112 protein-coding genes, 1 other RNA gene and 1 riboswitch (2 of these 114 cut by a window edge) are annotated in these 112,970 nt (G+C 60.9%); of the genes, 59 read left to right on the forward strand and 54 right to left on the reverse strand.

Features of this window, described 5'->3' with window-relative positions; all coding sequences use genetic code 11:
* On the forward strand, positions 1-304 hold the 3' portion of the coding sequence (locus JMV15_RS00240; protein ID WP_014716924.1) for a carbon-nitrogen hydrolase family protein. 545 nt of this gene lie to the left of the window's left edge; only the last 304 of its 849 coding nucleotides appear in the window; its start codon lies beyond the left edge, outside the window; its stop codon occupies positions 302-304.
* A 16-nt stretch (positions 305-320) separates the two neighbouring features.
* The gene (gene tldD / locus JMV15_RS00245) at positions 321-1,763 is read left to right on the forward strand and encodes a metalloprotease TldD (protein WP_003188566.1); all 1,443 of its coding nucleotides are present in this window, start codon (positions 321-323) and stop codon (positions 1,761-1,763) included.
* A 45-nt stretch (positions 1,764-1,808) separates the two neighbouring features.
* On the opposite strand, the gene yjgA is transcribed toward tldD, so the two are convergent.
* A complete protein-coding gene (gene yjgA, locus JMV15_RS00250) occupies positions 1,809-2,330 on the reverse strand; it encodes a ribosome biogenesis factor YjgA (protein WP_003188568.1) in 522 nt (173 codons plus the stop codon).
* 108 nt (positions 2,331-2,438) lie between these two features.
* Here yjgA and pmbA point away from each other — a divergent pair, with 108 nt between their 5' ends.
* The 6 genes from pmbA to JMV15_RS00280 all read left to right on the forward strand — a co-directional run bounded on the left by pmbA (position 2,439) and on the right by JMV15_RS00280 (position 7,692).
* Complete coding sequence (gene pmbA, locus JMV15_RS00255) at positions 2,439-3,785, forward strand: metalloprotease PmbA (RefSeq protein WP_014716925.1); 1,347 nt, start codon at positions 2,439-2,441, stop codon at positions 3,783-3,785.
* A 147-nt stretch (positions 3,786-3,932) separates the two neighbouring features.
* Entirely contained in the window at positions 3,933-4,328 is a 396-nt protein-coding gene (locus JMV15_RS00260; protein WP_003188570.1) for a hypothetical protein, read from the forward strand.
* A complete protein-coding gene (locus tag JMV15_RS00265; protein WP_019816958.1) occupies positions 4,321-5,697 on the forward strand; it encodes a class II fumarate hydratase in 1,377 nt (458 codons plus the stop codon). Before JMV15_RS00260 ends, JMV15_RS00265 begins: the two co-directional genes overlap by 8 nt.
* Positions 5,698-5,724: 27 nt before the next feature.
* On the forward strand, positions 5,725-6,153 hold the full coding sequence (locus tag JMV15_RS00270; RefSeq protein WP_014716928.1) for a hypothetical protein: 429 nt from the start codon (positions 5,725-5,727) through the stop codon (positions 6,151-6,153).
* Between the two features lies 1 nt (position 6,154).
* Entirely contained in the window at positions 6,155-6,766 is a 612-nt protein-coding gene (locus JMV15_RS00275) for a superoxide dismutase (RefSeq protein WP_014716929.1), read from the forward strand.
* Positions 6,767-6,798: 32 nt separating this feature from the next.
* Positions 6,799-7,692 (forward strand): ZIP family metal transporter, encoded by an 894-nt coding sequence (locus JMV15_RS00280; protein ID WP_201491216.1) that lies wholly within the window; start codon positions 6,799-6,801, stop codon positions 7,690-7,692.
* 113 nt (positions 7,693-7,805) lie between these two features.
* On the opposite strand, the gene JMV15_RS00285 is transcribed toward JMV15_RS00280, so the two are convergent.
* The 10 genes from JMV15_RS00285 to JMV15_RS00330 form a co-directional block, all read right to left on the reverse strand.
* Entirely contained in the window at positions 7,806-8,078 is a 273-nt protein-coding gene (locus tag JMV15_RS00285) for an HPr family phosphocarrier protein (protein WP_014716931.1), read from the reverse strand.
* A gap of 16 nt (positions 8,079-8,094) precedes the next feature.
* Complete coding sequence (rapZ, locus tag JMV15_RS00290) at positions 8,095-8,952, reverse strand: RNase adapter RapZ (RefSeq protein WP_019816957.1); 858 nt, start codon at positions 8,950-8,952, stop codon at positions 8,095-8,097.
* 2 nt (positions 8,953-8,954) lie between these two features.
* Positions 8,955-9,419, reverse strand: a complete 465-nt coding sequence (ptsN, locus tag JMV15_RS00295; RefSeq protein ID WP_014716933.1) for a PTS IIA-like nitrogen regulatory protein PtsN — start codon at positions 9,417-9,419, stop codon at positions 8,955-8,957.
* Between the two features lie 10 nt (positions 9,420-9,429).
* Complete coding sequence (hpf, locus tag JMV15_RS00300) at positions 9,430-9,735, reverse strand: ribosome hibernation-promoting factor, HPF/YfiA family (RefSeq protein ID WP_014716934.1); 306 nt, start codon at positions 9,733-9,735, stop codon at positions 9,430-9,432.
* A gap of 75 nt (positions 9,736-9,810) precedes the next feature.
* Positions 9,811-11,304 carry an RNA polymerase factor sigma-54 gene (locus tag JMV15_RS00305; protein WP_014716935.1) on the reverse strand — a complete coding sequence of 498 codons (1,494 nt, stop codon included), beginning with the start codon at positions 11,302-11,304 and terminating at the stop codon, positions 9,811-9,813.
* Between the two features lie 184 nt (positions 11,305-11,488).
* On the reverse strand, positions 11,489-12,214 hold the full coding sequence (gene lptB / locus JMV15_RS00310; RefSeq protein WP_003188582.1) for an LPS export ABC transporter ATP-binding protein: 726 nt from the start codon (positions 12,212-12,214) through the stop codon (positions 11,489-11,491).
* Positions 12,214-12,747: a lipopolysaccharide transport periplasmic protein LptA gene (lptA, locus tag JMV15_RS00315; protein ID WP_020301264.1), complete on the reverse strand. Its 534-nt coding sequence runs from the start codon at positions 12,745-12,747 to the stop codon at positions 12,214-12,216. The genes lptB and lptA overlap by 1 nt, the downstream gene beginning before the upstream one ends.
* Positions 12,734-13,306, reverse strand: a complete 573-nt coding sequence (gene lptC, locus JMV15_RS00320) for an LPS export ABC transporter periplasmic protein LptC (protein WP_014716937.1) — start codon at positions 13,304-13,306, stop codon at positions 12,734-12,736. The genes lptA and lptC overlap by 14 nt, the downstream gene beginning before the upstream one ends.
* Before the next feature lie 8 nt (positions 13,307-13,314).
* Complete coding sequence (locus JMV15_RS00325; RefSeq protein ID WP_003188588.1) at positions 13,315-13,839, reverse strand: KdsC family phosphatase; 525 nt, start codon at positions 13,837-13,839, stop codon at positions 13,315-13,317.
* Positions 13,840-14,814: a KpsF/GutQ family sugar-phosphate isomerase gene (locus JMV15_RS00330; RefSeq protein ID WP_014716939.1), complete on the reverse strand. Its 975-nt coding sequence runs from the start codon at positions 14,812-14,814 to the stop codon at positions 13,840-13,842.
* Between the two features lie 310 nt (positions 14,815-15,124).
* Here JMV15_RS00330 and JMV15_RS00335 point away from each other — a divergent pair, with 310 nt between their 5' ends.
* The 10 genes from JMV15_RS00335 to hisC all read left to right on the forward strand — a co-directional run bounded on the left by JMV15_RS00335 (position 15,125) and on the right by hisC (position 23,152).
* The gene (locus JMV15_RS00335) at positions 15,125-15,934 is read left to right on the forward strand and encodes an ATP-binding cassette domain-containing protein (protein WP_003188590.1); all 810 of its coding nucleotides are present in this window, start codon (positions 15,125-15,127) and stop codon (positions 15,932-15,934) included.
* The gene (mlaE, locus tag JMV15_RS00340; protein ID WP_003188592.1) at positions 15,934-16,731 is read left to right on the forward strand and encodes a lipid asymmetry maintenance ABC transporter permease subunit MlaE; all 798 of its coding nucleotides are present in this window, start codon (positions 15,934-15,936) and stop codon (positions 16,729-16,731) included. Before JMV15_RS00335 ends, mlaE begins: the two co-directional genes overlap by 1 nt.
* Complete coding sequence (mlaD, locus tag JMV15_RS00345; RefSeq protein WP_003188593.1) at positions 16,731-17,198, forward strand: outer membrane lipid asymmetry maintenance protein MlaD; 468 nt, start codon at positions 16,731-16,733, stop codon at positions 17,196-17,198. The genes mlaE and mlaD overlap by 1 nt, the downstream gene beginning before the upstream one ends.
* Positions 17,199-17,209: 11 nt before the next feature.
* Positions 17,210-17,857: an MlaC/ttg2D family ABC transporter substrate-binding protein gene (locus tag JMV15_RS00350; protein WP_014716940.1), complete on the forward strand. Its 648-nt coding sequence runs from the start codon at positions 17,210-17,212 to the stop codon at positions 17,855-17,857.
* A complete protein-coding gene (locus JMV15_RS00355; RefSeq protein WP_003188596.1) occupies positions 17,854-18,159 on the forward strand; it encodes an STAS domain-containing protein in 306 nt (101 codons plus the stop codon). The genes JMV15_RS00350 and JMV15_RS00355 overlap by 4 nt, the downstream gene beginning before the upstream one ends.
* 114 nt (positions 18,160-18,273) lie before the next feature.
* Complete coding sequence (locus JMV15_RS00360; RefSeq protein WP_003188597.1) at positions 18,274-18,513, forward strand: BolA family protein; 240 nt, start codon at positions 18,274-18,276, stop codon at positions 18,511-18,513.
* Between the two features lie 23 nt (positions 18,514-18,536).
* Positions 18,537-19,802, forward strand: coding sequence for a UDP-N-acetylglucosamine 1-carboxyvinyltransferase (gene murA / locus JMV15_RS00365; RefSeq protein ID WP_003188598.1), 1,266 nt, complete (start codon positions 18,537-18,539; stop codon positions 19,800-19,802).
* 213 nt (positions 19,803-20,015) lie between these two features.
* A complete protein-coding gene (gene hisG / locus JMV15_RS00370; protein WP_003188599.1) occupies positions 20,016-20,651 on the forward strand; it encodes an ATP phosphoribosyltransferase in 636 nt (211 codons plus the stop codon).
* A 128-nt stretch (positions 20,652-20,779) separates the two neighbouring features.
* Positions 20,780-22,096 carry a histidinol dehydrogenase gene (gene hisD / locus JMV15_RS00375; RefSeq protein ID WP_201491217.1) on the forward strand — a complete coding sequence of 439 codons (1,317 nt, stop codon included), beginning with the start codon at positions 20,780-20,782 and terminating at the stop codon, positions 22,094-22,096.
* Positions 22,097-22,099: 3 nt separating this feature from the next.
* Complete coding sequence (hisC, locus tag JMV15_RS00380; RefSeq protein WP_014716942.1) at positions 22,100-23,152, forward strand: histidinol-phosphate transaminase; 1,053 nt, start codon at positions 22,100-22,102, stop codon at positions 23,150-23,152.
* A 127-nt stretch (positions 23,153-23,279) separates the two neighbouring features.
* On the opposite strand, the gene JMV15_RS00385 is transcribed toward hisC, so the two are convergent.
* Positions 23,280-24,554, reverse strand: a complete 1,275-nt coding sequence (locus JMV15_RS00385; RefSeq protein WP_003188606.1) for a uracil-xanthine permease family protein — start codon at positions 24,552-24,554, stop codon at positions 23,280-23,282.
* A gap of 2 nt (positions 24,555-24,556) precedes the next feature.
* Complete coding sequence (upp, locus tag JMV15_RS00390; RefSeq protein ID WP_003188608.1) at positions 24,557-25,195, reverse strand: uracil phosphoribosyltransferase; 639 nt, start codon at positions 25,193-25,195, stop codon at positions 24,557-24,559.
* Positions 25,196-25,359: 164 nt separating this feature from the next.
* On the opposite strand from upp, the gene JMV15_RS00395 reads away from it, so the two are divergent.
* The 3 genes from JMV15_RS00395 (at position 25,360) to JMV15_RS00405 (ending at position 26,775) form a co-directional block, all read left to right on the forward strand.
* Positions 25,360-25,917, forward strand: a complete 558-nt coding sequence (locus JMV15_RS00395) for a hypoxanthine-guanine phosphoribosyltransferase (RefSeq protein WP_003188610.1) — start codon at positions 25,360-25,362, stop codon at positions 25,915-25,917.
* 3 nt (positions 25,918-25,920) lie between these two features.
* Positions 25,921-26,388: a WbuC family cupin fold metalloprotein gene (locus tag JMV15_RS00400; protein ID WP_014716943.1), complete on the forward strand. Its 468-nt coding sequence runs from the start codon at positions 25,921-25,923 to the stop codon at positions 26,386-26,388.
* A gap of 99 nt (positions 26,389-26,487) precedes the next feature.
* On the forward strand, positions 26,488-26,775 hold the full coding sequence (locus tag JMV15_RS00405; RefSeq protein WP_003188614.1) for a PA4642 family protein: 288 nt from the start codon (positions 26,488-26,490) through the stop codon (positions 26,773-26,775).
* A 109-nt stretch (positions 26,776-26,884) separates the two neighbouring features.
* Here the strand turns inward: JMV15_RS00405 and mqo are convergent, their stop codons facing one another.
* Both mqo and JMV15_RS00415 read right to left on the reverse strand, forming a co-directional pair.
* On the reverse strand, positions 26,885-28,393 hold the full coding sequence (gene mqo / locus JMV15_RS00410) for a malate dehydrogenase (quinone) (RefSeq protein ID WP_014716944.1): 1,509 nt from the start codon (positions 28,391-28,393) through the stop codon (positions 26,885-26,887).
* Positions 28,394-29,121: 728 nt separating this feature from the next.
* On the reverse strand, positions 29,122-29,355 hold the full coding sequence (locus JMV15_RS00415; protein ID WP_014716945.1) for a hypothetical protein: 234 nt from the start codon (positions 29,353-29,355) through the stop codon (positions 29,122-29,124).
* 182 nt (positions 29,356-29,537) lie between these two features.
* On the opposite strand from JMV15_RS00415, the gene JMV15_RS00420 reads away from it, so the two are divergent.
* Complete coding sequence (locus JMV15_RS00420) at positions 29,538-30,122, forward strand: YajG family lipoprotein (RefSeq protein WP_014716946.1); 585 nt, start codon at positions 29,538-29,540, stop codon at positions 30,120-30,122.
* Positions 30,123-30,182: 60 nt separating this feature from the next.
* On the opposite strand, the gene JMV15_RS00425 is transcribed toward JMV15_RS00420, so the two are convergent.
* Positions 30,183-30,392: a hypothetical protein gene (locus tag JMV15_RS00425; RefSeq protein ID WP_014716947.1), complete on the reverse strand. Its 210-nt coding sequence runs from the start codon at positions 30,390-30,392 to the stop codon at positions 30,183-30,185.
* Between the two features lie 182 nt (positions 30,393-30,574).
* Here JMV15_RS00425 and JMV15_RS00430 point away from each other — a divergent pair, with 182 nt between their 5' ends.
* Complete coding sequence (locus tag JMV15_RS00430) at positions 30,575-30,832, forward strand: hypothetical protein (RefSeq protein ID WP_201491218.1); 258 nt, start codon at positions 30,575-30,577, stop codon at positions 30,830-30,832.
* 180 nt (positions 30,833-31,012) lie between these two features.
* Here the strand turns inward: JMV15_RS00430 and JMV15_RS00435 are convergent, their stop codons facing one another.
* A complete protein-coding gene (locus tag JMV15_RS00435; protein WP_014716949.1) occupies positions 31,013-32,176 on the reverse strand; it encodes a 1-acyl-sn-glycerol-3-phosphate acyltransferase in 1,164 nt (387 codons plus the stop codon).
* A gap of 132 nt (positions 32,177-32,308) precedes the next feature.
* Between JMV15_RS00435 and JMV15_RS00440 the strand changes: the two genes are divergently transcribed.
* The 4 genes from JMV15_RS00440 to JMV15_RS00455 all read left to right on the forward strand — a co-directional run bounded on the left by JMV15_RS00440 (position 32,309) and on the right by JMV15_RS00455 (position 34,381).
* The gene (locus JMV15_RS00440) at positions 32,309-32,491 is read left to right on the forward strand and encodes a CPXCG motif-containing cysteine-rich protein (protein ID WP_014716950.1); all 183 of its coding nucleotides are present in this window, start codon (positions 32,309-32,311) and stop codon (positions 32,489-32,491) included.
* Positions 32,492-32,523: 32 nt separating this feature from the next.
* The gene (locus JMV15_RS00445) at positions 32,524-32,784 is read left to right on the forward strand and encodes a putative signal transducing protein (protein WP_014716951.1); all 261 of its coding nucleotides are present in this window, start codon (positions 32,524-32,526) and stop codon (positions 32,782-32,784) included.
* A gap of 37 nt (positions 32,785-32,821) precedes the next feature.
* Entirely contained in the window at positions 32,822-33,442 is a 621-nt protein-coding gene (locus JMV15_RS00450) for an SOS response-associated peptidase (protein ID WP_014716952.1), read from the forward strand.
* A 120-nt stretch (positions 33,443-33,562) separates the two neighbouring features.
* Positions 33,563-34,381 (forward strand): M48 family metallopeptidase, encoded by an 819-nt coding sequence (locus tag JMV15_RS00455; RefSeq protein ID WP_014716953.1) that lies wholly within the window; start codon positions 33,563-33,565, stop codon positions 34,379-34,381.
* Positions 34,382-34,612: 231 nt separating this feature from the next.
* On the opposite strand, the gene JMV15_RS00460 is transcribed toward JMV15_RS00455, so the two are convergent.
* The 3 genes from JMV15_RS00460 to JMV15_RS00470 all read right to left on the reverse strand — a co-directional run bounded on the left by JMV15_RS00460 (position 34,613) and on the right by JMV15_RS00470 (position 37,451).
* Positions 34,613-35,197: a TMEM165/GDT1 family protein gene (locus tag JMV15_RS00460; protein WP_014716954.1), complete on the reverse strand. Its 585-nt coding sequence runs from the start codon at positions 35,195-35,197 to the stop codon at positions 34,613-34,615.
* Between the two features lie 87 nt (positions 35,198-35,284).
* Positions 35,285-35,406, reverse strand: a riboswitch (yybP-ykoY riboswitch).
* Positions 35,407-35,456: 50 nt separating this feature from the next.
* The gene (locus tag JMV15_RS00465; protein WP_014716955.1) at positions 35,457-36,455 is read right to left on the reverse strand and encodes a class I SAM-dependent methyltransferase; all 999 of its coding nucleotides are present in this window, start codon (positions 36,453-36,455) and stop codon (positions 35,457-35,459) included.
* 30 nt (positions 36,456-36,485) lie between these two features.
* Positions 36,486-37,451, reverse strand: a complete 966-nt coding sequence (locus tag JMV15_RS00470) for a 2-hydroxyacid dehydrogenase (RefSeq protein ID WP_200599257.1) — start codon at positions 37,449-37,451, stop codon at positions 36,486-36,488.
* An 84-nt stretch (positions 37,452-37,535) separates the two neighbouring features.
* Between JMV15_RS00470 and JMV15_RS00475 the strand changes: the two genes are divergently transcribed.
* From JMV15_RS00475 to JMV15_RS00490, 4 genes are all read left to right on the forward strand, one after another.
* Entirely contained in the window at positions 37,536-38,168 is a 633-nt protein-coding gene (locus JMV15_RS00475) for a LysE family translocator (RefSeq protein WP_014716957.1), read from the forward strand.
* Positions 38,169-38,433: 265 nt separating this feature from the next.
* A complete protein-coding gene (locus JMV15_RS00480; protein ID WP_014716958.1) occupies positions 38,434-40,116 on the forward strand; it encodes a fatty acid--CoA ligase in 1,683 nt (560 codons plus the stop codon).
* Positions 40,117-40,448: 332 nt separating this feature from the next.
* Positions 40,449-42,308: a DUF1302 domain-containing protein gene (locus JMV15_RS00485; protein WP_003188640.1), complete on the forward strand. Its 1,860-nt coding sequence runs from the start codon at positions 40,449-40,451 to the stop codon at positions 42,306-42,308.
* A gap of 42 nt (positions 42,309-42,350) precedes the next feature.
* Positions 42,351-43,715 carry a DUF1329 domain-containing protein gene (locus JMV15_RS00490; RefSeq protein ID WP_014716959.1) on the forward strand — a complete coding sequence of 455 codons (1,365 nt, stop codon included), beginning with the start codon at positions 42,351-42,353 and terminating at the stop codon, positions 43,713-43,715.
* Positions 43,716-43,791: 76 nt separating this feature from the next.
* On the opposite strand, the gene JMV15_RS00495 is transcribed toward JMV15_RS00490, so the two are convergent.
* Complete coding sequence (locus JMV15_RS00495) at positions 43,792-43,956, reverse strand: hypothetical protein (RefSeq protein ID WP_153649474.1); 165 nt, start codon at positions 43,954-43,956, stop codon at positions 43,792-43,794.
* 89 nt (positions 43,957-44,045) lie between these two features.
* On the opposite strand from JMV15_RS00495, the gene JMV15_RS00500 reads away from it, so the two are divergent.
* Entirely contained in the window at positions 44,046-46,775 is a 2,730-nt protein-coding gene (locus tag JMV15_RS00500; protein ID WP_014716960.1) for a LuxR C-terminal-related transcriptional regulator, read from the forward strand.
* Between the two features lie 9 nt (positions 46,776-46,784).
* On the opposite strand, the gene JMV15_RS00505 is transcribed toward JMV15_RS00500, so the two are convergent.
* The 4 genes from JMV15_RS00505 to JMV15_RS00520 are packed head-to-tail and all read right to left on the reverse strand — an operon-like array spanning position 46,785 to position 50,218.
* Entirely contained in the window at positions 46,785-47,342 is a 558-nt protein-coding gene (locus tag JMV15_RS00505) for a PqiC family protein (RefSeq protein ID WP_019816952.1), read from the reverse strand.
* Between the two features lie 14 nt (positions 47,343-47,356).
* Entirely contained in the window at positions 47,357-49,006 is a 1,650-nt protein-coding gene (locus JMV15_RS00510; RefSeq protein ID WP_014716962.1) for a PqiB family protein, read from the reverse strand.
* On the reverse strand, positions 48,987-49,631 hold the full coding sequence (locus JMV15_RS00515) for a paraquat-inducible protein A (RefSeq protein WP_014716963.1): 645 nt from the start codon (positions 49,629-49,631) through the stop codon (positions 48,987-48,989). Before JMV15_RS00515 ends, JMV15_RS00510 begins: the two co-directional genes overlap by 20 nt.
* Positions 49,628-50,218 carry a paraquat-inducible protein A gene (locus JMV15_RS00520; RefSeq protein WP_014716964.1) on the reverse strand — a complete coding sequence of 197 codons (591 nt, stop codon included), beginning with the start codon at positions 50,216-50,218 and terminating at the stop codon, positions 49,628-49,630. Before JMV15_RS00520 ends, JMV15_RS00515 begins: the two co-directional genes overlap by 4 nt.
* Positions 50,219-50,373: 155 nt before the next feature.
* On the opposite strand from JMV15_RS00520, the gene JMV15_RS00525 reads away from it, so the two are divergent.
* Together JMV15_RS00525 and JMV15_RS00530 are read left to right on the forward strand one after the other, a co-directional pair.
* Complete coding sequence (locus JMV15_RS00525; RefSeq protein ID WP_014716965.1) at positions 50,374-51,018, forward strand: MBL fold metallo-hydrolase; 645 nt, start codon at positions 50,374-50,376, stop codon at positions 51,016-51,018.
* Between the two features lie 178 nt (positions 51,019-51,196).
* The gene (locus JMV15_RS00530) at positions 51,197-51,967 is read left to right on the forward strand and encodes an OmpA family lipoprotein (RefSeq protein ID WP_019816951.1); all 771 of its coding nucleotides are present in this window, start codon (positions 51,197-51,199) and stop codon (positions 51,965-51,967) included.
* A gap of 218 nt (positions 51,968-52,185) precedes the next feature.
* Here the strand turns inward: JMV15_RS00530 and JMV15_RS00535 are convergent, their stop codons facing one another.
* The 4 genes from JMV15_RS00535 to JMV15_RS00550 all read right to left on the reverse strand — a co-directional run bounded on the left by JMV15_RS00535 (position 52,186) and on the right by JMV15_RS00550 (position 55,633).
* Positions 52,186-52,767: a BON domain-containing protein gene (locus tag JMV15_RS00535; protein ID WP_003188655.1), complete on the reverse strand. Its 582-nt coding sequence runs from the start codon at positions 52,765-52,767 to the stop codon at positions 52,186-52,188.
* On the reverse strand, positions 52,764-53,357 hold the full coding sequence (locus tag JMV15_RS00540; RefSeq protein ID WP_007904374.1) for a phosphoheptose isomerase: 594 nt from the start codon (positions 53,355-53,357) through the stop codon (positions 52,764-52,766). The genes JMV15_RS00535 and JMV15_RS00540 overlap by 4 nt, the downstream gene beginning before the upstream one ends.
* Before the next feature lie 93 nt (positions 53,358-53,450).
* Positions 53,451-53,822: a YraN family protein gene (locus JMV15_RS00545; protein WP_020301257.1), complete on the reverse strand. Its 372-nt coding sequence runs from the start codon at positions 53,820-53,822 to the stop codon at positions 53,451-53,453.
* Positions 53,822-55,633 carry a penicillin-binding protein activator gene (locus JMV15_RS00550; protein ID WP_201491219.1) on the reverse strand — a complete coding sequence of 604 codons (1,812 nt, stop codon included), beginning with the start codon at positions 55,631-55,633 and terminating at the stop codon, positions 53,822-53,824. The genes JMV15_RS00545 and JMV15_RS00550 overlap by 1 nt, the downstream gene beginning before the upstream one ends.
* Positions 55,634-55,809: 176 nt before the next feature.
* Here JMV15_RS00550 and rsmI point away from each other — a divergent pair, with 176 nt between their 5' ends.
* The 18 genes from rsmI to lpxC all read left to right on the forward strand — a co-directional run bounded on the left by rsmI (position 55,810) and on the right by lpxC (position 75,335).
* Complete coding sequence (gene rsmI, locus JMV15_RS00555) at positions 55,810-56,715, forward strand: 16S rRNA (cytidine(1402)-2'-O)-methyltransferase (protein ID WP_020301255.1); 906 nt, start codon at positions 55,810-55,812, stop codon at positions 56,713-56,715.
* 96 nt (positions 56,716-56,811) lie between these two features.
* Positions 56,812-57,165: RNase P RNA component class A (rnpB, locus tag JMV15_RS00560), an RNA gene on the forward strand.
* A gap of 355 nt (positions 57,166-57,520) precedes the next feature.
* A complete protein-coding gene (gene mraZ / locus JMV15_RS00565; RefSeq protein ID WP_003171868.1) occupies positions 57,521-57,976 on the forward strand; it encodes a division/cell wall cluster transcriptional repressor MraZ in 456 nt (151 codons plus the stop codon).
* Positions 57,973-58,920, forward strand: coding sequence for a 16S rRNA (cytosine(1402)-N(4))-methyltransferase RsmH (gene rsmH, locus JMV15_RS00570; RefSeq protein ID WP_003188661.1), 948 nt, complete (start codon positions 57,973-57,975; stop codon positions 58,918-58,920). The genes mraZ and rsmH overlap by 4 nt, the downstream gene beginning before the upstream one ends.
* Complete coding sequence (gene ftsL, locus JMV15_RS00575; RefSeq protein WP_201491220.1) at positions 58,917-59,210, forward strand: cell division protein FtsL; 294 nt, start codon at positions 58,917-58,919, stop codon at positions 59,208-59,210. Before rsmH ends, ftsL begins: the two co-directional genes overlap by 4 nt.
* On the forward strand, positions 59,210-60,952 hold the full coding sequence (locus tag JMV15_RS00580) for a peptidoglycan D,D-transpeptidase FtsI family protein (protein ID WP_019816949.1): 1,743 nt from the start codon (positions 59,210-59,212) through the stop codon (positions 60,950-60,952). The genes ftsL and JMV15_RS00580 overlap by 1 nt, the downstream gene beginning before the upstream one ends.
* Positions 60,952-62,415, forward strand: a complete 1,464-nt coding sequence (locus JMV15_RS00585; RefSeq protein ID WP_019816948.1) for a UDP-N-acetylmuramoyl-L-alanyl-D-glutamate--2,6-diaminopimelate ligase — start codon at positions 60,952-60,954, stop codon at positions 62,413-62,415. The genes JMV15_RS00580 and JMV15_RS00585 overlap by 1 nt, the downstream gene beginning before the upstream one ends.
* Entirely contained in the window at positions 62,408-63,778 is a 1,371-nt protein-coding gene (locus tag JMV15_RS00590; protein WP_038448961.1) for a UDP-N-acetylmuramoyl-tripeptide--D-alanyl-D-alanine ligase, read from the forward strand. Before JMV15_RS00585 ends, JMV15_RS00590 begins: the two co-directional genes overlap by 8 nt.
* Positions 63,778-64,860, forward strand: coding sequence for a phospho-N-acetylmuramoyl-pentapeptide-transferase (mraY, locus tag JMV15_RS00595; protein WP_003188670.1), 1,083 nt, complete (start codon positions 63,778-63,780; stop codon positions 64,858-64,860). The genes JMV15_RS00590 and mraY overlap by 1 nt, the downstream gene beginning before the upstream one ends.
* 6 nt (positions 64,861-64,866) lie before the next feature.
* Positions 64,867-66,213, forward strand: a complete 1,347-nt coding sequence (gene murD, locus JMV15_RS00600; RefSeq protein WP_019816946.1) for a UDP-N-acetylmuramoyl-L-alanine--D-glutamate ligase — start codon at positions 64,867-64,869, stop codon at positions 66,211-66,213.
* Positions 66,210-67,433 carry a putative lipid II flippase FtsW gene (gene ftsW / locus JMV15_RS00605; RefSeq protein WP_003188673.1) on the forward strand — a complete coding sequence of 408 codons (1,224 nt, stop codon included), beginning with the start codon at positions 66,210-66,212 and terminating at the stop codon, positions 67,431-67,433. Before murD ends, ftsW begins: the two co-directional genes overlap by 4 nt.
* Positions 67,423-68,493 (forward strand): undecaprenyldiphospho-muramoylpentapeptide beta-N-acetylglucosaminyltransferase, encoded by a 1,071-nt coding sequence (murG, locus tag JMV15_RS00610; protein WP_019816945.1) that lies wholly within the window; start codon positions 67,423-67,425, stop codon positions 68,491-68,493. Before ftsW ends, murG begins: the two co-directional genes overlap by 11 nt.
* Positions 68,486-69,934, forward strand: a complete 1,449-nt coding sequence (murC, locus tag JMV15_RS00615; RefSeq protein ID WP_003188677.1) for a UDP-N-acetylmuramate--L-alanine ligase — start codon at positions 68,486-68,488, stop codon at positions 69,932-69,934. Before murG ends, murC begins: the two co-directional genes overlap by 8 nt.
* The gene (locus JMV15_RS00620) at positions 69,931-70,887 is read left to right on the forward strand and encodes a D-alanine--D-alanine ligase (RefSeq protein WP_014716974.1); all 957 of its coding nucleotides are present in this window, start codon (positions 69,931-69,933) and stop codon (positions 70,885-70,887) included. Before murC ends, JMV15_RS00620 begins: the two co-directional genes overlap by 4 nt.
* 4 nt (positions 70,888-70,891) lie before the next feature.
* Entirely contained in the window at positions 70,892-71,761 is an 870-nt protein-coding gene (locus JMV15_RS00625; RefSeq protein WP_019816943.1) for a cell division protein FtsQ/DivIB, read from the forward strand.
* A 15-nt stretch (positions 71,762-71,776) separates the two neighbouring features.
* Entirely contained in the window at positions 71,777-73,039 is a 1,263-nt protein-coding gene (gene ftsA / locus JMV15_RS00630) for a cell division protein FtsA (protein WP_014716976.1), read from the forward strand.
* Positions 73,040-73,114: 75 nt separating this feature from the next.
* Positions 73,115-74,311, forward strand: coding sequence for a cell division protein FtsZ (gene ftsZ, locus JMV15_RS00635; protein ID WP_014716977.1), 1,197 nt, complete (start codon positions 73,115-73,117; stop codon positions 74,309-74,311).
* 112 nt (positions 74,312-74,423) lie between these two features.
* Positions 74,424-75,335, forward strand: coding sequence for a UDP-3-O-acyl-N-acetylglucosamine deacetylase (gene lpxC, locus JMV15_RS00640; protein WP_003171886.1), 912 nt, complete (start codon positions 74,424-74,426; stop codon positions 75,333-75,335).
* 173 nt (positions 75,336-75,508) lie between these two features.
* Here lpxC and JMV15_RS00645 read toward each other — a convergent pair whose 3' ends face one another.
* The 6 genes from JMV15_RS00645 to JMV15_RS00670 all read right to left on the reverse strand — a co-directional run bounded on the left by JMV15_RS00645 (position 75,509) and on the right by JMV15_RS00670 (position 85,123).
* Entirely contained in the window at positions 75,509-77,005 is a 1,497-nt protein-coding gene (locus JMV15_RS00645) for a GGDEF domain-containing protein (protein WP_014716978.1), read from the reverse strand.
* 102 nt (positions 77,006-77,107) lie between these two features.
* Positions 77,108-78,430, reverse strand: a complete 1,323-nt coding sequence (locus tag JMV15_RS00650; RefSeq protein WP_014716979.1) for an OprD family porin — start codon at positions 78,428-78,430, stop codon at positions 77,108-77,110.
* Between the two features lie 380 nt (positions 78,431-78,810).
* Entirely contained in the window at positions 78,811-80,175 is a 1,365-nt protein-coding gene (locus JMV15_RS00655) for a heavy metal sensor histidine kinase (protein WP_019816941.1), read from the reverse strand.
* The gene (locus JMV15_RS00660) at positions 80,165-80,857 is read right to left on the reverse strand and encodes a heavy metal response regulator transcription factor (RefSeq protein ID WP_014716981.1); all 693 of its coding nucleotides are present in this window, start codon (positions 80,855-80,857) and stop codon (positions 80,165-80,167) included. Before JMV15_RS00660 ends, JMV15_RS00655 begins: the two co-directional genes overlap by 11 nt.
* Before the next feature lie 7 nt (positions 80,858-80,864).
* Complete coding sequence (locus JMV15_RS00665) at positions 80,865-83,960, reverse strand: multidrug efflux RND transporter permease subunit (protein WP_014716982.1); 3,096 nt, start codon at positions 83,958-83,960, stop codon at positions 80,865-80,867.
* Entirely contained in the window at positions 83,957-85,123 is a 1,167-nt protein-coding gene (locus JMV15_RS00670) for an efflux RND transporter periplasmic adaptor subunit (protein ID WP_014716983.1), read from the reverse strand. Before JMV15_RS00670 ends, JMV15_RS00665 begins: the two co-directional genes overlap by 4 nt.
* 213 nt (positions 85,124-85,336) lie before the next feature.
* Here JMV15_RS00670 and JMV15_RS00675 point away from each other — a divergent pair, with 213 nt between their 5' ends.
* Both JMV15_RS00675 and JMV15_RS00680 read left to right on the forward strand, forming a co-directional pair.
* Positions 85,337-85,570, forward strand: coding sequence for a hypothetical protein (locus JMV15_RS00675; protein ID WP_014716984.1), 234 nt, complete (start codon positions 85,337-85,339; stop codon positions 85,568-85,570).
* Between the two features lie 162 nt (positions 85,571-85,732).
* On the forward strand, positions 85,733-86,515 hold the full coding sequence (locus JMV15_RS00680; RefSeq protein WP_014716985.1) for a transporter substrate-binding domain-containing protein: 783 nt from the start codon (positions 85,733-85,735) through the stop codon (positions 86,513-86,515).
* A gap of 71 nt (positions 86,516-86,586) precedes the next feature.
* On the opposite strand, the gene JMV15_RS00685 is transcribed toward JMV15_RS00680, so the two are convergent.
* From JMV15_RS00685 to JMV15_RS00705, 5 genes are all read right to left on the reverse strand, one after another.
* Complete coding sequence (locus JMV15_RS00685) at positions 86,587-87,330, reverse strand: YkgJ family cysteine cluster protein (RefSeq protein WP_019816937.1); 744 nt, start codon at positions 87,328-87,330, stop codon at positions 86,587-86,589.
* A gap of 108 nt (positions 87,331-87,438) precedes the next feature.
* A complete protein-coding gene (locus JMV15_RS00690) occupies positions 87,439-87,921 on the reverse strand; it encodes a GNAT family N-acetyltransferase (RefSeq protein WP_038448969.1) in 483 nt (160 codons plus the stop codon).
* Positions 87,922-87,924: 3 nt separating this feature from the next.
* Positions 87,925-88,827 carry a chemotaxis protein CheV gene (locus JMV15_RS00695; protein WP_201491221.1) on the reverse strand — a complete coding sequence of 301 codons (903 nt, stop codon included), beginning with the start codon at positions 88,825-88,827 and terminating at the stop codon, positions 87,925-87,927.
* A 135-nt stretch (positions 88,828-88,962) separates the two neighbouring features.
* The gene (locus JMV15_RS00700; protein WP_038448971.1) at positions 88,963-89,937 is read right to left on the reverse strand and encodes a 2-hydroxyacid dehydrogenase; all 975 of its coding nucleotides are present in this window, start codon (positions 89,935-89,937) and stop codon (positions 88,963-88,965) included.
* Between the two features lie 84 nt (positions 89,938-90,021).
* The gene (locus JMV15_RS00705; RefSeq protein ID WP_038448973.1) at positions 90,022-90,990 is read right to left on the reverse strand and encodes a LysR family transcriptional regulator; all 969 of its coding nucleotides are present in this window, start codon (positions 90,988-90,990) and stop codon (positions 90,022-90,024) included.
* Positions 90,991-91,171: 181 nt separating this feature from the next.
* Between JMV15_RS00705 and JMV15_RS00710 the strand changes: the two genes are divergently transcribed.
* From JMV15_RS00710 to JMV15_RS00725, 4 genes are read left to right on the forward strand one after another with little or no spacing between them, the layout of a single operon-like run.
* Positions 91,172-92,683 (forward strand): efflux transporter outer membrane subunit, encoded by a 1,512-nt coding sequence (locus tag JMV15_RS00710; RefSeq protein ID WP_038448975.1) that lies wholly within the window; start codon positions 91,172-91,174, stop codon positions 92,681-92,683.
* A 10-nt stretch (positions 92,684-92,693) separates the two neighbouring features.
* Positions 92,694-94,871, forward strand: a complete 2,178-nt coding sequence (locus JMV15_RS00715; RefSeq protein WP_201491222.1) for an FUSC family protein — start codon at positions 92,694-92,696, stop codon at positions 94,869-94,871.
* The gene (locus JMV15_RS00720) at positions 94,861-95,061 is read left to right on the forward strand and encodes a DUF1656 domain-containing protein (protein WP_003188711.1); all 201 of its coding nucleotides are present in this window, start codon (positions 94,861-94,863) and stop codon (positions 95,059-95,061) included. Before JMV15_RS00715 ends, JMV15_RS00720 begins: the two co-directional genes overlap by 11 nt.
* A 10-nt stretch (positions 95,062-95,071) precedes the next feature.
* Complete coding sequence (locus tag JMV15_RS00725; RefSeq protein ID WP_014716993.1) at positions 95,072-95,932, forward strand: efflux RND transporter periplasmic adaptor subunit; 861 nt, start codon at positions 95,072-95,074, stop codon at positions 95,930-95,932.
* Between the two features lie 39 nt (positions 95,933-95,971).
* Here JMV15_RS00725 and JMV15_RS00730 read toward each other — a convergent pair whose 3' ends face one another.
* A complete protein-coding gene (locus JMV15_RS00730) occupies positions 95,972-96,373 on the reverse strand; it encodes a nuclear transport factor 2 family protein (protein ID WP_014716994.1) in 402 nt (133 codons plus the stop codon).
* Positions 96,366-97,553: an MFS transporter gene (locus tag JMV15_RS00735; RefSeq protein WP_020301245.1), complete on the reverse strand. Its 1,188-nt coding sequence runs from the start codon at positions 97,551-97,553 to the stop codon at positions 96,366-96,368. The genes JMV15_RS00730 and JMV15_RS00735 overlap by 8 nt, the downstream gene beginning before the upstream one ends.
* A 111-nt stretch (positions 97,554-97,664) precedes the next feature.
* Between JMV15_RS00735 and JMV15_RS00740 the strand changes: the two genes are divergently transcribed.
* Positions 97,665-98,522 (forward strand): LysR family transcriptional regulator, encoded by an 858-nt coding sequence (locus JMV15_RS00740; RefSeq protein WP_014716996.1) that lies wholly within the window; start codon positions 97,665-97,667, stop codon positions 98,520-98,522.
* Here JMV15_RS00740 and JMV15_RS00745 read toward each other — a convergent pair.
* The 12 genes from JMV15_RS00745 to JMV15_RS00800 form a co-directional block, all read right to left on the reverse strand.
* Positions 98,519-99,331: an SDR family oxidoreductase gene (locus JMV15_RS00745; RefSeq protein WP_038448976.1), complete on the reverse strand. Its 813-nt coding sequence runs from the start codon at positions 99,329-99,331 to the stop codon at positions 98,519-98,521. The genes JMV15_RS00740 and JMV15_RS00745 overlap by 4 nt on opposite strands.
* A 14-nt stretch (positions 99,332-99,345) precedes the next feature.
* Positions 99,346-99,810, reverse strand: a complete 465-nt coding sequence (locus tag JMV15_RS00750; RefSeq protein ID WP_014716998.1) for a hypothetical protein — start codon at positions 99,808-99,810, stop codon at positions 99,346-99,348.
* 274 nt (positions 99,811-100,084) lie between these two features.
* Entirely contained in the window at positions 100,085-101,536 is a 1,452-nt protein-coding gene (locus JMV15_RS00755; protein WP_032903349.1) for a mannose-1-phosphate guanylyltransferase/mannose-6-phosphate isomerase, read from the reverse strand.
* A 186-nt stretch (positions 101,537-101,722) separates the two neighbouring features.
* On the reverse strand, positions 101,723-102,379 hold the full coding sequence (locus tag JMV15_RS00760) for an alginate O-acetyltransferase AlgF (RefSeq protein WP_014717000.1): 657 nt from the start codon (positions 102,377-102,379) through the stop codon (positions 101,723-101,725).
* 16 nt (positions 102,380-102,395) lie between these two features.
* Positions 102,396-103,568, reverse strand: coding sequence for an alginate O-acetyltransferase (locus JMV15_RS00765; protein ID WP_014717001.1), 1,173 nt, complete (start codon positions 103,566-103,568; stop codon positions 102,396-102,398).
* A gap of 11 nt (positions 103,569-103,579) precedes the next feature.
* Positions 103,580-105,112 (reverse strand): MBOAT family O-acyltransferase, encoded by a 1,533-nt coding sequence (locus JMV15_RS00770; RefSeq protein WP_014717002.1) that lies wholly within the window; start codon positions 105,110-105,112, stop codon positions 103,580-103,582.
* A gap of 189 nt (positions 105,113-105,301) precedes the next feature.
* On the reverse strand, positions 105,302-106,411 hold the full coding sequence (locus JMV15_RS00775) for a mannuronate-specific alginate lyase (RefSeq protein WP_014717003.1): 1,110 nt from the start codon (positions 106,409-106,411) through the stop codon (positions 105,302-105,304).
* 8 nt (positions 106,412-106,419) lie between these two features.
* On the reverse strand, positions 106,420-107,868 hold the full coding sequence (locus JMV15_RS00780) for an alginate O-acetyltransferase (RefSeq protein ID WP_020301240.1): 1,449 nt from the start codon (positions 107,866-107,868) through the stop codon (positions 106,420-106,422).
* An 11-nt stretch (positions 107,869-107,879) separates the two neighbouring features.
* Positions 107,880-109,448, reverse strand: a complete 1,569-nt coding sequence (gene algG / locus JMV15_RS00785) for a mannuronan 5-epimerase AlgG (protein WP_019817623.1) — start codon at positions 109,446-109,448, stop codon at positions 107,880-107,882.
* Complete coding sequence (locus tag JMV15_RS00790) at positions 109,448-110,938, reverse strand: alginate export family protein (protein ID WP_019817624.1); 1,491 nt, start codon at positions 110,936-110,938, stop codon at positions 109,448-109,450. Before JMV15_RS00790 ends, algG begins: the two co-directional genes overlap by 1 nt.
* Positions 110,935-112,356 (reverse strand): alginate biosynthesis TPR repeat lipoprotein AlgK, encoded by a 1,422-nt coding sequence (gene algK, locus JMV15_RS00795; protein ID WP_051661130.1) that lies wholly within the window; start codon positions 112,354-112,356, stop codon positions 110,935-110,937. The genes JMV15_RS00790 and algK overlap by 4 nt, the downstream gene beginning before the upstream one ends.
* 110 nt (positions 112,357-112,466) lie before the next feature.
* On the reverse strand, positions 112,467-112,970 hold the 3' portion of the coding sequence (locus JMV15_RS00800; RefSeq protein ID WP_201491223.1) for an alginate biosynthesis protein Alg44. Its footprint extends 663 nt past the window's final position; only the last 504 of its 1,167 coding nucleotides appear in the window; its start codon lies off the right edge, out of view; its stop codon occupies positions 112,467-112,469.

Here is a 112,970-nt window from a genome sequence, read left to right on the forward strand (position 1 = left end):
CTTCACGGCAGTGACCGGGGCTGCGCATTGGGATGTGCTGATTCGCGCACGTGCCATCGAAACCCAGTGCTACCTGCTGGCAGCTGCCCAGGGCGGTGTGCACCCAGGCCCACGGGAAACCTTTGGCCACGCGGCGATTGTCGACCCTTGGGGCCGAGTGCTGGCGCAACAGGATCAAGGCGAGGCGGTGTTACTGGCCGAACGCGATAGCAGTGAACAGGCGTCGATACGGGCGCGCATGCCGGTGGCCAATCACCGGCGCTTTTTCTCGCAGGGCGCGCAGCGGCCTGCTTCAGAACGATGAATTTAAGGCCAAACCTATGAGCGAGTTGTTGTCCTCAGTCAGTGATCACCTCCTGGCACCCGGTGGCGTGACCATCGAAAGCCTGCAAACCGTGCTCGGCGATCTGGCCGGGCCGGGTATCGATGCGGCTGACCTGTATTTCCAGGGGCAGATTTCCGAGTCCTGGGCGCTGGAAGATGGGATCGTCAAGGAAGGCAGTTTCAACCTTGACCAGGGCGTAGGCGTTCGCGCGCAATCGGGTGAGAAAACCGGCTTTGCCTACAGCAATGCGATCACCCTGGAGGCCCTGGGCCTGGCGGCGCGTGCCGCCCGTTCGATTTCCCGTGCCGGGCAGAATGGCACGGTGCAGGCGTTCAGTACCCAGGACGTGGCGCAGTTGTATGCGCCGGATAACCCCTTGGAAGTGATCAGCCGTGCGGAAAAGGTCGAGCTGCTCAAGCGAATCGACGCAGCCACCCGCGCCTTGGACCCGCGTATCCAGCAAGTGACCGTGAGCATGGCGGGCGTGTGGGAGCGCATCCTCGTGGCGTCCACAGACGGTGGGCTGGCGGCGGATGTACGGCCGCTGGTGCGTTTCAATGTGAGTGTGATCGTCGAACAGAACGGGCGCCGCGAGCGCGGTGGCCATGGCGGCGGCGGGCGCACCGACTACCGTTATTTCCTCGCTGACGACCGTGCCATGGGCTATGCCCGTGAGGCGCTGCGCCAGGCATTGGTCAACCTGGAAGCGATTCCGGCACCCGCCGGCACCTTGCCGGTGGTGCTGGGCTCGGGTTGGTCTGGCGTGTTGCTCCACGAAGCCGTGGGCCATGGCCTGGAAGGCGATTTCAACCGCAAGGGCAGTTCCGCCTACAGTGGGCGCATGGGCGAAATGGTTGCGTCCAAGCTGTGCACCATTGTCGATGACGGCACCCTGGCCGGCCGCCGTGGTTCGCTGAGTGTCGATGACGAAGGCACGCCGACCGAATGCACCACCCTGATCGAAAACGGCGTGCTCAAGGGCTACATGCAAGACAAGCTCAACGCGCGCCTGATGGGCGTGGCGCGCACCGGTAATGGTCGTCGTGAATCCTATGCGCATCTACCAATGCCGCGCATGACCAACACCTACATGCTCGGTGGCCAAAGCGATCCGGCAGAAATCATTGCCTCGGTAAAACGCGGTATCTACTGCGCCAACCTCGGCGGCGGCCAGGTGGACATCACCAGCGGCAAGTTCGTGTTCTCCACCAGCGAGGCGTACCTGATCGAAGACGGCAAGATTACCGCGCCGGTCAAAGGGGCGACGCTGATTGGTAACGGCCCGGAAGCCATGAGCAAGGTGTCGATGGTCGGTAACGACCTGTCGCTGGACAGCGGGGTGGGCACGTGCGGCAAGGATGGGCAGTCGGTGCCGGTAGGTGTCGGCCAGCCAACCTTGAAAATTGATGCGATCACCGTGGGTGGTACGGGATCGTAGGAACGCAAGCTTCGGGTGGCGACGACCGCCACCCGGGGAAGAGGATCAGCGCAGGCCGCGTTGAGTCTCGTCCAGCTCACGGATGTATTTGAAGATTTTACGGCTGGTGGCCGGCGCCTTGTTATGCGCCAGCTCGTGCTGGGCCTGACGGATCAGGGAGCGCAATTGCTGGCGGTCCGCGTCCGGGTAGTCCAGTACGAATTTCTCCAGCACCGCGTCATCGCCCGAGATCAGGCGGTCACGCCAACGTTCCAGGTTGTGGAAGCGTTCGTTGTACTGGCGAGTGGAGGCATCGGTTTGATCGAGCAAAGTCAGAATGGCGTCAATGTCTTGGTCGCGCATCAGTTTGCCGATAAACGAGATGTGCCGTTTACGCGCGATATTCGCGGTGTGCTTGGGCGCATCCGCCAGGGCCCGACGCATTTCGTCGGTCAGTGGCAGTTTGGCGACCAAATCCTTTTTGAGCGTTGTAAGGCGCTCGCCAAGGTCAACCAGAGCATGCAGCTCACGTTTGACCTGGGTTTTGCTTTTCTCCCCATCGAGGGAGTCGTCGTAAGAATCAACCATGGTGGCAGTCCGCAAAGAAACGCCGCCATGATAACCAGTCGGGGGCCGCTTGTCCGGCCCGGTCGCTCGATGGCCATTACCGAAAGCAGAATTTGAGTGGAGAAAACCATGAGTGCAGCCCAAAGCGTCGGTCCACAAGCGTTACCGGCCCTGCAGGAACAAGTCGAGCAGATCCTTGCCGAGGCCAAGCGCCAGGGGGCCAGCGCCTGTGAAGTGGCGGTGTCGCTGGAGCAAGGGTTGTCGACTTCGGTGCGCCAGCGGGAAGTGGAAACGGTTGAATTCAATCGCGACCAAGGGTTTGGCATTACCTTGTATGCGGGCCAGCGCAAAGGCTCGGCCAGCACTTCCGCCAGTGGCCCTGAGGCGATTCGCGAGACCGTCGCCGCAGCACTGGCGATTGCCAAGCACACCTCCGAGGATGAAAGCTCGGGCCTGGCCGACAAGGCGTTGATGGCCAAGGATGTGCAGGATTTTGACCTGTTCCACGCCTGGGATATCACGCCTGAGCAAGCCATCGAGCTGGCGCTGACCTGCGAAGCGGCAGCCTTCGATGCCGATGCCCGCATCAAGAATGCGGACGGCACCACCTTGAGTACCCATCAGGGTTGCCGCGTCTACGGCAACAGCCATGGCTTTATCGGTGGCTATGCGTCCACGCGTCACAGCCTCAGTTGCGTGATGATCGCCGAAGCCAACGGGCAGATGCAGCGTGATTACTGGTATGACGTAAACCGCCAAGGCGATTTACTGGCAGACCCTGCAAGCATTGGCCTGCGTGCGGCGCAACGGGCTGCGAGCCGCCTGGGCGCGCGCCCGGTGCCGACCTGCGAAGTGCCTGTGCTGTTTTCCGCAGAGCTGGCCGGTGGTTTATTCGGCAGCTTCCTCGGCGCGATTTCCGGTGGCAACCTGTATCGCAAGTCTTCGTTCCTGGAAGGCGCCATCGGCCAGAAGCTGTTCCCTGAGTGGCTGACCATCGACGAGCGCCCGCATCTGATGCGCGCGATGGGCAGTTCGTCGTTCGACGGCGATGGCCTGGCGACCTATGCCAAGCCGTTTGTCGAGCAAGGTGAGCTGGTGTCCTATGTGCTGGGCACTTATGCCGGTCGCAAGCTGGGCCTGCCAAGCACCGCTAACGCAGGCGGCGTGCATAACCTGTTCGTGACCCACGGTGATGAAGACCAGGCGGCGTTGTTGCGGCGGATGGGGCGTGGGTTGCTGGTGACTGAATTGATGGGCCATGGCCTGAACATGGTCACCGGTGACTACTCGCGTGGTGCGGCGGGCTTCTGGGTGGAGAATGGCGAGATTCAGTTCGCCGTCCAGGAAGTGACCATCGCGGGCAATATGCGCGATATGTTCAAGCAGATCGTTGCCGTGGGTAACGACCTTGAACTGCGCAGCAATATCCGCACGGGTTCGGTGCTTATTGAACGCATGACGGTCGCTGGCAGCTAATCCCTCCCGCACGTTCTGAAAGGCGCGCCATCGCAAAGATGGCGCGCCTTTTTTATTGCGCCTCTTTTGACAGGATTAATGGGCCACTCTTGTTTTGATTCTCAATATCATTTAATAATAAATATCATTACCGAATGAGTGTGTCTCATGAGTTCTGTCTTGCATGAGGATCCCTATCTGGAAAGCTGGCGTTGGATGAGCCGCCAGATTCGCTGTGGCCTGGATCCCAATGAACCCCGCCTGATTGAGCATTACCTGAACGAAGGTCGGTACCTGGCGTGTTGCACCGCAACCCATCCGTGGACCATCGCTGAAACCTCATTTCGTTTGTTGATCGACACCGCCGCTGATGTCGCCTTGCCCTGGCATTGGCGCTCTCTGTGCCTGGACCAGGCCTGGCGACCACTGCGCGACCTGGAAAAACTCTCCCACTGTGCCTGCCGCCTCAAGCGCTGGCAGACCTTTGCCTGGCAATTGGCGAGCTGCGAATTACTGCCTTCGATTTCCGTTTCTGACTTGGTGCAAGGATCTAATGATGAGTAACACCCGTATCGAACGCGACAGCATGGGCGAACTGCATGTGCCGCAAGAAGCTTTGTATGGCGCACAAACACAGCGTGCGGTGAACAACTTTCCGATCAGTCATCAACCCATGCCGGCGCAATTCATCCGCGCGCTGATCCTGGCCAAGACAGCCGCGGCCAAGGTCAACGTCGACCTCAAGCAAATCAGCGAAGGGCAGGGCAAGGCTATTGTCGATGCTGCCCAAGGATTGCTGGAAGGCGACTACATGCAGCACTTCCCGGTGGATATCTTCCAGACCGGCTCCGGCACCAGCTCCAACATGAACGCCAATGAAGTGATCGCGACCCTTGCCAGCCGTTTGCTGGGCGAGGCGGTCAACCCCAACGATCATGTGAATTGCGGCCAGAGCAGCAACGACATCATCCCCACCACCATTCACGTCAGTGCTGCGTTGGTGCTGCACGAGCAAACGTTGCCGGCCCTGCTGCATCTGGTGCAGGTCATCGAGCAAAAAGCCGAGGCGGTTCACCCGTTCATCAAGACCGGCCGCACGCATTTGATGGACGCCATGCCGGTGCGCATGAGCCAGGTGCTGAACGGCTGGGCGCAGCAGCTCAAGGCCAATATCGGTCACTTGCAGGACCTGCTACCGGCGCTGCAAGCATTGGCTCAGGGCGGCACGGCGGTCGGTACCGGGATCAATGCGCACCCCGAGTTTGCCGGGTGTTTCAGCCAGCAACTGAGCCTGTTGACTGGAGTGAAGTTCACACCCGGCAAGAACCTGTTTGCGCTGATTGGCTCCCAGGACACCGCCGTTGCGGTCTCTGGTCAGTTGAAAGCCACGGCGGTGTCGCTGATGAAGATCGCCAATGACCTGCGCTGGATGAACTCCGGGCCATTGGCCGGCCTGGGTGAAATCGAACTGGAGGCGCTGCAGCCGGGCTCGTCGATCATGCCGGGCAAGGTCAACCCGGTCATCCCGGAAGCGACCGCCATGGTGGCCGCCCAGGTTATCGGCAATGACACAGTGATCACGGTGGCCGGTCAGTCGGGCAATTTCGAGCTGAATGTGATGCTGCCGATCATTGCCCAAAACCTGCTCAGCAGCCTGGAGTTGCTGGCCAATGCCAGCCGGTTGCTGGCGGACAAGGCCATTGCCAGCTTCAAGGTCAACGAACCCAAGCTCAAGGAAGCGCTGTCACGCAATCCGATCCTGGTCACCGCACTTAACCCGATCATCGGCTACCAGAAAGCCGCTGAAATCGCCAAGAAGGCGTATCAGCAAGGCCGCCCGGTGATCGATGTCGCCCTCGAACACACCGACCTGCCTCGCAGCCAACTGGAAGTCCTGCTGGACCCGGAAAAGCTCACCGCCGGCGGCGTGTAATCAACGACCCCGCTTTGGAGGCTCACCATGGAGCACTGGAAACGCACGATCGAACGGGCCAATCGCTGCTTTATGGCAGGCGAGTTGGTTGACGCTCGCGAGGCCTATCTGCAAGCCCTGGCCCTGGCCCAAGTGTTGTTCGAACGCTGGGCGGATGCTGACGAAGCAGTGGCGGCTTGCGTCATTTCCCATCACAACCTGGCGGACCTGCACTTGCGCCTGAACCAGCCTGAGGAAAGCGCGGAATACCTCTGCGCTATCCATCAGCGCCTCTTACAGACCATGCAGAACCCGCGACTCAGCCCGTCACTGCGCGAGGCCGCGCTGCGCCAAAGCAGCAAGACCTACGTCGAGCTGCTGAATTTCATCAGCGATCACGGCGAATACCCACGCACTCATCGGCTGCTGGGCAGTGCTGCGACGCCAACGTCCACGTCCCACTATGGAGCACATTGATATGACCTATACCTTGCCGGCCTTGCCTTACGCCTACGACGCCCTCGAGCCGCATATCGACGCGCAAACCATGGAAATTCACTACACCAAGCACCACCAGACCTACATCAATAACCTCAATGCTGCGGTCGAGGGGACTGAGTTCGCCGGCTGGCCGGTGGAGAAGCTGGTGTCCAGCGTCCAAACATTGCCGGAGAAATTACGCGCTGCTGTGGTCAACCAAGGAGGCGGGCATGCGAACCACTCGTTGTTCTGGGCAGTCATGTCACCGACAGGGGGCGGCAAACCCGAGGGCGCGCTGGGCAAGGCTATCGACGAGCAATTGGGTGGTTTCGACAGCTTCAAGGAGGCGTTCACCAAGGCGGCCTTGACGCGATTCGGCAGCGGTTGGGCCTGGCTGAGCGTTACGCCACAAAAAACGCTGGTGGTGGAAAGCAGCGGCAACCAGGACAGCCCGCTGATGAGCGGCAATACGCCGGTGCTGGGCCTGGACGTCTGGGAGCACGCTTACTACCTGCAATATCAAAACCGACGACCGGAGTACATCAATGCATTCTATAGCGTCATCAACTGGCCGGAGGTTGCCGCGCGCTATCAGGCCGCTTTGGCCTGACATTCACTACATAACAAGATCTAAGGCCGACTATGGGCACTCAAACACTGGCGATCGGTAGCGTGCGAATGTTTCGTTATGCGTTTGGCACGCTGCTGCTATTGGCAGGTACTGCGTTATTGGTGGCCCATGGGCTGGCCTGGTTGAACCTGGAACCGCGCATACTGCGTGCTTTGCAGGGTGGGGCGATCTGCGCGCTTGGCACGGCGCTGGGCGCGGTGCCGGTGTTGGTGATTCGGCGCATGCCGATGGCGCTTAGCGGCACCCTGCTGGGCTTTGGTGCCGGTGTGATGCTGGCGGCGACTGCGTTTTCTCTGGTGGTACCGGGCATCGCCGCCGCCGAAAGCCTGGGACTTTCACCTTGGGGCGCCAGTGGCTTGATCAGCTTCGGCATCATGCTCGGGGCGTTCGGCCTGTACCTCGTAGACCGCAAGGTTTCTGGCGCCAGCCCGGAAATGCTGGTGGGTACACCGGATAAACCGGTTATCCCGCCGCGTATTTGGTTGTTCGTGTTTGCCATCATTGCGCACAACATTCCGGAAGGCATGGCTGTGGGGGTTTCTGCGGGCGGAGGCATGGCGGATGCCGACAGCCTCGCCATGGGCATTGCCCTGCAGGATGTGCCTGAAGGGCTGGTGATTGCGCTGGTATTGGCTGGGGCGGGAATGTCGCGGATCAAAGCCTTTTTGATTGGCGCTGCATCAGGCTTGGTTGAGCCGGTATTTGCGGTGCTCTGTGCATGGCTGGTGAGCCTTGCCGAAGTGTTGTTGCCGCTGGGTTTGGCGTTGGCCGCCGGGGCAATGTTGCTGGTCGTGACTCATGAAGTCATCCCCGAGTCGCGCCGCAATGGCCATGAAAATCTCGCCAGCCTTGGGCTGTGCCTCGGGTTTTGCCTGATGATGGTGATGGATACGGCGTTAGGCTGAGGGTGGTTCCCTGTAGGAGGGAGCCTGCTCGCAAAAAAAACTGAGAGCACTGCGTTAACCAGGATGCCCGCGTTATCGTTGACGTTTTTCGCGAGCAAGCTCCTACAGTGGGGTTATTCGCCTTCGTCGAAGTAGTTGTTGATCAACGCGACCAGTGCGGCCATTGCTTCGTCTTCTTGCTCGCCTTCGGTGCGCAGATGGATTTTGGTGCCTTTGCCGGCCGCCAACATCATCATCGCCATGATGCTTTTGCCATCGACCATGGACTCTGGCGTACGCCCAGCACGGATCTGGCAGGGGAACTGCCCGGCCACGCCGACGAATTTAGCCGACGCCCGGGCGTGCAAGCCCAGCTTGTTGATGATTTCAATTTCCAGAGCAGGCATCGCGCAGGTGTTCCTTTCAACTCAGGTCGCGGTGGCGAACCTGGACGTTCTTGAGGGTTTGTTGCAGCACCTGGCCCAGCCGTTCAGTCAAATAGACCGAGCGGTGGTGGCCGCCGGTGCAGCCAATGGCAATGGTGACATAGGCTCGATTGCTGGCGGCAAAGCGCGGCAACCATTTGAGCAGGTAGCTGGAGATGTCCTGGAACATCTCTTCCACATCCGGTTGTGCGGCCAGGTAGTCGATCACAGGCTGATCCAGCCCGGACTGATCGCGCAACTCCGGCTTCCAGTAAGGGTTGGGCAGGCAGCGCACATCGAACACTAGGTCGGCATCTACCGGCATGCCGCGCTTGAAGCCAAATGACTCGACCAGAAACGCCGTCCCCGGCTCAGGCTGGTTCAGCAGGCGCAGCTTGATCGCGTCGCGCAACTGATACAGGTTCAGATTGGTGGTGTTGATCTTCAGGTCGGCCAGGTCAATGATCGGCCCGAGCAGCTTGGTCTCGTCCTCGATGGCTTCGGCCAGGGAGCGGTTGGCGCTGCTGAGGGGGTGGCGTCGACGGGTTTCGGAGAACCGCTTGAGCAAGGTCTCTTCGTCGGCATCCAGGTACAGCACATCGCAATGAATGTGCTTGGCACGCACTTCTTCCAACAGTTCCGGGAACCGCGAGAGGTGGCTAGGCAGGTTGCGCGCATCAATCGAGACCGCCACCAGCGGCTGCGCCAATTCGGTATGGATCAGTGCGCGTTCCGCCAGCTCTGGCAGCAGGCCGGCGGGCAGGTTGTCGATGCAATAGAAACCGTTGTCCTCAAGCACATTGAGGGCGGTGCTCTTACCCGAGCCGGAGCGACCGCTGACGATGATCAAACGCATGATTACTGCCCGTTTTGTTCATCCAGGACAACTTGGTACAACGCTTCATTGCTGGAGGCGCTGCGCAGTTTGTCGCGTACATCCTTGCGGTCCAGCATGCTGGCGATCTGCCGGAGCAGTTCCAGGTGCGCATCGGTGGCGGCTTCCGGGACCAGCAGCACGAAGAGCAGGTCGACCGGGGCGCCGTCGATGGCGTCGAAATCAATGGGGTGATCCAAGTGCAGCAAGGCGCTCACAGGTGTTTCACAGCCTTTGAGGCGGCAGTGCGGAATGGCGATGCCGTTGCCAAAACCGGTGGAACCGAGTTTTTCACGGGCAATCAACGCTTCGAAGACATCTTGCATCTCCAGATCCGGCACTTCGCGTGCGATCAGGTTGGCAATTTGTTCGAGGGCTTTTTTCTTGCTGCCGCCCGGCACGTTCACGAGGGAACGGCCGGGGGTCAGGATGGTTTCAAGTCGGATCATGGGGGGAGAGTTAACGACCTGTACCTTGCATCAGGTGCAGATTCTTTTCCTTATGCTTTATGAGTTGGCGGTCGAGCTTGTCGTAGAGCGAGTCAATTGCCGCGTACATGTCTTCATGTTCTGCATTGGCAACGAGCTTGGCATTCGGTACGTGCAGGGTGGCCTCGATTTTCTGCTTGAGCTTATCGACCTCCATGGTGACCTGCACGTTGGTGATCTTGTCAAAATGTCCCGCAAGCTTGTTCAGTTTGCTCTCGGTGTATTCACGCAGGGGCTTGGTGACTACCAGCTGGTGTCCACTGATGTTGACTTGCATACAGCTTCTCCTTCGTTGCCAGTGCATAAAGCGGTGGGCAGGAATACCCACCACTGGAACGCTGTGGCCCGCCCGTCACATCAAACGCTTACGCTCGCTGGATGGCGCGATCCCTAGGGACTCGCGGTACTTGGCGACGGTTCGACGGGCGACCTGAATGCCTTGTGCCTCCAGTAAACCAGCGATCTTGCTGTCACTCAACGGCTTTTTCTGATTTTCAGCGGCAACCAGTTTTTTGATGATCGCGCGGATCGCCGTGGACGAGCATTCACCGCCTTCAGAGGTGCTGACGTGGCTGGAGAAAAAGTATTTCAGCTCATAAATACCCCGTGGGGTGTGCATGAATTTCTGCGTGGTAACCCGGGAAATCGTCGATTCATGCATGCCGACGGCTTCGGCGATGTCGTGCAGCACCAGAGGCTTCATGGCCTCGTCGCCGTACTCCAGAAAACCGCGCTGGTGTTCGACGATCTGGGTTGCGACTTTCATCAGGGTTTCGTTGCGGCTTTGCAGGCTCTTGATGAACCACCGCGCTTCCTGCAACTGGTTGCGCATGAAGGTGTTATCGGCGCTGGTGTCGGCGCGGCGCACAAAACCTGCGTATTGCGGGTTGACCCGCAGGCGCGGTACCGACTCCTGGTTCAGCTCCACCAGCCAACGTTCGTTGTCCTTGCGCACGATGACGTCGGGCACTACGTATTCGGCTTCGCTGGATTCGATCTGCGAGCCTGGGCGCGGGTTGAGGCTTTGCACCAGCTCGATGACCTGGCGCAAGTCATCTTCCTTGAGCTTCATACGGCGCATCAGTTGGCTGTAGTCGCGACTGCCCAGCAGGTCGATGTAGTCACTGACCAGGCGTTGCGCTTCGGTGAGCCATGGGGTCTTGGCCGGCAATTGGCGCAGTTGCAGCAACAGGCACTCGCTGAGTGTGCGGGCACCAATGCCGGCGGGCTCGAATTGCTGGATGCGGTGCAGGACGGCTTCGATTTCGTCCAGTTCGATATCCAGTTCCGGGTCGAAGGCCTCAAGGATCTCCTCGAGGGTTTCGTCCAGGTAGCCCTGGTTGTTGATGCAGTCGATCAGGGTGACCGCGATCAGGCGATCGGTATCGGACATCGGCGCCAGGTTCAGTTGCCACAACAGGTGGCTCTGCAGGCTCTCGCCCACCGACGTACGGGTGGTGAAGTCCCACTCGTCATCATCGTTGCTCGGCAGGCTGCTGGCGCTGGTCTGGTAGACGTCTTCCCACGCGGTATCCACGGGAAGCTCGTTGGGAATGCGTTCGTTCCAGTCGCCTTCCTCCAGGTTGTCCACCGTCGGGGCGGTTTCCTGATAGGAGGGTTCCTGCACGTCGGGATTGGGTTTTTGCTCGATGTTGTCGGCCAGCGGGTCTGCATTATCGAAGTCGTCGCCTTCTTCCTGGCGTTCGAGCATCGGATTGGACTCCAGGGCCTCCTGGATTTCCTGTTGCAGGTCCAGGGTCGACAATTGGAGCAGGCGGATGGCCTGTTGCAGCTGCGGTGTCATCGTCAGCTGCTGGCCCATTCTCAGGACTAGCGATGGTTTCATGGCAGGGGCTTAACACCTTATTCGCCGGCGCAATGCGCCATCCACGACAGGGCGCGTGAGCGCCAAACATAAGCAAATTATATGCCTGATCTCGGGGCCTTTGCCTAGAGCGCGGTAACAATAAAAAAACCGAGGTTTCCATTGACTCCCGCGCGCTCCAGGGAAAAGCGCGATACCCCTGTGTTTACAGGCGGAACTCGTGACCCAGGTACACTTCCTTCACCAGCTCGTTAGCCAGGATAGTCTCGGCATCGCCTTCGGCAATCAGCTGACCATCGTTGACGATATACGCTGTTTCGCAGATATCGAGGGTTTCGCGCACGTTGTGGTCGGTGATCAGCACGCCAATGCCCTTGGCCTTGAGGTGATGGATGATCTGCTTGATGTCACCCACCGAAATCGGGTCGACACCGGCAAAGGGTTCATCCAGCAGGATGAATTTCGGCGCGGTCGCCAGGGCGCGGGCGATTTCCACGCGGCGGCGCTCACCACCGGACAGGCTCATGCCGAGGTTGTCGCGAATATGGTTGATGTGGAATTCCTGCAGCAGGCTTTCCAGCTCCTGGCGGCGGCCATCGCGATCGAGTTCCTTGCGGGTCTCGAGAATCGCCATGATGTTATCGGCTACCGACAGTTTGCGGAAGATCGACGCTTCCTGGGGAAGATAGCCAATACCTGCCCGTGCACGACCGTGCATGGGTTGATGGCTGACATCCAGGTCGTCGATCAATACACGACCCTGGTCTGCCTGGACCAGCCCGACGATCATATAGAAGCAAGTGGTTTTGCCGGCACCGTTGGGGCCGAGCAAACCGACGATCTGGCCGCTGTCGATCGACAGGCTGACGTCGCGTACCACCTGGCGGCTTTTATAGGCCTTGGCCAGATGCTGGGCTTTCAGGGTTGCCATTACTCGGCCTTCTTCTTCGGCTGGATAACCATGTCGATGCGCGGGCGCGGTGCAGTGACCTTGGAGCCGTTGGCGCGACCGGCGTTGGCGATCTGCTTGACGGTGTCATAGGTGATCTTTTCACCTTCGGTCGAGTTGCCGTCTGGGCTCAGTACCTTGGCCTGGTCGATCAACACGATACGATTCTGCTGGGCGTGATACTGGATAGTCTTGCCGTAGCCTTTCATCGGGCCGGTGTCGGTAGCGGACTGCTTCTGCTCGAAATAAGCCAGGTTGCCCACCGACGTCACCACGTCAATGTCGCCTGTCTGGGTGCGCGTCAGAGTCACCGTGTTGCCGGTGATCTTCATCGAGCCCTGGGTGATGATCACGCCGCCTGTATAGGTGGCAACACCTTTCTTGTCATCGAGCTGTGCATCGTCAGCCGAAATATGGATCGGTTGCTGGCTATCGTTCGGCAGAGCCCAGGCGCTCACGCTTCCCAGTGCTGCGCCCAGACCGAGCAAAATAGGGAGGGTTTTAACGAGCCTCATACTGTCCTCTTACGTTCGATAGCAGGTGTATCCTGCTTTCTTTCAAATACGCTTTCATTCCCTTGCCAGTCGATACACCGCCAGCGCCGTCGATTCTAACGTCTTGCTCGGTCTGCGCATATTGCTTCTGTGGGAATACGGTCATGCGACTGCTGGTAATGATGGTGTCGCGGTTCTGCGCGTCTGTACGTGCGACGCGAACCGAGTCGATCAGTTCAACTTCGGTGCCATCCGGGTTGACCTCGCCACGCTTGCTGGTGACGTGCCAGGGAAATTCGGTGCCGCGATACAGGTTCAGGTCCGGATTGGTCAGCAGGCTGACTTCGGAAGCCTTCAAGTGCTCGACCTTGTCCGATGTCATCTCATACTGCACCTTGCCGTCAGGCAGGTACTGAATGCTGTAGGCATTGGTGGCGTAATAGTCGATAAGACCTTCGTCAACCTGCGCAACAGGCTTGTCGAGAAAGCGCTCCGGGCTGATATTCCAGTAGCCCACCGCCAGGAGCAGCGCGGCGATGACCCCGAATAACAGGAAGTTGCGAATCTTTTTGCTCAGCATATAACGCTCTATAGGTAGGCGGCGTGGGCCGCTTCAAGACTGCCCTGGGCACGCAGGATCAACTCGCAGAACTCGCGGGCGGCACCTTCGCCGCCACGGGCGGTGGTGATGCCATGGGCGTGTTCGCGGACAAACGCCGCGGCATTCGCGACGGCCATGCCCAGGCCCACCCGGCGAATCACCGGCAGGTCTGGCAGGTCGTCGCCCAGATAGGCGACCTGTTCATAGCTTAGGTTGAGTTGGCCAAGAAGCTCGTCCAGCACCACCAGTTTATCCTCGCGGCCCTGATACAGGTGAGGAATACCAAGGTTTTGTGCGCGGCGTTCCACAACCGGTGTTTTTCGACCGCTGATAATTGCGGTTTGCACGCCCGCTGCCATCAGCATTTTGATGCCTTGGCCATCGAGGGTGTTGAAGGTCTTGAATTCGCTGCCGTCTTCGAGGAAGTACAGGCGGCCATCCGTCAGCACGCCGTCAACGTCGAAAATCGCCAGTTTGATGTTTTTACCGCGTTGCATCAGGTCGCTGGTCATTTACATCACTCCTGCGCGCAGCAAGTCGCCTAGGTTTAGGGCCCCGATCGGCCGATCATCGTGGTCGACCACGATCAGTGCGCCTATCCGGTGGTCTTCCATGATTTTCAACGCTTCAGCCGCGAGCATTTCGGCGCGGGCGGTCTTGCCGTGAGGGGTCATCACGGCGTCGATGGTCGCGGTATGGATATCAATGGTGCGGTCAAGGGTACGACGCAGGTCGCCGTCGGTGAATATCCCGGCCAGCCGGCCATCGGTTTCGACGATGGCGGTCATGCCCAAGCCCTTGCGCGTCATTTCCATCAGCGCATCCCGAAGCAGAGTGCCGCGTGGAACGCTCGGCAGCTCGGCGCCGCGATGCATGACATTTTCCACTTTCAGCAGCAGGCGACGGCCCAGTGCGCCACCCGGATGTGAAAATGCGAAGTCCTCGGCCGTAAACCCGCGGGCCTCCAGCAATGCCACCGCCAGGGCATCGCCCATTACCAGCGCGGCGGTGGTGGAGGAGGTGGGCGCCAGATTCAGTGGGCAGGCTTCGTGGGTCACGTGCACGTTCAGGTTGACGTCGGCAGCCTTGGCCAACGTTGACTCAGGGTTACCTGTGAGGCTGATCATCTGGATGCCCAGGCGCTTGATCAGCGGCAACAGGGTCACGATTTCGTTGGTGGTGCCGGAGTTGGACAGCGCCAAAATCACGTCATCCTTGGTGATCATGCCCATGTCGCCGTGGCTGGCTTCGGCCGGGTGCACGAAAAACGCAGTGGTCCCCGTGCTCGCCAAGGTCGCCGCGATCTTGTTGCCAATGTGGCCGGACTTGCCCATGCCGACCACCACAACGCGGCCCTTGCTCGCCAGAATCATCTCGCAGGCGCGCACGAAATCCGCGTCGATATGGGCCAGCAAGCCTTCTACGGCTTCAAGCTCAAGGCGTATGGTGCGTTGTGCGGATTGAATAAGGTCGCTGGATTGGCTCATGTCTGAAATCGTATAGCCTGACGAAAAGTCGGCGATTATAGCGGTAATGATCGATTCCCTCACGCAAGTTCGTCAGGCTTTGTGCGCGGGATAACTGAAAAGCACCGTGGGCAACATAGCAAGCAACGTTTTTTCCCTGTCTCAAATCTGAACCAGCGCTGTTCCGGCCTTGGGCGCTCTGTACCAGCAGTGATATAGTTCGCCGCCAGTTCGGTCCGCCCAACCCATGTGCTCAACTATTGCGCATCTGTTGAAAACCAAAGTCGCACACATGGTGTCTGAGTGAAAGGCTGCATCCCAAGGAGATTAGATGAGTGCCGATAACGCCTACGCGGTCGAGCTGAAGGGTCTTACCTTCAAGCGCGGGACGCGCAGCATCTTCAATAACGTCGATATTCGCATTCCTCGCGGCAAGGTCACGGGCATCATGGGGCCTTCCGGTTGCGGCAAGACCACCCTGTTGCGCCTGATGGGCATGCAATTGCGCCCCAGTGCCGGGGAAGTGTGGGTCAACGGCCAGAACCTGCCGACGCTGTCACGCAGCGATCTGTTCGATGCGCGCAAGCATATGGGCGTGCTATTCCAGAGCGGCGCGCTGTTTACCGACCTCGATGTGTTCGAAAACGTGGCCTTCCCGCTGCGGGTGCACACCCAGCTGTCCGATGAAATGATTCGTGACATCGTGTTGCTGAAGCTGCAGGCCGTAGGCCTTCGCGGCGCCATCGACCTGATGCCGGACGAGTTGTCCGGCGGCATGAAGCGCCGTGTCGCCCTGGCGCGGGCCATTGCCCTCGACCCACAGATCCTCATGTATGACGAGCCATTCGTGGGGCAGGACCCGATCGCCATGGGCGTGTTGGTGCGCCTGATCCGCCTGCTCAACGATGCACTGGGAATCACCAGTATCGTGGTATCCCACGACCTGGCCGAAACCGCGAGCATTGCCGACTATCTGTATGTAGTCGGTGATGGCCAGGTGCTGGGGCAGGGTACGCCTGAAGAGTTGATGAACGCCGATAACCCGCGCATTCGCCAATTCATGACCGGCAACCCCGATGGCCCGGTGCCTTTTCACTTTCCGGCGGCGGACTACCGCTCAGATCTTCTGGGGAAGCGCTGATGCGCAAGACATCTCTTATCGAGAAGGTTCGCCTTTTCGGTCGTTCGGGCATCGACATCGTCGAAGTGCTGGGGCGTTCGACCATTTTCCTGTTTCACGCCTTGCTGGGGCGCGGCGGCATCGGCGGCGGCTTTGGCCTGCTGGTCAAGCAACTGCACTCGGTGGGGGTGATGTCCCTGGTGATCATCGTGGTCTCCGGCGTGTTCATCGGCATGGTGCTGGCCCTGCAGGGTTTCAATATCCTGTCCAGCTACGGCTCGGAGCAGGCGGTAGGGCAGATGGTGGCCCTGACTCTGTTGCGTGAGCTTGGCCCGGTGGTCACCGCCTTGTTGTTCGCTGGGCGTGCGGGCTCGGCGTTGACCGCTGAAATCGGCAATATGAAGTCCACCGAGCAGCTGTCCAGCCTGGAAATGATCGGCGTGGACCCGCTCAAGTACATTGTTGCCCCGCGCCTGTGGGCCGGCTTCATTTCCCTGCCACTGCTGGCAATGATCTTCAGCGTGGTGGGTATCTGGGGTGGTTCGTGGGTGGCGGTTGACTGGCTGGGGGTCTACGACGGCTCCTACTGGGCCAACATGCAAAACAGCGTGACCTTCACCGGTGACGTGCTCAACGGCATTATAAAGAGCATCGTCTTTGCCTTTGTGGTGACCTGGATTGCCGTATTCCAAGGCTATGACTGTGAGCCCACTTCAGAGGGGATCAGCCGTGCCACCACCAAGACCGTTGTGTACGCCTCGTTGGCGGTACTGGGCCTTGACTTCATTTTGACCGCCTTGATGTTTGGAGATTTCTGATGCAAAACCGCACTGTGGAAATCGGTGTCGGCCTTTTCTTGCTGGCTGGCATCCTGGCTTTACTGTTGTTGGCCCTGCGAGTCAGCGGCCTGTCGGCCAGCCCTACCGCCGATACCTATAAACTTTACGCGTACTTCGACAATATCGCCGGTTTGACGGTCAGATCCAAAGTGACCATGGCCGGTGTCACCATCGGCAAAGTCACGGCAATCGATCTGGATCGCGACAGCTTTACCGGTCGGGTGACGATGCAACTGGACAAGAAGGTAGATAATCTGCCAACTGACTCCACGGCATCTATCCTCACTGCGGGTTTGCTGGGCGAGAAGTACATCGGGGTCAGCGTGGGCGGGGAAACAGCCCTGCTCAAGGATGGTTCGACCATCCACGACACACAGTCGTCGCTGGTGCTTGAAGACCTGATCGGAAAATTTTTGCTCAATACGGTCAATAAAGACGCCAAATGAGGAATCTGTTCATGATCTCTACCTTGCGACGTGGCCTGCTGGTACTGCTTGCAGCATTGCCGATGATGGCCAACGCGGCAGGTTCTGCCCACGATTTGGTGCAGGACACCACCAGCAAAATGCTGGCTGACCTCAAGGCTAATAAAGAACAGTACAAGCAAGACCCTTCCAAGTTCTACAACGCGCTCAACACGATCGTTGGCCCTGTGGTCGATGCTGAAGGCATCTCCAAAAGCATCATGACGGTCAAGTATTCGCGCAAGGCTACGCCTGCGCAGATGCAGACGTTCCAGGAAAACTTCAAGAAGGGTCTGTTCCAGTTCTACGGCAACGCTCTGCTGGAATACAACAACCAGGGCATTATCGTTGATGCGCCCAAGGACGAGTCGGGCGACCGTGCTGAAGTCGGGATGAAAGTCTCCGGCAGCAATGGCGCCGTGTACCCTGTGTCCTACACCCTGACGAAGATCAACGGTGAGTGGAAGCTGCGTAACGTGATCATCAACGGTATCAACATCGGCAAGCTGTTCCGTGATCAGTTCGCCGACGCGATGCAGCGCAATGGCAACGATCTGGACAAGACCATCAACGGTTGGGCCGGTGAAGTGGCCAAGGCCAAGGAAGAAACCGACAAAGCTGCCGGGAAGCCTGCGCAATGACCGAGTCGGCTGTTCGTATCGGCGACGCCGGCGAGCTGTTCCTCAGCGGCGTGCTGGATTACCGCACCGGGCCTGACCTGCGCAAGCAGGGCCAGGCGTTAATCAAGGCCAGCAAAGCGCCAGAGCTGGTGCTTGATTGCTCGGCGGTGACCAAGTCCAGCAGCGTCGGCCTGTCGTTGTTGCTGTGCTTCATGCGTGATGCCGAGGCGGCGAAAAAACCGGTCAGTATCCGTGCGTTGCCGGAAGACATGCGCGAAATTGCCGAAGTTTCCGGTTTGACCGAGCTACTGGCGCATCCTTAATACACATTGTTAAAGAAGCCCCCCGTCAGAGTCCTGCTATGCGGGGTTCGCAGGCGCGGGGCTTTTTTGTATGATGTGCGACCCGTGCGCACTGGGCGCCGATAGAGGTTGAGCATGCAGGCCCTAGAAGTTAAGAGCTTCCTTGAAGGAAAGCTGCCTGAAACGACTGTAGAAGTCGAAGGCGAAGGCTGCAATTTCCAGCTGAACGTGATTAGCGATGAACTGGCGGCATTGAGCCCGGTCAAGCGTCAGCAGCAGATCTATGCCCATTTGAACCCATGGATCACCGATGGCAGCATCCATGCGGTCACTATGAAATTTTTCAGCCGCGCGGCCTGGGCCGAGCGCACCTGAGCCCCCAAGGCGTCGAGATTCTTATGGATAAATTGATTATTACCGGCGGTGCCCGCCTTGATGGCGAGATTCGCATTTCCGGTGCGAAAAACTCCGCCTTGCCGATCCTGGCAGCGACCCTGCTGTGCGATGGCCCGGTGACTGTGGCCAACCTGCCGCACCTGCACGACATCACCACCATGATCGAGCTGTTCGGTCGCATGGGCATTGAGCCGGTGATCGACGAGAAACTGGCCGTCGAAATTGACCCACGTACCATCAAGACCCTGATTGCCCCGTACGAACTGGTGAAAACCATGCGTGCGTCGATCCTGGTGCTGGGCCCGATGGTTGCCCGTTTCGGCGAAGCCGAAGTAGCCTTGCCTGGCGGTTGCGCCATTGGTTCGCGTCCGGTCGACCTGCACATCCGTGGCCTTGAGGCCATGGGCGCAGTCATCGACGTCGAAGGCGGCTACATCAAAGCCAAGGCGCCGGAAGGCGGCCTGCGCGGCGCAAACTTCTTCTTTGATACCGTCAGCGTCACCGGTACCGAGAACATCATGATGGCCGCTGCCCTGGCCAACGGTCGCAGCGTGTTGCAGAACGCCGCACGCGAGCCGGAAGTGGTCGACCTGGCCAACTTCCTCAACGCCATGGGCGCCAAAGTTTCCGGCGCTGGCACTGACACCATCACTATTGATGGTGTAGAGCGTCTGCACACCGCCACCTACAAAGTCATGCCTGACCGCATCGAGACCGGTACCTACCTGGTTGCCGCTGCCGTGACCGGTGGCCGTGTGAAGGTCAAGGACACCGATCCGACCATCCTGGAAGCCGTCCTGGAAAAACTCAAGGAAGCCGGCGCAGAGATCACCACCGGCGAAGACTGGATCGAGCTGAACATGCACGGCAAGCGGCCAAAAGCCGTCAACGTGCGTACCGCTCCGTACCCGGCGTTCCCGACCGACATGCAAGCGCAGTTCATCTCCTTGAACGCGATTGCCGAAGGCACCGGTGCTGTGATCGAGACCATCTTCGAAAACCGCTTCATGCACGTGTATGAACTGCACCGCATGGGCGCCAAGATCCAGGTCGAAGGCAACACCGCCATCGTCACCGGGATCGACAAGCTCAAGGGCGCGCCAGTAATGGCAACCGACCTGCGTGCCTCGGCCAGCCTGGTAATCTCGGCACTGTGCGCCGAAGGTGACACCCTGATCGACCGCATCTACCACATAGACCGTGGTTACGAGTGCATCGAAGAGAAACTGCAGATGCTCGGCGCGAAGATTCGCCGCGTACCGGGCTAGTCCCCGCTGCCCTGTAGGAGCGAGCTTGCTCGCGAAGGCCTCATGTGCACCGCGTTGACTCTGAATAAACGCGTTATCGTTGACGTTCTTCGCGAGCAAGCTCGCTCCTACAAACACTGGTTTGTTTCAAATCGAGGCTGTCATGGCCTCGATCTGTGTCTGGCGCCGTTTGCGACCGGACAGCAATAGCCTGATGAAGGACTGACATTTCCCATGTTGACCATCGCACTGTCCAAGGGCCGCATCCTTGACGACACGTTGCCGCTTCTGGCTGAAGCGGGCATCGTGCCGACCGAGAATCCGGACAAGAGCCGCAAGCTGATCATCCCCACGACCCAGGACGACGTGCGCCTGCTGATCGTGCGGGCTACCGACGTGCCGACCTACGTTGAACATGGCGCCGCCGACCTGGGTGTTGCCGGCAAGGACGTGCTGATGGAATACGGTGGCCAGGGCCTGTACGAGCCTCTGGACCTGCGCATCGCCCTGTGCAAGCTGATGACCGCTGGCCGCGTGGGTGATGTCGAGCCCAAGGGCCGCCTGCGGGTCGCCACCAAGTTCGTCAACGTTGCCAAGCGCTATTACGCCGAACAAGGCCGTCAGGTCGATATCATCAAGCTCTACGGCTCCATGGAGCTGGCACCGCTGATCGGGCTGGCCGACAAGATCATCGACGTGGTCGACACCGGCAACACCCTGCGTGCCAACGGTTTGGAGCCCCAGGATTTTATCGCTGACATCAGCTCCCGCCTGATCGTCAACAAAGCATCGATGAAGATGCAGCACGCCCGTATTCAGGCGTTGATCGACACCCTGCGCAAGGCAGTGGAGTCTCGACACCGCGGTTGACTCACCCGCGTAGCTGAAGAGCTGCGCCCGTCTATCCGCCTCATAGCCAGAATTCTCAGGTGCCCAAGCGGAAACGACTGCTAGTTTAGGGCGCCTGAGTTTTTGCCAATTCTATTGAGGCCCTCGCTATGACCACGTCCACTGCAATTGCCCGACTCAACGCTGCCGACCCGGATTTCGCCCATCATCTGGATCATCTGCTGAGCTGGGAAAGCGTGTCTGACGACTCGGTCAACCAGCGGGTGCTCGACATCATCAAGGCCGTGCGTGAGCGCGGTGATGCTGCGCTGGTGGATTTCACCCGCCAGTTCGACGGCCTGGACGTGCAGTCCATGGCTGACCTGATCCTGCCGCGTGAACGCCTGGAGCTGGCGCTGACGCGCATCACCGCACCGCAGCGCGAAGCCCTCGAAGTCGCTGCGGCGCGGGTACGCAGCTATCACGAAAAACAGAAGCAGGACTCCTGGAGCTACACCGAGGCCGACGGCACTGTGCTGGGCCAGAAGGTCACGCCACTGGCCCGCGCCGGCCTGTACGTGCCGGGCGGTAAGGCGTCGTATCCATCGTCGGTGTTGATGAATGCGATCCCGGCCAAAGTCGCCGGCGTGACCGAAGTGGTCATGGTGGTGCCGACCCCCCGTGGCGAGATCAACGAGCTGGTGCTGGCTGCCGCCTGCATCGCCGGTGTCGACCGGGTATTCACCATCGGTGGCGCCCAGGCCGTTGCAGCGCTGGCCTATGGCACCGAAAGCGTGCCGAAGGTCGATAAAGTGGTCGGTCCCGGCAATATCTACGTCGCCACCGCCAAACGCCATGTGTTCGGCCAGGTCGGTATCGACATGATCGCCGGTCCTTCGGAAATCCTCGTGGTGTGTGACGGCCAGACCGACCCGGACTGGATCGCCATGGACCTGTTCTCCCAGGCGGAGCACGATGAAGACGCCCAGGCGATCCTGGTCAGCCCCGATGCCGAGTTCCTCGACAAGGTCGCCGCCAGCATCAATAAGCTGCTGCCGACCATGGAGCGTGCCGAGATCATCGAGAAGTCGATCAACGGCCGTGGTGCGCTGATTCGGGTGCGTGACATGGAGCAGGCCATTGAAGTGGCCAACCGCATCGCGCCGGAGCACCTTGAGCTGTCCGTAGCGGACCCACAGGCCTGGTTGCCATCGATCCGTCACGCTGGGGCGATCTTCATGGGCCGTCACACCAGCGAAGCCCTGGGCGACTATTGCGCCGGCCCCAATCACGTGTTGCCCACCTCCGGCACTGCGCGTTTCTCGTCGCCGCTGGGGGTGTACGACTTCCAGAAGCGCTCGTCGATTATCTTCTGCTCGCCACAAGGCGCTTCCGAGCTGGGCAAGACCGCCTCGGTGCTGGCCCGTGGTGAATCCCTCAGCGCGCACGCACGCAGCGCTGAATACCGCATCGTCAAGGGAGCGTAAGGCATGAGCAAATTCTGGAGCCCTTTCGTCAAGGACCTGGTGCCTTACGTACCCGGTGAGCAACCGAAGCTGACCAAACTGGTCAAGCTCAACACCAACGAAAACCCCTACGGCCCATCGCCCAAGGCGCTGGCGGCAATGCAGGCCGAGTTGAACGACAACTTGCGTCTGTACCCGGACCCCAACAGCGACCTGCTCAAGCAGGCCGTGGCCAGGTATTACGGGATCGATGCCGGCAAGGTGTTCCTCGGCAACGGTTCTGACGAAGTCCTGGCGCACATCTTCCATGGCCTGTTCCAGCACGATCTGCCGCTGCTGTTCCCGGATATCAGCTACAGCTTCTACCCGGTGTACTGCGGCCTGTACGGCATTACGTTCGACGCGGTGTCACTGGACGAACAGTTCCAGATTCGGGCCGCTGACTATGCCAGGCCCAACGGCGGGATCATCTTCCCCAACCCTAACGCGCCCACCGGCTGCGTACTGGCGCTGGACGCGGTGGAGCAGATCCTCAAGGCCAGCCCGGACTCGGTGGTGGTGGTCGATGAAGCCTATATCGACTTTGGCGGCGAAACTGCCATCAGCCTGGTCGACCGTTACCCGAACCTGCTGGTGACCCAGACCCTGTCCAAATCGCGCTCACTGGCCGGTTTGCGTGTGGGCCTGGCTGTGGGTCACCCAGACCTGATCGAGGCGCTAGAGCGGGTCAAGAACAGCTTCAACTCCTACCCGTTGGATCGGTTGGCGATTGTTGGCGCGGCGGCCGCGTTTGACGACCGTGAATACTTTGAGAAAACCTGCCAGTGGGTGATCGACAGCCGCAACCAGGTCGTCGCGCAATTGGAAGCGAAGGGATTCGAGGTATTGCCATCGGCAGCGAACTTCATCTTCGCCCGTCACCCGCGGCATGACGCTGCAGGGCTGGCCGCCAAGTTGCGTGAGCAAGGGGTGATCGTGCGGCACTTCAAGCAGGAGCGGATTGCCCAGTTCCTGCGGATCAGCATCGGGACGCCGGAGCAGAACCAGGCGCTGATCGACGGGCTCGGTGAGCTCTAACAGACGCTGAAAATCAAATGTGGGAGCTGGCTTGCCTGCGATGACGGTGTAACAGTCGACCTATCTGTCGTTTGATACACCGCTATCGCAGGCAAGCCAGCTCCCACACTGATTTGCGTTTAGTCAGTTACAGCAGCGGCTCATCCGGCTTCTTGTTCTTCCAGCCATCATTGCCCGGTAGCAGCAAGTTCAAACCAATTGCCACCACCGCACACAGGGCGATGCCCTTGAGGCCGAAATCATCCGGGCCGGTGCCGGTACCCACCAGCACACCGCCAATCCCGAACACCAACGTTACCGACACAATCACCAGGTTGCGCGCCTCGCCCAGGTCGATCTTGTGGCGAATCAGCGTGTTCATCCCCACCGCAGCAATCGAGCCGAACAGCAGGCACAGAATCCCGCCCATCACCGGCACCGGGATGCTCTGCAGCAGCGCGCCGAACTTGCCGATGAACGCCAGGCTGATGGCAAACACTGCCGCCCAGGTCATGATTTTCGGGTTGTAGTTCTTGGTCAGCATCACGGCGCCGGTCACTTCGGCGTAGGTGGTGTTCGGCGGGCCGCCAAACATGCCGGCAGCCGTGGTGGCGATACCGTCACCCAGCAGCGTGCGATGCAGGCCAGGCTTTTTCAGGTAATCGCGGCCGGTCACGCTGCCTACCGCAATCACACCCCCGATATGCTCGATCGCCGGGGCCAGTGCTACCGGGACGATAAACAGGATCGCCTGCCAGTTGAACTCCGGCGCCGTGAAGTGGGGCAGGGCGAACCAGGGGGCGGCGGCGATTTTCGCCGTGTCGACCACACCAAAGTAGAACGACATGGCAAAACCCACCAGCACGCCGGAAATGATCGGCACCAGGCGGAAAATGCCCTTGCCGAACACCGCCACGATCAAAGTGGTAAGCAGCGCTGGCATCGAGATCAGCATCGCCGTCTGATAGTGGATCAACTCGGCACCGTCGCCAGACTTGCCCATGGCCATGTTGGCGGCAATCGGCGCCATGGCCAGGCCGATCGAGATAATCACTGGGCCAATCACCACGGGCGGCAGCAGCCGGTCGATAAAACCGGTGCCCTTGACCTTCACGGCCAGTCCCAGGAACGTATAGACGAAACCCGCCGCCATCACGCCGCCCATGGTCGCCGCCAGGCCGAACTGGCCCTTGGCGAGAATGATCGGGGTGATGAACGCGAAGCTCGATGCCAAAAATACCGGCACCTGCCGCCCTGTCACCACCTGGAACAACAACGTGCCCAGGCCTGCGGTAAACAGCGCGACGTTTGGATCAAGACCTGTGATCAGCGGCATCAACACCAACGCGCCAAATGCTACGAAGAGCATTTGTGCGCCAGACAGGATCTGGCGCCAAAGCGGGTCGTTGAATTCATCCTGCATGCTCACGCGTCCTTCTGCTTGGTGCCGAAGATCTTGTCACCGGCATCGCCCAGGCCCGGGATAATGTAGCCGTGTTCATTCAGGCGCTCATCGATGGATGCGGTGTAGATCTGTACATCCGGATGGGCCTTCTCGACGGCGGCGATGCCTTCTGGCGCGGCCACCAGCACCATGGCGCGGATGTCCCGGCAACCGGCTTTTTTCAGCAAGTCGATGGTGGCGACCATGGAACTGCCGGTGGCGAGCATCGGGTCGATGATCATGGCCAGGCGTTCGTTGATTTCCGGGACGAGTTTTTCCAGGTAGGTGTGGGCCTGCAGTGTTTCTTCATTGCGGGCTACGCCCACGGCGCTGACCTTGGCGCCCGGGATCAGGCTGAGTACACCTTCGAGCATACCGATACCGGCACGCAGGATAGGGACGACGGTAATTTTCTTACCGGCGATTTTCTCCACTTGTACGGGACCAGCCCAACCGGGGATCTCGTAGGTTTCCAGGGGCAAATCCTTGGTGGCTTCGTAAGTGAGCAACGCTCCGACTTCCTGAGCAAGCTCACGGAAGTTCTTCGTGCTAATGTCGGCACGGCGCATAAGGCCGAGTTTGTGTCGGATCAGCGGGTGGCGGATCTCGCGAGTGGGCATAGGAAAGGCTCCGGCGGCGGGCAAAAAAACCGGCCTAGATTAATCTATCCGAGGGTGTTGTCCTATAGACATCAAGTACGTTAGTCCATAAAGGCTTGATTGGAGCGCACGAGAAGCGTACCTTCGCCCGCTTTTCTTGCCACAGCACCCCCTTGGAGAGCGCCATGTCTGCTGATCTCGAGCATATCCGTCAAATCATGCACGAGGCTGACTGCCTGTACACCGAAGCGCAAGTCGAAGCAGCGATCGCCAAGGTTGGCGCGCACATCACCCGCGAAATGGCCGACACCAACCCGGTGGTCTTCTGCGTGATGAACGGTGGCCTGATCTTCGCCGGTAAATTGCTGACTCACCTGCAGTTCCCGCTGGAAGCCTCTTACCTGCACGCCACCCGCTATCGCAATGAGACCAGCGGCGGCGACTTGTTCTGGAAGGCCAAGCCGGAAGTGTCGTTCATCGACCGCGATGTATTGATCATCGATGACATTCTCGATGAAGGTCACACCCTGGGCGCTATCATCGATTTCTGCAAACATGCCGGCGCACGCAAAGTGCACACCGCCGTGCTGATCGACAAAGACCACGACCGCAAGGCGCGCCCAGAGCTGAAAGCCGACTTTGTCGGGTTGCCGTGCGTCGACCGTTATATCTTCGGGTATGGCATGGACTACAAGGGCTACTGGCGTAATGCCAATGGCATCTACGCCGTTAAAGGAATGTAATCGATGGCCCGCTTTCTTGATCAGACGCTGTTTGCCGAGTTGGCCGAGAAAGCGGCCGCCAATCCCCGTGGTCGTCAAAACGTTAACTTCCATGAGATGCAAGAGCCTTGTCATCGCATGGCCGTCGGTTTGCAGCCCAGCACCTATGTACAGCCTCACCGTCACCTGAGTGCCGATAAGGCGGAGACGTTGCTGGTGCTCAAAGGGCGTCTGGGAATCCTGATTTTCAGCGAGACGGGGGAAGTGTTGAGCAAGCGTGTGTTGGAAGCGGGCGGGGAATGCCAGGGCGTCGACCTGTCGCCCGGCGTGTTCCATGGCCTGGTAGTGCTTGAGCCGGACAGCGTGATGTTTGAGTGCAAGGCTGGCCCTTACCGCGCTGTGGGTGAGGGTGAGCTGGCCGACTGGGCTCCCCGTGAAGGCGAGGCAGGTATGGCTGAGTATCATCGCTGGATGCTTGCCCAGTTCGACTGAGCAAGCCCCGTCCCACATTGCTTTCTCACCGCTTTCGAAGCCGGCGTCGCGCAGGTAGACTTCAAGCCCCGTGTAAATGTCTGCAGGCTGGAGTCGGTAATGCGTAAAGATAAGAAACAGGTGATTGGCGACGAAATCGGTGACGACCAGATCAAGTTGTTCCTGGACTTCGAGCCGGTTGATGCGACGTCGCCGTCCCTGCACAAACTGATCAAGGCCTATCGCGGCCTGCGTATCGACGACTTCGAGCGTTTCCTGGGCTTTTTCAAAGAAGCAGGCCTGGACCTGGACGGCAAGGACGAGCATGGCCAGACCTTCGTCGACCTGATCAAAGACCAGCGCAACGCCGCCGAATACATCGAGCTGATCGACAACGCCCGCGGCTGATTATCCGAGCCACAAAAAAACGCCCCGGCCTCATGAGAGGCCGGGGCGTTTCGCGCTCGTTCCCACGCTCTGCGTGGGAATGCATTCTGTGACGCTCTGCGTCACGACCTCACGCGTAGCTTTCAGCCTCGTTGCTTTGCTCCACCAGCTCCAGGCTGATGTTGTTCTGCGTGTTGAGCTTGCGATACAGCTCGGCGTCCGTCTCCAGCACTTTCTCGCGTGCCGGGAAGATCTCATGCAGCTTGGTAGCCCACTCACCGGCGGCTTTCTCCGGGAAGCAGCGCTCGATCAGCTCCAGCATGATCGAGACCGTGACCGAAGCACCAGGAGACGCGCCCAGCAGTGCCGCAAGCGAACCGTCCTTGGCCGCGACCAGTTCGGTGCCGAACTGCAGCACGCCGCCTTTCTTCGGGTCTTTCTTGATGATCTGCACGCGCTGGCCGGCCACTTCCAGGCGCCAGTCTTCGGCTTTCGCCTCGGGGTAGAAGCGACGCAGGGATTCCAGGCGCTGTTCCATGGACTGGCGCACTTCGCTGACCAGGTACTTGGTCAGGTCCATGTTGTCGCGGGCCACGGCCAGCATTGGGCCGATGTTGCCGGCGCGAATCGACATCGGCAGGTCAAGGAACGAGCCGTGCTTGAGGAACTTGGTGGTGAAACCGGCGTATGGCCCGAACAGCAGGGATTTCTTGCCATCCACCACGCGGGTGTCCAGGTGCGGCACGGACATCGGCGGCGAGCCCACGGCAGCCTGGCTGTAGACCTTGGCCTGGTGCTGCTTGACCACTTCCGGGTTGTCGCAACGCAGCCACTGGCCGCTCACCGGGAAGCCGCCGAAGCCTTTGCTCTCTTCGATGCCCGAAGCCTGCAGTAACGGCAGCGCCGCACCGCCAGCGCCGAGGAACACGAACTTGGCATCGACGTCGCGGCTGTTACCGCTGTTGACGTCCTTGATGCTCACGGTCCAGCCTGCGCCGTTGCGCTTGAGGCCGGTTACGCGCTTGCAGTACTTGACCTGGGCGTCTGGCGAACTGGTCAGGTGGCTGAGCAGCTGATTGGTCAGGGCGCCAAAGTTGACGTCGGTGCCGTTCATCACGCGGGTGGCGGCGATTTTTTCGTCGAGCGGGCGGCCCGGCATCATCAACGGCATCCACTCGGCCATTTCGCTGCGGTCTTCGGTGTAGTGCATGTCCGAAAACGCGTGGTGCTGGCTGAGGGTCTCAAAGCGCTTCTTGAGGAAGGACACGCCTTTGTCGCCCTGCACGAAGCTCAGGTGCGGCACCGGGCTGATGAACGACTTGGACGAGCCAAAGGTGCCTTTCTTGGTCAGGTAAGCCCAGAACTGCTTCGACACCTCGAACTGGGTGTTGATGTGCACGGCTTTCTTGATGTCGATGGAACCATCGGCGGCCTGTGGCGTGTAGTTCAGCTCACACAGCCCGGCATGGCCGGTGCCGGCGTTGTTCCACGGGTTGGAACTCTCCGCGGCACCCGAGTCCATCAGCTCAACGACTTCCAGCGTGAGGCTGGGGTCGAGCTCTTTGAGCAGTACGGCCAGGGTGGCACTCATGATGCCGGCCCCTACCAGTACTACGTCGACTGCTTCGTTATGCGCCATTTAACGCGTCTCCAAAATCTGCAGCACCAAATTGACGGCATGGCTGCCAGGAGTGACGGGGCGATTCACGTGTTGCCCCAGGTTACCCATGGCCAGGATCGCCATGTCCGTTTCGCAATTCTTTGCAACTTCAGCACACGCTTCCTGCCGGGCTAATCTGCCTATGAACGCATTCATGGGCGCCTGTGGCAATTCGACTTATGGTCAAAGCGTGCGATTCGTGCAACCAATCCGTAGCGGACAGGCTCAAGCTCCGGTTTTTGAGGAAGGCTCGATCCTGTGTAATTGGGCTGATCCAGACGCTGATGGTGCTTGTACAAACGCCAAACTATTCATTTGCTCGCCACACTCTTGTGAAGTTGTGAAAACCCGTTTTTTCACGCTCTTTTGAAGACGTGAACCTCAAAAAAGGGCTGCCCCAGCCTGGCACCTGGCCCGTAAACCTCTGCCGACACGCGGCAAAACGGGCAAACAACTCAAGTGGCCGAGCGCAATGGCAGCTCTGGCAGATTCGATAAAAGACGGGGTGGTTTGCAAAGGAAACAGCAAGCACGCCAGCTTCACTCGATCTGTGTGGGCGGCTCTCTGTGGGCGATTTTGGGGGCTAATGCCTGGGCATTAACGATGCTGCGGGGCCCGATCAGGAGACGTCCTTATAATCGGGGGGAGATTGTAGCGAAGAACGCCAAGGAAATGGGCGTGTTTTATGACTTTTATTCGGGTCCCGGTCAGGAGGCCAACGCTTGCCGATGTTGTGCGCGAAAAACCTGCGGGCTGACCCGGGCGCTGGCCGGCAGTGGGCGGTGCATCCAGCCCAGGTGAGTCTCGGTCACTTCCACCCAGCCTTCACCGACGGGCGGCAGGCTGCACTGCTTGAATGCCTGGCAATGGCCTTTGGCATCGAGCAAGGCAAAGTGACGATGGCGGGTGTGTGACATGAACAGGGTCTTGAGAAGGCGCATGGCTGTGTACCTGGTGTGTTACATGCTTGAAGGTTGCCAGTGTGGCATGACACTGGGGTGACGAATTTATGCGAATTTGTAATTTGCACCGGGGCTTCAGCCGTCGTTCAGGATCGCTGGTGAGTGGCGCGCGTGCACCGTTATACTGGCGACCTGTCTGCACCTAGTCCTGGAGAAATGCGATGTTGCAACGCCTGTTGTTCGGTTTGATCACTGTGACCAGTTTGACCCTTGTCGGCTGCGCCAACAGCCCGCAACAACTCAGCCCGCAACCTAAAGTCACTGCGCCGTTGGCTGCGGTAGGCCATGGCCAGCCGGTCTCGGTGCGCGTGGTCGACGGTCGTCCGTCGCCGACCCTGGGCTCGCGTGGCGGCCTGTACCCGGAGACCGCACTGATTTCGGTGACCGGCCAGGATGTGCTGCCCAAGTTGCAGGCCCAGGCTGAAGCTGCTGTGCGTTTGTTGGGCTTTACGCCGACCAACTCGCCAGGCGTACCACAACTGACCGTGACCCTGGCCGAGCTTAAATACCAGTCGCCCAAAGACGGCCTGTATGTGACCGAGGCTTCCATCGGCGCCACCTTCAAGTCTGACGTCAGTGCCGGCACCCGCCGTTACAGTGGTCGCTACGCCGCCTCGCTCAACCAGCGTTTCGGCATGTCGCCCAACCAGGAAACCAACACCAAGCTGGTCAGCGACGTGCTCAGCGATGCCCTGACCCGCCTGTTCAAAGACCCAAGCATCGGTCAACTGCTCAGCGCGCAATAAGCCGCTCACAAAAAAACCGGGCTCATCGCTGAGCCCGGTTTTTTTATGCCTGTGGTTTTGTCATGCCGCCGTATCGACATAAAAGTCCAGCATGCTCACGCCGGTGAGCACATCCAGCTCCGGCAGATCGGCATGCTGGTGCCCGCCGAGGGCGCAATACACCAGCCAATGGCGGTCCTGAACGTTGAACGCGAGGCTGCCGATCAGCGCCTCCTGTTCATCGCTCTGGGCGATCAGATACAGCCGATCCTGGTTTTGCGCATGCAACATGACAAGCTCCTCAAGCGTCGAAGGGCAACAGAGTGGCTTGTTAAGGTGACGTTCAGGTGACGGCGTAAATTACTGGATACATTAGCCGTCCATGGGGAAGGAGCATTAAAGGCGCAGGAGGCGACTGTCGTTCAGGTGTGTATCTGGACTGATACCCGAACACTGGTTCACCGAGGTTTGCGATGGCGCTGCCCGCACTGCTCATTAATATTGTTGCCCTGTTGGTTGCCTGCTCGGGCGCCTGGGTGCTGTTCATCACCCGCCTGCATGCACAGCGTGCGATGGCCGACCTGGCCCTGCGCAGCGAAGAGCGCGCTATCGACCAGCCGATGCTGTTTCTGGATACACGCATCGAACGGGCGCATCGCCTGGCGTACCGCGTCGGTTTTGCTTGCCTTGGCCTGGCCCTGGCCATCTCCTGGCTCAGCACCCACTTCTAATTCCACTGCAAAACCAAATGTGGGAGCGGGCTTGCCCGCGAAGGCGGTGTATCAGCCGCTGAATCTTTAACTGACCCACCGCTATCGCAGGCAAGCCAGCTCCCACACTGGCCATGTACTGCCCACAGAATCAGCGCCTGCCCCATATCCCCTGTGGGCTCACATATTTGGGTTGGGTGTTTATAGAGGGATCCCAGCCTTGACTCGGTATTGGTTGCGTACCGGCGTCGCATACTGCACCACCAGATAAGGCCGGTGCTCCGCCGGGCACTCGTTCAAGCGCCGTTCCCATTCCGCCTTGGCCTTGGCCAGCTCATCGGCAGGGAATACGTCCGCCGCCTTGGGCACCTGCAATTGCGGGTCGGCGTCACTCCACTGCGCATATGCCAGGTAGTGCACCGGGAACAACCGATAGCCGCCCAGGATCTGCCGGTCCATTTCCACGGCCAGCAGCTTGGTGTCTTCGAAACGCTCGGTGATCGGCGGCGCAAAGTTCACGTGCACCCGGCCTTTATAGCCGGTAATGCCCAGGGCAATGCTCACATCATCCTCGCCCGGTGCCTTGCTGTAGGTACCGGTGGTGGCGCGGATATACAACTCGCGGGCTTTGGCGGCATCGCAAGGGTCGTACTCGTAGCTGATGGACACCGGCGTCAGGTTCAACGACTGGATGACCTCGGCAAATGGCTCGTCCTTGCGGCTGACGTGGAACATCTTGAGGATCGCCGATTCGGTACGGTCATCGCCATCCTTGGCCCGGCCTTCAGCCTGGGCAATCCAGATCGACTGGCAGTCGTTGCGGATCGAATGGTTGATGTAGGCCGACAGCAAGTTGTAAGCCGCCATCTTCTCCTTTCGCCCGGTGATCGAACGGTGCACGATGAAGCTCTTGTTCAAGCGCATCAGGTCGCTGACAAACGGCTTTTGCAGCAGGTTGTCGCCGATGGCGATGCGCGGCGTCGGCAGGCCGGCGTGGTACACGGCGTAGTTGACGAAGGCCGGATCCATCACGATGTCGCGGTGGTTGGCCAGGAACAGGTAGGCGGTGCCGGATTTCAGTTGCTCGACGCCGGTATAGGTCACGCCGTCGGTCGCCCGGTCAATGGTGTGGTCAACGTAGTACTCGACCTTGTCCTGCAGCGTGGCCACGGTGGTGACGCCAGCGAACTCACGGCGCAGTTTGCGCGCGATCATTGGCTTGAGCAGCCAGCCCAGGGCGCCTGCAAAGCGCGGGAAGCGGAAGTGGGTCAGGATGTCCAGAAAGGCCTTGTCACTGAACAGGCGCGCCAGCACTGCCGGGACTTCGCTGTCGTTGTAAGGTCGGATGGTATCGAATTCGCCCATCATGCTCTCTTGTTAGAAACGGCTAGGGTAAGTAAAAGGAAATGTCAGGGTGCGGTCCGAATAAGGGGCCGGCCAAGAATAGCCCTGTAAATAGACCGGCGATTATACGCACAAGTCACCTGGGAGACTGCGATGCTCGAAACTGCGCTGTACGATTGTCCTTATTGTGGCGAAGAGGTCGAGACAACGGTGGATTTGTCCGGTGGTGACCAGACCTATATAGAAGACTGCCAAGTGTGTTGCCGGCCGATCACATTCGACCTGCAAGTTCATGGTGAAGAGTGGATGCTTGAAACCCGTAGCGAAAATGAATAATGCGCAGCGGGAACGAATAAAAAGGTACGCCCATGCAGCGAGTCTACGAACCGGAAAACCTGATGGAGGGCGAGTTGCTGCAGCAGATGCTTGCCAGTGAAGGCATCGAGGCGCATCTGGTGGGGCGCCACCTGCTCGGCGGCACGGGCGAGTTGCCGATCTTCGGCTTGCTGGGGCTGGAGGTCGATAACGATCAGGCGGCTGTTGCCCGCGAGCTGATCACTGCCTATATCGGCGCGCAACCGTTGCCCGGCGACGAACCCGACAGCTTCCCCGACGTATTGGTCTGTTAGGCTGTCGGTCGGTTTACCCCAAGAGTCGTGTTGCCCCATGTGTGGACGTTATGCCCTGTTTCGCTGGAACCCTGCCTTTGCTGCCTTGCCCGGCTTCCCCGCGGATCAGCAGGCCCAGTGGAACATTTCCCCCAATGATTCGGTACTGATCCAGCGCCTGAGCGAAGGCCAGCTCACCCTGGCGCGTGCCCGTTGGGGCCTTACGCCGCCTTGGCTGACAGACCTGTCGCGTACCCCAGCCCATGCCCGCGCCGAAACCCTGGCCGAACAACCGATGTTCCGTGAAGCGTTCCGCCAGCGCCGCTGCCTGCTGCCGGCCAACGGTTTCTACGAATGGCGCGGCACCCAGCGCAAGCGCCCGTATTGGCTCACGCCGGGGGAGGGCTCCACGTTGTTCTTTGCCGCAGTGTGGGAAGCGTATCCGGTGCAGGAGCAGGTATGGCTGAGTACGGCGGTGGTTACCCAAGCGGCGCAAAGTCAGCGCCGGCCATTGATCCTGGACGCGGCAGCGCAGGCCGCCTGGCTCGACCCCGAGACACCGCTGCATGTATTGCAGAGCCTGCTGGCGGCTGAGCCTGCCGTGCTGCGCGAGCGGGTGCTGGCCAATATGGTCAACGATCCGAAGCTCAATGGGCCCGAGTGCCTGACCCCGGCGTGAGCTTTGCCAGTCCGGTCGCGTTCGGATGTATCTGAAATTCAGCGGTTAAACGTCTGGTGTATCTGGCGCAGATACCAATGACCGCCTACGATACGCGCCATGTTTTCAGGGAGCGTGTTCATGAAGAAGTCATTGGTGGTAAGCGGTTTGGTTGCAGCGATGCTGCTGGCGGGTTGTCAGTCGGTCAATACCACCAGCGGCGGCGCCGTTGGGGTGGAGCGCAAGCAGTACATGTTCAGCATGCTGTCGAGCCAGGAAGTCGACCAGATGTATGCCCAGTCTTATCAGCAGACCCTGGGTGAAGCCAGCAGCAAAGGGGTGTTGGACAAGACCAGCGCCAACGCCAAGCGCGTGCAGGCCATTGCCAAGCGCCTGATCGCCCAGGCTCCGACTTTCCGCGCGGATGCGGCCCAGTGGAACTGGGATGTGAACCTGATCAAAAGCGATGAGATGAACGCCAACTGCGGGCCTGGCGGCAAGATCCTGGTGTACAGCGGCTTGATCGACAACCTCAAGCTCACCGATGACGAACTGGCCGCCGTGATGGGCCATGAAATCGCCCACGCCTTGCGTGAGCACGGCCGAGAAGCCATGTCCAAGGCTTACGGTATCCAGATGGCCAAGCAGGGCGCCGGGGCAATATTCGGTCTCGGCCAGGACAGCCTGGCACTGGCCGATACCGTGGCCAACTACGGCATGACCTTGCCCAACAGCCGCAGCAATGAAAACGAAGCCGACCTGATCGGCCTGGAACTGGCCGCCCGCGCTGGTTACAACCCGAACGCGGCCATCACCTTGTGGAACAAGATGGCCAAGGCTTCGGAAGGCGCACCGCCGGAATTCATGAGCACGCACCCGGCTTCCGACAGCCGCATCGCGTCCTTGCAGGCGGCGATTCCGAAGGTAATGCCGCTCTACCAGCAGGCCAAGAAGTCCTGATCGACGCCCTGTGGCAGCGAGTTCGCTCGCGAATGCGGTGTTGCAGTGACTCATTCAGTGACTGATACCTCGCCTTCGCGGGCAAGCCCGCTCCCACAGGGTCCTATGCCAGGCGCTGATTCTGGACCACTGTGGGAGCTGGCTTGCCTGCGATAACGCCCGTTCAGCAACAGATTCAGTGACTGATACGCCGCTATCGCGGGCAAGCCCGCTCCTCCCGCCCTGATCGGTTTACAGCCAGCCGCTGCTCTGCATGGCCTTGTACACCGCAATAATCGCCAGCACGAAGAACGCCGTAGCCGCCAAGCGACGAATCAAGGTCAGCGGCAGCTTCTCCGCGGCAAAATTCCCCGCCAGCACCACCGGAACGTTGGCAATCAACATGCCCAGGGTGGTACCGATAATCACCAGCCAAAGTTCCGGGTATTGCGCCGCCAGCATCACCGTGGCGATCTGGGTCTTGTCACCGATTTCGGCGAGGAAGAATGCAATCAAGGTGGTCAGGAAGGGCCCGAACTTACGGGTGGTACTGGCTTCGTCATCATCGAGTTTGTCCGGCACCAGAGTCCACAGCGCCGTGGCGCAGAAGCTCGCGGCGAGGATCCAGTGCAGCACCGCATCCGAGAAGAAACTCCCGAACCAGGCGCCCACGGCACCGGCCGCCGCATGGTTGGCCAGGGTCGCGGCGACGATACCGGCGATGATCGGCCAGGGCTTGCGAAAGCGCGCAGCAAGGATGAGTGCGAGCAGTTGCGTCTTGTCGCCGATTTCGGCCAAGGCAACGATTGCGGTAGGAACGAGTAGTGAATCCAGCATCAGGTAGTTTCCAGGGGCGGGTCGACACGGCTATGACACGTACAGCCTTCCCGCCCCGGGTAAGGTGTGCGTGTCATAGGTCTTGTCAAACCCCGGTCCGTCTGTGCGGACTCCTGGGTCGCATACGCCATGGTCTGCTGACCAAGTATGTTGACGTATGCCGGACGAGCATGGCGCTCGTGGGAGACTACTCCCCTAGGACGCTGCGGATTCTGCCTAGGCAAAACCCATTCGGCAAGCGTTCTTTTTCAAACCTCCGTCAGGGACGCTTGGCGCGGTAAATGCGAAAACCATTGCCTTCGGCCTTGATTGCGCAGATGCCCAAATGCTCTTCGATCAGTGGCTGGTACTTCAGGAAACTATTGGCGACCAAGCGAAGTTCGCCACCTTTTGCCAGGTGTTTCGCCGCTTTTCGCAGCAGATTCTCCGTGGCGAAATAATCGGTGTGCACGCCGACATGGAACGGCGGATTGCTCAAAATCGCGTTCAAACCCATGGGCGCGGCGTCGATGCCGTCACCGGTCAACACATCAGCTTCCAGGCCGTTCGCTGCCAGCGTCAGGCGACTGCTGGCGGCGGCGAAGGCATCCACATCCAGCATCGTCACGGTGTTATGCGGGTAGCGGCGTTTGACCGCAGCCCCCAACACCCCGGCGCCGCAACCGAAATCGAGCAGGTTGCCGCTGGGCAGCTTGTCCAAGTGCTCCAGCAACAACTCGGTGCCGCGGTCCAGGCGACCATGGCTGAACACCCCTGGCAAGCTCACCACCTTCAGCGGGCCTTCGGCCAGCGGTACGTCGAAGACCTGTGCCAGGCTCTCAAGCTCCACGGCGTGCGGCGCGTTGGCGACGGTGACCTGCCACAGCTGGCAATGCCGTGCACTATCGAGCTTGCGCGGTTTGCCGAACGGAACCATCTGTTTGGCGGCGCTTTCGATACCCCCCTTTTTCTCGCCCACCAGAAACAGCTCAGCGCCAGGCAGGCGCGCGGCCACGGCGTTGAGCAGGTAGTCGGTGAGGTCTTTGGACTTGGGCAGGAAAATCACCGCCGCATCAAAGGCGCGCTCGGGCACCGTCACGCCAAACTGGCTGCGTTCGGCGAAGCGCGCATCGAGCGCCGCCTGGTCACCGGCATGCCAGCACCAGCCGTGGGCATTGGGCAGGCGCCCAAGCAAATCGTCGGCAGGCAAACCTACGAGCAGCAGGTTGCCTTGAAAAAGTTCGGCCTGGCGAAGCAGTACTTCACTGCGCGGATCCATAGTCTGCTCCTTGAAAAGGGGCGCAGTTTATCAACTGACGACGCGCAGCGGGGTGCCGTTGAAAAAGCCCTGGGCGTTTTCCGTGAGCTGGCCGACGATGCGCTGCCGCGCTTCGCGACTGCCCCAGGCGTTGTGGGGCGTGACGATCAAGCGTGGAATGTTTCCCGCCAGCAGCGGATTACCAGTGACTGGCGGCTCGACACTCAACACGTCAGTCGCCGCGCCGCCAAGATGACCACTGCGCAGCGCGTCGGCCAGGGCCTGTTCATTGATCAAGCCACCGCGTGCGGTGTTGACGATAAACGCGCCGGGCTTGAGCAGCGCCAGTTCACGAGCGCCGATAAAGTCGCGGGTGTGTTCATTGAGTGGGCAATGCAGGGTCAGCGCATCGACCTGGGGCAGCAATTCGTCCAGCGGCACACGGTCGGCGCGGGCAGGGCGCCCAGGTATCGCGCCGAGCACCACGCGCATGCCGAACGCTTCAGCCAGGCGTGCCACGGCACTGCCCAATTCACCGTGGCCGAGCAGGCCGAGGGTTTTGCCTTCCAGTTCGACGATCGGATGGTCCAGCAGGCAAAACTGTTTGGCCTGCTGCCATTTGCCAGCGGCCACATCCTGTTGATAGTCCTTCAAGCGCGTGGCGAGGTTGAGCAGCAGCATGATCGTATGTTGTGCCACCGACGGCGTGCCATAGCCCTGGCAGTTGCTCACGGTGATGCCGTGGGCGCGGGCCGCTTCAAGGTCGATATTGTTGGTGCCAGTGGCCGACACCAGGATCAGTTTGAGCTCGGGGCAGGCGGCCAGGGTTTGCGCCGTGAGCGGGATTTTATTGCTGATGGCGACTTGGGCGCCCTGCAAGCGCTCCAGCACATTTTCTGGCGTGGTCTGTTCAAACAACTGAAGCTGGCTGAAGCAGTCATGCAAACCGCTGAGGTCGAGGTCGCCCAAGTCCAGGGAAGGGTGGTCGAGGAAGACGGCGCGGCGATTGTTCATGATCAACTGTACCTTTTGCGACGAGGTTCGAAGGCGTAATCTGCCGAGCCTATCAGATGAAATAATCAGTTACTTAATGGAGTGAGCATGTACGTCGCCGAGTTTTTGACCGTAGCCTTGATTCACTTGTTGGCAGTGGCGAGCCCCGGCCCGGATTTCGCCGTGGTGGTGCGTGAAAGCGTGACCCACGGCCGCCGTGCCGGAACCTGGACGGCCTTGGGTGTCGGTTCGGCGATTTTCCTGCATGTGGGTTACTCGTTGCTGGGTATCGGCTTGATCGTGTCCCAGTCTATTGTGCTGTTCAATGCGTTGAAGTGGGCCGCAGCCGCGTACCTGCTGTACATCGGCTTCAAGGCCCTGCGCGCTCAGCCGGCCAAGCCTGCAGCCGAGGGCGAGTTGCACCGTGAAGCGGGCGAGCGCACCCCACGCGGCGCGTTTACCGCAGGCTTTGTGACCAATGGCTTGAACCCCAAGGCCACGCTGTTCTTCCTGTCGCTGTTCACCGTGGTGATCAACCCCCACACGCCGCTGGCGGTACAGGCTGGTTACGGTGTGTACCTGGCGGTGGCCACGGCCCTGTGGTTTTGCCTGGTGGCCATGTTGTTCAGCCAGCAGCGCGTGCGCGCCGGGTTTGCAAAGATGGGTCATTGGTTTGATCGGACCATGGGCGCGGTGTTGATTGCCATCGGGGTGAAGCTGGCCTTTACCAGCATGAAATAATCACTTTTCTCAAGTCAGCACAGTCCAAATGTGGGAGCGGGCTTGCTCGCGAATGCGGTGGTTCAGTCAAAGATATACTGGCTGACACTCCGCATTCGCGAGCAAGCCCGCTCCCACATTGGGTCTCATTAGGTCCTCGGTAATGGCGTAACGCTAGCATTTGCTGGTCCCTGCAAATCATTCCTTTGGCTGATTTGGCTGAAACATAAGCGCTCTACAGTGCAGGTCTTCAAGCCAAGACCGTGCAGTTATTAAAGGGATTCTTATGTTGCAGACCCGTGTTATCCCGCCCGCCGAAGGTGCGTACCAGTACCCGCTGTTGATCAAGCGCCTGTTGATGTCCGGGACTCGCTACGAGAAGACCCGGGAAATTATCTACCGCGACAAGCTGCGCTACAGCTACCCGACGCTGATCGAGCGCGTTGCGCGCCTGGCCAATGTGCTGACCGAAGCCGGGGTCAAGGCTGGTGATACTGTGGCGGTGATGGACTGGGACAGCCACCGTTACCTAGAGTGTATGTTCGCCATCCCGATGATCGGCGCGGTGATTCACACCATCAACGTGCGCCTGTCGCCAGAACAGATTCTGTACACCATGAACCACGCCGAAGACCGCTTTGTGCTGGTCAACAGTGAGTTCGTGGGGCTCTACCAGGCCATTGCCGGGCAGCTCACCACCGTCGACAAGACCTTGTTGATTACCGATGGTGACACCCTCACCGCCGAGCTACCCAACCTGGTGGGTGAGTATGAAACCCTGCTGGCCGCGGCCAGCCCCATCTATGACTTCGAGGATTTCGACGAAAACTCGGTCGCCACCACCTTCTACACCACCGGCACCACCGGTAACCCCAAGGGCGTGTACTTCACCCACCGGCAACTGGTGCTGCACACCATTGGCGTGGCGACCATCATGGGCAGCGTCGACAGTGTGCGCCTGCTGGGCACCAACGATGTGTATATGCCGATCACGCCGATGTTCCACGTACACGCCTGGGGCTTGCCGTATGTGGCGACCATGCTCGGGCTCAAACAGGTGTACCCCGGCCGCTACGACCCCGAATACCTGGTGGAACTGTGGCGCAAGGAGAAGGTGACGTTCTCCCACTGTGTGCCGACCATTCTGCAAATGGTGCTCAACGCCAAGGCTGCGCAGAACGTGGATTTCGGCGGCTGGAAAATCGTCATCGGCGGCAGCGCCCTCAACCGTTCGCTGTATGAAGCTGCCAAGGCTCGTGGCATTCAGCTGACCGCTGCGTATGGCATGTCCGAGACCGGGCCGCTGGTGTCCTGCGCTCACCTCAATGATGAGCTGATGGCCGGCAGCGAAGATGAGCGCACCACCTACCGCATCAAGGCCGGTGTGCCGGGCCCGTTGGTCGAGGCGGCAATCATGGACACCGACGGTCGTTTCCTACCCGCCGATGGCGAAACCCAGGGCGAACTGGTGCTGCGCGCGCCGTGGCTGACCGAGGGTTACTACAACGAGCCGCACAAGGGCGCCGAGCTATGGGCCGGTGGCTGGCTGCACACCGGTGATGTGGCCACGCTGGATGCCTTCGGTGTGATTGATATCCGCGACCGCATCAAGGATGTGATCAAGACCGGCGGCGAATGGATCTCTTCCCTGGCACTCGAAGATCTGGTCAGCCGCCACCCGGCGGTACGGGAAGTGGCGGTGGTGGGCATTGCCGACCCGCAATGGGGCGAGCGGCCCTTCGCCTTGTTGGTGGTGCGTGAAGGGCATGTGATCGATGCGCGAGAGCTCAAGGAACACCTCAAGCCTTTTGTCGAGCTGGGCCATTTGAGCAAGTGGGCGATCCCGAGCCAGATCGCCGTTGTTACTGAAATTCCCAAGACCAGTGTCGGCAAACTCGACAAGAAACGTATCCGTGTCGACATCATCGAATGGCAGGCCAACAACAGCACGTTCCTGTCCACGCTCTAAACCCTCTCGCCGCGCCCGTTCGGGCGCGGCAATGCTCTATATCAAGCCTTTACTTGTGATTTGCCGAATTTCAGCCATCCTTCCCGCGTCGACCTTCGTCGGCGTGGCGAAAGGGTTGTGGCAGACAGGTTGGTGATGCAAATCACACTTTAGAGGGATCAAGCACTACCCCCCTCTGGCTATAGTCCCTTTCAGAGTTTTTCGCGGATGTTGCGCTTCGAGCCATGGAGGCTCGGTGGCGATGCGGCATTGGAATCGTTGTATCCCGGCCGTTACATCTGAAGAAAGGGCTCACTGCCATAACAATAAAATATGCACATGGAGTAGCGTCGATGACCTCAGTAAACCAGTTCTGGCGCCGGGCAAGACTGCCCCTGGCCGTCAGCCTCGCTTCTACGCTCGCCGGGCCGGCATTCGGCGTCAGTTTCAACATTGGTGAAATCGAAGGGAGCTTTGACTCGTCGCTTTCCGTGGGGGCGAGCTGGTCCACGGCCAAACCCAATCGTGACCTGATCGGTGCCAACAACGGCGGCAAGGGCCTGTCCCAGACCTCCGATGACGGGCACTTGAACTTCAAGCGCGGCGAAACGTTCTCGAAGATCTTCAAGGGCATCCACGACCTGGAACTGAAGTACGGCGACACCGGTGTGTTTGTGCGGGGCAAGTACTGGTACGACTTTGAACTCAAGGACGAAAGCCGTCCGTTCAAGGACATCAGCGACAACAACCGCAAGGAAGGCGCCAAGTCTTCGGGCGGGCAGATTCTCGATGCGTTCGTCTACCACAACTACTCGATTGCCGATGCGCCGGGTTCCGTGCGTTTTGGTAAGCAGGTGGTGAGCTGGGGGGAAAGTACCTTCATCGGCGGCGGCATCAACTCCATCAACCCGATCGACGTGTCGGCGTTTCGCCGTCCGGGGGCCGAGATCAAGGAAGGCTTGATCCCGGTGAACATGTTCTACGTGTCCCAGTCGCTCACCGACAACCTGTCGGCCGAGGCGTTTTACCAGCTGGAGTGGGACCAGACCGTGACCGATAACTGCGGCACGTTCTTCTCGCAGCCGGACGTGATCTCCGATGGTTGCAGCAATAACCTGCGGGTACTGAACAAGCGTTCGACCATTCCTGCCGCCGCCCTGCCGACCCTGGGTGCCTTGGGGGTGGACGTGAACAGCGAAGGCGTGCTGGTGCGCCGTGGGCCGGACCGTGATGCCCGCGACAGCGGCCAGTTTGGCGTGGCCATGCGCTACAACTTCGAACCGCTGGATACCGAATTCGGCGCCTACTTCATGAACTACCACAGCCGTGCGCCGATCTTCAGCGCGCAGGGCGCGCCATCGGCGGCCTACACGCGTCCGCTGGGGCCACTGGGGGCCTTGCGACCGTTGATCGTGGCGGGCAGCTCGAACTACTTCGTCGAGTACCCGGAAGATATTCGCCTCTACGGCCTGAGCTTCTCCACCACCTTGCCTACCGGCACCGCCTGGAGCGGTGAGTTGAGCTACCGTCCGAATGCGCCGGTGCAGTTGAGCACCACTGACATTCTGTTCGCCGGTGTCACGCCGATCCCCGGCTTTGGCAATGCGTCCGTGCTCAAGGGCACGCCGGGCCAGGACCTGCACGGCTACAACCGCAAGGAGGTCACCCAGTTCCAGACCACCTTCACGCACTTCTTCGACCAGGTCATGGGCGCCAGCCGCCTCACCACCGTCGGTGAAATCGGCGTGACCCACGTGGGTGGCCTGGAAAGCAAATCCCAGGCTCGTTACGGCCGCGACCCGGTGTTCGGCCCAGGCACGCTGCCAGGTGGGTTCTGCAACGCCCTCAACAACTCCACCGCCAACGGCGCCGGCTTGCCCAACGCTGCTGGCCTGAACACCAACTGCAACAACGACGGCTATACCACCGCAACGTCCTGGGGCTACCGCGCCCGTGCCATCTGGGAATACCCGGACGTGTTCGCGGGCGTGAACCTCAAACCCAACGTGGCCTGGTCCCATGACGTCAAAGGTTACTCGCCAGGCCCTGGCGGCAACTTTGAAGAAGGTCGCAAGGCGGTCAGCCTGGGCCTGGATGCCGAATACCAGAACACCTATACCGCGAGCCTGGCGTACACCAACTTCTTTGGTGGCAAGTTCAGCACTGTGGATGACCGCGACTTTGTCGCCTTGAGCTTCGGCGCCAACTTCTAAGCACACTCTTTTCAAGTGGCATGTATTCAGGAAGACCAGAGCATGAAAATAACAAAAAGTCTGTTGCACGTGGGTGTGCTTGGGCTGTCGATCCTGGCGAGTAACGTCATGGCGGCAGTCTCGGCAGATGAAGCCGCCAAGCTCGGCACGACCCTGACCCCGATGGGCGCCGAGATGGCCGGTAACGCGGCCGGCACCATTCCAAAATGGTCGCCATTGCCGACCAATGCCGGTGCGGTCGACGCCCGTGGTTTCCTCGCCAACCCGTATGCCAGCGAGCAACCGCAGTTCACCATCACCGCGCAGAACGTCGAGCAGTACAAAGACAAGCTGGCCCCCGGGCAATACGCGATGTTCAAGCGTTACCCGGACAGCTTCAAGATGCCGGTGTACCCGACCCATCGCGGCGCCACCGTGCCGGCCGAGGTGTTTGCCTCGATCAAGAAAAACGCCACCACCACCAACCTGGTGTCCGGCGGCAACGGTCTGGAAAACTTTGAAACCGCCGTCCCGTTCCCGATTCCCAAGAGCGGCGTTGAAGTGATCTGGAACCACATCACCCGTTATCGCGGTGGCAGCGTGACCCGCCTGGTTACCCAGGCCACCCCGCAAACCAACGGTTCCTACAGCCTGGTGTACTTCCGCGACCAGTTCGTGTTCCGCGACAAGATGAAGGACTTCGATCCGAAAAACCCAGGCAACGTGCTGTTCTACTTCAAGCAGCAAGTGACTGCGCCAGCGCGCCTGGCCGGTGGTGTGCTGCTGGTGCACGAAACCCTGGACCAGGTCAAAGAACCGCGTTCGGCCTGGGTCTACAACGCCGGGCAGCGCCGTGTGCGTCGGGCGCCGCAAGTGTCCTATGACGGGCCGGGTACTGCCGCCGATGGCCTGCGCACCTCCGACAACCTCGACATGTACAACGGTGCGCCGGACCGCTACGACTGGAAGCTGGAAGGCAAGAAAGAAATCTACATTGCCTCCAACAGCTACAAGATCGACGATCCCAAGCTCAAGTACGCCGATATCATCAAGGCTGGCCACATCAACCAGGACCTGGCTCGCTACGAGCTGCGCCGTGTCTGGCACGTGGTCGCCACCTTGAAGGAAGGCCAGCGCCACATCTACGCCAAGCGTGACTTCTACATCGACGAAGACACCTGGCAGGCAGCGGTGATCGACCACTACGACGGTCGTGGCCAACTGTGGCGCGTCGCCGAGGCCCATGGCGAGAACTACTACGACAAGCAAGTGCCGTGGTACGCCCTGGAAACCCTCTACGACCTGCAGTCCGGCCGCTACCTGGCCCTGGGCATGAAGAACGAAGAGAAGCAGGCCTATGACTTCGGCTTCACCGCCAGCACCAGCGACTTCACCCCAGCGGCCCTGCGCCAGGACGGTGTTCGCTAACCTCTGCTGATGCTCTCTGAATGATCGCTCCCACGCTCTGCGTGGGAGTGCTTCCTGTGACGCTCTGCGTCACGCCTCAAAAGTCGACGCGCAGCGTCGAAGTCTGCATTCCCACGCAGAGCGTGGGAACGATCATTCCTGGATGGGCGCGTTTTTTTTTGTGCTTCGCGAGCAAGCTCGCTCCTGCTTCTTGCTTGGCGGCTGGAAGGGATATTTCTTGTCGCAGTTCTTTTTCAGCCATTTGTTGCAAAGATCTACAATCCCGCCGCTTTTACCGCTAGTCTGCGGACATCTGCAATGCCGACAACAGCCTTCTACAAGAGCCCGGCGATGACTGATCTGTCCCGAACCCATGGGCCTGCCAGTGTGGTGATGCCGCCGCTGGAAGGCCGCTTCTACCGGCCCCCGTTGCCTGACGGCTACGTGCTGCGCCCGCGCCTGTGCGAACGGCTGAATGCGGGCCTTGATGGGCGACTGTTGCTGGTCAGCGCGCCCGCGGGGTTCGGCAAGAGTTCGTTGGCGGTGGAGTTCTGCCAGGGCTTGCCAGCCCAGTGGCAAAGCCTGTGGTTGGGCCTGAGCCCTCGTGACAGTGACCCCGGCCGTTTCCTGGAGCGGCTGCTCGACGGCTTGCAACAGTATTTTCCGCAACTCGGCGCCCAATCCCTGGGGTTGCTGAAAATGCGCCAGCGTCACCAACCCTTTGCCTTCGAAGAATGGCTCGATGGCCTGCTCGACGAACTGGCCGTGCACCTGTCTGCACGTTCGCCGTTATTGCTGGTGCTGGATGACTATCACCTGGCCCAGGGCCCGGTGCTGGATCGCTGCCTGCAGTTTTTTCTCAATCATTTGCCTGATGGCCTGGTGGTGCTGGTCACCAGCCGGCAGCGTCCGGACTGGCACCTGGCACGCCTGCGTCTGTCGCGACACCTGTTGGAACTGCATGAGCAAGACCTGCGCCTGACCCATGACGAATCCCTGGCGGTGCTGGATGGACACGGCAATGCATTGCGCGGTGAGGCGTTGGAAAACCTGATCCGTCGTAGCGAGGGCTGGGTCGCCGGCCTGCGCTTCTGGTTGTTGGCGGCCTCCGAAGCCGGCAGTGAGGGCGCCTTGCCGCAAAGCCTGCACGGTGGCGAAGGGCTGATTCGCGATTACCTGCTCGAAGAAGTCATCGACTGCCTGCCCGCAGAAGTGCAAGCGTTCCTGTATGACACCGCACCTCAGGAGCGTTTTTGCAGCGAATTATGCGACGCCGTCCGCGAGGCCCATGACAGCGCAGAAATCCTGCGCTATTTGCAGGCTCATCAAGTGTTCCTGGTGCCGTTGGATGAGCAAGGGCACTGGTACCGTTATCACCATTTGTTCTCCGATCTGCTGCGTACCCGCCGCGAGAAAAGCGCCACCTTGCCGCCGGCCAGCCTGCACTTGCGCGCCTGTCGCTGGTTTAACACCCAGGGCTTGATCGACGAGGCGGTGGAGCAGGCGCTGCGGGCCGGGCATCTGGATGTGGCGGCGAATCTGGTGCAGAACCTGTCCGAAGAGCAACTGCTGGCAGAGCAGAACATCGGCATGCTGCTGCGCTGGAAGATGGACTTGCCCGACAGCCTGCTGATCAGCACGCCGCGTTTGATCGTGCTGTACAGCTGGGCGCTGGGGCTCGCATGCCAATTGGATGCAGCGCAGGAGCTGTCCAGCTACCTCAGCCGCTTCCTGCCGGCGCCATCGGCCACCGCGCAAAAATCCATGTTGGCCCAATGGTTGGCGCTGAGCGGGATTATTGCCCGTGGGCGCGGAGACCGTGAGCTGACCCAGCGCTATTGCAACGAAGCGTTGGAAAGCTTGCCGCCAAAGCGTTACGGCCAGCGCCTGATGTGCCTCTCGACCCTGTCCAACCTGGCGATCGTCGATGCCGACCTGTGGCGCGCTCGTGGTCTGAACCGCGAATCGTTGGAGCTGGCGCAGCGCGTCGGTAACCCCTTGTTTGAAGCCTTGGCCCATTACGACCGGGCGCGGGTGCTGCAGGCGCGGGGGGAGATCCTGCGTTCCCTGGATGAAGCCCGCCAGGGCCTCGAGCGCCTGCATGGGCTGGCGCCCCAGCGCCTGTATGCCGTGCGCGCACGCCTGTCGCTGTACGAGGGGTACCTGCTGCTGGTGCGTTACCAGCCCGAAGCCGGCCTGGCGCGTTTGCGCGCCGGCCTGGCCGAGGCCCGTGCTTGCCGCGATATCAGCGTGCTGATCGGGCACTGCGTCATCGCCAGCTTCGAAGGGCGGCGTGGGGAGTTTGCCCATGCTTTTGCCGAACTGGCCGAGGCCGAACGCTTGATGCACATCTGGGATGTGCCGCCGATCTATTACCTGGCGATGATCACCCTGATCAAATGCGAGTTGTGGCTGGCCCAGGGGCGCACTGACCTGGCCGACGCCTGGCTGGCCCGCCTGGGGCAGACCTACAACGGCGAGCACGCCGCGGCCGCCCCCGAGTTTCATCCGCACCTGCCGCAACATATCGAGCTGCAACAAGCCGCGCTCGATGCCACGCGCCATCAGCCCGACAGTGCGCTGCAACGCCTGGAAGCGCTGGCCCAGCAGGCTCATGACAGTGGGCGCCAGATGATTGCCCTGATGGCGCTGGTCCAGCAGGTGCAGTTACTTCTGGATAATGGCCAGGAAGCCAAGGCCAGGCCGGTGTTCGCCCGTGCCCTGGAAGCCGGTTCGGGTGGTGCGTTGCAGCCGTTTCAACGGTTGTTGGAGGGTTACCCGCAGTGGATGCGCGAGCAGTTGGGCAAGGATTCCCATGGGCTGCTCAATCAGAGCTTGCTGGCGTTGCTGCCCCAAGTCAGCGCAGTTGAAGCCGCACCTCAACAGGAAACCCTCAGCACCCGAGAGCTGGCGGTGCTGCAACTGATTGCCCAAGGCTGTTCAAACCAGGAAATCAGCAACCAGTTGTTCATCTCTCTGCACACGGTGAAGACCCACGCCAGCCACATCAACAGCAAGCTCGGCGTGGAGCGTCGTACCCAGGCAGTAGCGCGGGCCAAGGCCATGGGCTTGTTGGCCTGAGCCCTGGGTTTATGGCGTGGTCGGGCAGCCTTTGAGTGAGGTGTCGACGGTCTGATTGATCAGCGCCGCGAAACGCTTGAGGTTGTTCTGATGCGCCACCACCAACTCGTCGATGCTCGGCCCGGCAGGTGATTGCAAGGTGGTGCGGCAGGTCAAGGCCGGGCGATCGCCATTGACTTGCCTCAGGCGCCAGCGCACATCGAGCAATGCGTACTGCCCCGGTACCGAGTCAAACCGCTGCACGTCTACGCGTAAAGCCACGGCTTGCCGGGCATTGCTGTTGGCCAATTGATCGACCAAGGCGCTCCTCAGTTCATCGGCGAGGGTGGCGGCCCACCACTGGGTTTCAAGAATCGCCAGGCCGCTGTCGCCCTGGCGGATCACTATCTGCGCGCGGTCGACCTGAGGCGGCACGCTGATGCTCTCAATGCGCACACCGCCGGCCTCTGCTCGCGTACTCGGGCTCAAGTGCGCCGGGGTCAGGGTATGAAAAGCGATGGGTTCACTGCGACAGGCACCGAGCAGCAGCAGGGCGCTCAGTAACGTGATCTTCAACGGCAATGTCATGGCGGCTCCAATGGTCATTTGCGGGGTGGCCCTTGCAGGTCCGTCGGTGCGGCGTTATCGGGGCGGCCGCGAATCAGCGACTCCGGATGCCGGCCCAGATAATCCGAAAGCTCGCGCAGGGAACGCGACATGCGCCCCAACTCGTCGAGGGTCTGGGTCAGTTGTTCACGCTGCGGCGAGTCTTCGGCCAGGGTTGAACTGGCCGATTGCAGGGTCTTGCTCACGTCGGCCAAGGTCGTTTGCACACCCGGCAGCGTCTTGGCGTTGAATTGCGCCAGGCCCTTGCGCAGTTCGACCAGGCTGGCGTCGAGGTTGCCGGCAATACGCTCGACAGGCAGTTGGCTGATCTTGTTGACGATGCCTTCGAACTTCTCTTGCAGCTGTTCCAGGTTGCCCGGGATGGTGGGGATGCCCACGGGGCGCTGGTTCGGGTCGAACGCGACTTTTTCCGCCTTGGGGTAGAAGTCCAGGGCGATGTAGAGCTGGCCGGTCAGCAAGTTACCGCTGCGAGCCTGGGCGCGCAGGCCGTTTTCGATGAAGGTCCCGATCAGGCGTACGCCGGCTGCCTCATCGTCAGGGTTATTGTTCATGGCCTTGAGCAGCTTGGTGTGGGCCTCGCCGAGCAGTTGCGGGTAGATCACGATGCCGACATTGACCGGGAAGGTGCGTTTCTTCGCATCGAAATCCAGGTTGATCGATACAACCCTGCCGAACTCGACGCCGAGGAACTCCACCGGTGCGTCGACTTTCAGCCCGCGCAGGGCCTGATCGAAGCGCAGGACCATGTATTGCCCCTTGCCGTTGGGCGGGGCGAGGGCGCTTTGCTGGTCTTCGAACAATTCAAAGCTGCGACTTTCTTCGGCCGGTTTGTCATTGGGGTTGTAGGGCGGCGCCTGGAAGGCGATCCCGCCCATCAACATGGACGACAAGGATTCGGTTTTCAGCGCAAAGCCATTGGCGCCGACGCTCAAGTCGACGCCGCTGGCATTCCAGAACCGCGTGTTCTCGGTGATGTACACATCATTGGGCGCATGCACGAAGATTTCGACATTCACGCCCTTGCCCTCGTTGTCCAGCTCATAGGCCACCACCTGGCCCACCGGGATCTTGCGGTAATAGACGGGGGAGCCGATGTCCAGGGAACCCAGGGCCTGGGTGTGCAGGGTGAAGCGCTTGCCCGGCTCGCCGTAGGTGATGGGCGGCGGGTTTTCCAAGCCGGTGAAGTGCTTGGCGCGGGTCTCGGATTGACCGATGTCCGCGCCGATATAGTCGCCGGACAACAACGTGTCGATGCCCGACACGCCGCCTGCGCCAATGCGCGGGCGCACCACCCAGAATTTCGAATCTTCGCGGGTGAAGCTTTCGGCCTGTTTGACCAGCTCGACGGTGGCATTGACGCTTTTCTGGTCATCACTCAGAGCTACGGCGGTTACTTGGCCGATCACCACGTTGCGGTATTTGACCTCGGTTTTGTTGGCAACCAGCCCGCTGCCGGTCTTGAAGTTGAGGACGATGGTCGGCCCTTGTTGCATGACGCTGTGAATCACCAGCGAGATCCCCACCAGTACGGCGACAATCGGCACGATCCAGACCAGCGAGACACTGAAACGACGCGTCTTGATCACGGGTTGCCCCGCAGGGGTGTCAGCCTTGGATGAGCTCATCCGAGGTCTCCTCGTTATGTGGGTTTTCCCAGATTAGCCGGGGATCAAAGCTCATGGCCGCGAGCATCGTAAACACGACCACCAGGCCAAAAAACAGAATGCCCAGGCGCGGTTCTATCGTGCCCAGGGCTTGAAACTTCACCAGTGCGGCCACCAGGGCGACCACGATGACATCGAGCATCGACCAATAGCCGATCAGTTCGATAAACCGAAACAGCTTCGAACGCTCCTTGCGCGCCCACTGGCTATTGCGCTGCACAGTGACCAGCAGCAGCCCCAGCGACAGGAACTTGATGCCCGGCACGGCAATGCTGGCGATGAAAATGATCAGCGCAATGTCCCAGGCGCCATGTTGCCAGAACTCCAGCACGCCGCTCATGATGGTGCTGTCTGCGCCCGAGCCGAGCATGGTGGTGTTCATCACTGGCAATAAATTGGCCGGGACATAAAAGGCGAGGGCGGTGAGCATGTAGGCCCAGGTTCGGGTCAGGGACTGCACCTTGCGCCGATGCAGCGCGGCGCCACAGCGGTCGCACTCGGTGGGCTCAAGGCGCATGTCGCAGGGCTGGCCGCAGGTGTGGCACAGGCAAAGGTTCAGCTCGCGGGCGGTGGGCGGTGAATTCATACGGTGTCCCACAGGTCGCGCACATCGCGCCCGGCAATGCGGATCAGCAACAGGCTCAGAGCGGCCAAGGCGAACAGGCCGGTGCCTGGGATCACATCCAGCATGCCGGCCAGCTTGAACACCGCGACCATCGCGCCCAATAGGCACACCTCCAGCATGCTCCAGGGCCGGAGTGCTTCGAGCCAGCGCATGCACAGCTTGAACGCCGGCGAGCGCCTGCCGGCCAAGGCGAAACTCAGCACCCAGATCAGCAATAGCAGCTGAAACACCGGCGCGATAATGATGGAAATCGCCGCTACCAAGGCAATGAACGTGATCGGCCCCAGGCTCAGTGCAACCACTGAGTCCCAGAGGGTGGCGCTGTTTTTCAAGCCCTGCAGGCTGATGCTCATCACCGGATAAAAGTTGGCGAAGGTCCACAGCACTGCGGCAGTCACCGTCAGGGCGAGGCGTTGCTGCACCGACAAGCCGTTATAGCGCTGCAGTACGCCCGAGCAACGTACGCATAGGGCTTTTTGATGTTTGGCGAGCGTGACTTTCTCGTACACGCAGTCGCAGTGCTCGCAGATGATCTGTTGATTCGCCATGGGTGTTGCTCCAAATGCGACTGACTGCAGCGGGGGATTTCAATGGCGCGTGTGTAGCTTAGCAGCGGATAGACCGCGCAATCGACTCCTTCCAGAGCAGGGGCAAGCTACACCATACTGCACTTGGAACGCGCCAGAGAGCTTGCAGGACACCCATGACTATTGAAAAACAACCGTTGATTCGCGAAACCTTTCCCGTCGGCCCGTTGCAGTGCAACTGCACCATCATTGGTGACCCGGTCACAAAAAAAGCCATCGTCGTCGACCCCGGCGGCAATCACGAGTTGATTCTGGCGCGCCTTGATGCGCTGGGCCTGAAGGTGGTGAGCATTATCCACACCCATGCTCACCTTGATCATTTCCTGGCTTCCGGCCAATTGAAGGAAAAGACCGGTGCTACGTTGCACCTGCATAAGGATGATCAATTTCTGTGGGACAACCTGGAAATGCAATGCCAGATGTTTCGCGTGCCCTACGTCCCGGTGCCGTCTCCGGATCGCTGGCTGGAGCATGACGAAGAACTGGCCTGCGGCTGCGGCGTGGCCTTGCACACCCCAGGGCATACACCGGGCTCGATGAGTTTCTGGTTTGCCGACGCCAAGCTGTTGATCGCCGGCGATACCTTGTTTCGTCGCGGGGTAGGGCGTACGGATTTATGGGGCGGCGACCAGGCGACGATTGTGCGGTCGATCAAGCAGCGCCTGTATACGCTGGACGAAGGCGCGACGGTGGTCACTGGGCATGGGCCGGATACGTTGCTGGGCGATGAGATGCGGGAGAATCCTTTCGTGCGTGCGTGATGGGTTGTCGGCTCTGATACAAGCCGGTACAGACACACAGGCACAGGCCCGAGCCAAAGACAGCTATGCTTTACGCACCCCTGCACGGAATTTTTGCCGTTTGTCGCGTTCCAAACTCGGCACAGGTCCATTGCCAATGTCCTCTGCATCACAGAATGCAAAAGTAGGAGCTTCCTTCATGTTCACTCCGCGTCGTCTGCTTGTTGTCGCTACCGCCGTAGCCCTGTTGTCTGGCTGCGCTTCACCTAACCCTTATGACGGCAGCCAGGGACAGGCCAGCAATGGTTCCGAAAGCGGCATGAGCAAAACCGCCAAGTACGGCGGCCTCGGTGCGCTGGCTGGCGCATTGGCCGGTGCAGCCATCGACCATAACAACCGTGGCAAGGGCGCGCTGATTGGCGCAGTCGTTGCGGGTGCCGGTGCGGCGGGCTACGGCTACTACGCCGACCAGCAGGAGAAAAAACTGCGCGAAAGCATGGCCAATACCGGGGTTGAGGTGCAGCGCCAGGGCGACCAGATCAAGCTGATCATGCCGGGTAACATTACCTTCGCCACCAACTCGGACGCGATCTCCAGCAGCTTCTATCAGCCGCTGAACAACCTGGCCAACTCCCTCAAGCAGTTCAACCAGAACACCATCCAGATCGTTGGCTACACCGACAGCACCGGTAGCCGTCAACTGAACATGGACCTGTCCCAGCGCCGTGCGCAGAGCGTGGCCAACTACCTGACCTCCCAAGGTGTCAACGGTGCCAACCTGAGCGCACGCGGGGCCGGCCCGGATAACCCGATTGCCAGCAACGCCGACGTGAATGGCCGTGCCCAGAACCGTCGTGTCGAGGTCAACCTCGGCCCGATCCCTGGCCAGCAATACGGCCAGCCTGGCCAGCAGCAGGCGCCACAGCAGAACAACCAGTTCCAGGGCAACCCGTACCAGCAATACCAGTAAACCCCTGGGCACTAAAAAGGGCGCCGTGCAGTCAATGCACGGCGCCCTTTTTAGTGGCTGCGTGTTTTGATCGTTCCCACGCTCTGCGGGGGAATGCCCGCTCGGACGCTCCGCGTCCTACTCTTGGCGCAAAAGCTGAAGCGTGTGCGGTGACGCGGAGCGTCACGGGATGCGTTCCCACGCAGAGCGTGGGAACGATCAGGCACCTTCGATCTACATCAGTCGATGTATTCGAATACCTTCACGATCTTCTGCACGCCCGACACGCCCTGTACCAGGTTGGCGGCGCGGGTGGCTTCTGCCTGGGTCAGCAGGCCCATCATGTAGACGATGCCGTTATCGGTGACGATCTTGATCCGCGAGCCTGGCACTGCACTGTCGGTCAGCATCTGGGCCTTGATTTTGGTGGTCAGCAGCGCATCGTTGCTGATGGCCAGCAGAGTGATCGGGTCCATGACCTGCAGTTCGTTGTGGACCTTCTTGACGCGTTGCACGCCGGCGGCGGCTTGCTCGGCCTGGGCCTTGAGGTCGGCGCGCGGGGTTTGGCCTGCCAGCAGGACCACACCGTTGAAGCTGGTCACCACGATGCGCGAGGCCCCGTTGCCCAAGTCGGTAGCCGCCTTGGCGACGTTGACCTTGACCTTGGTTTCGATCAGCGAATCATCGATGGTGCTGCCGAAGGTACGTGTGCCACGGTCGTCCTGGATAGGGGTGTCCCGTGTAGCGGTGATAGCCGAGCTGCAGCCGCTGATGGCGACGCACAGCGTGATGGCCAAAAGACTGAGGCGATTAACGGTCATTCTTCACTCCCGAACAGTTGGCTGTCGATCAGATCGCACAGGCAGTGGATCGCCAGCAGATGAACTTCTTGGATGCGTGCAGTGACATTGGCCGGGACGCGAATCTCCACGTCCTCCGGCAGCAGCAGCGAAGCCATGCCGCCGCCGTCGCGACCGGTCAAGGCTACGACAATCATTTCGCGATCATGTGCGGCCTGGATCGCTTGAATAATATTGGCCGAGTTGCCGCTGGTGGAAATCGCCAGCAATACATCGCCCGGCTGGCCGAGGGCGCGGATCTGCTTGGAGAAGATTTCGTTGTAGCTGTAGTCGTTGGCAATCGAAGTGATCGTCGATGAGTCGGTGGTCAAGGCAATAGCCGGCAGGCTCGGGCGCTCACGTTCGAAACGGTTGAGCAGCTCGGAGGAAAAATGCTGGGCATCGCCAGCCGAACCGCCATTGCCGCACGAAAGCATTTTGCCTTCGTTGAGCAAGGCGTTGACCATCACCTGGCTGGCTTGCTCGATGTGCGGTGCAAGTACGTCCATCGCCTGTTGCTTGGTGTCGATGCTGGCCTGGAAAAGCTGGCGAATTCGGGATTGCATGTCCATCTGTGTGACCTTAAGTAGCGCGGCTGTTTGGCACAGGTAATGTGCAGCCCGCAAAGCAAAGAGCAAAAATGAGTGGTGAAGGTGCCCGGCGAATCAGCTGTCAAAGGCATTTTTGAGCCAGGTCAGATCAGCTGTGCCTGACGGGGTGCTTTCCATGGCAACCACATCGAAACGGCAGGGGCAGTCAGCCCAGCGATGCTCTTTTTGCAGAAAAAACTGCGCAGCGAGTATCAGCTTTTGACGCTTGCGCCCGTCGATACTGGCGAGCGCGCCACCCCATTGTGCGTGTTTTCTGTAGCGGACTTCGACGAATACTACTGTATCGCCGTCAAGCATGACCAGATCAAGCTCGCCGCGTTTACATAACCAGTTCTGCGCCAGAAGGCGCAGACCCTGTCGTTGCAGGTAGTTGAGTGCATGCAGTTCGGCATCCTTGCCGCTGTGTGCGCTGGACCGCTCGGGCATCAGCGTGGGGTATCGGGCAGGCGCTGAATGTCGCCGCCGACGAACTTCGCCCACGGCATCTGGCGATCAACGCGCTGGTTGGCGCTGATGCCCAGGTTGCCCGAGAGGCCGTCGACACGGGTGTCCGGCAGTGCCTTGAGCTGGCCCAGGCGTGGCGCCAGGCGGTAGGCATCGACGCCCATCGCGTAGAGGCGGCCCAGGCTGCCATTGGCTTGCGGCCATTGCGCGGCGACCTGGTTGCGCAGTGGGTCGGTGGTATTAAGCAGCCAAGGGGTTTCGCAGAACATCACGTTGGTCATGTCCAGGTACTGGTTACGATCACCGCTGGCGCTGTACACGTGGGAGGTTGCGTATACCGGCACATCCCCGGCGTACTGGAAGTTCAGGGTCGGCTTGATCTGCTGGGCCAGTTGCGGCGTGACGGCCAGGAAGATGAACTCGATGTCCTGGCGACGCGAAGGCTGGGCGGCGACGTCGGTACCGACTGTGCTTTGCAGGCTCTTGGCGCGGCCTTCGCTCTTGCGCAGTTGGAACAGATCGGCGATCTGCTGGGCCAGGGCCACAGGTTGGTCGACATATTCAACGCCCATGACGGTGCCGCCATTGGCTTCCCAGTCCTGGCGGAACGCCTTGTAGACACGCTCACCCCATTCGCCACGGGGCACCATGGCGGCGGCGCGATGCAGGCCATCGGCACGGGCACGGCGCGACACTTCGCGGGCTTCGTCTTCAGCGGCCAGGCCGAATTGGAACAACTGCGCCGGGCCCTGATCGGTCTCGCTGTAGTTCAGGGCCAGGGTGGTGATCGGTAACTGCGGGCGCGCGCTGAGTTGCTTGACCAGCGGTTTTTCCAGCGGGCCGACCACCAGTTGCACACCGGCGGCCTGGGCCTTGGCATAGAACTCGTCGAGGGAGGCCAGGCGCGAGCTGTCATAGAACTCAATGACCGGCGGCTTCTGCCCGGCTTGCTCAGCCTGGTAGTGCGCCGCCATGAAGCCTTCGCGCAGCGCTTTGCCTACAGCAGCCAGCGGACCTTCCTGCGGCAGCAGCAGGGCAATCTTGTTCAGGGGCTGGCTGGCCAGTTCCTTGAGCTTGGTCAGCGGTGCTGGCAGTTGCACTGCCGCCGGGTGCCCTGGGTTCTGAGCGCGCCAGGTGTCGATGGCGGCTTGTTGTTGCTCCAGCGTACCGGCGCCCTTGACCGCCTGGGCCAGAGTGATCCAGCCATCGAGCGTCGGGTTGCCGGTAGCTTGCAGCTGTTCGGCTGGCAGCGCGGCAATCAATACCCAGATAGCCTCGTGGTTGCTGCTGGCAGCTTCAGCCGTCAGCAGGGGCGCCATGGCCACCCGCTCGCGAGCGGCGGCGAGGGTCTGGCCGTCGGCTTCATAGGCGCGTGCATGTACGGTACTGGTGCGGATCTGCTGGTCGGTCGGCAGTTCCTTCAGGTTTTGCAGGCTAGGGTGGTTCAGCGCTGCCAAGGCCGCCTTGGGCTGGTTGCGCCCCATGGCCAGTTCTGCGGCCAGGGTGCTGGCAAATACTTGCGCGGCTGGCTTCAGGGCATCCAGGGGCACTTGCGCAAGGATCTGCGAGGAGCGGCCGGGATTGTTCTGCTGGTAGGCCAGGTCCGCCGCGCTCAGGCGCAGCAACGCGGCTTTTTCTGGCGTCTTGGCGTTCGTCGCCTGTTCGAGCAGTTGCTCGATACTGGCATCGGGCGTGCGTGGCAGTTCGCCAAGACTGGAGGAGGGCGAACTGGCGCAAGCGGCCAGCAAGGCAGCGAGGCAGAGGGCGGAGAGCAGCCGCAGGCAAGCGATCATGTAAGTGTTCCTGATACCGATCAAATTAGCGTGGAAGTGTACCCAAGCACTGGCCCAGGCGCGATGTTCATGGCGTTAAACCGTGGATTTAGGTCGTGCAAATGTTGCCAATAGCTGACGGTGGCTGAAACGGCATCGGCCGTGATGGCATATTTTCAAGGCGTCTACGCGCTACAATGTGGCTTTTGCCAACCATCGAGGTGTGCGCTTTGACTGCTCCAGGTCCTTTGAATTCCACTGCTGGCTCGCTTTTTGTGGTGGCGACGCCCATTGGCAACCTGGACGACATCAGTGCCCGGGCGCTGAAGGTGTTGCGCGAGGTGAAATTGATCGCGGCAGAAGACACGCGGCACTCCCAACGGTTGATGCAGCATTTTGGTATCAGCACGCCATTAGCGGCCTGCCACGAACACAACGAACGTGAAGAGGGTAGCCGCTTTATCACGCGTCTTTTGGCGGGTGATGACGTGGCGCTGATTTCCGACGCGGGCACGCCCCTGATTTCCGATCCTGGTTACCATCTGGTCCGCCAGGCGCGCGCCGCTGGTATCAATGTAGTGCCTGTTCCAGGAGCCTGCGCGCTGATTGCTGCATTATCGGCCGCCGGGTTGCCCTCGGACCGCTTTATCTTCGAAGGCTTCCTGCCCGCCAAGGCCGTAGGGCGTCGGGCGCGTCTGCAGGCACTTAAAGAAGAGCCGCGCACCTTAATCTTTTATGAGGCCCCGCATCGCATCCTTGAATGCCTGCAAGACATGGAGCTGGTGTTCGGCGGCGAGCGCCTGGCCTTGTTGGCCCGGGAGTTGACCAAGACCTTCGAAACCCTCAAGGGGTTGCCGCTGGAGGAGCTGCGAGCGTTTGTCGAGGGCGACAGCAATCAACAACGTGGCGAATGCGTGGTGCTGGTAGCAGGCTGGACCGCGCCGGAGAATGAAGACGCGGTGGGCAGCGAGGCCATGCGCGTCCTCGATTTGCTGCTCAAGGAAATGCCGCTCAAGCGCGCCGCCGCTCTGGCGGCGGAAATTACTGGCGTGCGCAAGAATGTGTTGTATCAGGTCGCGCTCGATAAACAGAAGGCCGAATAGTTCCGGGGCCAAAACTGTATTTCGTCTGAACGTGATGGCAATGCTGCACTTTTAATACTTGTCCTCAAGCCGCCGTGCCGTTAACCTTCGCGGCGGAGAGTCGATTGGACAGTCGCTGCCCTCTATGAAAATTAGGGGGGGGAGGAAAGTCCGGGCTCCATAGGGCGAAGTGCCAGGTAATGCCTGGGAGGCGTGAGCCTACGGAAAGTGCCACAGAAAATAACCGCCTAAGCACTTCGGTGCCGGTAAGGGTGAAAAGGTGCGGTAAGAGCGCACCGCACGACTGGCAACAGTTCGTGGCTAGGTAAACCCCACTTGGAGCAAGACCAAATAGGGTCCCAAGGCGTGGCCCGCGCTGGGACCGGGTAGGTTGCTAAAGATGTCCAGTGATGGCCATCGTAGACGAATGACTGTTCAAGACAGAACCCGGCTTACAGATCGACTCTCCACCTTTTTTCCTTGCGTTCGAATCTCGTGCGCAAACCCGGTAGTAACGCAAGAATCCCTCCCTGCCAAATCATTGGCAGATGCATCTTCGTAATACCAAAAAAATCTTACTCTTAATAAATTACTTTAACTTTGCGCTCTAGCTCTTTGAGCTATTTGCTGTTGTTGAGTCAAAAACATCGCAAAACTCTCGTTTCTCCTCCTTTTACCCTCCTAAATCTCCGTTCTGTAAGGCTTTTCCTTGAATACGCGCCTTGACGGTGTGGTAGGCGCATTCCTATAGTGTGCGCAAGTGGCGGAAAGTGGCACAAAGTGGGTTTTTTGAACGTAAAACGCTAAAATTTGGAGAAACGCATCTGTGTTTCGCGGAGCTAACGCTATCAGTCTCGATGCAAAAGGCCGTCTCGCTATGCCGAGCCGGTATCGTGACGAGCTCATTTCGCGAAGTTCGGGGCAGTTAATCATTACGATTGACGCTGTTGATCCCTGTTTGTGTGTTTACCCCCTCGATGAGTGGGAGTTGATTGAAACCAAGTTGCGCGCGCTGCCTTCATTGCGTGAAGAAAACCGCCGACTCCAGCGTTTGCTGATCGGTAATGCCGTCGACCTTGAACTCGATGGCAGTGGTCGTTTCCTGGTGCCGCCGCGACTGCGCGAGTACGCCAAGCTCGACAAGCGCGCAATGCTGGTAGGCCAACTGAACAAGTTCCAATTGTGGGACGAAGATGCCTGGGATGCTGTGTCTGCAGCGGACTTGGCTGCTATTCAACAACCGGGCGCCATGCCTGATGAACTGCGTGATTTGATCCTGTGACTATTGATAGCGGCTTTAACCACATCACCGTACTGCTTGACGAAGCCGTCGAGGCTCTCGCCGTACGTGCCGATGGCTGCTATGTCGATGGCACATTCGGCAGGGGCGGGCATAGCCGGTTGATACTCAGCCAGCTCGGGTCCGACGGCAAACTCCTTGGGTTCGACAAAGACCCTCAAGCGATTGCCACCGGGCAAGCGCTAGCGGCCGAAGACGGCCGCTTTGTCGTTGTGCAGCGCAGCTTTGCCGAGCTGGGGGCCGAAGTTGCCGAGCGCGGCATGGCGGGCAAGGTGGCCGGGGTTCTGCTCGACCTGGGCGTGTCTTCGCCACAGCTCGATGACCCGGAGCGCGGCTTCAGCTTCATGAACGACGGCCCACTCGACATGCGCATGGACCCTACCCGTGGGGTCAGTGCCGCACAATTCATCGCCACCGCGCCGGTGGAAGAAATCGCCCGTGTGTTCAAGGAATACGGTGAGGAGCGCTTCGCCGGTCGAATGGCGCGTGCCGTGGTCGAGCGCCGCGAAATCCAGCCGTTCGAACGCACCGCTGACCTGGCCGAAGTGCTGAAAGTGGCCAACCCTGCCTGGGAAAAGGGCAAGAACCCGGCTACCCGCGCGTTCCAGGGCCTGCGTATCCACGTCAACAACGAATTGGGCGATCTGGAGGCCGGCCTCGAAGCCGCTCTGGATGCTTTGGAAGTGGGCGGTCGCCTGGTGGTGATCAGCTTCCACTCCCTGGAAGACCGCATCGTCAAACTGTTCATGCGTCGCCTGGTCAAGGGCGAATCCGATAACCTGCCGCGCAACCTGCCGGTGCGTTTCGAAGCCTTTGTGCCGAAAATCAAAATCCATGGCAAAGCGCAGTTCGCTTCCGAAGCCGAACTCAAGGCCAACCCACGTTCCCGTAGCGCCGTCATGCGTGTTGCGGAGAAATTGCGGTGAGCAAGCTTTTCGCCAAGCCCCTCCCGGGCGGCAGCTTCTTTATGTTGCTGCTGTTTGTCGGCGTGCTGGTATCCGCGATTGCGGTGTCCTACAGCGCCCACTGGAACCGCCAGTTGCTCAATACCCTGTACGGGGAATTGAGCGTGCGTGACAAAGCCCAGGCAGAGTGGGGCCGGCTGATCCTTGAGCAAAGCACCTGGACGGCTCACAGCCGTATCGAAGTGCTGGCCACTGAGCAATTGAGGATGCACATCCCTGGCGCGGCTGAAGTTCGCATGGTGGCGCCATGATGAAACTCGAAGGGGCACTCTACCCGTGGCGCTTTCGCCTGATGCTCGGCTTGCTGGCATTGATGGTGGGGGCGATTGTCTGGCGCATCTTCGACCTGCAGGTCGTCGACCGCGACTTCCTGATCGGCCAGGGTGACGCCCGCAGCCTGCGGCATATTCCGATTCCTGCGCACCGTGGCCTGATCACCGACCGTAACGGCGAGCCTCTGGCCGTCAGTACCCCGGTGACCACCCTGTGGGCCAACGCCAAGGAACTGCAAGTTGCCAAGGACAAGTGGCCTGAACTGGCCGCTGCCCTGGGGCAAGACCGCAAGGCCCTGACCGAGCGCCTGGAAGCCCAGGCCAACAAAGAATTCATCTACTTGGTGCGCGGGCTTACCCCTGAGCAAGGCCAGCAAGTGCTCGACCTTAAAATCCCCGGTGTCTACGGCATCGAGGAGTTTCGTCGTTTCTACCCGGCCGGTGAAACCACCGCGCATATGGTCGGCTTTACCGATATCGATGACCATGGTCGCGAAGGTGTCGAACTGGCCTACGACGAATGGCTGGCCGGCGTTCCCGGCAAGCGGCAGGTCATCAAGGATCGGCGCGGCAGACTGATCAAGGATGTCCAGGTCACCAAAAACGCCAAGGCCGGCAAGCCTCTGGCGTTGTCGATCGATTTGCGCCTGCAATACCTGGCCAACCGCGAACTGCGTAACGCGATCATCGAGAACGGCGCCAAGGCCGGCAGCCTGGTGATCATGGATGTGAAGACTGGCGAGATCCTCGCCATGGTCAACCAGCCGACCTACAACCCGAACAACCGTCGCAACCTGCAGCCGGCGATGATGCGTAACCGCGCGATGATCGACGTGTTCGAGCCGGGCTCGACCATGAAAGCGATCTCCATGAGCGCTGCCCTGGAAACCGGCCGCTGGAAACCCAGCGACAAGGTCGAGGTTTACCCAGGCACCTTGCAGTTGGGCAAGTACACCATTCGTGACGTGTCCCGCACCGAGGGGCCAGTGCTGGACCTGACCGGTATCCTGATCAACTCCAGTAACGTCGGCATGAGTAAGGTGGCCTTCGATATCGGCGGCGAGACTATTTATCACTTGGCGCAAAAGATCGGCCTGGGCCAACCCACCGGCCTCGACTTCCCGGGCGAGCGGGTCGGTAACCTGCCGAACTACCGCGAGTGGAGAAAAGCCGAGACTGCCACGCTGTCCTACGGCTACGGCCTGTCGGTGACCGCCATCCAGTTGGCCCACGCGTTCTCTGTATTGGCCAATAACGGCCGTATGGTTCCGCTGAGCCTGATCCACGTCGACGAAGCGCCAAAAGCCACCCAAGTGATCCCGGAAAACGTCGCCAAGACCATGCAAGGCATGCTGCAACAAGTGATCGAGGCACCGCGCGGCGTATTCCGCGCCCAGGTGCCGGCGTACCACGTTGCTGGCAAGTCCGGTACGGCGCGTAAGACCTCGGTGGGCACCAAGGGCTATGCCGAAAACTCCTACCGTTCGCTGTTCGCGGGCTTCGGCCCGATGAGCGACCCGCGCTACGCCATCGTCGTGGTCATCGACGAGCCTAGTAAAGCCGGCTACTTCGGTGGCCTGGTTTCGGCGCCGGTGTTCAGCAAAGTGATGTCCGGCACCCTGCGCTTGATGAATATCACGCCGGACAACCTGCCGCCGACGCAACAAGCCAACGCTGGTCCACCGGCTGCCGCTGTCAAAGCCAATGGAGGGCGCGGCTGATGTCTCTTAGCCTGAACAAGATTTTTGCCCATGCCGGCCACGATCTGCTGATTCGTGAGCTGACCCTGGACAGTCGTAATGTACGCGCCGGCGACCTGTTCCTGGCGGTACCTGGCGGCAAGCTCGATGGCCGTGCGCATATCGCCGATGCCCTGCAACGCGGTGCGGCTGCGGTCGCCTATGAAGTGGAAGGCGCCACCGTGCTGCCGATCACCGATGTGCCGTTGATTCCGGTCAGGGGCCTGGCTGCGCAGCTTTCTGACATCGCCGGGCGTTTCTATGGTGACCCGAGCCGCCAACTCAACCTGGTGGGCGTGACGGGCACCAACGGCAAGACCAGCGTGACCCAATTGGTCGCCCAGGCTTTGGACCTGCTGGGTCAGCACTGCGGCATCGTCGGCACCCTGGGTACCGGTTTCTATGGCGCGCTGCAAAGCGGCCTGCACACCACGCCAAACCCGATTGCCGTGCAAGCGACCCTGGCCGACCTGAAAAAGGCCGGCGCCAAGGCGGTTGCCATGGAAGTGTCTTCCCATGGCCTGGACCAAGGGCGTGTCACTGCTCTGGCCTTTGACGTGGCGGTGATGACCAACCTGTCCCGCGATCACCTCGACTACCACGGCACTATGGAGGCGTATGCTGCCGCCAAGGCCAAGCTGTTTGCCTGGAATGACCTGAAGTGCCGGGTGGTCAACCTCGACGACGCGTTTGGCCGCCAACTGGCGGGCGAAGACAGCGATGCGCGCCTGATCAGCTATAGCCTGCAAGATGCCAGTGCCTACCTGTATTGCCGCGAAGCCCAATTCAATGATGAAGGCGTGCGCGCCACATTGGTGACGCCGCAGGGCGAGCACCACTTGCGCAGCACCTTGCTCGGGCGGTTCAACCTGAGCAACGTGCTCGCCGCTATCGGTGCATTACTGGGCCTGGACTACGCCCTGGATGAAATCCTGCGGGTACTGCCGAAGCTGGAAGGCCCGGCCGGTCGCATGCAGCGCCTGGGTGGCGGCACGCAACCGCTGGTGGTGGTCGATTACGCCCACACACCGGATGCCCTGGAAAAAGTCCTCGAAGCCCTGCGCCCACATGCCAAAGGCAAACTGCTGTGCCTGTTCGGTTGCGGCGGTGATCGCGATCGCGGCAAGCGCCCATTGATGGCCGAGATCGTCGAGCGTTTGGCCGACGGCGTACTTGTCACCGACGACAACCCGCGCAGCGAAGACCCGAGCCAGATTTTCGACGACATCCGTGTCGGTTTCAAAGACGCCTCCAAGGTTACGTTTGTGGCTGGACGCGGCGCCGCCATTGCCCAGCTGATCGCCAGTGCCGGCGCGGACGACGTCGTGGTGCTCGCGGGTAAAGGCCACGAGGACTATCAGGAAATCAACGGTGAGCGCCATGCCTTCTCCGATCTGGTCGAGGCGGATCACGCCTTGACCGCCTGGGAGGTCGCCCATGCTTAAAGCGATGACGTTCAGCGAACTGGCCCAGGCCCTGTCGGCCCGTGTGCTGTCGAGCGACTGCACATTCACCGGCGTCAGTATCGACAGTCGTAACATCCAGCCGGGGCAGCTGTTTGTCGCCCTGGCCGGCCCGCGTTTCGATGGTCACGACTACCTCAACGACGTTGCCGCCAAAGGTGCCGTCGGTGCCCTGGTACAGCGTGAAGTGGCCGATTCTGCCCTGCCGCAATTGCTGGTAGCCGACACCCGCCTGGCCCTGGGCCAACTGGGTGCGCTTAACCGTGCTGCTTTTGATAAGCCGGTGGCGGCCATTACCGGTTCCAGCGGCAAGACCACGGTCAAGGAACTGCTTGCTGGCGTCTTGCGTACGCGCGGGCCGGTACTCGCGACCCGTGGCAACCTGAACAATGATTTCGGCGCACCGCTGACCCTGCTCGAACTGGCCCCGGAACACACGGCGGCAGTGATTGAACTGGGGGCTTCGCGCATCGGCGAAATCGCCTATACCGTGGCGCTGACCCAGCCTCACGTGGCGATCATCAACAACGCCGGTACCGCCCATGTCGGTGAGTTCGGCGGCCCGGAAAAAATCGTCGAAGCCAAGGGCGAAATCCTTGAGGGCCTCGACGCCTCGGGCACTGCGGTACTGAACCTGGATGACAAGGCGTTCGAGACCTGGCGTGTACGCGCCGCCGGTCGCAAGGTCCTGACGTTTGCAGTGCTGAATGCCGCAGCCGATTTTCACGCTTCCAACATCAATGTCGATGCCCGTGGCTGCCCGTCCTTCACCTTGCACACTCCGCAAGGTGATGAGCACGTGCAGTTGAACCTGCTGGGCAACCATAACGTCGCCAACGCCTTGGCCGCCGCCGCTGCCGCCCATGCCCTGGGTGTGTCGCTGTTCGGCATTGCCACGGGCCTGGGCGCGGTGCAGCCGGTCAAGGGCCGCACTGTGGCGCAACTGGCTGGCAACGGCATGCGCGTGATTGATGACACTTACAACGCCAACCCGTCCTCCATCAATGCCGCTGTGGACCTGCTTACAGGCTTTGATGGGCGCAAGGTGCTGGTGCTGGGCGATATCGGCGAACTGGGCGATTGGGCTGAACAAGGCCACCGTGAAGTCGGCGCCTATGCCGCCGGCAAAGTGGACGCGCTCTATGCCGTTGGCACGAACATGGCTCATGCGGTCAACGCTTTCGGCCCCGGCGCGCAGCATTTCGCCAGCCAGGCCGAGCTGATCCAGGCGTTGACGGCGGCTGAACATGACAAACACACAACCATTTTGATCAAGGGATCGCGCAGCGCGGTGATGGAAAACGTCGTCGCAGCCTTGTGTGGCTCAAGTACGGAGAAACATTAATGCTGCTGCTGCTGGCTGAGTATCTGCAACAGTTCCACAAAGGCTTCGCGGTCTTCCAGTACCTGACCCTGCGCGGGATTCTGGGTGTGCTGACCGCGCTGTCTTTGTCGCTGTTTTTAGGGCCGTGGATGATCCGCACCCTGCAGAACCTGCAAATTGGTCAATCGGTTCGTAACGACGGCCCGCAGTCGCACCTGTCCAAGTCTGGCACTCCGACCATGGGCGGCGCGCTGATCCTGTCGTCCATTGGCGTCAGCACCTTGCTGTGGGCCGACCTGCATAACCGCTACGTGTGGGTGGTGCTGCTGGTGACCCTGCTGTTCGGCGCCATCGGCTGGGTGGATGACTACCGCAAAGTGATCGAGAAAAACTCCAAGGGGCTGCCAAGCCGCTGGAAGTATTTCTGGCAGTCGGTGTTCGGCCTGGCCGCCGCGATCTTCCTGTACACCACCGCGCCAAGTGCCGTGGAAACCACCTTGATCATCCCGATGCTCAAGGATGTGAGCATCCCACTGGGTGTCGGTTTTGTGGTGCTGACCTACTTCGTGATCGTCGGCTCCAGCAACGCGGTGAACCTGACCGATGGCCTCGACGGCCTGGCGATCATGCCGACGGTGATGGTGGGCGGCGCGCTCGGCATCTTCTGCTACCTCTCCGGTAACGTGAAATTCGCTGAATACCTGCTGATCCCTTATGTACCGGGCGCCGGTGAGCTGATCGTGTTCTGCGGTGCGCTGATCGGTGCCGGCCTGGGGTTCCTGTGGTTCAACACCTACCCAGCACAAGTCTTCATGGGCGACGTCGGCGCACTGGCGCTGGGCGCGGCCTTGGGCACCATCGCGGTGATCGTTCGCCAGGAAATCGTGCTGTTCATCATGGGCGGCGTGTTCGTGATGGAAACCCTGTCGGTGGTCATCCAGGTGGCGTCCTTCAAGTTGACCGGGCGCCGCGTGTTTCGCATGGCGCCGATTCACCACCACTTTGAACTCAAGGGCTGGCCTGAGCCACGCGTGATTGTCCGCTTCTGGATCATCACCGTGATTCTGGTACTGGTCGGCCTTGCCACCCTGAAACTGAGGTAGAAACGAGTGTCCCTGATCGCTTCAGACCACTTCCGCATCGTTGTCGGCCTCGGCAAGAGCGGCATGTCCCTGGTTCGCTTCCTGGCGAACCGGGGCACGTCGTTTGCCGTGGCCGATACGCGGGAAAATCCACCGGAGCTGGTCACGCTGCGCCGTGACTACCCGCACGTGGAAGTGCGCTGTGGCGAGCTGGATGTCGAGTTTCTGTGCCGTGCCGACGAGCTCTACGTGAGCCCGGGCCTGGCCCTGGCGACACCGGCCCTGCAAGCGGCTGCGGCCCGTGGTGTGAAGCTGTCTGGCGATATCGACCTGTTCGCACGCAACGCGAAGGCGCCGATCGTGGCCATCAGCGGTTCCAACGCCAAAAGCACCGTCACCACTCTGGTCGGCGAGATGGCGGCTGCGGCGGGAAAGCGTGTGGCCGTCGGCGGCAATCTTGGCGTGCCGGCACTGGATTTGCTCAGCGACGACGTCGAGTTGTACGTGATGGAGTTGTCGAGCTTCCAGCTGGAAACCACCCACGACCTGGGCGCTGAAGTGGCGACGGTATTGAACGTCAGCGAAGACCATATGGACCGCTACAGCGGCCTGCCGGCTTATCACTTGGCCAAGCACCGGATCTTCCGTGGCGCCAAGCAATTTGTCGTCAACCGCCAGGATGCCCTGAGCCGTCCGCTGATAGGCGAGGGCATGCCCTGCTGGACCTTCGGCCTGGGCAAACCGGACTTCAAAGGCTTCGGCATTCGTGAAGAGAACGGCGAGAAGTACCTGGCGTTCGAATTCCAGAACCTGATGCCGGTACGCGAACTGAAAATCCGTGGCGCACACAACCAGTCCAATGCCCTGGCGGCCTTGGCGCTCGGTCACGCGGTTGGCCTGCCGTTCGACGCCATGCTCGCGAGCCTGCGCACCTTTGCCGGGCTTGAGCATCGCTGCCAATGGGTGCGCGACCTCAATGACGTCAGCTATTACAACGACTCCAAAGCCACCAATGTCGGTGCAGCCCTGGCGGCCATCGAAGGCCTGGGGGCCGATATCGACGGCAAGCTGGTGCTGATCGCCGGTGGTGATGGCAAGGGTGCCGACTTCAAGGACCTCAAAGCTCCAGTGGCCGCCCATTGCCGCGCCGTGGTGCTGATGGGCCGCGATTCGGACCTGATCGCCGCCGCCCTCGGTGACGCTGTACCGCAAGTACGCGCAGCTTCCCTGGACGACGCCATTGCCCAGTGCAAAGCCCTGGCCCAGCCTGGCGATGCGGTGTTGCTGTCGCCCGCGTGCGCCAGCTTCGACATGTTCAAGAACTATGAAGAGCGCGGCCAACTGTTCGCCCGCGCCGTGGAGGCTTTGGCATGAGCCTCAACCTGAGAAACATCATCAAGCCATACCCGTCGCCGATCATTACCGGGCGCGGCATCGACCTCGATTTCCCGATGCTCGCCGGTTGCCTGGCGCTGCTCGGCCTGGGCCTGGTGATGATCACTTCGGCGTCCTCCGAAGTGGCCGCCGTGCAGTCGGGCAACACGCTGTACATGATGATCCGCCACCTGGTGTACCTGGTGATCGGCCTGGGCGCCTGCATCGTCACCATGATGATTCCGATTGCTACCTGGCAGCGTCTGGGTTGGCTGATGCTGATCGGTGCGTTCGGCTTGCTGGTCATGGTGATCGTGCCCGGCATCGGCCGCGAGGTGAACGGTTCGATGCGCTGGATCGGCTTCGGCGCGTTCAACGTGCAGCCGTCGGAAATTGCCAAAGTGTTCGTGGTGATCTACCTCGCCGGTTACCTGGTGCGCCGTCAGAAAGAAGTACGCGAAAGCTGGATGGGCTTCTTCAAGCCGTTCATCGTGCTGCTGCCCATGGCTGGCCTGCTGCTGATGGAGCCCGACTTCGGGGCCACGGTGGTGATGATGGGCGCCGCCGCCGCGATGCTGTTCCTGGGTGGTGTCGGGCTGTTCCGCTTCACCTTGATGGTGGTGCTGGCCGTCGCGGCGGTGACCATCCTGGTGCAGGCGCAACCCTACCGGATGGCGCGTTTGATCACCTTTACCGACCCCTGGTCCGACCAGTTCGGCTCCGGCTACCAGTTGACCCAGGCGCTGATTGCCTTCGGTCGCGGCGAGTGGCTGGGTGTGGGCCTGGGCAACAGTGTGCAGAAGCAGTTCTACCTGCCGGAAGCCCACACCGACTTCGTGTTCTCGGTATTGGCCGAAGAGTTGGGTGTGGTGGGTTCGCTGTGCACCGTGGCATTGTTTGTATTCGTCTGCGTGCGCGCCATGTACATCGGCTTGTGGGCCGAGAAGGCCAAGCAGTTCTTCGCCGCCTACGTGGCCTATGGGTTGGCTTTCCTGTGGATCGGCCAGTTCCTGATCAACATCGGCGTGAACGTCGGCCTGCTGCCGACCAAGGGCCTGACCTTGCCGTTCCTCAGTTACGGCGGCAGTTCGTTGGTGATTTGCTGCGCCTGTCTCGGTTTGTTGCTGCGTATCGAGTGGGAGAGTCGCACCCACCTGGGCAGCGAAGAGATGGAGTTCAGCGAAAGCGACTTCGCCGAGGAGCCGACCCATGGGCGCTAACGTGCTGATCATGGCGGGCGGCACCGGGGGCCATGTGTTCCCGGCCCTGGCTTGCGCCCGTGAATTCCAGAACCGTGGCTACACCGTGCACTGGCTGGGTACGCCCCGTGGCATCGAAAACGAATTGGTGCCCAATGCCGGCTTGCCGCTGCATTTGATCAACGTCACCGGCCTGCGTGGCAAGAGCAAGTTGTCATTGCTCAAGGCACCGTTCGTGTTGCTCAAGGCGGTCATGCAGGCGCGCAGGATCATTCGCGAGTTGAAGCCGGTGTGTGTGCTCGGCTTTGGCGGTTATGTGACCGGCCCTGGTGGTGTTGCGGCGAAACTCGCGGGTGTGCCGGTGATCGTTCACGAACAGAACGCCGTCGCCGGTACTGCCAACCGTCTGCTAGTGCCGTTGGCTGCGCGGGTATGTGAAGCCTTCCCGAAAACCTTCGCCGCCTCCGACAAGCTTCGCACCACCGGTAACCCGGTGCGTACCGAACTGTTCATGGCCATTGCGCGTGACGCGCTGGCGGGGCGCAAGGCTCACCTGCTGATCCTGGGCGGAAGCCTGGGCGCCGAACCGCTGAATAAATTGCTGCCTGAAGCCGTTGCGCAACTTCCTGAGGATGTGCGCCCGGAGATCTTCCACCAGGCCGGCAAGAACCACGATGAAGTCACCGCCGCGCGTTATCGCGAGGCCGGTGTAGAGGCCAATGTACAGCCCTTCATCAAAGACATGGCCCAAGCCTATGGCTGGGCCGACCTGGTGGTCTGCCGCGCTGGTGCGCTGACCGTCAGTGAACTGGCGGCCGCCGGTCTGCCGTCCTTGCTGGTGCCTTTGCCCCATGCCATCGACGATCACCAGACCCGCAACGCCGAATATTTGGCCGGGGAGGGCGCTGCCTTCCTGCTGCCGCAAAGAACGACTGGCGCCGCCGATTTGGCCGCACGCCTGACCGAGGTTTTGATGCAACCGGAACGACTCAACAGCATGGCGAGCACCGCAAGCCGCCTGGCCAAACCTGACGCAACCCGCACCGTGGTCGATATCTGCCTGGAGGTGGCCCATGGTTGAGAATCAGAAAGCCATGCCGCAACCCGAGATGCGCCGCATCCGTCGTATTCACTTCGTCGGTATCGGTGGCGTGGGCATGTGCGGGATTGCCGAAGTGTTGCTGAACCTGGGCTACCAGGTGTCCGGCTCGGACTTGAAAGAGTCGCCGGTCACCGAGCGCCTGAAGTCCTTTGGCGCACAGATCTTCATCGGCCACCGTGCCGAGAACGCCGCCGAGGCTGACGTGCTGGTGGTGTCCAGCGCCGTGAACACCTCCAACCCGGAAGTGGCCACCGCCCTTGAGCGCCGTATCCCTGTGGTGCCGCGTGCCGAGATGCTCGCCGAGCTGATGCGCTATCGCCACGGCATCGCCGTTGCCGGTACCCATGGCAAGACCACCACCACCAGCCTGATCGCCTCGGTGTTCGCCGCCGGTGGCCTGGACCCGACCTTCGTCATCGGTGGCCGCCTGAATGCAGCTGGCACCAATGCCCAGCTCGGCACCAGCCGCTACCTGATCGCCGAAGCCGATGAAAGTGATGCGAGCTTCCTGCACCTGCAACCGCTGGTCGCCGTCGTCACCAACATCGACGAAGACCACATGGCGACCTACGACGGTGACTTCAACAAATTGAAGAAAACCTTCGTCGACTTCCTGCACAACTTGCCGTTCTACGGTCTGGCCGTGGTGTGCCTGGACGACCCGGTAGTGCGTGAAATCCTGCCCCAGGTCAAACGCCCTACCGTGACCTACGGCTTCAGCGAAGACGCCGACGTGCGCGCAATCAATGTGCGCCAGGAAGGCATGCAAACCTTCTTCACCGTGCTGCGCCCCGATCGCGAGCCGCTGGACGTGTCGGTGAACATGCCGGGCAACCACAACGTGCTGAACTCTTTGGCGACCATCTGCATTGCCACCGATGAAGGCGTCAGCGATGAAGCCATCGTCGAGGGCCTGTCGCGCTTTGCCGGTGTGGGCCGTCGCTTCCAGGTCTACGGCCAACTGCCGGTTGAAGGTGGTGACGTGATGCTGGTGGACGACTACGGGCACCACCCGACCGAAGTTGCGGCCGTTATCAAGGCCGTGCGCGGTGGTTGGCCGGAGCGCCGGCTGGTTATGGTGTACCAGCCGCACCGCTACAGCCGCACCCGCGACCTGTACGACGATTTCGTCAATGTACTGGCCGATGCCAACGTGCTGCTGCTGATGGAAGTCTACCCGGCCGGTGAAGAACCGATCCCGGGCGCTGACAGCCGCAAGTTGTGCAACAGCATCCGCCAGCGCGGCCAGTTGGACCCGATCTACATCGAGCGTGGCGTGGACCTGGCGCCTATCGTCAAGCCGCTGCTGCGCGCCGGCGACATCCTGCTGTGCCAGGGCGCCGGTGATATCGGTGGCCTTGCGCCCAAGTTGCTGGCGAGCCCGCTGTTTGCAGCCGCCGCCAAGGGGAAGTCGAAATGACCACTGATTACGGCTCCCTGTTTTCCACCCTTGCGCCTGCCGACTTCGGTCGCGTGGCCGTGTTGTTCGGCGGCAAGAGCGCCGAGCGCGAAGTGTCGCTCAAGTCCGGCAATGCGGTGCTTGAGGCGCTGCAAAGTGCTGGCGTGAATGCCTTCGGTATCGATGTGGGCGATGACTTCCTTGCCCGTCTGCAGGCTGAAAAAATCGACCGCGCCTTTCTCATTCTTCACGGCCGCGGCGGTGAGGACGGCAGCATGCAGGGCCTGCTCGAATGCGCCGGCATCCCTTACACCGGCAGCGGCATCCTCGCATCGGCCTTGGCGATGGACAAGTTGCGCACCAAGCAGGTGTGGCACAGCCTGGGTATTCCGACCCCACGTCACGCCGTACTGTGCAGTGAAGACGATTGTATTTCTGCGGCCAAGGAACTGGGCCTGCCTTTGATCGTCAAACCAGCCCATGAAGGCTCCAGTATCGGCATGGCCAAAGTGAACTCGGCCGCCGAATTGATCGACGCATGGAAAGCGGCAAGTACCTACGATTCGCAAGTGTTGGTGGAACAGTGGATTTCCGGTCCCGAGTACACCATCGCCACCCTGCGTGGCCAGGTATTGCCGCCCATCGCTTTGGGCACGCCCCACACCTTTTATGACTACGACGCCAAGTACCTGGCTTCCGATACTCAGTACCGGATCCCATGCGGCCTCGAAGCAACCAAGGAACAAGAATTGATGGACCTCACGGCGAAAGCCTGTGAGGCGCTGGGTATCGCCGGTTGGGCGCGGGCAGACGTGATGCAGGATGACCAAGGGAATTTCTGGTTCCTTGAAGTCAACACCGCACCGGGCATGACCGACCACAGCCTGGTTCCCATGGCAGCCCGTGCCGCCGGTCTGGATTTCCAGCAGTTAGTGCTGGCGATCCTGGCCGACAGCATTGAGCCAAGAGGCTAAACACATGAACGGCGCATCGCTTCGTCATCAGCCCCCACAAGCACCGAGCCGCAAGCCGGTGCCACGGGGTGCAAGCCGAATGGTGGCTAAAGAGCCGATGTCGGCGCGCCTGCCAAAAGCCAACTTTGGTTTTATCAAGGCGCTGTTCTGGCCGGTGCTGCTGGTGGTGCTGGGCTTTGGCACGTACGAAGGCGCGCAGCGTCTGTTGCCGTATGCCGACCGGCCGATCACCAAGATCAGCGTGCAGGGCGACTTGAGCTACATCAGCCAGCAAGCGGTACAGCAGCGCATCGGCCCATACCTGGCGGCGAGTTTCTTTACCATCGACCTGGCTGGCATGCGCTCGGAGCTGGAACAGATGCCGTGGATCGCCCACGCCGAAGTTCGCCGTGTATGGCCGGACCAGGTCACGATCCGCCTGGAAGAACAACTGCCCGTGGCCCGTTGGGGCGATGAAGCGCTGTTGAACAACCAGGGCCAGGCGTTCACTCCGCGTGAGCTGGCCAACTATGAACACCTGCCGCAGCTGTTCGGGCCGCAGCGGGCGCAGCAGCAAGTGATGCAGCAGTACCAGGCCTTGAGCCAGATGCTGCGGCCACTGGGCTTCTCCATTGCACGCCTGGAATTGCGTGAGCGGGGCAGCTGGTTTTTGACGACCGGGGCAGGCAGTTCCGGCCCGGGCATCGAGTTGTTGCTGGGACGCGACCGCTTGGTGGAAAAGATGCGCCGCTTTATTGCCATCTATGAAAAAACCTTGAAAGAACAGATTACGAACATTGCGAGCGTCGACCTGCGTTACGCCAACGGCCTGGCCGTCGGCTGGCGTACACCGGCTGCGCCCACGGCAGCACAACCCGCTGTCGCGAAGAATTAAGAAGAGGCAGGACCCATGGCAAACGTGCAAAGCGGCAAAATGATCGTCGGTCTCGATATCGGCACCTCCAAGGTGGTGGCGCTGGTGGGCGAGGTCGGGGAAGACGGCGCGATCGAAATCGTCGGTATTGGCACGCATCCGTCCCGGGGCCTGAAGAAGGGCGTGGTGGTGAACATCGAGTCCACCGTGCAGTCGATCCAGCGCGCTATCGAAGAAGCGCAGCTGATGGCCGGTTGCCGGATTCACTCGGCGTTCGTCGGCGTGGCGGGCAACCACATCCGTAGCCTGAACTCCCACGGCATCGTGGCGATCCGCGACCGTGAAGTCAGCTCGGCCGACCTTGAGCGCGTCCTCGACGCCGCCCAGGCCGTGGCGATCCCGGCGGACCAGCGCGTGCTGCACACCCTGCCGCAGGACTACGTGATCGACAACCAGGAAGGCGTGCGCGAGCCCCTGGGCATGTCGGGCGTTCGCCTGGAAGCCAAGGTTCACGTGGTGACCTGCGCCGTCAACGCCGCACAGAACATTGAAAAATGCGTGCGCCGCTGCGGCCTGGAAATCGACGACATCATTCTCGAGCAGTTGGCCTCGGCCTACTCGGTACTGACCGACGACGAAAAAGAGCTGGGCGTGTGCCTGGTGGACATCGGCGGCGGCACCACCGACATCGCGATCTTCACCGAGGGTGCGATTCGTCACACCGCCGTGATCCCGATTGCCGGCGACCAGGTCACCAACGACATCGCCATGGCGTTGCGCACACCGACCCAGTACGCCGAAGAAATCAAGATCCGCTACGCCTGCGCCCTGGCCAAGCTGGCCGGTGCCGGTGAGACCATCAAGGTGCCAAGCGTGGGTGATCGTCCACCCCGCGAGCTGTCGCGCCAGGCCCTGGCCGAAGTGGTCGAGCCACGCTACGACGAGCTGTTCACCCTGATTCAGGCTGAACTGCGCCGCAGCGGCTACGAAGATTTGATCCCGGCCGGCATCGTGCTGACCGGTGGTACCTCGAAGATGGAAGGCGCGGTCGAGTTGGCCGAAGAGATCTTCCACATGCCGGTGCGCCTGGGCGTGCCCCATGGCGTGAAGGGCCTGGGCGACGTGGTGCGCAACCCGATTTATTCCACCGGTGTGGGCTTGCTGTTGTACGGGCTGCAAAAGCAGACCGACGGCATTTCCCTGTCGGGCCCGAGCATCCGTGACAGCTACCGCAGCGATGACGATGAGAAAGCGCCGCTGCTGGACCGGATCAAAAGCTGGGTACAAGGCAATTTCTAAAGATTTACCGCGACACCGCAACACCCGCAACAAGCAGTAGGCGAAAAAACTAGAGAAAATGAAAGGAGAGGGAACATGTTCGAACTCGTAGACAACATCCCCGCTAGCCCGGTTATCAAAGTAATCGGTGTCGGCGGTGGCGGCGGCAACGCTGTCAACCACATGGTCAAGAGCAACATTGAAGGCGTTGAGTTCATCTGCGCCAACACTGATGCCCAGGCGCTCAAAAGCATCGGCGCGCGGACCATCCTGCAATTGGGCACCGCGGTGACCAAAGGCCTCGGCGCTGGCGCCAATCCGGAAGTCGGCCGTCAAGCCGCCCTGGAAGACCGCGAGCGTATTGCCGAAGTGCTGCAAGGCACCAACATGGTGTTCATCACCACCGGCATGGGCGGCGGTACCGGTACCGGTGCTGCACCGATCATTGCCGAAGTGGCCAAGGAAATGGGGATTCTGACCGTTGCTGTCGTGACGCGTCCGTTCCCGTTCGAAGGCCGCAAGCGCATGCAGATCGCCGACGAAGGTATCCGTCTGCTGTCTGAAAGCGTCGACTCGTTGATCACCATCCCCAACGAGAAACTGCTGACCATCCTGGGCAAGGACGCAAGCCTGCTGTCTGCGTTCGCCAAGGCTGACGATGTACTGGCCGGTGCCGTTCGCGGTATCTCCGACATCATCAAGCGTCCGGGCATGATCAACGTCGACTTTGCCGACGTTCGTACGGTCATGAGCGAAATGGGCATGGCGATGATGGGCACTGGCTGCGCCAGCGGTCCGAACCGTGCACGCGAGGCCACCGAAGCGGCCATCCGCAACCCGTTGCTCGAAGACGTGAACCTGCAAGGCGCACGCGGCATCCTGGTGAACATCACCGCCGGTCCCGACCTGTCCCTGGGTGAGTACTCCGACGTGGGTAGCATCATCGAAGCCTTCGCGTCCGAGCACGCCATGGTCAAGGTGGGTACCGTTATCGATCCGGACATGCGCGACGAACTGCATGTAACCGTGGTTGCGACCGGCCTGGGTGCGAAAATCGAGAAGCCTGTAAAGGTCATCGACAACACCCTGCACACTAGCCAGGCCAGCCAGGCAACTGCTGCCCCAGCCCCTGCTCGCCAGGAACTGCCGTCGGTGAACTACCGTGACCTGGACCGTCCGACCGTGATGCGCAACCAGGCTCAGGCCGGTGCTGCGGCGTCCCGTAGCCCGAATCCGCAAGATGACCTGGACTACCTGGACATCCCGGCATTCCTGCGTCGTCAGGCCGATTAATGGAATGTATCAGGGCTATGAAGGTGATTGGTGTTCAGCAAAGGTCTGGTCTGTTATTATCGCCAGCCTTTGTTGATACCAGTTCGCAATTTGCGCTGAAGCGGTCCAAGCCATGATTAAACAACGCACCCTGAAGAATATTATCCGTGCCACAGGTGTAGGTCTGCACTCCGGGGAGAAGGTATACCTGACCCTCAAGCCCGCACCTGTCGACACCGGCATCGTGTTTGTTCGTGCCGACCTGGACCCTGTGGTGCAGATTCCTGCTCGCGCGGAAAACGTTGGCGAAACCACGATGTCGACCACTCTGGTCAACGGTGACGTCAAAGTGGACACGGTGGAGCACTTGCTCTCGGCCATGGCTGGCCTGGGCATCGATAACGCCTACGTCGAGCTCTCCGCGTCCGAAGTCCCGATCATGGATGGCAGCGCTGGACCCTTCGTATTCTTGATTCAATCTGCCGGCCTGGAAGAACAGGACGCAGCCAAGAAGTTCATTCGCATTCTGCGGGAAGTGACAGTAGAAGACGGCGACAAGCGCGCCACCTTCGTCCCGTTCGAAGGCTTTAAAGTGAGCTTTGAGATCGATTTCGATCACCCGGTATTCCGTGACCGCACCCAAAGTGCAAGCGTGGATTTTTCCAGCACTTCGTTTGTAAAAGAAGTCAGCCGCGCCCGTACCTTTGGTTTCATGAGTGACATCGAGTACCTGCGCAAGCACAACCTCGCACTCGGCGGCAGCGTGGAAAACGCCATTGTGGTCGACGCGGATGGTGTACTGAACGAAGACGGCCTTCGCTACGAAGACGAATTCGTGAAGCACAAGATCCTCGATGCAATCGGTGACCTCTACCTGCTGGGCAATAGCCTGATAGGCGAGTTCAAAGGCTTCAAGTCGGGCCACGCCCTTAACAACCAGCTGCTGCGCAAGTTGATTGAGCAGACAGACGCTTGGGAAGTCGTGACCTTCGAAGATGCCAGCACCGCACCGATCTCTTACATGCGTCCCGTTGCGGCGGTGTAAGTAACAACTCTCTTTCTTTAGTTTTGAAAGGCTGCCTTCGGGTGGCCTTTTTTTATGCCTGACGAATATCCAAATGTGGGAGCTGGCTTGCCTGCGATAGCGGTCAGCCAGTTAGCTTATAGATAGCTGCCCCACCGCCATCGCAGGCAAGCCAGCTCCCACACCTGACCTCATCAGTTTGAGGTCTTTGAAACATCCACTATCCGGTTACGGCCGCTGTGCTTGGCCTGATACAACGCTTGGTCAGCCTTGAGCAGCAGGTCTTCAAGGGAAATACGGCTGTGCTTTTGCCAAGTACTCATGCCGATGCTCACCGTGATTGGTTGCTCATCCCCGGCCTTGCGCGGCAAGTGCTGGACCCCCTTGCGGATATGCTCGGCGATCACCCACGCCCCCTTGGCGTCGGTATTGGGTAACACCACCGCGAACTCCTCTCCGCCATAGCGCGCCGCCAGGTCGGCAGGGCGGCGGATATGGCTGGCGATCACCTGCGCGACTGCGCGCAACGCCTCATCGCCGCCCTGGTGGCCGTGGCGGTCGTTGAAGGCCTTGAAGTGGTCCACATCGATCATCAGCACACTCAACGACTCGATGGAGCGTTGTGCCCGGTCCCATTCCAGCCGCAAGCGTTCGTCCAGCGTGCGGCGGTTGGCCAGGCCGGTAAGGGCGTCGGTGGCTGCCAGTTCTGACAGCACCTGTTCGGCGCGATGGCGACGGCGCAGCTCCATGCACAGTGCCCAGGTCAGCCACAACAGGCCCACGCACAACACTCCGGTCGCGATGCTGACCAGCCACGCCGCACGTCGCCAGGGGGCGAACATTTCATTGCTGGACAAGGCCACTGCCACGATCAGCGGCAAGTTGCCCACATTCGAAAAACTGTAGAGCCGTGCCTGGCGATCGACACTGGAGATACTTTGGAAGCTGCCGTCCCGTTCGCGCAGCATGCGCGCCACATTCGGGCGCTGGCTCAGGTCCTTGTCGACGATATCTGCTTCCAGCAGAGGCTCTTGCGCCAGCAGGATGCCTTGGTGGTTGAGCAGGTTGATGGTGCTGTTGCTGCCGATGTTCAAGCTGCTGAACAACTGATGAAAGTACGACAGGCGCATGGACGCGACCGCCACTCCCAGGAAGCGCCCATCCGGTGACGAAACGCGACGGCTGAACGCGATGCGCCAGGGGTCGGCACACTGGCAGCGCGCCATGAACGGACGGCTGATATACAGGCCCAGGTCGGGGTTGGTGCGGTGCGCCCGAAAGTAGTCCCGGTCGGCAAAGTTACCCAGTTTGGGCGTGAGCAGGGAGGAATCGGCAATCACCTCGCCAGCCGGGTCCAACAGCAGGATATCGCCCTTGTAGGGCGCCGCTGCGGAACGATCGAACAGCACCAAATGACGGATGCTCTCTGAAACGTCTTGCAGGTCGGTGCGCTCGGTGGCGCTGATCAAGCCTTTGAGGGCCATGTCGTAAAGTTCGACATTGCGCAGCACGTCAGCGTCGATCAATTGAGTGATGGTGTTGGCGGTGCGCTTGGCCGTCTGCAGGGTGTTGGCATGTTCACGAATCAGCAGCGCAGTGACGACCCCCACGATCAGCAACACCGTGAGCGTGCTGCCCAGGATCAGCAGGCGCTCCGGGCGGCGGTTGGGGCGGGTAGGGCTTGAACTCATCGGGCACACTTCTGCATTGAGAATGCCCTTAGCGTAGTAGCAACTCTTAAATATGGCGCAAAGCCAACCTGTAGGAGCGAGCAAGCTCGCTCCTACCTGTACTCAGAACACGTTGATCGGGTAGTCCACGATCACACGGTATTCATCCACATCCCGGTCCACCGCCGAGTAGCCATTGCTGCCGCGATTGGTCGCCCATTGCAGGCGCACGGCCAAGTCCTTGGCCTTGCCGCCCTGCACCACATATTTCAGGTCGATATCGCGCTCCCAGTGCTTGGCATCCTTGCCATCGGCGCTGTACCAGTTGCTGTAGCCGCGACTGTTGGGGTCGACCTTGGTCAGGTCGGTCTTGCCGCTGATGTAGGACACGGCGGACGTCAGGCCGGGCACGCCGAGGCCGGCAAAGTCGTAGGCGTACTTGAGCTTCCAGGAGCGCTCATTGGGCCCGTTGAAATCCGAGTACTGCTGGGAGTTGTCCAGGTACACGCTGTCGCCCTGGGTGATGTAATCGAACGGCGTGTTGCCATTGACCCGCTGATAAGTCGCTGTGACGCTGTGGTTACCCACGCCCACGGTGAAATGCAGGCTGTAGGTGTTGTTGTCGATATCCCCCAGCAGCGATTGACCGGTGTCCTGGGTATGGTAGTAGTGCAGGCCGGGCGTCAGGCTGACCAGGTCGTTCAGGGCGTAGGTGTATTCCAGGTCGTAGTAATACTGGTGCCAGACGTCCTTGAGCTCGGACGCGTACAGGTTGCTGGTCAGCCCCTCGATCCCGCTGAACGACACGCCAGCCCAGTCCAGGTGCTGGCTGTCGGTGTTGGCGGGCAGCGTGCCGTAGCTGGTACCAATACGCCGATGGCCGCTCTGGTTATAGAGCTTGGTGAAACTGGCCTGGCCACCTTCGAACATCCAGCCGTCAAAGCTGTGGTTGGTCAGGCTCACGCCACGGAAAGTCTGCGGCAACATGCGTGTCATGCCGCCGGCGATCACCGGGTTGTTGAGGAACAGGTCGCCGGCTTTCAGTTCGGTGTCGAAGGCGCGCAGCTTCAAGGTGCCGCCAGCCGTCGAGAACGAACCCGGCGCTTTGCCGTTGCCGCTGCCATACGGAAGGATGCTGGAACCATCCGTACCGCCACCGCCGTCGAGCTTGAGGCCGAACATGGCATTGACGTCCAGGCCCAAGCCGATGGGGCCCTGGGTGTAGCCGGATTCGAAGGTGCCGATAAAGCCCTGGCCCCACTCCTTGCTGTCATCGGTATGAATATCGCGCCGGTCGCGGTTCATGTAGTAGTTGCGGGTGTTGATCGTGAGGTGTGAACCCTCGACGAAGCCTTCGACGGGCGGGGCGTCTGCCGCGTGGGCAAGCGGGATGATCGTTGCTGCGATTGCGAGGAATAACGGGGTGAACGTCAGCGAGTTCTTCACCGGTGGAGCTCCTTTGGTCAATCATGAACGGCCAGTGTCGTGGGGTGTGCCCGGCCTTTTTTCACGGCAAAAAAAAGCCGCTGAAGTCAGCGGCTTTAAGACAGATTCCCAGTGTAGAGCCCTGGAAATAAGTCGAGGGAAATTCGGGTGAGTGGTCAGCTGTCTTTGCCGTCGCGCTCATCGATGCGTCAAAGTAACGCAGGGGAGCGGTGCGATACAGAGTGTAACAAGATAATAACTATTGCCCAAATCGCAACAGTGAGGGCCATGGGATCTTCTGTGGGAGCTGGCTTGCCTGCGATGCAGACACCTCGGTATGCCAGGCCTACCGTGGTGATGCTATCGCAGGCAAGCCAGCTCCCACATTTTGACCGAGTTGTTTAGATCGGCAGGGTGATACCAAACGTATTGCCACCGCCTTCGCTGCGCACAAACACATCCCCGCCATGCATCAACGCAATCGCCTTGACGATCGCCAGCCCCAACCCGTGATTGGCCCCGCTGTTGCTGCGCGAGGCATCCACCCGATAGAAGCGTTCGAACAGGCGTGGCAAGTGTTCGCTGGCAATCGCGTCGCCGGGGTTGGTCACGCCGATTGCCACCTGCTTCTCCTGCACCTGGATATGCACGTCGATAATCTGTCCGGGTGCGGTGTGTTGCACGGCATTGCTCAGCAGGTTGATCAGCGCACGCCGCAGGTGGGCTTTTTCGATCTGCACCAGGGCATCGCCGTCCACGCGCACCTGAACCTGGGCGTCTTCGAGGATAAAATCCAGATAGTCGAGGGTGGTGGCCACTTCATCGGCCAGGGAGCATTCGATCAGCTTGGTGGCTTTGCTGCCCTGATCGGCGCTGGCAAGGAACAGCATGTCGTTGATGATCGAGCGCAGCCGTTCCAGCTCCTCCAGGTTCGATTGCAGCACCTCAAAATAGTGTTCGGCCGAACGCCCGCGTGTCAGCGCGACTTGGGTCTGGCCGATCAGGTTGGTGAGCGGAGAGCGCAGTTCATGGGCAACGTCGGCGTTGAACGATTCCAAGCGCGAATACGCCTGTTCAACCCGGTCGAGGGTGGCGTTGAATGAATTGACGAATTGGCTCAGCTCGGGCGGTAAGGGTGACAATTGCAGGCGCCCGGAGAGTTTCGGCGGCGCAAGCTTTTGCGCTTCATCCGAGAGTTTGCCCAAGGGCTTGAGGCCTATACGCGCGACCCAGAACCCCAGCAGTGCCGCCAGTATTACACCCACCAGCGCGAGGCTGATCAACGCCACCAGCAAGTGATGCTGGGTGGCGCGGAAGTTCTCCGTGTCGATGGCAATCATAAAGCGCAACGCCGGGCGCTGGTCCTTGGCTGCAAATTGGCTGACCAGCACCTTGAAGGGATAATCGTGACCCGGCAGGCGCAGGTCGCGCTTACCTGTGGCGCCTTCGGCAAAGGCGCGAATCTGCGCGTCCGGCTCACCGTATTCGTAGCTCGGGTCGCTGCTGACCACCCAGAAACGGATGCGCTTGTCTTCTTCCCCCAACAGCTTGAGCTTGGACCTGATCTTGGCCCAATGTTCCGGCGTGCCGAAGCGATTGATCGACGATTCCAGCACGCTGTAGCGCGCATCCAACTCGGCACCTGGCAACAGCCCCAGGCCACGGTCGACCTGCTGGTACAGCGCGCCGCCGATCAACAGAAAGATCAGCAACGCCACCAGGGTGAACATGCCACTCAGGCGCAGGGCGATGGAATTAGCGACCACTGTGGTTTTCCTGCATGCGGTTTTCCAGCACATAGCCCATGCCACGAATGGTGTGCAGCAGCTTGTGTTCGAACGGCCCGTCGAGCTTGGCGCGCAGACGCTTGATCGCCACTTCCACCACGTTGGCATCGCTGTCGAAATTGATGTCCCAGACCATCTCGGCAATCGCGGTCTTGGACAGGATCTCGCCCTGGCGTCGCGCCAATACGCTGAGCAGCGAGAACTCCTTGGCGGTCAGGTCCAGGCGTACACCGTTGCGGCTGGCCTTGCGGCTGATCAGGTCGATCCACAGGTCGGCAACGGTGACCTGCACCGGTTCATGGCCGCCGCTGCGGCGGGTCAGGGCTTGCAGGCGGGCCACCAGTTCCAGGAACGAAAACGGCTTGCCCAGGTAATCGTCGGCGCCTTCGCGCAGGCCGCGGATGCGGTCTTCAACGCGCTCGCGAGCGGTGAGCATGATCACCGGCGTCTGCTTGCGGGCGCGTAAGGCGCGCAGTACACCGAAGCCATCCAGCCCGGGCAGCATCACGTCGAGCACGATCACTGCGTAATCGTTTTCCAGCGCCAGGTGCAGGCCCTCGATGCCTTCACGGGCGACATCGACGGTGTAGCCTTGCTCGGTCAGGCCGCGGTGCAGGTAGTCCGCGGTTTTTTCTTCATCTTCAATAATCAGGACGCGCATGACCGCCTCAGTGTGTGGTCGCCAGCGTCAGCGCTGGTTTGGGCCTGTGGAAAAAACGTTCAAGGTACAAGTATATGACCGGCGTGGTGAACAGCGTCAGCGCCTGGCTCACCAACAAGCCACCGACCACCGCGATGCCCAGCGGCTGGCGCAGTTCCGCCCCAGGGCCTGCGCCGAGCATCAACGGCACGGCGCCGAGCAACGCGGCAAGGGTGGTCATCATGATCGGCCGGAACCGCGTGACGCAGGCTTCATAAATCGCATCTTCGGGTGGCAGCCCGCGTACCCGCTGCGCCTCCAGGGCGAAGTCGATCATCAAGATACCGTTTTTCTTCACGATGCCGATCAGCAGCACCAGGCCGATCAAGGCCATGATCGAAAAGTCCTGGCCCAGCAGCCACAGCATGACCAGCGCACCGAGGCCCGCCGAGGGCAGGGTGGAAATGATCGTCAGCGGGTGCACAAAACTCTCGTACAGCACACCCAGAATAATGTAGACCGCCACCAGCGCCGCGAGGATCAGCCAGGGTTGGCTGGCCAGCGAGCTCTGGAACGCCTGGGCCGCACCCTGGAAGTTGCCGATGATTGTGCTCGGCATCCCGATTTCGTTTTTGGCCTGGTCGAGCATGATCACTGCATCGCCCAGGGCTACGCCGGGCGCCAGGTTGAACGACAGGTTGGCAGCAGGGAACATGCCGTCATGGCTGATGGACAACGGCCCGACCGTGGGCGGGTCGACTTTGGCCAAGGCCGACAACGGCACCATCTCGTTGGTCAATGGCGAGCGCAGGTAAAAGTAGTCGAGGCTTTCGGCCTTGCCGCGCTGTTGGCTGTCCAGTTCAAGTATCACTTGGTACTGGTTGATCTCGGTCTGGAACTCGTTGATCTGGCGCTGGCCGAAGGCGTCGTACAACGCCTGGTCGACATCGGTGGCGGTCAGCCCGAAACGTGAGGCGGCCTGGCGGTCGATGCTGATATGGGTGATGCTGCCGCCCAGTTGCAGGTCGTTGGACAGGTCGCGAAACGCCGGGTTGGCGCGCAGTTTTTCGGTGAGACGCTGGGTCCAGGTGTTCAGCGTCGGGCCGTCGTTGCTCTTGAGCACGTATTGGTACTGGGCGCGGCTGGGGCCGGAGCTCAAGTTGATGTCCTGGCCGGCGCGCAGGTACAGCACGATGCCAGGCACCTTCGCCAGTTGTGGGCGGATGCGGTCGATGAACTGGCTGGCGGACACATCGCGCTCACTGCGGTCTTTCAAGGCGATCCAGAAGCGGCCGTTGGCGATGGTCTGGTTGCTGCCGGTAACGCCCACCGAATGGGAAAACGCCTGCACCGCCGGGTCGGCCTTGACGATCTCGGCCAGAGCCTTGTGCTTGCCGACCATGTCCTTGTACGACACGTCGGCCGCCGCTTCGCTGGTGCCGAGCACGAAACCGGTGTCCTGCACCGGGAAGAAACCCTTGGGAATAAACACATAACCGACCACAGCCAGGGCCAGGGTCACCCCGAAGATCGCTGCCATGCTGCGTTGATGCGCCAGCGCCCGGCGCAGATTGCGCGCGTAGCCGGCCAGCAGGCGTTCGCTGAAGGTGGGTTTGGCGTGGGCAGGATGGCTCGGTGCGCGCATGAACAAGGCGGCCAGGGTCGGGGCCAGGGTCAGCGAAACCACCACCGAAATCAGGATGGTCGCGGTGGCCGTCAGCGCAAACTCCTTGAACAACCGCCCGACCACGCCGCCCATGAACAGCAGCGGAATAAACGCCGCCACCAGCGAGAAGCTGATGGACACTACGGTAAAGCCAATTTCGCCGGAGCCCTTGATCGCCGCTTCACGTTTGCCCAGGCCAGCCTCCAGGTGCCGATGGATGTTCTCCACCACCACAATCGCATCGTCCACCACAAACCCCACGGCGATCACGATGGCCACCAGGGTCAGGTTGTTCAGGCTGAACCCCATCACATACATCAGGGCGAAACTGGCTACCAGCGACACACCCAATACCGCAGACACAATCAGCGTCGCCGACAGTTGACGCAGGAACAATGCCATCACCGCCACCACCAGCAGGATGGCGATCAGCAGGGTCATTTCCACTTCATGCAGTGAGGCGCGGATAGTCTTGGTGCGATCGGTCAACACGCTGACCTGCACCGAGGCTGGCAACATGCCTTGCAGGCGCGGCAACTCGGCCTGGATGCGGTCGACGGTGTCGACGATGTTGGCGCCAGGCTGGCGTGAAATCACCAGGTTCACCCCTGGCGTATCGCCGGACCAGGCTTGCACGTAGGCGTTTTCCGAACCATTGATGACCTTGGCGATATCGCGCAGTTGAACCGGCGCACCGTTCTTGTAGGAAACGATCAGTTGGCCGTATTCCTCCGGGTGAAACAGCTGGTCGTTGGTCGACAGGGTGGACACGCTGTTTTCGCCATAGATCGCGCCCTTGGCCAGGTTCAGGCTCGACTGCTGGATGGCCAGGCGTATGTCGGCGAGCGTCAGGCCGATGGCCGCGAGCTTGTCGGGCGACGCCTGCACGCGGATCGCCGGGCGTTGCTGGCCGGTGATGTTGATCTGGCCGACGCCGTCGATCTGGCTGATCTGGCGCGCCAGCAGGGTTTCCACGTAGTCGCTCAGCTCGGTGCTGGGCATGCTGCTGGAACTGACACTGAGGATCAACACCGGGCTGTCCGCCGGGTTGACCTTCCTCCAGGTGGGCAAGCTCGGCATGTCGCTGGGCAACTTGCCGGACGCGGTGTTGATCGCGGCCTGGACTTCCTGGGCGGCGGTGTCGATGCTTTTTTCCAGGGTGAACTGCAGGGTCAAGAGGCTGGAGCCCAAGGCGCTGCTGGAGGTCATCTGGGTCATGCCGGGGATGGCACTGAACTGCACCTCAAGAGGCGTGGCCACCGATGAGGCCATGGTGTCCGGGCTGGCGCCGGGCAGTTGCGCGGTGACCTGGATGGTCGGAAATTCCGCTTCCGGCAGTGGCGCGACGGCCAGGTTCGGGAAGGCAATAATCCCCAGCAACACCAGGGCGAAGGTCAGCAACAGGGTGGCGACCGGATGGTCAACGCACCAGGCCGAGGGCGACCGGCTTGCACTCATGGTTGCACCTGGGCGTTGGCGGTGTGGATCGCTTGCGGCGGCTCCTTGAGCACCTCCACCTGCGCACCGGCCTTGAGCCGCGATTGCCCATCGCTGACCAGCACATCGCCGGCCTGCACGCCTTTGATGATATTGATGTCGCTGTTCTGGTAGGCGACTTGCACCGGCACCACCTCGACTTTGTCAGCGCTTACGCGGTACACGAAATGTGAGTCCAGCCCGCGCTGCACCACGGTCGGCGGTACCACCAGGGCGTTCTTGTCGAGGGCCGTCTGGACCTTGATGGTCACCAGTTGCCCCGGCCATAGCTTATGCGCCGGGTTGCTGAACTCGGCCTTGGCCCGCAGGGTGCCGGTGGTGGAACTGATCTGGTTGTCGATCAGGCTCAGGTGGCCTTCGCCGAGCAGGTCGCCGGTCTGGTTGTCGGTGTCGGCGCCCAGGTAGGCGTCGACGGTGGCCCGGGTGGGGGCGGCAATCAGGCCCTGCAAGGTCGGCAGCATCTGTTGTGGCAGGGAGAACTCAACGGCAATCGGGTCGAGCTGCGTGACGGTAAACAGCCCCTGGGTGTCGCTCATGCGCAGGAAGTTGCCTTCGTCCACGTTACGGATGCCCACGCGGCCGCTGACCGGGGAGCGAATCTGGGTATAGGAAAGTTGTACCTGAGCTGCATCAATGGCCGCTTGATTACCTTGCGCAGTGGCCTTGAGCTGGTTGACCAGCGCCTGTTGCTGGTCATAGGTCTGTTTGGACACGCCGTCGTCGATGCTCAGCGCTTTGTAGCGCTTGAGATTGACCAACGCCACTTGCAACTGCGCCTGGCTTTCGCCCAATTGCGCCCTGGCCTGGTCGAGGCTGGCGCGGATCGAACGGTCATCGATGGTCGCCAGCAAGTCGCCGGCCTTCACCGATTGGCCCTCCTTGACCAGCAACCGGGTGAGGATGCCGTCGATCTGCGGGCGAATCACCACACTGTGCAACGACAGCACTGAGCCGATGCCGCTGATGAACCTGGGAACGTCCTGTTGCGCGACGCTCACCACCCGTACCGGGATCGCTGTGGGCGCAGCCAGCCGGGGCTTGGCAGGCCGTGTTACGGCCCAGGCGGCCACCGCTAGTATCAAGAGGACGCCCACCATCAGGGCCGTGTTTCGTTTTATCTGCATGGGAGGCGCCGGACGCAGTTGCACGCTTTAAGCCGCAAGCTGCCAGTTGAAGGTTGGGTAGCTGCTTTATAGCCCGGTAATACGGTCAGCACGGTGACGCGAAACTGACAGCCGCGACAGCTAGCGCGTTTTACTTGTGGCTTGAAGCTTACCGCTTGCCGCTTTGCCCCCGTATACTCGCGCTTTTACACCTATAGCTGCGCCGGAGCCCCTATGACTTCCCCAACCCAACCCCCTGTCGACGCGGCTGACCTCGTCGATTCGGCCACCGCCGACGGCGTTGAAAAAACCGAGATCCCGGCGTTTAAGTTCCCCTTCAAACCGGGCGAGCTGGCTGGCGCCAAGAATGCCAGCCAGCCCTGGTACAAAGGCGGCGCCAAGAACGGCCATACCAAGACGCCGGGCATGGCGCCTCCGGGCACTCGCCGGTCCATGGGTAAACGCTGAGATTAAAACCGTAGGTGCGTTATAGGCTGTTACCTACATTGCCCGTAGAAATTTCTGCTTGTAGGTCCGCGACCGATTCTTGAAAGCTTGCACAGCGTTTGCTTCGTCCCGATGACGCTCATCGGGGCGTGGTGAGTCAGCTTTCCGGAAAAGGACATTCCCGTGGCCCTGATACACCTCTGTGCGGTGCTCGTCCTCTTGCTCTCGTCGACTGCGGTTGCCGTCGACGTGCAACCGCGGCGTGAAATCCGTTTCGCCGTTGCCGCGCATTTCCCGCCTTTTCAAAGCCGCAATTCCCAAGGGCAATTGGTGGGGCTGAATATCGAACTGGGCAATGCCCTCTGCGAGCAGCTCAACGTGCGCTGTACCTGGGTTGACCAGGTCGTGATGGAAAACTTCCCGGCCCTTGAAGCCAGGCAGTTCGACGCGATCATGGGCATGGCGCCCACCTGCCGTCGGCGCAAACGGGTGAGTTTCACCGATGACCTCTACCCGATCACCACGCGGCTGGTGGCGCGTAAAACCTCAGGCCTGCGCCCTGATCGGCGCTTGCTCAAGGGCAAGCGGGTCGGGGTATTGGTGCGCAGTAATCGTGAAGCCTACGCCCTGTCGCAGTGGGCGCCGGCGGGAGTGATCATCAGGAGTTTCTGGCTGAACGACCAACTGGTGCAGAGCCTGGTTTCGGGCGATATCGATGCGACCCTGCAAGGCGTCGTGGAGATCCGTGAAGCCCTGCTCGACACGGCCGATGGCCTGGACTTCGACTTCATGGGCCCGCCTGTGTCGTCTGGCCTGCTGGGTAATAGCGTGGCGATCGCGGTGCGAAAAACCGATACCGCGTTGCGTAATGAGCTTAATCATGCGCTTGAGCAACTGATGCAGAATGGCGAATACCAACGCATCCTCCAGCCCTATCGCCTCGGTGTATTGCCCGCCCGTCCATGAGCGCTAATGGGTGTGCAGCTTTGCACCCGAAGTTGAGTTAGATACCCATACCGTCATGAGGCCGCAGCGGCTTAAGCCGCCCTCAACGAGATAAACGCATAATTGGCTGGCACCTCAGTGGCAATTTGCGCTCCGGCATCCAGCACCTGTTCGGCGACGTCCATCCCGGACACATGAAACACCCATTCATTGGTCACCGCCGGCTGTTCAACCGCCTGTTCAATGGCCTGGGCAAACGCCTGCATATCCGGCAAGTACGCGGTAAACCCGTCGCCCTTGAGCGCGGTCGTGCGGATGCCGAGCAACGCGCACACCGCTTCTTTGGTCTGCACGTCATCACGGTCGGCCTGGCGTGAGCGGCGAATCAGTTCGGCCAGTTGTGCGTCCATCAACTCGCCACCGACGATCAGCGCGGGGCCTTGCTCCCAGGATTCGGGCGGGCAGTCCTTGGCGCTCGGGTTCAGCGGGATATGCGGGTTGATCTCCATCGGGTAGATGCGGCACACCAGCGGGCGCCGTTCGTAGATGCGGCAGCGGTTGTCTTCGTCAAGATTCCGGCAGCGTCCGGCGTTGTAGGCGGCAAAGGTAATTGCCACAAACGCCTCGGTATTGCCGCTGGGCACGACCACTGAGCGGCGCTCGGCGTGTTCCCGTTGTTGCAGGGGCAGGCCCAGGCCATTGCCGAGAAAGCCCTCGACCAGAACGATGACGTTGCCGCCGTCCGCCGCCCAGCTGCGGGCTTCTTCGAGGGTCAGGGGCACGTGATGGTCGCTGCAGCATTTACCGCAACCGACGCAGGAAAAGTGTGTGTTCATGGCGGATCTGTCACCAGGCAAGGTCAGAGGGCACGCTTGAGGGGTGACGGGTTTTTACCTTTATCTACCGCTCAGGGGCTCTGGAAGCAAGTTATGCGCCAGTGAGGATCAGCCCTTGGATACGACGTCGCGCAGCACAAACCGCATGCCCGCACTTTCGTACAGTTGCCGGGCGCGCAGGTTGCTCTCCAGCACCTTGAGGTCGACATAGGGTTCGCTGCGCTGCTTGAACACCTGGAAGCTGTGCAGCAGCAAGGCGCGGCCCAGCCCTTGGCCTTGGGCACAGGGGTGTACGGCCAGGTTCTTGATAAAGGCGCTGGTCCAGCATTGTGCCACTGCGAGAATACCGTCGCGGTTACTCGCCACCAGACACAGCGTCGGGTCGTAGTCGGCATCGGTGACGAACTGCTGGCGCCACTCCTCCAGGTGGCCGACACGGCCGCCGCCCTGGTCCTGGGTCATGCGCAGCACGGCATGGATCGCCGGAGCTAGCTCATCGCGATAATGATCCAGCCGGGTATTCGCTGGCCACTGCGGGGCGGGCAGGCTGCCGGTGAGGTCGCGACGCAGCAACTGGTAATACTCGGCCAAGGCTTACAGCCCCTTTTGCGCCACGGTTTGCGCGGCGACCACCAGGCATTTGGTCAGCTCTGGGGATGAGAACTTGGTGAGCACCGAGTCGGCGCCGGCCAGGCGCGCTTTTTCGCTGTTCATCGCACTGTCCAGAGAGGTGTGCAACAGCACATAGAGGTCCTTGAAATCCGGGGTTTCGCGCAGGGTGCGGGTGAGGGCGTAGCCGTCCATCTCAGACATCTCGATGTCCGACACCACCACGTTGATCTGTTCAACCGTGCCTTGCAGTTCCAGCAACACGTCGATGGCTTCCTTGGCGCTGCGGGCGGTGTGGCAGGTCAGGCCGAGGTTGCGCAGGGTGTGTACCGATTGCTGCAAAGCCACCTGGCTGTCGTCCACCACCAGGATGCGGGCGTTGCCCAGCACTTCGGCTTCTTCCATGGTCAGGTCGGTCGGCGCCGCTTCAATCGGTGCCGGGGCGATGCCATGGATGACTTTCTCGATATCCAGCACCTGCACCAGGCCACCTTCCACCTGGGTCACACCGGTGATAAACACCCGATTGCCGCCGGAGCCGTAGGGCGGCGGGCGGATATCGGTGGTCAGGCAATGCACGATCTTGCTTACCGCCTGAACATGCAGGCCCTGCTTGGAACGGCTGACATCGGTGACGATCAGGCAGCCGCCGTCCGGGTCTTGCAAAGGCATTTCACCCAGGGCGCGGCTCAAGTCGATCACCGACAACGAAGCGCCGCGCAAGGTGGCGATGCCTTTGACGTGCGGGTGGGACTCCGGCAGCTTGGTCAACGGCGGGCAGGGGATGATCTCACTGACTTTCAACAGGTTGATGGCCATCAGCTTGCCGCTGCGCAAGGTAAAGAGCAGAAGCGAGAGTGAGTCTGCGCGGGCTTTGGTGGTGGACATAAAAACCTTCTGTGGATCAGGGATGACGATCTATAGAGAGTTATCGACTTGGCTGGCCTGGGCTTTAACCGGATTTTTGTGTCGGGCACTGTTTATGTGGGCGCTGGCAAGCCAGCTCCCACATTAAGTCCAGTATCAGCCCTTCCAGGCCTGGGGGTTCACCAGATCCTGCGGGCGTTGGCCCAGCAGGGCGCTGCGCAGGTTGTCCACGGCGCGGTTGGCCATGGCTTCGCGGGTTTCACCGGTGGCCGAACCAATATGCGGCAGGGTCACCGCATTGCTCAGCTGGAACAACGGCGATTCAGCCAGCGGTTCCTTTTCATACACATCCAGCCCGGCGCCACGAATGCGTTGGGTTTGCAGGGCTTCGACCAGCGCTGGCTCATCCACCACCGGCCCACGGGAAATATTGATCAGAATCGCGCTGGGCTTCATCAACGCCAGCTCCCGAGTGCTGATCAGGTGATGGGTCTTGTCGCTCAACGGCACCACCAGGCAGACGAAATCCGCCTCGGCCAGCAACTGCTCCAGGCTGCGAAACTGCGCGCCCAGTTCCTGCTCCAGCGCGGTCTTGCGGCTATTGCCGCTGTAAATGATCGGCATGTTGAAGCCCAGGCGCCCACGCCGGGCCACGGCTGCGCCGATATTGCCCATGCCGACAATGCCCAGGGTCTTGCCGTGCACATCGCAACCAAACAAAGGCGCGCCCACGCTGGCTTTCCATTGGCCGGCCTTGGTCCAGGCGTCCAATTCGGCCACGCGGCGGGCGCTGCTCATCAGCAACGCAAAGGCCAGGTCGGCAGTGCTCTCGGTGAGCACATCGGGGGTGTTGGTGAGCAGGATCCCGCGCTCGTTGAAGTACGGCACGTCGTAGTTGTCGTAGCCCACCGACACGCTGGACACCACCTCCAGCTTGCTCGCGCTTTCAAGCTGCTCGCGGCCCAGCTTGCGGCCCACGCCGATCAAGCCATGGGCATGGGGCAGGGCTTCGTTGAACTGTGCGTTGATGTCACCCAGTTTGGGGTTGGGCACGATCACCTCGAAATCGTGTTGCAGGCGTTCGATCATGGGCGGGGTGATACGGCTGAAGGCCAGGACAGTCTTTTTCATTGCAGAACTCCACTCAACATGTGGGAGCTGGCTTGCATGCTCCCACAATGAATTTATAGGGGGTGGGGAAGCAGCATGCCAAAATCAGTTCGCCATCCGCACGCCACCCACACCACCGCTCAACTCATACGCCACCAACTCCGCCTGGTGCGCCGCCAGAATTTCCGGCAACGAACCGCGCAGGTATTCCACCCAGGTCTTGATCTTCGCATCCAGGTATTGGCGCGAAGGATAGATGGCGTACAGGTTCAGCTCCTGGGAACGGTAGGTCGGCATCACCCGCACCAGCGTGCCATTGCGCAGCCCTTCGATGGCGGCATACACCGGCAGCAGGCCGACGCCCATGCCGCTGGTGATCGCGGTTTTCATCGCGTCGGCCGAGTTCACCAGGAACGGCGAGCTGTTGATCGCCACGCTTTCCTGGCCTTCAGGGCCGTTGAAGGTCCATTTGTCCAACTGGACCACTGGGCTGACCAGGCGCAGGCACGCATGGTTGAGCAAGTCCTGGGGCCGCTGTGCGCAGCCCTTGGCCTTGACGTAGTCCGGCGAGGCGCAGGCGATGCTGTAGGTGATGCCCAGGCGCTGGGACACGAAACCTGAATCCGGCAGTTCGCTGGCCAGCACGATGGACACGTCGTAGCCCTCATCGAGCAAATCCGGCACGCGGTTGGCCAGGGTCAGGTCGAAGGTCACGTCGGGATGGGTGCGGCGGTAGCGGGCAATGGCGTCAATGACGAAATGCTGGCCGATGCCGGTCATGGTGTGCACTTTCAACTGCCCGGCCGGGCGCGCGTGAGCGTCGCTGGCCTCGGCCTCGGCCTCTTCGACGTAGGCGAGGATCTGCTCGCAGCGCAGCAAATAGCGTTTGCCGGCTTCGGTCAGCGCGATGCGTCGGGTGGTGCGGTTGAGCAAGCGGGTTTGCAGGTGGGCCTCAAGGTTGGAGACCGCGCGCGAGACGTTGGCCGTGGTGGTGTCCAGTTGCACGGCGGCGGCGGTGAAGCTGCCGGCTTCGGCCACACAACTGAAGGCGCGCATGTTTTGCAAAGTGTCCATGGAGTGTTCTCAAGGGAGATAGCAAATTGTGACAGAAAGTTACGCTTTCAGTGATCCCTACCAACGGATTATCGCCTGAACGGTAACAAAGATTCACAGGAATACCAGCTTATCGTCCTCCCTGGCGCCGCCTAGAATTGCGCCACCTCTCCCGCAACACCCTCTCAGGAATTCGCTTGCCGTGCCGCGTCGCATCAGCAGAGAGCTGAAGACTCTCAGTGTTTGGGCTTTAACGTCAGTCATCAGCGGTTGCATCGGAACCGGAGGAATCGCCCCGCAAGGCCAGGCGATCAACGCCAATACCCTGGCCACCGACGCCGCGATCCAGAGCGCCGACCGCGACGCCCACTGGCCCACCGCCCAATGGTGGCAGGCCTACGGCGACCCGCAGCTCAACCGTTGGGTCGAACTCGCCACCCGCAACAGCCCCAGCCTGGCCGTGGCCGCCGCCCGTGTGCGGCAAGCCCGAGCGCTGGCCGGCGTGGCCGAGTCGGCCGAGTCGCTGCAGGTCAACAGCGACACCACCCTCAAGCGTCACAACTGGCCGAAGGATCAGTTCTACGGCCCCGGCCAATTGAGCGGCGCCAACACCTGGGACAACAATTCGTCCCTGGGCCTGAGCTACGCCCTCGACCTGTGGGGCCGGGAAAGCAACACGACCGAACGCGCCGTCGACCTGGCGCACATGAGCGCCGCCGAAGCGCGCCTGGCCCAGCTCGAACTGCAAAACAACGTGGTGCGCGCCTATATCCAGCTGTCGTTGCAGTACGCCAACCATGACATCGCGGCCGCCACCCTGGCCCAGCAACAGCAGATCCTGGACCTGGCCAACAAACGCCTGGCCGCCGGGATCGGTACTCACTTTGACGTCAGCCAAGCCGAAACCCCGCTGCCGGAAACCCATCGCCAACTGGATGCCCTGGACGAGGAAATCGCCCTGAGCCGTAACCAACTGGCGGCGTTGGCCGGCAAAGGCCCGGGGGAGGGCGCGCAGTTGCAGCGCCCGACCCTGGCCCTCGCCGCGCCGTTGAAATTGCCCTCCAGCCTGCCCGCGCAATTGCTCGGCCAACGCCCGGACGTGGTCGCCAGTCGCTGGCAGGTAGCGGCCCAGGCGCGGGGTATCGATGTGGCTCATGCAGGCTTCTACCCCAACGTCGACCTGGTCGGCAGCCTTGGCTACATGGCCACTGGGGGCGGCATGCTGGAATTCCTGGCTGGCAAGAAATTCAACTACAACGTCGGCCCGGCGATCACCTTGCCGATCTTCGACGGCGGCCGTCTACGTGCGCAATTGGGTGAAGCCAGTGCCGGCTACGACATCGCGGTGGCCCAGTACAACCAGACCCTGGTCAATGCGCTCAAGGGCATCAGCGACCAGTTGATCCGCCGCGAATCCATGGACAAGCAATCGGTTTTTGCCGCGCAGTCGGTGGCCTCGGCGCAGAAAACCTACGACATCGCCATGATCGCCTATCAGCGTGGCCTCACTGATTACCTCAACGTGCTCAACGCCCAAACCTTGTTGTTTCGCCAGCAGCAGATCGCACAACAGGTGCAGGCGGCACGCCTCAGCGCCCATGCCGAGCTAGTGACCGCCTTGGGCGGCGGCCTCGGTGCTGGCGATGATGTGCCCACGGCTGCCAAGACACTCCCAAGCAAGACTCCGGCGGCGCTCGCCGTGTTTGATCACTGAGTAGGCCTTGATGACTCCCTTGCCTGCACCGCTGCGCTGGCTGCATTCCCTTGAGTGGCGCCGTGGTTTTTTCGACTGGGCACGCAGTGATGGCGTGACCTGGGTGTATATCTTCAAAGTGCTGGTCGCTGCGTTCCTGACGCTGTGGCTGGCGATGCGCCTGGAACTGCCGCAACCGCGCACGGCGATGATCACCGTATTTATCGTGATGCAGCCCCAGAGCGGCCAGGTGTTCGCCAAGAGTTTCTATCGCTTCCTCGGGACCTTGGCAGGCTCGGCGGTGATGGTGCTGTTGATCGCTTTGTTTGCGCAGAACACCGAACTGTTCCTCGGTGCGCTGGCGATCTGGGTGGGCATTTGCACCGCTGGCGCCACGCGCAATCGTAACTTTCGCGCCTATGGGTTCGTGCTCGCCGGCTACACCGCGGCGATGGTCGGCCTGCCGGCCCTGGCCCACCCGGACGGCGCCTTCATGGCGGCGGTGTGGCGGGTGCTGGAAATCTCCCTGGGGATACTGTGCTCGACACTGGTCAGCGCCGCCATCCTGCCGCAGACCTCCAGCGACGCCATGCGCAACGCGCTGTACCAGCGCTTCGGTGTGTTCGCGCTGTTTGTGACCGATGGCCTGCGCGGGCGCAGCCAACGCGAAGGTTTCGAGGCCAGCAACGTGCGCTTTATTGCCGAAGCCGTGGGGCTGGAAGGCCTGCGCAGCGTCACCGTGTTCGAAGACCCGCACATGCGTCGGCGTAACGGGCGGCTCAGTCGCCTTAACAGCGAATTCATGAGCATCACCACGCGCTTCAACGCCTTGCATCAATTGCTTGAACGCTTGCGCGCCGATGAGGCCGACCATGTAGTGGCAGCGATCAAGCCCGGCCTGCAAGACCTGGCCGAAGTGCTCGACGGCTTCTCTGGCCGCGCCCTCACCAGCTTGGATGCCGCGCGCCTGGTCAACCAACTGAGCGCCTACAAGGACGGCCTGCCCGCCAAGGTGCGTAGCCTGCGGGCGAGCTTCCAGGAAGACAACCCGACGGACGCCGAGCAGTTGGATTTCCACACTGCCTACGAGCTGCTGTACCGCTTCGTCGACGACCTGCACAACTACGCGCAAACCCACGCGTCCCTGGCCGAGCATCGCCATGCGCGGGAGGATTGGCACGAAGCCTACACGCCAAAGACCAACTGGTTGGCCTGTGCCGCTGCCGGTGTGCGCGCCTCGTTTATCCTGGTTGTGCTGGGCAGTTACTGGGTGGCCACGGCCTGGCCCAGCGGCGCCACCATGACCCTGATCGCGGCGGCCACGGTGGGCCTGTCTGCTGCCACGCCCAACCCCAAGCGCATGGCGTTCCAGATGGCCTGCGGCACCTTGATCGGCGCCTTGGTCGGCTTTGTCGAAATGTTCTTCGTGTTCCCCTGGATCGACGGTTTCCCGCTGCTGTGCGTGATGCTGGCGCCGGTGATCATCTTCGGTGCCTTCCTCTCCTCCCGCCCGCAATACGCCGGTGTGGGTGTGGGCCTGTTGATCTTCTTCAGCACCGGCTCGGTGCCCGACAACCTCACGGTCTATAACCCCTACACCTTTATCAACGACTACATCGCCATGGTCATCGGCATGCTGGTATGCGCGGCGGCGGGGGCGATCATTTTGCCGCCCAACAGCCGCTGGTTGTGGCGCCGCCTGGAGCAAGACCTGCGTGAGCAGGTGGTGTATGCCATCAGCGGCAAGCTCAAGGGCCTGGCGTCGAGCTTTGAAAGCCGCACCCGCGACCTGCTGCACCAAGCGTATGGCCTCGCGGCCGGCCAGCCGCAGGTGCAACGCGATTTGCTGCGCTGGATGTTCGTGGTGCTGGAGGTCGGCCACGCGATCATCGAACTGCGCAAGGAGCAGGCGATTTTGCCGGTGCACCCGGCGTATGCCGAGTCGCAGCCGTGGCGCCAGGCGATCCGCGTGATGGGACGCTCGCTGGTGCGGCTGTTCCTGCAACCCAGCGCCAGCAACCTGGAGCGCGGGTTGATTGCCGTCGACCATGCGATCAGCCGCGTGCAGGCCACCGACGAACCCTTCGCCCCGCACTTCGACACCTCGGCCCTGCGCCGGGTGAAGAGCTACCTGCACTTTATTCGCACCTCGTTGCTCGACCCGCAATCGCCTCTGGCCGCCCTCAAAGGAGCCCCGAATGCCTCGTGAAATTGCATTCCACGGCATCTATATGCCGACCATGACCCTGATGTTCTTGATCGCAGCGGGGCTGGCCTGGGCGGTTGACCGCTTCCTGGCCGGGTTCGACCTGTACCGTTTCTTCTGGCACCCGGCGCTGCTGCGCCTGAGCCTGTTCGCTTGCCTGTTCGGCGCCCTGGCGCTGAGCGTCTACCGTTGAGAATGCCCCGATGAAAAAGTTTTTCAGCCTGCTCGCCACCTTGCTGGTGCTGGCGTTGGCGATCTGGATTGGCCGCACGTTGTGGGTGCACTACATGCAAACGCCGTGGACCCGCGATGGTCGCGTGCGCGCCGACATTATCAATGTGGCGGCTGACGTTACCGGCGAAGTGGTGGACGTGCCGGTACGCGATAACCAGTTGGTGAAAAAAGGCGACCTGCTGATGCAGATCGACCCCGAGCACTACCGCATTGCCGTCAAGCAAGCGCAATCGCTGGTGGCCTCCCGCAAGGCCACTTGGGAAATGCGCAAGGTCAACGCGCACCGCCGCGCCGACCTGGACGCGCTAGTGATCTCCAGGGAAAACCGCGACGACGCCAGCAACATCGCCGACTCGGCCCTGGCCGATTATCAGCACGCCCTGGCGCAACTGGAGGCCGCTGAACTCAACTTGAAACGTACCCGTGTGCTGGCGGCGGTGGACGGCTACGTCACCAACCTCAACGTGCACCGTGGCGACTATGCGCGTATCGGCGAAGCGAAAATGGCCGTGGTGGATATGAACTCGTTCTGGGTCTATGGCTTCTTCGAAGAAACCAAACTGCCCCACGTGAGGGTGGGCGACAAAGCCGATATGCAGCTGATGAGCGGCGAGACCTTGAAGGGCCATGTGGAAAGCATCTCCCGTGGCATCTACGACCGCGACAACCCCGAGAGCCGTGAACTGATCGCCGATGTGAACCCGACCTTCAACTGGGTGCGCCTGGCTCAGCGCGTGCCGGTGCGGATTCACATTGATGAAGTGCCGGAAGGCGTGTTGTTGGCGGCAGGGATTACCTGCACCGTGATCGTCAACCCAACACAAAACTAAACTGTGGGGGGGGCTTACCCGCTCCCACAGTTGACCGCGTCAGGCTTTGATAAAGGTTTCATGCAGGTGTCGCCACAGCAGCGCGCCACTGGCCTGTTTCTCGAACACCACCGTGGCGCGGCGGTCGGTCTGGGTGCCGCTGTCGTCAATCTGATGCTCGCGATACGTCACCGTGGCGCCGCGCGCATGGCGGTCGATGCCGGTCATTTCACTCAAGGTGATTTTCAACCCCGGACGCATCCCGCCCAGACGCGTAAACAACGCATTGACCCCGGCCCTGTTGACCCGTGTACCGGTGGCGGGGGCGATCATGCTGAACTCGGGTGAGAAGCGCGCGAGCAGATTTTCCAGCGTGCCCTGAGGCGCAACCCCGGCAAACCATTGCTCGATCTCGACGTGGGTCTGGATCACTTCTTCGAAAAAATCGCTGTAGTCAATCATGCTTGGGCTCGCTGCAAGGGTGAAGCAGCGTGCGTACTCTGGAAGCATCCAGGCGCAACACTGCGAAAAGCGGCAACAGGGTCAGAGCTGCCGCCATCGTGAAGGTTATGGCGAAGGAATCCAAGGCCGACAGTATTGCACTGAGCACGGCGGCGCCCACGCAGAAACTCACTTGCCGGTTCATGTTCCACAACGCGCTGGCGTGGCCCATGCGCTCGGCGGGAATATCCAGAAAGGCCAGGGTTTGTGCGGTGCTGCTGCACAAGCTGCCGCCCAGGCCCATCAAGACGTAGGCCGCAATAATCAGCGCGGGCTCGTTGAGCAACAGGATGCCAGCGCATTGCAGCGCCATGCCCGCCAGCAACAAGGGTTTGGGGCCGCAGCGATTGAAGAGTTTTTTGCTCAGGTAGATTGCCACTGCCGAGGCCAGCGCCCAGGGCAACATCAGCGCGCCGGTTTGGGTGGCGTCATAGCCCAAGCTGCGCACATAAAGGATGGCGATCAGACTGGTGCCGATAAACACCCCGGGTATGCACAGGTAGACGAGCATCGCCACGCGCAGCATCGGACTGGCAACCTGTTTGAAAATGCTGCTCAGGTCCAGAGGTGGGCGCACGCGGGTGGGCGCGTCGGGTTTTATCCACAACAAGGCCAGCAGCAGGGTCACCAAGGCCAGTGGCAAGTTGGCGTAGAAGATCCAGCGCCATGCCACAGTGTCGACAATCACCCCACCCAATGCTGGCGATAGTGCCGGCACCAGCAACGCCACCGACATCACCCGCGCCGTCAGCTGGCTGCGCTCGGCGGCGGGGAAGTGCCGGTAAGCCATGGCCTGGCCCACGGGAATCAGCAAACCGCCACCGAGCCCTTGCACTGCGCGCCAGCCTATCAACGCCTCAATGGAGCCGGCCTGGCCCACCATCACCGAGGCGCCGGCGAACAGCAGCAGGCTGGAAGCGATCAGGGTGCGCTCGCCCATGAGCGCCGCCAACCACACACTCAAGGGGATGATCACTGTCAGCCCGAGCATGTAGGCATTACTGATCCACGCCAACTGTGTGACCGAGGCGTGCAGCTCGCGGGCGATATCCGGGTAGGCGACGGTGGCAACAAACATGTTCACCAGGTCCAGGGCAAAACCCAATAAAAAGATCCAGGCGACTTTCGAGCGGTAGGTCATGAACGCGTTCCTGCAAGTGAAGCCGGCAGGGTAGGCCGCAAGCAGGGTTTGGGATACGCCGGTTTGCCTGCTAGTTTGTCAAAAATATTTTGACAAAGGAGGGCGTCCATCATGGTCAGCCTGGACCGTTTTGACACTTTCAAGGCTGTGGTCGAGGCCGGCTCGCTCACTGCTGCTGCGGACCTGCTGGGCCAGACTCGCGCCGTGGTCAGCTTCAACCTCAAGCGCCTGGAGGCGGAACTCGGCGTCACCCTGCTGACCCGCAACACCCGCCAACTGGCGCTCACTGATGCCGGCGAACGCTTTTACCTGCGCTGCACGCGCATGCTCGAAGAGGCCCGCCTGGCGGTAGAAGAAGCCCGCAGTGAGCATGCTCAGCTCAAGGGCACGCTGCGCATCACCACCACTGTCGAATATGCCCTGGCCGTCGTTGCCCCGGCGGTAGAAGCCTTTCGCCGCCTGCACCCGGATCTGAATATCCACTTATCCACATCCTCCACCCACGCCGATCTGATCTCCGAGCGTTTTGATGTGGCGATTCGGCTGGGGCGCTTGCTGGACTCCAATCATCGGGCGGTGCAGTTGTCGACGTTCGATGTGTTTGCTGTTGCGGCACCGCAGTTTGCCGGGCTTCAGACCCTGGAAGAGCTGGAGCAGATCCCCCGGTTGGGCCATGGCCGCTTGACCGAACTGAGCGTCACCGACCCAGCGGGCATTCAACATCAATACCGTGCCGGGCCTGCTGCGTTGGTGGCTGATAGTGCGGCAGTGCTCCAGGCATTTGCTGTGCGCGGCCACGGTGTGGCGATTCTGCCGCAATGGCTGGTGCAGGAAGACTTGGAGGCCGGACGGCTGGTGCGTGTGCTGGCGGATCATCGCTTCGCCCCCCAAGGGGTCTACGCGATGTACCCGGATACCCGGCACCTGCCGCTGAAGGTGCGGGCGTTTATTGATTTTATGAAGGGCTAGAGGCTGCCACTCAAACCAAAGCGCTTCTTCAACACCATCTCCAACAACCCCTTGGGCAATAGCGCCGCCATCAACGGCAACGCGCGGCTGCCGTTGCCCGAACGCAACAGGCGCGGCGGTTGCGCTTGCTGCACCGCCTTGAGCACGTCTGCAGCAAATTCACTGGCCGGGGTTGGCTTGTCCTGGGACGCTTGGCTACGTGCCCGAATGCCCTCGCGCAATGGCCACCATGGCGACTGTTCGTGGATCAGCAATTCGGCTTGGGCGCCGGCATTCTTTGCAAAGCTTGTATTGATCGCACCAGGCTGAACTTCCATCACCTGCACGCCAAACGGTGCCAGCTCCATGCGCAGGGCGTCGCTTAACGCATGCACAGCGGCTTTGGACGCGCAGTAGGCGCCGGCAAACGGCGTCACCAATACGCCGGAAACGCTGCCGATATTCACCACCAGGCCCTTGTTGCGGCGCAGGGCGGGAAACAACGCCTGGGTCACGCCGACGATGGAAAACACATTGGTTTCGAATTGGCGTTGCATCGCCTCGGTACCGCCGTCGAGCAATGGGCCCATGGCGCCGTAGCCAGCGTTGTTGATCAGCACATCCAACTCGCCCCACTGCTCGGACAAGCGTTGCAGGGCGGCGCTGTCGTTGACGTCCAGTTGTAGGGCATTAAAGCCTGCGGCGATAAGCGCGGCGACATCATCGGGTTGGCGGGCGCTGGCCCATACCTCGAAGCCTGCGGCTTTGAACGCATCGGCAAGGGCGCGGCCGATGCCGCTGGAACAACCGGTGATCAGTACGTTGGGCATGCATCATTCCTTTGTCAGTCCGAGAAACTGCCTTGCAGGTGCTCGGCGCGAAATTCCAGGGTTTGTGGGCGATAGCCGGGACGCAGCGGCGGGGTGGGCAGGCAGTCATCCCAGGTGGCGCCCGCCTGCAACTCGCCGGGGCCGCGATAGCGTGGGGCGGCGTAGACATTGTCGGCCAGGTTGACCGTATCGCCCGGTGCATAGGCGGCGACGCGCCAGCGCAGTTCGGTCAGTGGCACGTCGTTGCCGTTGTTCAGGGTCAGTTTTAAAGGACGGTCGGCCGGGCATTCCTGTGGGGCGTAAGTAATGCGCAGCTCAAGGCGAGCCAATTGCGCGGCTTCGCGGTTGTCCAGCCATACCACCCAGACGGCGACGAAACCCAGGCCAACGGCAGCGGCCAACGATACCGGCAGCGCCTTGGCCGGGTAGCGCAGCAGCAGGATCAGCCAGGTGATGATCAGGAGAACGCCGAAGAACATGGAGACCACCTCGAATAGGGAACCAGCATCCTAACTTAAGCTTAGGTGGGATTGGTTACCTTGAGCATTGTGTTGGCCGGGCAGACGCCATCGCAGGCAAGCCAGCTCCCACATTCGACCGCATTCCAAAGTGGGTGCGCGGTCAACTGTGGGAGCTGGCTTGCCTGCGATGAGGCCTGTACAGTCACCACAAACCCCAAATAAAAAGCCCCCACCCAACCCACTGCGGATAGGGGACGCAATGGGCTGGGCGAGGGCTTCTTGTACGACTGTTTTACTGCGCGATAGTTTTCACCGACACGCCACGTTCAACCGGTGTCGAGCGCCCGTAGATATCTTCGAAGCGCTCGATATCGTCTTCCCCCAGATAGCTGCCCGATTGCACTTCGATGATCTCCAACGGGATCTTGCCCGGGTTGCGCAGGCGGTGCACCGAGGCGATCGGGATGTAGGTGGACTGGTTTTCGCAGAGCAGGAACACGTTGTCGTCACAGGTGACTTCGGCGGTGCCGCTGACCACGATCCAGTGTTCGGCGCGGTGGTGGTGCATCTGCAGCGACAGGCACGCGCCCGGCTTGACCGAGATGTGCTTGACCTGGAAACGCCCGCCCATGTCCACCGAGTCGTAGGAACCCCACGGACGATAGACTTCGCAGTGGTTCTGGGTCTCGCTGCGGCCTTGCTCGTTGAGGGTGTTGACCATCTGCTTGACGCCCTGGACCTTGTCCTTGTGGGCAATCATCATCGCGTCTTTGGTTTCCACCACCACGATGTTGTCCAGGCCGATCACCGACACGAGTTTGCCGTTGCCATGCACCATGCAGTTGCGGCTGTCCTGGATCACCACGTCGCCTTTGCTCACGTTGCCGTTGGCGTCTTTATCGTTGACCGCCCACAGCGAGGCCCAGCAACCCACATCGCTCCAGCCAGCGGCCAAGGGCACGACGCAGGCGCGTTGGGTTTTTTCCATCACGGCGTAGTCGATGGAATTGTCCGGGCAGCAGGCGAAGGTGGCGTCGTCGAAGGTCACGGTATCGGCAGTCTGCTCGCTGCGCTCCAGGGTCAGCACGCAGGTGTCGTAGATGTCCGGGTCATGCTTTTTCAGCTCTTCGAGGAAGCGGCTGGCACGGAACAGGAACATGCCGCTGTTCCAGAAGTAGCCACCGCTTTTGACGAACTCGACCGCACGTTTTTCATCGGGTTTTTCCACGAACTGTTGCACGCGGCTCACGCCTTCAGGCAGCAGCGAATCGTTGGTGGACTTGATGTAGCCGTAGCCGGTCTCCGGGCGGGTGGCCGGCACGCCGAACAGTACCATCTCGCCCCGCTCGGCGGCCACGGTGGCCAGGGCCAGTGCGCGTTGCAGGGCTTTCTGGTCGTCGATCACGTGGTCGGCGGGCAGTACCAGCATCAAATCGTCACGGCCTTCGTTGACCAGCATCATCGCGGTCAGGGCCACCGCCGGCGCAGTGTTGCGGCCGAAGGGTTCCATCAGGATGCGCTGGCAGTCGAGCTTGCGTGCGCTCAGTTGCTCGTTGACGATGAAACGGTGATCTTTGTTGCAGACCACGATGGGGGCGTCCATGCCTTCGAACACCAGGCGCTCCAGGGTTTGCTGGAACAAGGTGTGCTCGCCGGTCAGTGCCAGGAACTGCTTGGGGAATTGTTTACGCGAAAGCGGCCAAAGACGTGAGCCGCTACCACCGGAAAGGATTACTGGGATCATGGTGTTTCTCCTTGAATCGATATGGGTCAGAGCTACGAAGGTTTGTCGTTTCACTCTTGTTTTTGTCTCGGTCCTGAGTTGAACCCCGGTCAGTGTGGGAGCTAGCTTGCCTGCGATGGCGCCTACAAGACCGCCATCGCAGGCAAGCCAGCTCCCACAAGGGGGCGTGTCAACTCAGGGAAATAATCAGCGGGTCGACACTGGGCGTTTCACCCACACTGGCGACAGGCTCGAACCTGAGCCGGTGACGTACAACACCGCCGCTTCACCGCGTTCCAACGCAACCGGCTTCACATCGCCGACTTTCTTGTCACCGTCATACAACGCCAGGCTTACCTTCACCGGGTTGATCTCGCGCTCGCCACGGCCCTTGGCAGCCACCGACTTGACCACATCGGTCTTGCCGTCGGCGGTTTTCAGGGTCAGGGCCTTATCGCTGAGGTTCTGTACGCGCACCAGGGATTTCTGCTTGTTCTTGAACGGGGGTTCTTCGATCAACTGCGGCTGGCCGCTGCCGCTGTTGACCAGGGTGTAGTAGTGGTCGGCGGCCAGCTTGACCGGCAGGGTCTGGCTGCCGACCTTGGCGCTGTAGTCACCGCCCGGCATGAAGCTGAAGTCGCTGCTGGCCAGTGGCGCAACGTCGCTGAGGTTGGTGCTGCCGACGGTGGCGCTGACTTCCTGGTTGCTGGCGTTGTAGATACGCACAAAGCTGGAGCCTTTTGGTGCAGTCGGGCCGTATAGGGCGGCGTCACCGGCAGCGAAGGCCGACAGGGATACGACGCTCAGGCCTGCTGCGATAGCCAGGGTTTTAGCGAGACGACGAGGAGTAGTAGTGAAAGTCATGTGAGTTACCTCTCTTTCAGTTTTGCGCCCGGTCGGGCGTCTCGGATTTAGGTGTGTTGATTGCCATGTTCTGTTGGCGCGAACCGGCTTGTTTAAGCTGCGCAACCCAGGCTGGGTCGGCATCACCGATTTCGTTGTTGATAGGCAGATAACGTTCAGGAAACTCCCAGATCAGCACCTGAGGCGGGCTGTTCTTGAAGTCGTCACTTTTGAGGTAGCTGAGCATCGGCAGGATCGGGCCGTGGCCGTCTTCGGCGTAGCTGACCACGTCGCTGTGCAAGGCTTGTTTGAGCGCACCCACGAAGTTCCAGTTGGGGTTGGCGCTGTAGCTGGTGCCCACCAGGGCCACCGGGGTTTCGCTGTCGCTGAACAGCGCGTCATCACCTTTCTCTTCGGCCAGGTGGGTGACGCGTTTTTCCAGCGGCTCTTTAGGTGGCATCAGGTTTTCGAACAGCGGGTCCAGGGGCAGGAACAAACGCAAGTCACCTTTATGTGGCTCGGTTTTCTCAGCCTCGGTGACAAAACGCTGCGGCTCGCCGCTCAGTGGGGTTTTGTCGGCAATCGCCTTGGCCAATTGCTTGGCGGCGACTTCGGCACCGTCCGGTGTCCAGTGAGTATCGGTGCGCAGGAACACCTGCTTGCCGGCGAGCTTGGCCTGTTGCAGCGGGCCGAGCAGATCTGGAGCTGGAATGTTGTCCGCCGCCACTCGGGCATGGAAGTCCTGGTACAGGTTGGCGTGCACGCTGGCCGGTTTGACTTCACCCAAATGCTCTGGATACAGGCGTACCTTGGCCGGCACGATCGCCATCACCAGTTGGATACCCTGGGCCTTGAGCTTCTGGCGCACGCCTTCGACCAGCGCGTAGTTGCCTTGCAGGTTCTGGTCTTCGTTGACGGCGGGGTTGAATTCCTCGTCGCTGTACAGCCAGTGATCGCGGCCCAGCACCACGCCAGGGCGGCCTTCATTGAACAACTTGTAGTCCAGCGCCGCCCACAGGTTGGTGCCCAGGCGCTTGATCGGGAACTCGTCGTCGTAGTGGGTCTCGACGGCTTTGGTCCAGCGACCGTTGAGCACGGTGGCATCGGCGTTGGTGCTGAAGCCAAAGAAGCTGCGCAGCGACCAGGCGCCAAGTGCCAGCAACAGCACCAGGAACAGGCTTATGTAGAGGACGCGTAATGAACGGGTCATGGTCGGCTCCCTCAGAATTGGAAGTAAAGGAACGGCGAGAAACTCTGCGCCGACAGTTTCAGGATCGACGCCACGAACAGCAGAAGCACCGCCGCGCGCATGGCGTAGCGTGGCCAGTCAGCGGTCCAGTAGGCCGGTTGCACGGCAGCGTCACGGCCCACGCTGAAACCGGGCTCGTGGATGCTGCCAGGGTTGTCGCCGGGTACGGCCTTGATCAGGCTCGGGTCGGCTGGCTTGGCCTTGTCGGCAGGGCGGTTGGTGTAGAAGTCGCGCAGGCCGAAGAACGCCAGCGTTGCATAGGCCACCACCAGGGTTGCCACTTGCAGGCCGGTAAGGTTGGCGCGGTTGAGTTCCGACAGTGACCACTCGCCAAAGCTGAACATCGCACCGTACATACGCCCGGCAACGTGCAGGTTTTCGGCGCGGAAGATCACCCAGCCCATTACCACCAGCAGGAAGGTAAAGGCCCAGCGCAGCACATTGAAACTGCGCGGTGCGGTGTTCAGCCCGATGGCTTTTTCAATCGCCAGCCACATGCCGTGCCAGGCGCCCCACACGATGTAGGTGATGTTCGCGCCGTGCCACAGGCCACCGAGCAGCATGGTCAGGAACAGGTTGCGGTAAGTGGTCAGGGTGCCTTTGCGGTTGCCGCCCAGGGTGATGTACAGGTAGTCACGCAGCCAGGTGGACAGGCTGATGTGCCAGCGCCGCCAGAACTCGGTGATCGACTGGCTGATGTAGGGCTGCTTGAAGTTTTCCATGAAGCGAAAACCCATCATCAAGCCCAAGCCAATGGCCATGTCGCTGTAGCCGGAGAAGTCGAAGTACAGCTGCGCGGTATAGGCCAGCGCGCCGAGCCAGGCATCGCCTGTAGTGGGGTTTTGCAGGGCGAAGCAATGGTCGGCCACCACCGCCAGGGTGTCAGCAATAAAGACCTTCTTGATGAAACCCTGCATGAACCGCGTGCAGCCCTCGGAGAATTTATCCAGGGTGTGGGTGCGGTTGTTGAACTGATCGGCCAGGTCGCGAAAGCGCAGCACGGGACCGGCGATCAGGTGCGGGAAAATCGCCACGAACGCCGCAAAGTCGATGAGGTTGCGGGTCGCCGGGGTGTCGCCACGGTACACGTCGATGATGTAGCTGATGGACTCGAAGATGTAGAACGAGATCCCGATCGGCAACAGCACGTGAGTGAGGATGAACGGCTCCAGGCCTGCCGACTTCATCATTACATTGATGCTGTCGACGCCGAAGTTGGCGTACTTGAAGTAGCCGAGGATGCACAGGTCGACCGCCACCCCGAGCAACAGCCAGCGCTGCGCCGGCTTGGTGCGTACACCGGCGGCACCGACCTTGAGGCCGATCCAGTAGTTCCACAGCGTGACGGCCGCGAACAGCGCCAGGAAGTCCACTCGCCACCAGGCGTAGAACACGTAGCTGGCAATCAGCAGCAGCAGATTGCGATAGCGTTGCCCGCTCAAATAGTACAAGCCGAGAAAGATCGGCAAGAACAGAAACAGGAACACATTGGACGAGAAAACCATCCCGATCTCTCCATGTTTAACCAACAGTCAAGGGCCAGAGCCCCCCCAAACCCCCCCACGATGTCGGGGGAGGCTGTGATCGTTCCCACGCTCTGCGTGGGAATGCCTCTTGTGGCGCTCTGCGCCACGCTTTGGGACGCACAGCGTCCCGTGCTGCATTCCCACGCAGAGCGTGGGAACGATCAGCGACTAGCTGCCTTTGTTGCCTTTTTCATGCGCCGGGTCGTAGACCTTGGTCAGGTCACCGCCCAGGCGGAAGGTCTTGAACGGTTGCATGCCATGCTTGCGTTCGATCACATCCGGTGCGCAGGTGTAGAGGGTGCAGAAGGGCTCAAGCCAGGCAAATTTCATGTCTTCCTTGAGGTCCTTCATGTCCTGCTCTTTGCCGTTCTTCTGCTCGAAGATGTCCGGGTCTTTCACCCCGGCCAGCACCTTGTCGCCCAGGCGCTTGAGCGCGCTGTTGTTTTCCTGGCGCAGGTCCACGCCGTTGACCAGCGCAAAACTGGCGATCATCGACAGCGGCGGCAGCGCGTAGTTGTGGTACGACAGGGCGCGTTGCTGGCGCTTCAATTCGTTCGGCAGGAAACCCTGGTCATCGACCTGGTTCACGCCGACCTTGTATTCCTTCACCGCCCAGTCAAACAGGTCGCGGCGGTTGGTAGCGATGGACGTTGCCATCACCGACCAGGCGGCCCAGTACGAGTGGTTGTTAGTTTTTTCCAGGGGCAGGTTGTCCCAGTCGCTCACCACCTGGTCGGCCAGCTTGTTGAACCAGGCTTCGATCTGCTGGGCTTCCTGCGGATGCTTGGCCAGTGGCTGCGACTCGGAGAACTTCAGGCGCACATAGGCCGAGGCCATGCTGCCCAGCGCCCATTTGCGCATGGACTTGCCGGTGTGATTGAAGTCCTTGGACATCAACGCATCGGCCTTGGCCCATGACACCAGCCAGTTCAGGGTGCATTCAAGCTGCTGTGGACGGCCGTCGCGCATGAACTGCATCACCCGTTTGCTGGTGTCTTTTTCCAGCTTGGTGATGTCGGCGGTGCTGTCGCGAAAGGCTTTTTCCGACTGCACATTCAGGGTCGAACGGGCCTTGTCGGAACCTTCGTACTTGCTGCGAAACTGCAACGGCCCGGTGTAGGGCGTTGGCATGCTGTCGCAATCATTCTTGAAGTCGCCGGTCTTGAACGCTTCGATCGGTGCGAAATAGCCCTGGGGTGGACGCAGTGGCGCCGCTGCATTGACGGAACCTGCGAACATGGCCAGGCCCAGCAGGCCAGGGAGCAATAACTTTTGCATAAGTAACCTCACTTCCCGAGTTGGGCGGTCTGCTGACCACCGCTTGGGAATACGTTGCGTGTGCAAATTTTCGCTTCAACCTTCTGCGCCGCAGCGCCCGCTTCGGGGCCCTGCACTTCCACGGCCAGCAAGTTCTGCGAGGCCCAGTCTTCATCGGTGCGCAGTTCAAAGGCGAAACGCCCGTCTGTATCGGATGTTTCGGGTTTCTCGATCTTGATGTCCTCGTGGCGCCCGTTCATGTACCAGAGGGTGGCTTGCAAGGTTTTCACCGACGGATCGGCGAAGCGGATATCGACCTGATGGTTGGCGTTGCGCAGGTCTTTGTTCGCGCTGTTGACCATCAGTTCGTTTTTGCCCGGTTTGAGCGTGGTGCTGGCCGACATCTGCGCGGTCTTGCCTTCGCAACCGTTGTCCAGCAGCGCCATCATCTGGCGGTAGATGGTTTCCTGGTCGAGACGGTACAGCGGCGAGAATTCCCAGATCAGGATCTTCGGTGGGCTCTTCTGGAATTCATCGCTGCCCAGGTACTGCAGCATCGAGCCTTCCAGGCCACCGCCGGGGAAGGCGACGTTGAGGATGTCGGCCCCGATTTCCTCTTCCAGGAAACCGGCGAAGTTGTAGTTCTTGCCACTGTGGCTGGTGCCCACCAGCGTGATCTGCGGGTTGCCCGAATCGCCGAACAGGTCGCCGTCACCGGCTTCGCCCTTGGGCTCGGTGGTGAACTGGTCCATGTACTGGATCGCATAGCTGGTGCCACACAGTTGCCCGGCCATGTTGTGCAGGGTGCCGGTCTTGCCCATGCGGCCCGAGCGCTTGGTCTCGAACTCACGCTTGGGAATCTCGGCATATTCCGGCATCTGCTTGACCTTGGCCGCGACGATTTTCGCGGTGCGCTGGGCGCCGTACGGAGTCCAATGCTGGTCGCCACGGAAGTAGAAATCGTGGGCTGGCAATTCATCCGGCAGTTGTTCGTTGGTCAGCGGCGACAGGTCTGGTACCACGTAGCCCATCTTGGCGAAGCGGCCGAGCATGGTTTTGTAGTTGCCTAGGGCTTTGTCGAAGTCGAACGAGGCTTTCTCCGCCGGGTTGAGCTTGTTGCGGTTCACCAGGCCACGGGTCGGCTGGTAGACCACCACCAGTTCCACGCCCTTGCTCTTGAACGCATCGTGCAATTGCTGCATGCGCTTGTAGCCGGCCGGGGTGGTGTCGAACTCGGTGCGCAGGTCTTCCTGGGTACGGAACAGCCAGTCGCCCTGGGCTTGCACCAGGGTGGTGAAGTTCTGCTGGTAGCGCGTGGTGTAGTTTTTCGCGTCATGGGCGGCCGGGCACAGGCTGCAGCAGGGTTCAGCGGTGAAGGTAGGAGCTTTGACTTCATCGGCGCGTACGCCCTGGCTGGCCGCCAGCAGGCCGAGGGTCAGACCCGAGAGGCTCAGCAGTTTGATCATGTGTGGGTGCATAAGGGTCATCCTCAGTCCTGCAATTCGGTCTGGCGTTCGACGGGGTCGATCAGCACGGCTTTCTGCTGGCGCACCAGCAGGTCGAGAATTTCTTCCTGGCGGTCGCCCAGGATGCCGGAGAAGCTGATGCCGCTGGATTTGGTCGGCGCCAGCATCGACACGCGATACAGCTCGATACTCAACGGCGAGTCGATGGACAGCGGCCCGCTGCCGTTACCCGCCAGTTCACCGCCGACCACGATCAGCGACACCTTGGCGTCAAACGGGTCGAGGGCGATGTCGCGGTCGGTGTCGGTCAAGTCCTTGATGTGGCCGTACACGCCGGTCAGCCCGTTGGCCATCGAGGTGTTTTCGTAGAGCTTGATGTTCACGCTGTTACGCACGCGGATCCCGTGGCGACGGTTACTGATCACCTTGTTGCCCCACAGCAGGTTGTCGCCGCTCTCATAGAGGGTGATGCCGTCGGTGTGGTTGCGGTAGATCTCGTTGTCGGCGATCAGGTTGTTCACGCTGTTACGGTCGATCACCAGGCCCGAAAGCTTGTTGTCATAGCTGCGGTTGTTGAAGATGAAGCTGTCATTCACTTCCCGGGAAATGATGATGCCGTGCTTCTTCTTGGTGCCGTACACGGTGTTGTCCGCGATGATCAGGCCGTGAGAACGGTCATGGGGGTCAATGCCGTAGACGATGTTGTCTTTGTAGGTATTGCCCTTGATCACAAAGCCCGTGGTCTCGTAGCAGTAGAAGCCGTACCACATGTCCGAGAACTCGGAGTCGATGATCCAACCGGTCGGCTCGGGGCGCTTGAGCACCTTGGCCATGTTCGGCGTGTACTGGGAAATACTCACCCCGTACGACTTACTGTTGGCATAGCCGAAGCTGGCCATCTTGGTTTTGGAGATGTAGGTCTCGGTGCCGCCCCAGGCCAGCAGGAACGGGCGGAATTCCTTGGCCGACTTGAACAGCGCCGGGCCGTTGGCTTTTTCATCCCAGCCGGTGACCTTGGTGTCACGCACGAACAGCTGGCCGTCGTTGATCAAAAACGCGCCGGCTTGTTGGGACAGGCGCAGTTCCTGGGTGTTCTTGTCGATATCGAGGATGCCTTTACGGCCCACCACGATCGGCAACTTGGCCAGGAACACACCCGGCGACGTTTCGCTGAAGTACTGCTTGGGCACTTTGCCCAGCAGGTCTTTGAGGTTCATGTAGCCGTCATCGACGAAGATCGCCTGGGGAATGCCATGCTGGCGCACCACCCATTCGGCCATCTTGTTATCGCCGCCGATAAAGTCCTTGAGCGCGTCTTCTTGCATCATGCGGCGGATGCTGATTTTGCCCGCCTTGGTCTTGACGATTTTCTTTTCCATCGCCTGCGCGGTGTAGCCCGACAGGTCGGGCAGCGCCGGCTTGGCCATTTCCAGCGGCGCGGTGGGCGGGCTGGAGATGGTGTAGGTTTTGGCCTGTTGCAGTTCCTTGGCGATGATCGGCGCCTTGGCCGCCGTATCGGCAAACGCTGTGGCGCTGGCCATCAGCATTGCCGCGACGAGTAGGCTTTGAGCATTCATGGCGCAGGCTCCCATCAGAATTTCCAGACCACGTCGACAAACGCGCGGTGCATGTAGGAGTCGACCTGGCTGCCATAGGCATCGCCGGGCTTGAACACGCCGGCACGCAAACGCACCAGGGCTGAAGGCTCGTCGATCGACTGGCTCAGCGCCGCTGGCAGCAAGCCTTTCTTGAAGTACTTGGTGACCACCAGGTCCATTTCTTGGCCGAGGTCTTTCTTGCCGTCTTCCAACGGCAGGGAGGTGCTGGAGAGGATCGCGCCGGTGACGTCATCGGTGTTGTTCTGCACCGCGTCGATGCCGTTGCTGCCCACCGGCTTGTTGCCGTCCACGCGCCAGAACTTGTGGTACACCAGGCTGGCGTCATAGTCCTCGCGCAGCTGCCAGGAACCGAACAGGCTCATGGACTGCATGTTGTTCATTTCGCCGCGAAACGCTTCACCAAAGCGATGCACACGGGACTGGGTGCCGGTCCAATTCGAACGGTTGCTTTGCAGGCCGTTCTGTTCGTACTCGGCACTGGCGCGCGAGTACGCGGCACCCACTTGCCACTGCGGATCCAGGCGCAGGCGCACGCCGATATCGGTGGCCCAGCCGCTGACGTCATCGCTGCGTTTGGCGGAGGTGGGGCGGCTGCCGTCGGCGTTCAAGGCGTTGACCTTGTCGCGGTCGCCTTTCATGCCGGTGATGCTCGCCCAGTAGTTGACGGTGTTGGTGTTGCGCCAGTTGTAGGCGTCGCTATTGGCTTCGATGCCCAGCCAGGTGAGATCGCCGTTTTCGCGCTTGTCCAGCGGGTCGCTGGCCACACCCGGTTCGGCGTAGTCGAGCTTGCCGTCGTCGTGGGTGTGGTGGCCGCGCAGGCCGATCCACTGGCCCGGTGTCCACTGGTAGGCGGCGTCGGCGTAGAAGTGCTGGCGGTCCTTGTCGACCGGCGACAATTCCTTAAGGTCGGTGCGGTATTCGCTGAAGCGTTCGGCGGCGCCGACATTGGCCTTGAGCAAGGTGGTGTCGAAGGTCCAGTTCAACGCTTCGATGTTGGTGTCGCGCCACTGGCCGTCGTCATTGCGCAGGCGCTGGCGGCCGAACTTGAGGATCTCGCCGGGGTAGGGCGTGAAGCCGCTGTAGCCGACCCAGAACTCACGCAGGGCCAGGTAGTTTTTCTTGGCCTTGCGGTCGTCGTTGCTCGACTGCTGCTCGGTGGTGTCATCGGCCGACGGTTGCAGGGTGTCGGTCTCGATGATGTCGCTGGACACCACTGCCTGGCCCATGGCGTAGGCGCTCCACGCGCCGCTTTCGCCGTAGATCCAGGGGCGCAGGTCGAGGCCGATGCCGTTGACGTCGCCGCCTTTCTGGGTGCCGAGGTCGCGGTCATCTTCAGACTGCGCGGTGGCTTTGACTTCCAGGCCGAAGTTCTTCGCTTCGGTGAGCGCGGCCAGGGTCGGGCACGACCACAGCAGGGCGAAGGACAGGCCGATACCGGCCTTGACGAATGGGTTGAGCTTCATAGGGATTCCTCGCCGTCTTCTTCTTGCAGGGCGTGCAGTTGCAGCGTGCTTTGGGCCAGGGTGCCGCGGGCGGCCAGTTCCTGTTGCACCAGGCGTTGGCCTTCGGCGCGTTGCGCAGGCGTCAGCGGCGCTTCGAGCTGGGTGGCCAGGTCATTGGCTTCTGGCGTGTCCTGGGCCTTGGCCAACTGGCTGAAGACATAGGCGTTCAATGGGTCGGGCTTGGTGCCCTTGCCTTGGGAAAACAGTTGGGCAATGGCGAAGTCGGCGCTGTTCTGGCCGTTGCGCGCTGCGGTCAGCAGGTGGTCCAGGGCTTTTTGCGGGTAAACCTTGCCCAGGTAGCCACGGCGGTAGATCTGGCCGAGGTAGTAATCGGCGGCCACTTCACGGCCCACGGCTTTTTCGAAATGCGCCTCGGCGGCCTTGGCATCGGCGGGCACCCACTTACCTTCGTAGTAGAGCTTGCCCAGCAGCAATTCGGCGCGTGGCTGGTCGGCGGCGCGGCCGTTGTCCAAGTACTTCATCATCTGCTCGACATCGCCCAGTTCGGGGAAGTCGTAGAGCAGTTGCGCCAGGCTGACCCAGGACGCCGGGTAGCCGGGGGCGATTTTTTCCAGCAACGCCTGGGCGGTTTTCTCGTCCGGGGTACCGAGGGTGGCATCGCCGAGTACGCGGGCGACGCTGTCGACGCGCTGGGCGGTGACGGTGCCACGGCTTACGCCTGCTTCCATTTGCTTGAGCAGTTCGGCCTGTTGTTCCGGCTGCTGTTTTTTCTGATAGACCGTGGCCAGTTCGACGTAGCAGATATCGGTGGTGTTCAGCGCGGCTTTGCAGATGCGCTCCACATCATCCAGATGCTGGTCGTAGGTACCCTGGGTGCGATACAGCAGCACCTGGGCCAGGCCGGCCTCCGGGTAACCCGCCGCCTGCCATTGGCTGATCTGCTGTTGGGCATTCACATTGGGGAAGCTGTGGGGGTATTGCAGGTACAGCATCGCCAGCGGGATCAAGGTGTTGCCTTCGCCATTGGCAAAGGCTTTTTTCAGTAGGCTTTCGGCTTCATGGTGCTCGGCCTCAGTGGCGCCCGGCTTGGCCGCCAACAGGCGACCCAGGCGTGCCTGGGCGCGGGGCGAGGTGTCTGCGGCCGCACGGTAGGTGGCTTCGGCCTGCTTGATTTGCGCTGGGTCGCGGGTGCCGACCTGGATATCGGCCAGGCCCACCTGGGCCTCGCTGTAGCCCAGTTCCGCCAGTTGCTGGTAATTCTGCTGGGCGGTGACGGTGTCGCCGCGTTTCAGCGCTTCATTGGCCAGGCGCTGGTCGGGCAGGCCGGCGCAACCGGCCAGGCTTACGGCCAGTGCCAGCGCGCAGTACGCAGAGGCCAGGTGAAATTTGCTCTGTGTGGGAGCTGGCTTGCCTGCGATGGCATCGCTGCGGTGCAACTGATGCACCGAGTCGCCTGCATCGCGGGCAAGCCCGGCTCCCACAGAGGTCAGCGGTGTTGTTGGAATAGAGTTCACAGGCATGTCCTCGCTTACAGACCGTGAGCCATGGCTTTGTCGATCAGCCAGTTCAGCGATGGGCCACGGTCACTGGTGACTTCCACCGGGCGGCCGGCGTAGGTGCTGTCCAGCGGTGCGTCGGGCTTGATCTGCACACGGATGTCAGAGGACAGGTCGGCGCTGTTCAGGCTGGTGCTGCTGACGATGGTGCCGGTGCGAACCTGTTCTTCGTCGGCGACCTGGAAGCTCACCGGGGTACCTGGGCGCACATCACCGAACTGGCGATAGCTGAAGCGCGCTTCCACATTGGCCTGGCTGCCGCGTGGCACCAGTTGGAAGATCACATCGCCCTTGCTGGCGTACTGGCCGTCGGCGACCAGTTGCTGGGCGACCACGCAGTCGCACGGCGAAGTCAGGGTGCCGGTCATTTGCTTGCCGAACAGCTCTTCAACCTTGGCCGGTTGCAGTTGGTCTTCGTCCAGGTGGCCCTTGAGTACGTCGAGCATACTGGTGCTGAACGTCGCCAGTGGCGCGCC

Source organism: Pseudomonas paracarnis, from assembly GCF_904063055.1.
Lineage (GTDB): Bacteria > Pseudomonadota > Gammaproteobacteria > Pseudomonadales > Pseudomonadaceae > Aquipseudomonas > Aquipseudomonas paracarnis.

Coding starts and splice junctions, on each gene's coding strand:
- tldD (WP_003188566.1), top strand. CDS start 321: ATGAGCGAGTTGTTGTCCTCAGTCAGTGATCACCTCCTGGCACCCGGT.
- yjgA (WP_003188568.1), bottom strand. CDS start 2,330: ATGGTTGATTCTTACGACGACTCCCTCGATGGGGAGAAAAGCAAAACC.
- pmbA (WP_014716925.1), top strand. CDS start 2,439: ATGAGTGCAGCCCAAAGCGTCGGTCCACAAGCGTTACCGGCCCTGCAG.
- JMV15_RS00260 (WP_003188570.1), top strand. CDS start 3,933: ATGAGTTCTGTCTTGCATGAGGATCCCTATCTGGAAAGCTGGCGTTGG.
- JMV15_RS00265 (WP_019816958.1), top strand. CDS start 4,321: ATGAGTAACACCCGTATCGAACGCGACAGCATGGGCGAACTGCATGTG.
- JMV15_RS00270 (WP_014716928.1), top strand. CDS start 5,725: ATGGAGCACTGGAAACGCACGATCGAACGGGCCAATCGCTGCTTTATG.
- JMV15_RS00275 (WP_014716929.1), top strand. CDS start 6,155: ATGACCTATACCTTGCCGGCCTTGCCTTACGCCTACGACGCCCTCGAG.
- JMV15_RS00280 (WP_201491216.1), top strand. CDS start 6,799: ATGGGCACTCAAACACTGGCGATCGGTAGCGTGCGAATGTTTCGTTAT.
- JMV15_RS00285 (WP_014716931.1), bottom strand. CDS start 8,078: ATGCCTGCTCTGGAAATTGAAATCATCAACAAGCTGGGCTTGCACGCC.
- rapZ (WP_019816957.1), bottom strand. CDS start 8,952: ATGCGTTTGATCATCGTCAGCGGTCGCTCCGGCTCGGGTAAGAGCACC.
- ptsN (WP_014716933.1), bottom strand. CDS start 9,419: ATGATCCGACTTGAAACCATCCTGACCCCCGGCCGTTCCCTCGTGAAC.
- hpf (WP_014716934.1), bottom strand. CDS start 9,735: ATGCAAGTCAACATCAGTGGACACCAGCTGGTAGTCACCAAGCCCCTG.
- JMV15_RS00305 (WP_014716935.1), bottom strand. CDS start 11,304: ATGAAACCATCGCTAGTCCTGAGAATGGGCCAGCAGCTGACGATGACA.
- lptB (WP_003188582.1), bottom strand. CDS start 12,214: ATGGCAACCCTGAAAGCCCAGCATCTGGCCAAGGCCTATAAAAGCCGC.
- lptA (WP_020301264.1), bottom strand. CDS start 12,747: ATGAGGCTCGTTAAAACCCTCCCTATTTTGCTCGGTCTGGGCGCAGCA.
- lptC (WP_014716937.1), bottom strand. CDS start 13,306: ATGCTGAGCAAAAAGATTCGCAACTTCCTGTTATTCGGGGTCATCGCC.
- JMV15_RS00325 (WP_003188588.1), bottom strand. CDS start 13,839: ATGACCAGCGACCTGATGCAACGCGGTAAAAACATCAAACTGGCGATT.
- JMV15_RS00330 (WP_014716939.1), bottom strand. CDS start 14,814: ATGAGCCAATCCAGCGACCTTATTCAATCCGCACAACGCACCATACGC.
- JMV15_RS00335 (WP_003188590.1), top strand. CDS start 15,125: ATGAGTGCCGATAACGCCTACGCGGTCGAGCTGAAGGGTCTTACCTTC.
- mlaE (WP_003188592.1), top strand. CDS start 15,934: ATGCGCAAGACATCTCTTATCGAGAAGGTTCGCCTTTTCGGTCGTTCG.
- mlaD (WP_003188593.1), top strand. CDS start 16,731: ATGCAAAACCGCACTGTGGAAATCGGTGTCGGCCTTTTCTTGCTGGCT.
- JMV15_RS00350 (WP_014716940.1), top strand. CDS start 17,210: ATGATCTCTACCTTGCGACGTGGCCTGCTGGTACTGCTTGCAGCATTG.
- JMV15_RS00355 (WP_003188596.1), top strand. CDS start 17,854: ATGACCGAGTCGGCTGTTCGTATCGGCGACGCCGGCGAGCTGTTCCTC.
- JMV15_RS00360 (WP_003188597.1), top strand. CDS start 18,274: ATGCAGGCCCTAGAAGTTAAGAGCTTCCTTGAAGGAAAGCTGCCTGAA.
- murA (WP_003188598.1), top strand. CDS start 18,537: ATGGATAAATTGATTATTACCGGCGGTGCCCGCCTTGATGGCGAGATT.
- hisG (WP_003188599.1), top strand. CDS start 20,016: ATGTTGACCATCGCACTGTCCAAGGGCCGCATCCTTGACGACACGTTG.
- hisD (WP_201491217.1), top strand. CDS start 20,780: ATGACCACGTCCACTGCAATTGCCCGACTCAACGCTGCCGACCCGGAT.
- hisC (WP_014716942.1), top strand. CDS start 22,100: ATGAGCAAATTCTGGAGCCCTTTCGTCAAGGACCTGGTGCCTTACGTA.
- JMV15_RS00385 (WP_003188606.1), bottom strand. CDS start 24,554: ATGCAGGATGAATTCAACGACCCGCTTTGGCGCCAGATCCTGTCTGGC.
- upp (WP_003188608.1), bottom strand. CDS start 25,195: ATGCCCACTCGCGAGATCCGCCACCCGCTGATCCGACACAAACTCGGC.
- JMV15_RS00395 (WP_003188610.1), top strand. CDS start 25,360: ATGTCTGCTGATCTCGAGCATATCCGTCAAATCATGCACGAGGCTGAC.
- JMV15_RS00400 (WP_014716943.1), top strand. CDS start 25,921: ATGGCCCGCTTTCTTGATCAGACGCTGTTTGCCGAGTTGGCCGAGAAA.
- JMV15_RS00405 (WP_003188614.1), top strand. CDS start 26,488: ATGCGTAAAGATAAGAAACAGGTGATTGGCGACGAAATCGGTGACGAC.
- mqo (WP_014716944.1), bottom strand. CDS start 28,393: ATGGCGCATAACGAAGCAGTCGACGTAGTACTGGTAGGGGCCGGCATC.
- JMV15_RS00415 (WP_014716945.1), bottom strand. CDS start 29,355: ATGCGCCTTCTCAAGACCCTGTTCATGTCACACACCCGCCATCGTCAC.
- JMV15_RS00420 (WP_014716946.1), top strand. CDS start 29,538: ATGTTGCAACGCCTGTTGTTCGGTTTGATCACTGTGACCAGTTTGACC.
- JMV15_RS00425 (WP_014716947.1), bottom strand. CDS start 30,392: ATGTTGCATGCGCAAAACCAGGATCGGCTGTATCTGATCGCCCAGAGC.
- JMV15_RS00430 (WP_201491218.1), top strand. CDS start 30,575: ATGGCGCTGCCCGCACTGCTCATTAATATTGTTGCCCTGTTGGTTGCC.
- JMV15_RS00435 (WP_014716949.1), bottom strand. CDS start 32,176: ATGGGCGAATTCGATACCATCCGACCTTACAACGACAGCGAAGTCCCG.
- JMV15_RS00440 (WP_014716950.1), top strand. CDS start 32,309: ATGCTCGAAACTGCGCTGTACGATTGTCCTTATTGTGGCGAAGAGGTC.
- JMV15_RS00445 (WP_014716951.1), top strand. CDS start 32,524: ATGCAGCGAGTCTACGAACCGGAAAACCTGATGGAGGGCGAGTTGCTG.
- JMV15_RS00450 (WP_014716952.1), top strand. CDS start 32,822: ATGTGTGGACGTTATGCCCTGTTTCGCTGGAACCCTGCCTTTGCTGCC.
- JMV15_RS00455 (WP_014716953.1), top strand. CDS start 33,563: ATGAAGAAGTCATTGGTGGTAAGCGGTTTGGTTGCAGCGATGCTGCTG.
- JMV15_RS00460 (WP_014716954.1), bottom strand. CDS start 35,197: ATGCTGGATTCACTACTCGTTCCTACCGCAATCGTTGCCTTGGCCGAA.
- JMV15_RS00465 (WP_014716955.1), bottom strand. CDS start 36,455: ATGGATCCGCGCAGTGAAGTACTGCTTCGCCAGGCCGAACTTTTTCAA.
- JMV15_RS00475 (WP_014716957.1), top strand. CDS start 37,536: ATGTACGTCGCCGAGTTTTTGACCGTAGCCTTGATTCACTTGTTGGCA.
- JMV15_RS00480 (WP_014716958.1), top strand. CDS start 38,434: ATGTTGCAGACCCGTGTTATCCCGCCCGCCGAAGGTGCGTACCAGTAC.
- JMV15_RS00485 (WP_003188640.1), top strand. CDS start 40,449: ATGACCTCAGTAAACCAGTTCTGGCGCCGGGCAAGACTGCCCCTGGCC.
- JMV15_RS00490 (WP_014716959.1), top strand. CDS start 42,351: ATGAAAATAACAAAAAGTCTGTTGCACGTGGGTGTGCTTGGGCTGTCG.
- JMV15_RS00495 (WP_153649474.1), bottom strand. CDS start 43,956: ATGGCTGAAAAAGAACTGCGACAAGAAATATCCCTTCCAGCCGCCAAG.
- JMV15_RS00500 (WP_014716960.1), top strand. CDS start 44,046: ATGACTGATCTGTCCCGAACCCATGGGCCTGCCAGTGTGGTGATGCCG.
- JMV15_RS00505 (WP_019816952.1), bottom strand. CDS start 47,342: ATGACATTGCCGTTGAAGATCACGTTACTGAGCGCCCTGCTGCTGCTC.
- JMV15_RS00510 (WP_014716962.1), bottom strand. CDS start 49,006: ATGAGCTCATCCAAGGCTGACACCCCTGCGGGGCAACCCGTGATCAAG.
- JMV15_RS00515 (WP_014716963.1), bottom strand. CDS start 49,631: ATGAATTCACCGCCCACCGCCCGCGAGCTGAACCTTTGCCTGTGCCAC.
- JMV15_RS00520 (WP_014716964.1), bottom strand. CDS start 50,218: ATGGCGAATCAACAGATCATCTGCGAGCACTGCGACTGCGTGTACGAG.
- JMV15_RS00525 (WP_014716965.1), top strand. CDS start 50,374: ATGACTATTGAAAAACAACCGTTGATTCGCGAAACCTTTCCCGTCGGC.
- JMV15_RS00530 (WP_019816951.1), top strand. CDS start 51,197: ATGTTCACTCCGCGTCGTCTGCTTGTTGTCGCTACCGCCGTAGCCCTG.
- JMV15_RS00535 (WP_003188655.1), bottom strand. CDS start 52,767: ATGACCGTTAATCGCCTCAGTCTTTTGGCCATCACGCTGTGCGTCGCC.
- JMV15_RS00540 (WP_007904374.1), bottom strand. CDS start 53,357: ATGGACATGCAATCCCGAATTCGCCAGCTTTTCCAGGCCAGCATCGAC.
- JMV15_RS00545 (WP_020301257.1), bottom strand. CDS start 53,822: ATGCCCGAGCGGTCCAGCGCACACAGCGGCAAGGATGCCGAACTGCAT.
- JMV15_RS00550 (WP_201491219.1), bottom strand. CDS start 55,633: ATGATCGCTTGCCTGCGGCTGCTCTCCGCCCTCTGCCTCGCTGCCTTG.
- rsmI (WP_020301255.1), top strand. CDS start 55,810: ATGTGGCTTTTGCCAACCATCGAGGTGTGCGCTTTGACTGCTCCAGGT.
- JMV15_RS00580 (WP_019816949.1), top strand. CDS start 59,210: ATGAAACTCGAAGGGGCACTCTACCCGTGGCGCTTTCGCCTGATGCTC.
- JMV15_RS00585 (WP_019816948.1), top strand. CDS start 60,952: ATGTCTCTTAGCCTGAACAAGATTTTTGCCCATGCCGGCCACGATCTG.
- JMV15_RS00590 (WP_038448961.1), top strand. CDS start 62,408: ATGCTTAAAGCGATGACGTTCAGCGAACTGGCCCAGGCCCTGTCGGCC.
- mraY (WP_003188670.1), top strand. CDS start 63,778: ATGCTGCTGCTGCTGGCTGAGTATCTGCAACAGTTCCACAAAGGCTTC.
- ftsW (WP_003188673.1), top strand. CDS start 66,210: ATGAGCCTCAACCTGAGAAACATCATCAAGCCATACCCGTCGCCGATC.
- murG (WP_019816945.1), top strand. CDS start 67,423: ATGGGCGCTAACGTGCTGATCATGGCGGGCGGCACCGGGGGCCATGTG.
- murC (WP_003188677.1), top strand. CDS start 68,486: ATGGTTGAGAATCAGAAAGCCATGCCGCAACCCGAGATGCGCCGCATC.
- JMV15_RS00620 (WP_014716974.1), top strand. CDS start 69,931: ATGACCACTGATTACGGCTCCCTGTTTTCCACCCTTGCGCCTGCCGAC.
- JMV15_RS00625 (WP_019816943.1), top strand. CDS start 70,892: ATGAACGGCGCATCGCTTCGTCATCAGCCCCCACAAGCACCGAGCCGC.
- ftsA (WP_014716976.1), top strand. CDS start 71,777: ATGGCAAACGTGCAAAGCGGCAAAATGATCGTCGGTCTCGATATCGGC.
- ftsZ (WP_014716977.1), top strand. CDS start 73,115: ATGTTCGAACTCGTAGACAACATCCCCGCTAGCCCGGTTATCAAAGTA.
- lpxC (WP_003171886.1), top strand. CDS start 74,424: ATGATTAAACAACGCACCCTGAAGAATATTATCCGTGCCACAGGTGTA.
- JMV15_RS00645 (WP_014716978.1), bottom strand. CDS start 77,005: ATGAGTTCAAGCCCTACCCGCCCCAACCGCCGCCCGGAGCGCCTGCTG.
- JMV15_RS00660 (WP_014716981.1), bottom strand. CDS start 80,857: ATGCGCGTCCTGATTATTGAAGATGAAGAAAAAACCGCGGACTACCTG.
- JMV15_RS00665 (WP_014716982.1), bottom strand. CDS start 83,960: ATGAGTGCAAGCCGGTCGCCCTCGGCCTGGTGCGTTGACCATCCGGTC.
- JMV15_RS00670 (WP_014716983.1), bottom strand. CDS start 85,123: ATGCAGATAAAACGAAACACGGCCCTGATGGTGGGCGTCCTCTTGATA.
- JMV15_RS00675 (WP_014716984.1), top strand. CDS start 85,337: ATGACTTCCCCAACCCAACCCCCTGTCGACGCGGCTGACCTCGTCGAT.
- JMV15_RS00685 (WP_019816937.1), bottom strand. CDS start 87,330: ATGAACACACACTTTTCCTGCGTCGGTTGCGGTAAATGCTGCAGCGAC.
- JMV15_RS00695 (WP_201491221.1), bottom strand. CDS start 88,827: ATGTCCACCACCAAAGCCCGCGCAGACTCACTCTCGCTTCTGCTCTTT.
- JMV15_RS00700 (WP_038448971.1), bottom strand. CDS start 89,937: ATGAAAAAGACTGTCCTGGCCTTCAGCCGTATCACCCCGCCCATGATC.
- JMV15_RS00705 (WP_038448973.1), bottom strand. CDS start 90,990: ATGGACACTTTGCAAAACATGCGCGCCTTCAGTTGTGTGGCCGAAGCC.
- JMV15_RS00715 (WP_201491222.1), top strand. CDS start 92,694: ATGACTCCCTTGCCTGCACCGCTGCGCTGGCTGCATTCCCTTGAGTGG.
- JMV15_RS00720 (WP_003188711.1), top strand. CDS start 94,861: ATGCCTCGTGAAATTGCATTCCACGGCATCTATATGCCGACCATGACC.
- JMV15_RS00725 (WP_014716993.1), top strand. CDS start 95,072: ATGAAAAAGTTTTTCAGCCTGCTCGCCACCTTGCTGGTGCTGGCGTTG.
- JMV15_RS00730 (WP_014716994.1), bottom strand. CDS start 96,373: ATGATTGACTACAGCGATTTTTTCGAAGAAGTGATCCAGACCCACGTC.
- JMV15_RS00735 (WP_020301245.1), bottom strand. CDS start 97,553: ATGACCTACCGCTCGAAAGTCGCCTGGATCTTTTTATTGGGTTTTGCC.
- JMV15_RS00740 (WP_014716996.1), top strand. CDS start 97,665: ATGGTCAGCCTGGACCGTTTTGACACTTTCAAGGCTGTGGTCGAGGCC.
- JMV15_RS00745 (WP_038448976.1), bottom strand. CDS start 99,331: ATGCCCAACGTACTGATCACCGGTTGTTCCAGCGGCATCGGCCGCGCC.
- JMV15_RS00750 (WP_014716998.1), bottom strand. CDS start 99,810: ATGTTCTTCGGCGTTCTCCTGATCATCACCTGGCTGATCCTGCTGCTG.
- JMV15_RS00755 (WP_032903349.1), bottom strand. CDS start 101,536: ATGATCCCAGTAATCCTTTCCGGTGGTAGCGGCTCACGTCTTTGGCCG.
- JMV15_RS00760 (WP_014717000.1), bottom strand. CDS start 102,379: ATGACTTTCACTACTACTCCTCGTCGTCTCGCTAAAACCCTGGCTATC.
- JMV15_RS00765 (WP_014717001.1), bottom strand. CDS start 103,568: ATGACCCGTTCATTACGCGTCCTCTACATAAGCCTGTTCCTGGTGCTG.
- JMV15_RS00770 (WP_014717002.1), bottom strand. CDS start 105,112: ATGGTTTTCTCGTCCAATGTGTTCCTGTTTCTGTTCTTGCCGATCTTT.
- JMV15_RS00775 (WP_014717003.1), bottom strand. CDS start 106,411: ATGCAAAAGTTATTGCTCCCTGGCCTGCTGGGCCTGGCCATGTTCGCA.
- JMV15_RS00780 (WP_020301240.1), bottom strand. CDS start 107,868: ATGCACCCACACATGATCAAACTGCTGAGCCTCTCGGGTCTGACCCTC.
- algG (WP_019817623.1), bottom strand. CDS start 109,448: ATGGGAGCCTGCGCCATGAATGCTCAAAGCCTACTCGTCGCGGCAATG.
- JMV15_RS00790 (WP_019817624.1), bottom strand. CDS start 110,938: ATGAAGCTCAACCCATTCGTCAAGGCCGGTATCGGCCTGTCCTTCGCC.